61 protein-coding genes and 10 pseudogenes are annotated in these 81,332 nt (G+C 68.7%); 46 read left to right on the top strand and 25 right to left on the bottom strand.

Translation table 11 applies throughout. From position 1 onward, the window contains the following. A partial coding sequence (locus ACWEKM_RS14645; protein WP_451621525.1) for an integrase core domain-containing protein occupies window positions 1–126 on the top strand: 126 nt, incomplete at its 5' end. A 31-nt stretch (window positions 127–157) separates the two neighbouring features. Here the strand turns inward: ACWEKM_RS14645 and ACWEKM_RS14640 are convergent. After that, window positions 158–1,135, bottom strand: coding sequence for an AIPR family protein (locus ACWEKM_RS14640; RefSeq protein WP_451621519.1), 978 nt, complete (start codon window positions 1,133–1,135; stop codon window positions 158–160). 361 nt (window positions 1,136–1,496) lie between these two features. Here ACWEKM_RS14640 and ACWEKM_RS14635 point away from each other — a divergent pair. The 10 genes and pseudogenes from ACWEKM_RS14635 to ACWEKM_RS14590 form a co-directional block, all read left to right on the top strand. After that, window positions 1,497–1,802 (top strand): annotated as a pseudogene (locus tag ACWEKM_RS14635) (transposase); the annotation flags it as partial. A 77-nt stretch (window positions 1,803–1,879) separates the two neighbouring features. Further along, window positions 1,880–2,986 (top strand): FecCD family ABC transporter permease, encoded by a 1,107-nt coding sequence (locus ACWEKM_RS14630; protein WP_451621518.1) that lies wholly within the window; start codon window positions 1,880–1,882, stop codon window positions 2,984–2,986. Beyond that, a complete protein-coding gene (locus tag ACWEKM_RS14625; RefSeq protein WP_451621517.1) occupies window positions 2,983–3,798 on the top strand; it encodes an ABC transporter ATP-binding protein in 816 nt (271 codons plus the stop codon). The genes ACWEKM_RS14630 and ACWEKM_RS14625 overlap by 4 nt, the downstream gene beginning before the upstream one ends. Window positions 3,799–3,804: 6 nt before the next feature. Continuing rightward, entirely contained in the window at window positions 3,805–4,761 is a 957-nt protein-coding gene (locus ACWEKM_RS14620; RefSeq protein WP_451621516.1) for an ABC transporter substrate-binding protein, read from the top strand. A gap of 38 nt (window positions 4,762–4,799) precedes the next feature. After that, window positions 4,800–8,555, top strand: coding sequence for a magnesium chelatase subunit H (gene bchH / locus ACWEKM_RS14615; RefSeq protein WP_451621515.1), 3,756 nt, complete (start codon window positions 4,800–4,802; stop codon window positions 8,553–8,555). Between the two features lie 37 nt (window positions 8,556–8,592). Next, on the top strand, window positions 8,593–9,531 hold the full coding sequence (locus tag ACWEKM_RS14610; RefSeq protein WP_451621514.1) for an ATP-binding protein: 939 nt from the start codon (window positions 8,593–8,595) through the stop codon (window positions 9,529–9,531). Beyond that, a complete protein-coding gene (locus ACWEKM_RS14605; protein WP_451621513.1) occupies window positions 9,528–11,180 on the top strand; it encodes a VWA domain-containing protein in 1,653 nt (550 codons plus the stop codon). Before ACWEKM_RS14610 ends, ACWEKM_RS14605 begins: the two co-directional genes overlap by 4 nt. Window positions 11,181–11,360: 180 nt before the next feature. Next, entirely contained in the window at window positions 11,361–12,272 is a 912-nt protein-coding gene (locus tag ACWEKM_RS14600; protein WP_451621512.1) for a hypothetical protein, read from the top strand. Next, window positions 12,272–14,416 (top strand): bifunctional serine/threonine-protein kinase/ABC transporter substrate-binding protein, encoded by a 2,145-nt coding sequence (locus tag ACWEKM_RS14595; RefSeq protein WP_451621511.1) that lies wholly within the window; start codon window positions 12,272–12,274, stop codon window positions 14,414–14,416. The genes ACWEKM_RS14600 and ACWEKM_RS14595 overlap by 1 nt, the downstream gene beginning before the upstream one ends. A gap of 17 nt (window positions 14,417–14,433) precedes the next feature. After that, window positions 14,434–16,620, top strand: a complete 2,187-nt coding sequence (locus ACWEKM_RS14590; RefSeq protein WP_451621510.1) for a bifunctional serine/threonine-protein kinase/ABC transporter substrate-binding protein — start codon at window positions 14,434–14,436, stop codon at window positions 16,618–16,620. Window positions 16,621–16,710: 90 nt separating this feature from the next. Here the strand turns inward: ACWEKM_RS14590 and ACWEKM_RS14585 are convergent, their stop codons facing one another. Then, window positions 16,711–17,379, bottom strand: a complete 669-nt coding sequence (locus ACWEKM_RS14585; RefSeq protein ID WP_451621509.1) for a TetR/AcrR family transcriptional regulator — start codon at window positions 17,377–17,379, stop codon at window positions 16,711–16,713. A gap of 304 nt (window positions 17,380–17,683) precedes the next feature. Between ACWEKM_RS14585 and ACWEKM_RS14580 the strand changes: the two genes are divergently transcribed. Then, a complete protein-coding gene (locus ACWEKM_RS14580) occupies window positions 17,684–18,901 on the top strand; it encodes an FAD-dependent monooxygenase (RefSeq protein WP_451621508.1) in 1,218 nt (405 codons plus the stop codon). 154 nt (window positions 18,902–19,055) lie between these two features. Then, window positions 19,056–20,585 (top strand): RNA ligase family protein, encoded by a 1,530-nt coding sequence (locus ACWEKM_RS14575; RefSeq protein ID WP_451621524.1) that lies wholly within the window; start codon window positions 19,056–19,058, stop codon window positions 20,583–20,585. Here the strand turns inward: ACWEKM_RS14575 and ACWEKM_RS14570 are convergent. The 4 genes and pseudogenes from ACWEKM_RS14570 to ACWEKM_RS14555 form a co-directional block, all read right to left on the bottom strand. Further along, window positions 20,554–20,865 (bottom strand): annotated as a pseudogene (locus ACWEKM_RS14570) (FadR/GntR family transcriptional regulator); the annotation flags it as partial. The gene ACWEKM_RS14575 and the pseudogene ACWEKM_RS14570 overlap by 32 nt on opposite strands. Before the next feature lie 174 nt (window positions 20,866–21,039). Continuing rightward, the gene (locus ACWEKM_RS14565) at window positions 21,040–21,273 is read right to left on the bottom strand and encodes a hypothetical protein (protein WP_451621507.1); all 234 of its coding nucleotides are present in this window, start codon (window positions 21,271–21,273) and stop codon (window positions 21,040–21,042) included. 209 nt (window positions 21,274–21,482) lie between these two features. Further along, window positions 21,483–22,190, bottom strand: a complete 708-nt coding sequence (locus tag ACWEKM_RS14560; RefSeq protein WP_451621506.1) for a hypothetical protein — start codon at window positions 22,188–22,190, stop codon at window positions 21,483–21,485. A gap of 210 nt (window positions 22,191–22,400) precedes the next feature. Then, a pseudogene (locus tag ACWEKM_RS14555) lies at window positions 22,401–22,817 on the bottom strand (transposase); the annotation flags it as partial. Here ACWEKM_RS14555 and ACWEKM_RS14550 point away from each other — a divergent pair. Together ACWEKM_RS14550 and ACWEKM_RS14545 are read left to right on the top strand one after the other, a co-directional pair. Then, a pseudogene (locus tag ACWEKM_RS14550) lies at window positions 22,812–22,931 on the top strand (MmyB family transcriptional regulator); the annotation flags it as partial. The pseudogenes ACWEKM_RS14555 and ACWEKM_RS14550 sit on opposite strands and share 6 nt — an antisense overlap. A gap of 100 nt (window positions 22,932–23,031) precedes the next feature. Then, window positions 23,032–23,642, top strand: a pseudogene (locus tag ACWEKM_RS14545) (IS701 family transposase); the annotation flags it as partial. Window positions 23,643–23,674: 32 nt separating this feature from the next. Here the strand turns inward: ACWEKM_RS14545 and ACWEKM_RS14540 are convergent. After that, window positions 23,675–25,024, bottom strand: a complete 1,350-nt coding sequence (locus ACWEKM_RS14540) for a lactonase family protein (protein WP_451621505.1) — start codon at window positions 25,022–25,024, stop codon at window positions 23,675–23,677. Between the two features lie 709 nt (window positions 25,025–25,733). Between ACWEKM_RS14540 and ACWEKM_RS14535 the strand changes: the two genes are divergently transcribed. The 4 genes from ACWEKM_RS14535 (at window position 25,734) to ACWEKM_RS14520 (ending at window position 31,636) form a co-directional block, all read left to right on the top strand. Continuing rightward, window positions 25,734–26,987: a glycosyltransferase gene (locus tag ACWEKM_RS14535; protein ID WP_451621504.1), complete on the top strand. Its 1,254-nt coding sequence runs from the start codon at window positions 25,734–25,736 to the stop codon at window positions 26,985–26,987. Window positions 26,988–27,035: 48 nt separating this feature from the next. After that, window positions 27,036–29,330, top strand: a complete 2,295-nt coding sequence (locus tag ACWEKM_RS14530) for an ArnT family glycosyltransferase (RefSeq protein ID WP_451621503.1) — start codon at window positions 27,036–27,038, stop codon at window positions 29,328–29,330. Between the two features lie 30 nt (window positions 29,331–29,360). Next, window positions 29,361–30,110 (top strand): response regulator transcription factor, encoded by a 750-nt coding sequence (locus ACWEKM_RS14525; protein ID WP_451621502.1) that lies wholly within the window; start codon window positions 29,361–29,363, stop codon window positions 30,108–30,110. An 83-nt stretch (window positions 30,111–30,193) separates the two neighbouring features. Continuing rightward, complete coding sequence (locus ACWEKM_RS14520) at window positions 30,194–31,636, top strand: sensor histidine kinase (protein WP_451621523.1); 1,443 nt, start codon at window positions 30,194–30,196, stop codon at window positions 31,634–31,636. A gap of 216 nt (window positions 31,637–31,852) precedes the next feature. Here ACWEKM_RS14520 and ACWEKM_RS14515 read toward each other — a convergent pair. The 6 genes and pseudogenes from ACWEKM_RS14515 to ACWEKM_RS14490 form a co-directional block, all read right to left on the bottom strand. Beyond that, window positions 31,853–32,739, bottom strand: a pseudogene (locus tag ACWEKM_RS14515) (IS630 family transposase); the annotation flags it as partial. A gap of 272 nt (window positions 32,740–33,011) precedes the next feature. Next, a complete protein-coding gene (locus ACWEKM_RS14510) occupies window positions 33,012–34,370 on the bottom strand; it encodes an LLM class flavin-dependent oxidoreductase (RefSeq protein WP_451621522.1) in 1,359 nt (452 codons plus the stop codon). Window positions 34,371–34,410: 40 nt separating this feature from the next. After that, a complete protein-coding gene (locus ACWEKM_RS14505; protein ID WP_451621501.1) occupies window positions 34,411–35,247 on the bottom strand; it encodes a carbohydrate ABC transporter permease in 837 nt (278 codons plus the stop codon). Then, on the bottom strand, window positions 35,244–36,131 hold the full coding sequence (locus tag ACWEKM_RS14500) for a carbohydrate ABC transporter permease (protein WP_451621500.1): 888 nt from the start codon (window positions 36,129–36,131) through the stop codon (window positions 35,244–35,246). The genes ACWEKM_RS14505 and ACWEKM_RS14500 overlap by 4 nt, the downstream gene beginning before the upstream one ends. Continuing rightward, entirely contained in the window at window positions 36,128–37,411 is a 1,284-nt protein-coding gene (locus tag ACWEKM_RS14495) for an ABC transporter substrate-binding protein (protein ID WP_451621499.1), read from the bottom strand. The genes ACWEKM_RS14500 and ACWEKM_RS14495 overlap by 4 nt, the downstream gene beginning before the upstream one ends. A 618-nt stretch (window positions 37,412–38,029) precedes the next feature. Then, window positions 38,030–38,338 carry a hypothetical protein gene (locus ACWEKM_RS14490; RefSeq protein WP_451621498.1) on the bottom strand — a complete coding sequence of 103 codons (309 nt, stop codon included), beginning with the start codon at window positions 38,336–38,338 and terminating at the stop codon, window positions 38,030–38,032. Between ACWEKM_RS14490 and ACWEKM_RS14485 the strand changes: the two genes are divergently transcribed. After that, window positions 38,337–39,665: an LLM class flavin-dependent oxidoreductase gene (locus ACWEKM_RS14485; protein ID WP_451621497.1), complete on the top strand. Its 1,329-nt coding sequence runs from the start codon at window positions 38,337–38,339 to the stop codon at window positions 39,663–39,665. The two genes, ACWEKM_RS14490 and ACWEKM_RS14485, sit on opposite strands and share 2 nt — an antisense overlap. Before the next feature lie 87 nt (window positions 39,666–39,752). Beyond that, the gene (locus tag ACWEKM_RS14480) at window positions 39,753–40,259 is read left to right on the top strand and encodes an FAS1-like dehydratase domain-containing protein (protein ID WP_451621496.1); all 507 of its coding nucleotides are present in this window, start codon (window positions 39,753–39,755) and stop codon (window positions 40,257–40,259) included. Between the two features lie 188 nt (window positions 40,260–40,447). Here ACWEKM_RS14480 and ACWEKM_RS14475 read toward each other — a convergent pair whose 3' ends face one another. From ACWEKM_RS14475 to ACWEKM_RS14445, 7 genes are all read right to left on the bottom strand, one after another. Further along, entirely contained in the window at window positions 40,448–41,629 is a 1,182-nt protein-coding gene (locus tag ACWEKM_RS14475; RefSeq protein ID WP_451621495.1) for an amidohydrolase family protein, read from the bottom strand. Further along, the gene (locus ACWEKM_RS14470; RefSeq protein ID WP_451621521.1) at window positions 41,626–42,213 is read right to left on the bottom strand and encodes an ABC transporter ATP-binding protein; all 588 of its coding nucleotides are present in this window, start codon (window positions 42,211–42,213) and stop codon (window positions 41,626–41,628) included. The genes ACWEKM_RS14475 and ACWEKM_RS14470 overlap by 4 nt, the downstream gene beginning before the upstream one ends. An 88-nt stretch (window positions 42,214–42,301) precedes the next feature. Beyond that, the gene (locus tag ACWEKM_RS14465; protein WP_451621494.1) at window positions 42,302–43,030 is read right to left on the bottom strand and encodes an ABC transporter ATP-binding protein; all 729 of its coding nucleotides are present in this window, start codon (window positions 43,028–43,030) and stop codon (window positions 42,302–42,304) included. Further along, window positions 43,027–44,049 (bottom strand): branched-chain amino acid ABC transporter permease, encoded by a 1,023-nt coding sequence (locus ACWEKM_RS14460; protein ID WP_451621493.1) that lies wholly within the window; start codon window positions 44,047–44,049, stop codon window positions 43,027–43,029. The genes ACWEKM_RS14465 and ACWEKM_RS14460 overlap by 4 nt, the downstream gene beginning before the upstream one ends. After that, window positions 44,046–44,927 (bottom strand): branched-chain amino acid ABC transporter permease, encoded by an 882-nt coding sequence (locus ACWEKM_RS14455; protein WP_451621492.1) that lies wholly within the window; start codon window positions 44,925–44,927, stop codon window positions 44,046–44,048. Before ACWEKM_RS14455 ends, ACWEKM_RS14460 begins: the two co-directional genes overlap by 4 nt. An 8-nt stretch (window positions 44,928–44,935) precedes the next feature. Beyond that, a complete protein-coding gene (locus ACWEKM_RS14450) occupies window positions 44,936–46,183 on the bottom strand; it encodes an ABC transporter substrate-binding protein (RefSeq protein WP_451621491.1) in 1,248 nt (415 codons plus the stop codon). Between the two features lie 87 nt (window positions 46,184–46,270). Continuing rightward, window positions 46,271–47,086, bottom strand: coding sequence for a YmdB family metallophosphoesterase (locus ACWEKM_RS14445; protein ID WP_451621490.1), 816 nt, complete (start codon window positions 47,084–47,086; stop codon window positions 46,271–46,273). Window positions 47,087–47,260: 174 nt separating this feature from the next. On the opposite strand from ACWEKM_RS14445, the gene ACWEKM_RS14440 reads away from it, so the two are divergent. The 3 genes from ACWEKM_RS14440 to ACWEKM_RS14430 all read left to right on the top strand — a co-directional run bounded on the left by ACWEKM_RS14440 (window position 47,261) and on the right by ACWEKM_RS14430 (window position 50,025). Beyond that, a complete protein-coding gene (locus tag ACWEKM_RS14440) occupies window positions 47,261–48,094 on the top strand; it encodes a GntR family transcriptional regulator (RefSeq protein ID WP_451621489.1) in 834 nt (277 codons plus the stop codon). Window positions 48,095–48,262: 168 nt separating this feature from the next. Next, on the top strand, window positions 48,263–49,468 hold the full coding sequence (locus ACWEKM_RS14435; RefSeq protein WP_451621488.1) for an alkaline phosphatase family protein: 1,206 nt from the start codon (window positions 48,263–48,265) through the stop codon (window positions 49,466–49,468). Between the two features lie 17 nt (window positions 49,469–49,485). Further along, window positions 49,486–50,025: a 2'-5' RNA ligase family protein gene (locus ACWEKM_RS14430; protein WP_451621487.1), complete on the top strand. Its 540-nt coding sequence runs from the start codon at window positions 49,486–49,488 to the stop codon at window positions 50,023–50,025. Here ACWEKM_RS14430 and ACWEKM_RS14425 read toward each other — a convergent pair. Next, a complete protein-coding gene (locus tag ACWEKM_RS14425) occupies window positions 49,987–51,399 on the bottom strand; it encodes an aminotransferase-like domain-containing protein (protein ID WP_451621486.1) in 1,413 nt (470 codons plus the stop codon). The genes ACWEKM_RS14430 and ACWEKM_RS14425 overlap by 39 nt on opposite strands. A gap of 107 nt (window positions 51,400–51,506) precedes the next feature. Here ACWEKM_RS14425 and ACWEKM_RS14420 point away from each other — a divergent pair, with 107 nt between their 5' ends. From ACWEKM_RS14420 to ACWEKM_RS14375, 10 genes and pseudogenes are all read left to right on the top strand, one after another. Then, window positions 51,507–53,060: an ABC transporter substrate-binding protein gene (locus tag ACWEKM_RS14420; protein ID WP_451621485.1), complete on the top strand. Its 1,554-nt coding sequence runs from the start codon at window positions 51,507–51,509 to the stop codon at window positions 53,058–53,060. A gap of 3 nt (window positions 53,061–53,063) precedes the next feature. Continuing rightward, window positions 53,064–53,870 carry a metallophosphoesterase family protein gene (locus ACWEKM_RS14415; RefSeq protein ID WP_451621484.1) on the top strand — a complete coding sequence of 269 codons (807 nt, stop codon included), beginning with the start codon at window positions 53,064–53,066 and terminating at the stop codon, window positions 53,868–53,870. Then, window positions 53,870–54,790 (top strand): ABC transporter permease, encoded by a 921-nt coding sequence (locus ACWEKM_RS14410; protein ID WP_451621483.1) that lies wholly within the window; start codon window positions 53,870–53,872, stop codon window positions 54,788–54,790. The genes ACWEKM_RS14415 and ACWEKM_RS14410 overlap by 1 nt, the downstream gene beginning before the upstream one ends. Window positions 54,791–54,792: 2 nt before the next feature. Beyond that, on the top strand, window positions 54,793–55,638 hold the full coding sequence (locus ACWEKM_RS14405) for an ABC transporter permease (RefSeq protein ID WP_451621482.1): 846 nt from the start codon (window positions 54,793–54,795) through the stop codon (window positions 55,636–55,638). Next, entirely contained in the window at window positions 55,628–56,401 is a 774-nt protein-coding gene (locus ACWEKM_RS14400) for an ABC transporter ATP-binding protein (RefSeq protein WP_451621481.1), read from the top strand. Before ACWEKM_RS14405 ends, ACWEKM_RS14400 begins: the two co-directional genes overlap by 11 nt. Further along, entirely contained in the window at window positions 56,401–57,201 is an 801-nt protein-coding gene (locus ACWEKM_RS14395) for an ABC transporter ATP-binding protein (RefSeq protein ID WP_451621480.1), read from the top strand. Before ACWEKM_RS14400 ends, ACWEKM_RS14395 begins: the two co-directional genes overlap by 1 nt. Window positions 57,202–57,460: 259 nt before the next feature. Then, on the top strand, window positions 57,461–58,189 hold the full coding sequence (locus ACWEKM_RS14390) for an LOG family protein (RefSeq protein ID WP_451621479.1): 729 nt from the start codon (window positions 57,461–57,463) through the stop codon (window positions 58,187–58,189). A gap of 53 nt (window positions 58,190–58,242) precedes the next feature. Further along, a pseudogene (locus ACWEKM_RS14385) lies at window positions 58,243–59,381 on the top strand (DUF4158 domain-containing protein); the annotation flags it as partial. Window positions 59,382–59,538: 157 nt separating this feature from the next. After that, the gene (locus ACWEKM_RS14380) at window positions 59,539–60,978 is read left to right on the top strand and encodes a sensor histidine kinase (RefSeq protein WP_451621520.1); all 1,440 of its coding nucleotides are present in this window, start codon (window positions 59,539–59,541) and stop codon (window positions 60,976–60,978) included. A 7-nt stretch (window positions 60,979–60,985) separates the two neighbouring features. Next, window positions 60,986–61,666, top strand: a complete 681-nt coding sequence (locus tag ACWEKM_RS14375) for a response regulator (protein ID WP_451621478.1) — start codon at window positions 60,986–60,988, stop codon at window positions 61,664–61,666. Here the strand turns inward: ACWEKM_RS14375 and ACWEKM_RS14370 are convergent. Beyond that, window positions 61,625–62,347 (bottom strand): annotated as a pseudogene (locus ACWEKM_RS14370) (phosphatase PAP2 family protein); the annotation flags it as partial. The gene ACWEKM_RS14375 and the pseudogene ACWEKM_RS14370 overlap by 42 nt on opposite strands. 489 nt (window positions 62,348–62,836) lie before the next feature. On the opposite strand from ACWEKM_RS14370, the gene ACWEKM_RS14365 reads away from it, so the two are divergent. The 10 genes and pseudogenes from ACWEKM_RS14365 to ACWEKM_RS14320 form a co-directional block, all read left to right on the top strand. Further along, window positions 62,837–63,424: an Rv1733c family protein gene (locus tag ACWEKM_RS14365; protein ID WP_451621477.1), complete on the top strand. Its 588-nt coding sequence runs from the start codon at window positions 62,837–62,839 to the stop codon at window positions 63,422–63,424. A gap of 880 nt (window positions 63,425–64,304) precedes the next feature. Further along, window positions 64,305–65,798: an APC family permease gene (locus ACWEKM_RS14360; protein WP_451621476.1), complete on the top strand. Its 1,494-nt coding sequence runs from the start codon at window positions 64,305–64,307 to the stop codon at window positions 65,796–65,798. 33 nt (window positions 65,799–65,831) lie between these two features. Beyond that, window positions 65,832–67,055: an arginine deiminase gene (locus tag ACWEKM_RS14355; protein ID WP_451621475.1), complete on the top strand. Its 1,224-nt coding sequence runs from the start codon at window positions 65,832–65,834 to the stop codon at window positions 67,053–67,055. A 19-nt stretch (window positions 67,056–67,074) separates the two neighbouring features. After that, window positions 67,075–68,076: an ornithine carbamoyltransferase gene (gene argF / locus ACWEKM_RS14350; RefSeq protein ID WP_451621474.1), complete on the top strand. Its 1,002-nt coding sequence runs from the start codon at window positions 67,075–67,077 to the stop codon at window positions 68,074–68,076. Window positions 68,077–68,080: 4 nt separating this feature from the next. Then, window positions 68,081–69,004, top strand: a complete 924-nt coding sequence (locus ACWEKM_RS14345; RefSeq protein ID WP_451621473.1) for a carbamate kinase — start codon at window positions 68,081–68,083, stop codon at window positions 69,002–69,004. 152 nt (window positions 69,005–69,156) lie between these two features. Beyond that, window positions 69,157–71,454, top strand: a complete 2,298-nt coding sequence (gene pflB / locus ACWEKM_RS14340; RefSeq protein ID WP_451621472.1) for a formate C-acetyltransferase — start codon at window positions 69,157–69,159, stop codon at window positions 71,452–71,454. Then, window positions 71,451–72,188 carry a pyruvate formate-lyase-activating protein gene (pflA, locus tag ACWEKM_RS14335; RefSeq protein WP_451621471.1) on the top strand — a complete coding sequence of 246 codons (738 nt, stop codon included), beginning with the start codon at window positions 71,451–71,453 and terminating at the stop codon, window positions 72,186–72,188. The genes pflB and pflA overlap by 4 nt, the downstream gene beginning before the upstream one ends. Before the next feature lie 282 nt (window positions 72,189–72,470). Continuing rightward, complete coding sequence (locus tag ACWEKM_RS14330; RefSeq protein ID WP_451621470.1) at window positions 72,471–75,908, top strand: phosphocholine-specific phospholipase C; 3,438 nt, start codon at window positions 72,471–72,473, stop codon at window positions 75,906–75,908. Window positions 75,909–76,011: 103 nt separating this feature from the next. Next, complete coding sequence (locus tag ACWEKM_RS14325; protein WP_451621469.1) at window positions 76,012–76,140, top strand: hypothetical protein; 129 nt, start codon at window positions 76,012–76,014, stop codon at window positions 76,138–76,140. Window positions 76,141–76,170: 30 nt separating this feature from the next. Next, window positions 76,171–76,425 (top strand): annotated as a pseudogene (locus ACWEKM_RS14320) (IS701 family transposase); the annotation flags it as partial. Window positions 76,426–76,428: 3 nt separating this feature from the next. Here ACWEKM_RS14320 and ACWEKM_RS14315 read toward each other — a convergent pair. From ACWEKM_RS14315 to ACWEKM_RS14305, 3 genes and pseudogenes are all read right to left on the bottom strand, one after another. After that, window positions 76,429–76,594, bottom strand: a pseudogene (locus tag ACWEKM_RS14315) (IS982 family transposase); the annotation flags it as partial. A 115-nt stretch (window positions 76,595–76,709) separates the two neighbouring features. Continuing rightward, window positions 76,710–78,305: an MFS transporter gene (locus ACWEKM_RS14310; RefSeq protein ID WP_451621468.1), complete on the bottom strand. Its 1,596-nt coding sequence runs from the start codon at window positions 78,303–78,305 to the stop codon at window positions 76,710–76,712. Window positions 78,306–78,439: 134 nt separating this feature from the next. Then, entirely contained in the window at window positions 78,440–79,459 is a 1,020-nt protein-coding gene (locus tag ACWEKM_RS14305) for an NAD(P)/FAD-dependent oxidoreductase (protein ID WP_451621467.1), read from the bottom strand. Window positions 79,460–79,551: 92 nt separating this feature from the next. On the opposite strand from ACWEKM_RS14305, the gene ACWEKM_RS14300 reads away from it, so the two are divergent. Then, window positions 79,552–80,157 (top strand): helix-turn-helix domain-containing protein, encoded by a 606-nt coding sequence (locus ACWEKM_RS14300; RefSeq protein ID WP_451621466.1) that lies wholly within the window; start codon window positions 79,552–79,554, stop codon window positions 80,155–80,157. Between the two features lie 118 nt (window positions 80,158–80,275). Next, window positions 80,276–81,181, top strand: a complete 906-nt coding sequence (locus ACWEKM_RS14295) for a class I SAM-dependent methyltransferase (RefSeq protein WP_451621465.1) — start codon at window positions 80,276–80,278, stop codon at window positions 81,179–81,181. Window positions 81,182–81,332: the final 151 nt, after the last annotated feature.

The raw sequence follows: 81,332 nt of genomic DNA, 5'->3' as shown, positions 1-81,332 counted from the left end.
GCAGCCCGCCTCGCGGTCTTCCGATGGGCCACCCGCTACAACACCAGAAGGAGGCACTCCAGCATCGGCCAGATGAGCCCGAACGCCTTCGAACAACGATCAGTTACTCTGACCACTGCCGCATAACAACCGGTGTCCACGATCCCGGGTCAAGCCCCTAGATCTCGTGACTGGTCTGCAGCCCGTTGACGATCTGTGGGTCCTTCACGACGATCTTCTTGCCGGCGATCTGGGCGGCGTCGCCTACAATCGTGACGCCGTTGTTGAACCACCAGAAGTCCTCACCCGTGGCAGACTTCAGTGTCTCGCCGATGGCGTTGTTCACCGCCGTGGACCCAGCGTAGTCGCGGACGTTCGACTCGAACAGTTCCAGTCGCAGGGCCTCGTTCTCGGCAGTGATGAAGCGGTAGTACTCGTCAAGGCGCGCCAGACATACGTACCCCTCCCCGAGCGACGTGCTCATCGGGGTCTCGGTGAACACCAGCTGCGCGACTGCTTTGGCTCCACGAGCGGTCCGTTCCCGCAGATCAGCGGCATTGAGGTACTCCAGCTCTGCGCTGGTGTCGGAGGTGATCTTTGCGAGTTCTCTCCGGAGCCGGTCACCCTTTGCCTTGACATTGGGGTGAGGGGTCTCAGCCGACTTGTTGGCGTAGATCACTTTGATGCGAAATTGCGGGAACGAGGATGCCAACTCCTCGAGGATGTGCAGGAAGCGCCGTGTGCGTTCAAGCAGTTTGGCGTTGGTGTGGGCGACCAGGTCGTCTTCGTCTCTACTCATGTCGAGAAGAGTGGGCAGGTGGAAGTGCAGCTTCTCGATCACCGACTCCTGGTAGCCCGACGAGTTCTTCGCCTGAAGGATCACCAACTCGATCTTGCTGGCGCGCGACGGAAGGAATTGATGCGCGTCAGCGGTGATGTAGCGCTCGTCCACGAAGGTCCAGATGCCATCGATGCCGCAGTCGTGCGCCCCATCGACGATGCCGTCCAAGATCTCGTCGTTGTCGAGGTCCCAGTCCTGCAGGGCCTTGTCGGCGGCGAAGAAGGTGAAGAAGTCGTCCCTGTTCTTGTCCGGCGCCAGTTTGCGGTGCTGGTCCTCCAGAATGCGGTCGAGCAGCCGCTGATCGTTGTTCTGCACAGATGTCACGCGAGACCCCCACCAAGCCCTCGGAACGGGACAGATAGATGTTGGCAGGCTGGCGAGGCGATGAACACCCCGCGCGCAGCCTGGCGTTACCTGAATCGAGCCGCGGTGCGCGATATGCGACCTGTGCGACAAACCGCTCGAATACACATTTGAGGACCACCCTGTCGGGCGCCGGATCGGGGTGTCGGCAACCGCGGCCCCCGGAGCAGTACGCGGACGATACGGGTGGGCTCACACGCATCGGGCGTTGGGCATCATCAACGTCCACGCGCTGATTGCGGCCGGCGTCAACGCCGACGTCACCGCGAGACCCTTGGCCTGGACGTGGCAACCGCTAAGAGCTCCGAACCGAATGAGAGTCCGATCAGCCGTGCGTGCCAGGCGTCGCACGCCGGGCGCCCATTCTGTTCGGAGCTCTAAGGGCGGCGTCGGCTGGCCGGCCTTCCTGTGCTCACTGATCGCCCGCGGCCTGTCTGGCGTCCAACTGGTCATCCCCGACGCGCACATGGGCCTGATCAATGTGTTCGGCGCCACCCTGCCCGGCGCCTCATGGCAGCGCTGCCGCACCCACTATGCCCGCGCGCTGCCGAGCCAGGTGCCCAAGTCGGCCCAGCCGTGGGTGGCCACTCTGCTGCGGACCATCTTCGAACAGCCCGACACCGCCGAGTTTGCGCCAACTCCGGTGCTTGTACTACGGTCATATGCGAATGATAGTCATTGTCGATAAGGATTCCCGTGGACTCTCGGTCGTCGGTCAGCCGTTGCGAGGCTGTCGCCGGTTCGGTGCCGTCAGCGGTGCATGTGCCGGATCGTGGAGGTCGCCGTCGAGCTGCTGGTCCTTCTGTGCGGGCTATCGGGGTCGTCGCGGCGTTGGGTGCGTTGGTGGCGGGCTCTGTCGTGCTGGCCGTCTCGGTGGGGCCGGTCAGCATTCCGTTGGGTGAGACCGTCAGGGTGCTTGTGGGGGGCCGGGCTGGTGAATCGGCCGCTGTGATCGAGCAGATCCGGTTGCCGCGGGTCCTTGTGGGCTTGTTCGTAGGGGCCGCGCTGGGTGTGGCAGGTGCGGTGATGCAGGCGCTGTTCCGCAACCCGCTGGCCGAACCCGGGGTGCTGGGTGTGTCCAGCGGGGCGGCGGTCGCGGCAGTGACGGCGATCGCGTCGGGTGCGACGGCGGTGGGGGCGTGGGTGCTGCCGTTGGCGGCGTTTCTGGGGGCGTTGGGCGCGCTCGCGCTGGTCTATGGGGTGGCCAGTGTTCGGCGCGATCGATCGGTGTCGACGCTGCTGCTGGTCGGTGTCGCGTTGAGTGCGCTGTTCGGAGCGGTGGTGAGTGCCGTGGTGACAAATGCGCCCGACAGTGACTCGCTGCGGGGCGTCGTGTTCTGGCTCAACGGTGATCTGGTGGCGCGGACGTGGGAGCACGTCTGGATCGTGGCAGTGCCGGTGTCCCTGGCGACGATCGCTGTGCTGGTGTTTGCCCGGGAGCTGAACGTGATGCTCCTGGGGGAGACACAGGCGCAGGCCGGCGGGGTGGATGTGACGCGGGTCCGGCGCAGCCTGCTGGTCTTGTCCGCGGTGCTGACCGGGGCGGCGGTGTCGGTGGCTGGTGTCATCGGTTTCGTCGGATTGGTGGTCCCTCATCTCTTGCGCTTGGTGCTTGGGCCCGATCATCGACTCCTGCTGCCCGGCTCGGCGCTGCTCGGCGGAGCGTTCCTGGTGCTTGCGGACATCGTCGCTCGGACGCTGTTCTCTCCTGTCGCGTTGCAGACCGGAACGGTGACGGCGCTGCTGGGCGCTCCGGTGTTCCTCGTTCTGGTGCTCCGTAGGCGACGGGTGGCGCAGGCATGATGGGGCTGGCGGCGGAGCGGATCCGTGTCGTCCTCGACGGCAGGGCGCTCGTCGATGAGGTGACCTTGCGGGTCGAGCCCGGCCAGGTGTTGGGGTTGATCGGGCCGAACGGAGCCGGGAAGTCAACGCTGATGCGGGCATTGGCGGGGGTAACGACCCCGGCCGGCGGTGATGTGTCTGTCGGCGGTGAGCGGCTTCTGGGTATGTCGAGTCGCGAGCGCGCCCGGCGGGTGGCATATGTGCCGCAGGACACCATGCTCGATTTCGAGTTCACCGGCCGTGATGTGGTGCTGATGGGCCGTCACCCGCACATCGGCAGGTTCGCGCCGTTGCGTCCACGGGACTACGAGATCGCCGAGTCCGCGCTTGCGGAGACCGGGGCTGCCCGTTTCGGCAACCAGTCGGTGTCGACCCTTTCCGGCGGGGAACGGCAGCTGTTGCACCTGGCCAAAGCGTTGGCGCAGCAGCCGAACGTGCTCCTGCTCGATGAGCCGGTCGCCGCATTGGACCTGCGCCACCAGCTGCATGTGTTGAGCCTCCTGCGGACACAAGCGCGTGCCGGGCACGGTCTGGCGGTCGTCGCCGTCCTGCACGATCTCGGCCACGCGGCGCGCTTCTGCGATCGTCTGGCGCTGCTGGACGAGGGTCGGCTTGTCACCTGCGGGCCGCCGCCGGACGTGCTCACCGAACAACATCTTGCCGACGTCTACGGGGTGCGGTGCGCCGTGTCCGATGATCCGGCCACGGGAGCATTGCGCGTGACCGCACTGGACGTTCTTGACGAACCCATCCCCTACCTGCCGAGAAAGTGAAGAACGATGTCTTCGCAGACCACTTCCAGATCCCGCCGCGCCGTGATGTTCGCGTTGCCGGCGCTCGCGTTCAGCATCACTGCCTGCAACAGTACGAAGTCTCGTCCGGCGCAGTCGACAGCAGGGGCGGATGCCGGCCCGCGGCGGATCGCGGCGTTGTCCAGTGACGCGGCTGACACGCTGGTGCAGCTGGTTGGGCCTGAACGGCTTGTCGTCGTGCCCGAGAGTACGACCAGCAAGACGTGGGGCAACCATCCGGACCTGATGGCCAAGGTGCCGCACACCATCAGCTCGGTGGCGCACATCGACCCCGAGCAAGTGCTGTCCTACCAGCCTGACTTGGTGGTGCTGACTGCGCGGCACGCCTCGGAGCAGGACACTCAGGACGCACTGGGCGACAGCGGTGTCAAGGTCGTGACGATCGAGAACAACTGGGCCACATTCGACGAGATCGCCGGGAATGTGCGGGCACTTGGCCGTGCGGTGGGAGCCAGGCAACGGGCGAACGACATCGTGACCGACTTTCGCGCTCGGGTCGCGGCGGTGACCGGCGCGGTCTCCGACGTGGCAGAGCGGCCCTCGGTGCTGGTGATGACGTCACTCGGCCCGCAAAAGCCCTACATACTGGGTTCGGACTCGATCAGTTCGGCGATCGTTCAGGCGGCGGGCGCGAAGCTGTCCGTCGATGAGGCAGGCATCGACAACGGCATGTCGGCCGATCCTGAACTCGTGGTACGCACTGACCCGGACGCGATCGTCCTCCTCAACACCGGCCAAGGCATGGACGACTACCGGCCGCTGCTGGACAACAAGGCCGTGGCGGGTCTGAGGGTCGTCAAAGACGGGCGGATCTTGCTGGTCAAAGCCACCGATGCGTCGGCGACAGCAGGGGTGCACGTCGCCAAAGGGCTGGAGCAGATCGCCCGGTGGCTGCATCCGGAACGATTCGGGAAGAAGTCATGACGATGCCTTCGACCACGCCTTCGACCACGCCTTCGACCATGCCGATTCGGTTGGTGACGCTCGGCTTTGAGGCACACAGCGCATTGGTCCTGCGGCAGGCCGTCCAGCGGTATGCGGACGAGTCCGGGCCGGCGTTGGCCTGGACCCGGCTGGACAGGTCGGTGTTCGCCGACCCGGGTGAGCTTGCCCGGGTGCTTGGTGATGCGGACGTTCTGATGGTGCACGGGGTGCATGACCAGCCCGATGTCGAGACGCTCGTTCGTTCGGTGGCCGGCCGCCCTCAGCTGGCTGTCGTGCCGGTCGTGCCGAACGCGTCAGAAGTGACGAGTACGGCTCGGCTGGGTCGTTTCGGCACCGACCCGGACCACACACGGCAGGACCTGGCCCTTGCGGCCGGCGCGTCGAGCCGGGCCGGGCGTCCGGTTCCGCCGCGGATCGAGGCGGTGTTGGGTGCCCTGTCCACGTTCGGGCGGCAGCTGCCACCGGAGGCGGCGGAACTTCGCGCCCTCGCCAAGGTCAACGAGGCCTTCCGGTATCTGACGATCGACAACGCCGTCCTCGCGCTGCGCGCACTCGTCGCGGTGCTGCGTGGCGACGCCGATGCCACGTCAGCGTGGCCGGACCCGTTGCCGACCAGCGGGTTCTGGCATCCACGGCTGGAGGTCGCCGCACGCTGGGACGTGTTCGAACCGGCGCTGCAGGAGTACGGGGCATCCCGAGATGCCGAGGAGCCGCTGGGCCGGGTCGTGCTGGTTGCGACGCCGACCCAGGTGTTCGCCGGCAATGCAGCACATGTGGAAGCCCTGGTCACGGCCCTGGAGGTGCGCAGGATTCAGGTGGTCGGCTGGATGGGCACGCTCGAAGCACTGGGCGGCCCGTCGACAATCACGAGCGTGCCCGACATCGACGCCTGGGTGAACCTCAGCGGACTGACCCTCACCGGCTCACATGGGCAACCCAACATCGACATCGATATCGAGCTACTGCTCGGGCAGAACACCCCGCAGCTGGCACCGGTCCTCCTGTTCCGCCAGACCCTGACCGACTGGGCCACCAGCCGGACCGGGCTGACGCCGTCGCAGGTGGCGATGCACCTGGCCATTCCAGAACTGGAGGGCGGCGCGGTGCCGTTGGTCATCGGCGGCCGGGACCCGGCTACCGACGCCATGGTTCCCGTGCACGAGCACGTCGACCGGCTGGCCGGCACGGTCGCGCGTCAGGTGGCGCTGCGCCGGATGCGTAACGCGGACAAACGTGTCGCGATCGTCATCTTCGGCTACCACGCCGCCCATGGCGTCGTCGGCACCGCCTCCCATCTCGACGTGTTCGCCTCACTGCACCGGGTGCTGGTGCGCCTCGCGGAGGCGGGATACACCGTCGAGGTACCCGAAACGCCCGAAGCATTGCTGGACCTCGTCGTCACTGACGAGGGAGGCGGCCGGCGCACGCAGACCAACGTCGCCGACCGGTATCACGCCGCTGACTACATACGGGCCATGCGAGCCCATGCGGAACGGGCCGAGCCGATGTGGGGCCGCCCGCCCGGCGACGTCGACACCGACGGCATCTCGGTTCAGATCGGTGGGGTGCGGTTGGGGAACATCTTCATCGGAGTGCAGCCGTCGTTCGGTTACGACGAGGACCCCGCCGCGCTGCTCTTCGTCGACCCGCCGGACTCAGCGACGCCCAGCCATAGCTTCATCGCCTTCTACACCTGGATTCACGAGGTGTTCGGAGCGGACGCGCTGTTGCATTTCGGCACCCACGGGGCACTGGAGTTCATGCCGGGCAAGCAGACCGGGCTCGCCCCGGACGATTGGCCCAACTTGCTGGTCCGGGATCTACCGCACTTCTACCTGTATTGCATGAACAACCCGTCGGAGGGGACGATCGCCAAGCGCCGTTCCCATGCGACGCTGGCCAGTTACCTCACCCCACCGTTGGACCGGGCCGGTGCCTACGGCACGCTGGCCGAGATCAGCGATGGTGTGCGCGCCGCGCTCGGCCACGAGGACACCGCGCGACGTGCCACCGCGGCGGCCGGACTGGTGGACCTGGCCCAGCAGGCCCATCTCGACGTCGACCCAGAGCTGGCGGTGCGAGAGCCGGAGGCGTATCTGCGCGCTCTGCAGAGCCGGCTGGACGAGGTCGAGCAGGCTCTGATCCCGATCGGCATGCACGTCGTGGACCGAGGAATCGCGCCCGAGGAGGCCCGGGTCCTGCTGCGCGCCGCGTGCGACTACGAGCGACCGGACCAGAACCTGCCCGCGTTGACCGTGGCGCTCGAACGCGAACTCACCGCCGGGGTCCCGGTCACCCGGCTGCCCCCGGATGACGACGGCCGGGTCGGCGTCGAGGCCCTCCTCACCGAACTGGTCGACGCCGTGGTGCGCGGCGCGGACCCGGACCGGCTGCCCGGATGGAACGCGGTAGCGACAACACTGGCTGATCTTCGGGCACGGTGGTCCGGATTCCTGTCCGACCTGCGCGACCGGCTGGCGACCAACGACGAGGCGGGCGCCCTGCTGCACGCGCTGAACGGGGGATATCTGCGCCCGGGACCAGGCGGTGACCCCGCCCGGCAGCTCGACGCGCTGCCCACCGGCCGCAACACCCACGCCCTCGACCCGTACCGGGTACCCACCACGATGGCGATCACCCGCGGCTGGGCGACGGCGCAGGCCCTGCTGGAGAATGTGCGGGAAGCCGACGGCCATTACCCGGACAGCGTGGCGCTCGTGCTCTGGGGGATCGACAACATCAAGAGCGGTGGCGAAGCCTGCGCCCAGGCATTCGCCCTGATCGGGGTGGAGCCGGTCGCGGACGCGCTGGGCCGGATGACCAGGTTCCGGGTGATCCCGCTGGAGGAGCTGGGCAGGCCACGTGTCGACATCGTCTGCACAGTGTCCGGTGTCTTCCGCGACACCCTGCCGACCACCATCGAACTGCTGGACCGTGCCGTCCGCGCAGTCGCGGTGCTGGACGAACCTCCGGAGGACAACTTCGTGCGCGCCCACGCCGTGCAGCATGCCGACGAGCTGGGCATCAGCGTCGAGGACGCCGCAACGCGGATCTGGTCGGCCCCGCCGGGGAAATACGGTTCCGGCGTCGACCATGTCGTCGACGCCGGGCAATGGGACACCGAGGGCGATCTGGGCAACGTCTACACCCGTCGGATGGCCTACGCCTACGGGCACCGGTTGACCGGGGAGAACCGGGAGAAGCTGCTGCGTCGCACGCTCCGTTCGGTGCGGGTCACCTTCCAGAACATCGGCTCCGCCGAGACCTCCCTGGCCGACACCGGTGACTACTTCGAGTTCCTGGGCGGGATCACCGCGGCCGCCGCGGCCGAGGCCGGCGCGCGTCCACGCGCCATGGTGGCCGACAGTTACGCCGCCCGTCCCACCGTCCGCAGCCTGGACGAGGCGATGCGGTTGGAGTCGCGGACTCGGCTGCTCAACCCGAAGTGGTACGAAGCCCAACTCGAGCACGGCTACCAAGGGGTCGCCGCGCTCACCCGGCGGTTGCAGAACACGTTCGGCATGCACGCCACCACCGGCTCGGTCGACGGGTGGATCTTCTCCACCGCGGCTGCGACGTTCCTCTTCGACACCGCGATGCGGCAGCGGATGAGCGAGCACAACCCGGCGGCGGTGAAGCGCTTCGCCGACCGGCTCCTGGAAGCGCACGAACGAGGACTCTGGGACGCCGACGAGACCGAGGTGAAGGAACTTGAGCAACTCGCCGACCGCCTCGACGACGCACTCGAAGGCATCGACCACGCCGGTGCATGACACGACAAGAGGAAAGGGCTGGACAAGGATGAATCCGGTGTATCCGTTCACAGCGATCCTGGGGCAGGACGAGCTGAAACGGGCGCTGCTGCTGAACGCCGTAGACCCGCGGGTTTCCGGACTGCTCGCGCTGGGAGACCGCGGCACCGCGAAATCGACCACCGTCCGTTCACTCGGCGCGTTGCTGGAACTGGCCGGCATCAACGCCCCCGTGGTCGATCTGCCGCTCGGCGCCACCGAAGACCGGGTGGTGGGCTCCCTCGACCTCGACGTCGCGCTGACCCAGGGGCGCCGCGAGTTCGCCCCAGGGCTGCTTGCCGAAGCGCACGGAGGATTCCTGTACGTCGACGAGGTGAACCTGCTCGACGACTACCTGGTCGACCTTCTGCTCGATGTCGCCGCCAGCGGAATCAACCACGTCCAGCGTGACGGCCTCTCGGTCCGGCACGAGGCCGACTTCGTGCTCGTGGGCTCGGGCAATCCGGAAGAAGGCGACCTCCGCCCCCAGTTGGAAGACCGGTTCGGGCTGTCCACGCATGTCCGCACCATCGCCGAACCACAGGTCCGCACCGAGATCGTGCGCCGAAGACTGGCCTTCGACGCCGACCCGTCCGGCTTCACCGCCCGATACCTGGACAGCCAACACGACCTTGCCGAACGCGTACGGCTCGCCCGTAAACACGTGGACGACATCGAACTTCCTGAACGGGTGCTGGACAAGGCGGTGCAGATCTGCATCGCATCCGGAGCGGTGGGACACCGTGCCGAGGTGGTCCTCGTCCGCGCCGCCCGCGCACACGCCGCCTTTCGCACCGATCAGATCAGCAAGGGGGGAGGAGCCAGCGAGGTGACCGACGGCGACCTGCGCGTGGTTGCGCTGCTCAGCCTGCGGCACCGAGTACAACGCGAACCGTTCGACGACCCCGGCACCATCGACACACGACTCTGTGACGTCGTAGACACCGTGTTGACATGACAGACAGCCCTCAACTGGCACAGCCCAGGGCACACCGCAACGCCGACCCCACCATGCCTTCGGACACCGACCCGCTCACCGGCCTCGAACCCGCCGCGTCCGCCGTCGTGCGAGCCTGGCTGAACGGCGGTCGGTTCGGACTGCTCCTGGCGGGCGACTCCTGGCACCGAGAACACCTCTGGCGCCATATCGCCGCCACCCTCCAGCCAACACCCGCCGTACTCGGACCGGGCACCGAACCAGCCGCCCTGCACGGCGGCATCCGCTGGCCCTTCGAAGACACGGCCCCGTCCGGCCTCCTCGAACGAGCGGCCACCGCCCTCCTCGTGCCCGCGCCCGAAACGGTCGATCCGGCCGTCATCGCCGCAGCCGCTCGCTGCCCGCGGATCCTCGCGTCCGCTGCGTCGCTCGACGACGTGCCCGAAGCCCTCGCCAGACGGCTGACCGCCGTCGTCATGCTCGGCACGGGAATCGGTATGGGCAACCGAAGCACCGCGGATCCCACGGCCGGCACCCCCGGCGAACCGTGCAAGGCGCCCGACCCGGCCGATGTGGTGAACGAACTCAACGCCTACGGAATCCTCGACCACTCACTGGACGTGGACACCACCCGCCTGGCCATCGACGTCACCGTTTACGGTGCCGAGCCACTCGAAGTCGTCCGCCGCCATGTCTGCGCACCACGTGGCGCGGACATAGCACTGCCACCCCCGCCCCACCCCGCCGACCAACCCCATGACGAACAACCGGCCGAGGAAGATCACGACGATCAACCCGGCGAGAACCCAGCCCGAGACGACCAATCCCAGGCGGACGGCGGCGAGAGCGAACCGAACTCAGCGGCGGACACCCAGGAGAGCGAACAGCCGGCGCAGGAACCGCAGACGCTACCGACGCCGCAACAGCGGCCGACATCACGCGAACGCCGGGCGGCCCGCCGCTATCTGGAAGGTCGCCGCGGCAGCCCCCAGGACAACCCGCGACGTGGACGTGCCCACCGGGTCGTGACCGCCGACCGCGCAGCCGGACGTCTCGCGCTCCTCCCCACCATCCAAGCGGCCGCGCCCTGGCAACCCATCAGAAGACACCAACCGCGACCATCCGGAGACAACCCGGCCAGTCCTGACCGAATGGTGATCCGTCCCGAAGACCTACGAGGCCACATGCGCCGCCGCCGCGGAGGCCGGGTCGTGCTCATCGTCGTCGACGCATCAGGGTCGATGGCCCAACGAGCCATCCGCACGGCCAAGGGCCATGCGATGTCCGTGCTCGACCAGGTCTACCGCGAACGGGCCCACGTGGGCATCATCATCGTCCGCGGCCAACAGGCAACGATTGGATTGCCGCTCACACGAAGCACCAGCCGCGCCCGGGCATCACTACGAGCCCTGCCCACCGGAGGCGGCACCCCGCTCGCATCAGGGCTCATGCTCGCCGCACGGCTCGCGCGGCAGTATGAGCCGGAACAGGTCGAGACCCTCCTCATCACCGACGGCCGCGCAAACGTCGGGATCGCGGGCAATCCCCGCGAAGACACGGAAAGAGCAGCCGGACTGCTGAAGGCTGCCTGCGAAACTGTCCGCGTGATCGACCCGACACCGCGCCCGGCACGGACAGCCTGGCTCACCGACCTCTTTGACACCAGCTGAGGCAGATCACAAGGGGGAATGATGACGAGCCCTGCGACGACCACGATTCCGACGATGAGCATTCCCCCCCATCAGTACCTTGTCCGTCGAAGCAGCGATAGATTGTGGCGTTCGATCGTTCGATCAGAGTGCTGGTGGCTCCGTTGACCGCGGGGACGAGGGACACAGGTGGGGTGGGGCGTGGCGAACGTGAGGGTGCTGCGTTCGTGCGTGGCGCTGGCCGCCGTGGGCGGCATGCTGCTGGTGGGCTGCACGGACGGTACGGGAGGACCGATCGGGAAGCCGGAGTCCAGAAACACTCCGGGTCGGTCCGCGACCGGAACGCCAAAAGACGAGGCGGGGCAATCCGCGACGCCGTCAGTCCCGGACGGGGATCGTGCCGGGCAGCCGCGGACGGCGTCGCAGGCGCGGCGCCTGGTCGGCGATGTGATCGCCGACCCGTACCTGTTCGGTGCGGAGGTGGTGCGGGCGACGCCGTATCAGAGCGACCCCGATCGATGGACGGTCCTCCAGGAGGACTGCACCTGGCACCGCCGGACGCTGCCGAAGGACGTCCTGGCCACACTCACCCGGTACTTCGAGATACCGGCGAGCGGCGGCAAGGGGACCGTGCACCTGTCGGCCACCGCCACGGTGCACCGGACGACGAAGGACGCGGCCTGGGAGCAGGCCCGGATGCTGGAGGAAGCGGTCGGCTGCCCGGAGCAGACGCTGCGGCCGGGCGAGCGGTTGACCGGTCTCCTCTCGTCGGCGTTCGCACGCGGCGAGGGCGGTAACACCTCCAGCGACGACGCGCTGTCGGAGACCGGTAAGTGTGTCAGCGACACACGTGGCGGTCCCTATCCGTACTGGTGGCGGCAGTCCACCCTGGGTCCGGTCGTCGTGAGCGTCTCCGTGTGCGCCGGGCCCGGCCGCAGCGTGAGTGAGCTGCAGGACCTGGATGTTGAGGGCCTGACGGGGATGCTGCTGCGGGTGGAGGAGCAGATCGGTGGCGGCGGGGCGGATACCGACGCCCCTGATCCGGACGCCCCTGATCCGGACGGCTCCGCCGCGAAAAAATCCGGTGCACCGGCTACGAACGGGGTTGGCTGATGGAGCCGTTGCAGCCCACCGATCCGGCGCACCTGGGCGGATACCGACTGCTCGGCCGACTGGGCGCGGGCGGCATGGGCGTGGTCTACCTGGCCCGCTCGCAGGCCGGGGAGCTGGCCGCCGTGAAGGTGATCCAGCCCGAATTCGCCGAACAGGCGGAGTTCCGGGCCCGGTTCCGCCGCGAGGCGGCCACAGGCCGCCAGGTGGACAGCCCCTGGGTGGTCCCTGTGCTCGGTGCGGACACCGAGGCCGTGGCGCCCTGGCTGGCCACCGCGTTCGTGCCCGGGCCTTCGCTGGCGGAGGCCGTCGCGGCCTGCGGTCCGTTGCCGGAGCGGGCGGTACGGATCCTGGGGAAGATCCTGGCCCGGGCCTTGAGCGCCGTACACGCCGCCGACCTGGTGCACCGGGACCTCAAGCCCGGCAACGTCCTGCTGGCCCTCGACGGCCCGCGGCTGATCGACTTCGGCATCGCCCGCCCCACCGCCACCGAGGCGACCGCCCTGACCTCGGACGGCATGGTGATCGGCACGCCCGGCTTCCTCTCTCCCGAGCAGGCACGTGGGCAGCGGATCGGCCCGCCGAGCGATGTGTTCTCCCTGGCCGGCCTGCTGACGTACGCGGCCACGGGGCGTCCGCCGTTCGGCAGCGGCGCATCCGACGCGCTGCTGTATCGCACCGTCCACGACGCACCCGACCTGGACGGCATGGCGGACGACGAGCTGCGGGCGCTGCTGGAGCGGTGCCTGGCCAAGGACCCGGCGCAGCGGCCATCGGCCGCCGACGTCGACGCGGCGCTGGTGGAGGACACACCGGCCGGAGACATCGACTGGCTCCCCGACCCCGTGGTCCGGATCGTCGCCGATCGCTCGGCCCAACTCCTCGCCCTACCCGGCATCGAACCGACGGCTGCCTCGGCACCCGACCCCCGATCGCCCGGACGCCGCCGGGTCCTGGCCCTGGCGGGAGGCGGCGCGGCGCTGCTGGCAGCCGGCGGCGGTACCGCGCTGTGGGCAGTACTGCGGGACGGCGCATCGGGATCACCCGCCGTGGGGCCGCGTTGGACCCTGGGCGTCCACGCGGATCTCTCCGGCCCGCAGGGCAAGGCCGGGAAGGCGCAGGAGCGGGGTGCGCGGCTGGCGGTGGAGCAGTTCAACGCCCGCGCGGAAGGAAACTTCACCCTTGAGCTGCGGGTCGAGGACGACCGCGGCGAGGCCGAACGAGCCCGGCAAGTGGCCCGGCGGCTCACCGGCGACCGCGACGTGCTCGCCGTCCTCGGCCCCACCGGCTACGCCGCCACGCAGGCCGCGCTGGAGATCTACGACGGCGCCGGCCAGCCGCTGCTGACCGTCTCCGAGCTGTCCCTGAGCGCCGCTCAGACCGGGCTCGGCACCGCCGAACCGCGCGCCTACTTCCACACCACGCCGATGACCGCGCACACCGCCTACACCACCGTCGCAGCGCTGCGCGGACAAGGCACTCGCCGCCTCGGCCTGCTGGCCGACCGGGCCGGCAGACTCGCCGGCTGGGAATCCGTCAACATCGCCCACAGCGCCGCCGGCAGCGCACAGCCGGGACTCCACTTCCGCGTCGTGCCCGCGGTCGCGACCCAACTGGCCCCGGTCGTCGCCGACATGCTCGACCACGGGGTCGACGGGTTCTACTACGTCGGGACCCCCGAGCGCGCCGCACAGGTCGCCCGCGCGCTCGCCGACCGCGGCTTCACCGGGCCCCGGTTCCTCGATGCTCCCTCGGCCACGGCGGCCTTCACCTCCGCGGCAGGCAAGGCGGCGGCGGGCTGGCAGGTGCTCACCTCGTACATCGGGCCCCAGGCCCAGCCCGTACGCAGCTTCGCCGCCGCCTACCGCAAGCGCTACGCAAGCGCGCCCGGCCCATGGGCGGCCGAAGCGTACGACATCGCCCGCCTGGTGGCCGGACGGATCGACGCCCTCGCCGGAAAGACCGGCGACCGCCGCCCCAGCCGTGAGCAGCTGGCGCGGGCCGTGGCCCAGGTCCGGTTCAAGGGGGTGGCCGCCACGTACGCCTTCAATGACAGCCGCCGCGTCGAACCGCGCGAGGTGCACCACTACCGCGTCGCCCACGGCCGCTTCGGCTACGTCGGCCCCATGGGTATCCCCGGAGCCTGACGGGAACACCACCGACGATGCGACCGCTGCGTACGCAGGATCCCGAAGAACTCGGCGGACACCGGCTGTTGGCCCGGCTCGGCGCGGGCGGCATGGGCGTGGTCTACCTGGCCCGCACCCCCGCGGGCTCCCTGGCCGCGCTGAAGATCGTCCACCCCGAGCACGCCGCCGACCCCGCCTTCCGCGAACGCTTCCGGCGCGAAGCGCGCCTGGCCGGTGGGCTCAGCGGCCGCTGGGTGGTGCGCGTGACCGCGGCCGATCCCGACGCCCGCGAGCCCTGGCTGGCCACCGCCTACGTGCCCGGACCCTCGCTCGCCGAGGCGGTGGACGCCTGCGGCCCGCTGCCACCGGACTCCGTCGCCGCCCTCGGCGCCATGCTGGCCGAGGCGCTGGCCGAGCTCCACGGAGCCGGCCTGCTGCACCGCGACGTCAAACCCGGCAACGTGCTGCTCGCCCTCGACGGCCCACGGCTGATCGACTTCGGCATCGCCCGCGCCGCCGGAGCCACCGCACTGACCGAACCCGGCGCGATCGTGGGCACCCCCGGCTATCTGGCCCCGGAACAGATCAGCACGGACGGCAGCGCAGCGGGCCCGGCCGCCGACGTTTTCGCCCTCGGCTGCCTGCTGGCGTACGCGGCCACCGGCCGGCGACCCTTCGGCTCCGGCAATCCCGAGGCCGTCCTGTACCGCACCCTCCACGAACCGCCGGACCTCGACGGCCTCCACCAGCAGCCCCCACCGCTGCGCGCGGCGATAGCCCAGTGCCTGGCCAAGGCCCCCGAAAGCCGCCCGACCGCGGCCGACCTCACCGGCCTGCTCTCCGCGCAACCCGCTACCGCGACAGGCGAGGAGGCACAGCACGACTGGCTGCCGCCCGTCGTGCTGCGACTGGTCGCCGAACGCTCCGCCCGCGCCCTCGACCCACCGCCCCGCGAGGCCGCACCGGAACATCCGCAGCCGGCCCCAGCGCTCGACGCCCGTACGCACACCCGCCGCCGGGTGCTCGCCATCGCCGGCTCGACGACCGTGGTGCTCGCCGCCTCCGCCGCCGCGCTGCTGGCCGCACGGGACGGCAGGACCGGGGCCGGTGGCACGCGCCGGAACCTGCCCACTCACACCATTGGGCTGCACGCCACATTGACCGGCGGCGATGGCGCAATCGGCAGAGCGCATGAGCGTGGCGCCCGCCTTGCCGTGTCCCACCACAACTCCCGCGACGACGCGCGCTTTTGGCTCCGGCTCCTCCCGTACGACGATCGCGGCCGGCCGGCCCGGACGAAGGAGACCGCCCGCCGACTCCTCGCCGATCGCTCGCTGACCGCCGTGATCGGCCCCACCACCGTCGCCGCCGCCCGCACGGCGGTCCCGCAGTACGCGTCGGCGTCCATGCCGGTGTTGCTCGTATCCATCGACGACGACACCACCGGGCTGGCCCCGCACTCGCTGCGCACCCTGTGCGTGACTCGGGCGTCGGAAACCAACAGAACGCTGCCCGTCATCGATTACCTGACCCGGGTGCGCCGCGTCGAGCGCACCGCGGTCGTCGAGGACGAGGCCGCCGGGGATGCGGCCCGTAGGATCGTCTCGAGCCTGCGCGAGGCACCTCCGGGCAACGGCACCGTCACCGTCCACGCGGTGGCGGCCGCGGACGGCTTCACGGCGACCGTCACCGACGCTCTGGCCCTGCACCCCGACGCCGTGGTGTACGCGGGCACCTCCCCGGACCGGGCCGCGGCCTGCGCCCGCGCCCTGGCCCAGGCAGGCTTCGACGGCCCCAGGGCCACGTTCGAACCCGTGCTGCGCCCCGCCTTCGCCGCGGCAGCCGGCCCGGCCGCGGAGGGCTGGGTCCTCGAAGCGCCCTACACCGAGCCGCAGTCGGCCCCCGGCAAGGCCGCCCGCAGCTTCACGACTGCCTACCGCGACCGCTACGGCGAGCTTCCCGCCCGCTGGGCCGCGGAAGCCTACGACGCCGTGGGCCTCATCGCCGCCACCCTCGACGACCTCGGCGGCGGTACCGACATGGAGCCCGGCCAAGTCGCCGAACGCCTCTTCCACATCAGCCACATCGGCATCGCCAAGCCACTCCGCTTCCGCCAAGACCTCACACACGCCCTGCTGCCGGAGAAGACCAGCTTCCTGTACCAGGTCCACGACGGCCGATACCGCTTCCTCGGCCGCTACGACCAGGTGCAAGCGCCGTGATGTCCGGCGCGCCGGAGCGGGTGTCGTGGGCAGGGGAGTGGGAGGCAACCGCTGAGCGGACAGCCGTGCATACGACGTGCCGCTCGACGGTCACGTCATCGCCTGGTCGAATTCCTCCTGGCCGAGGGCCGGGTGAATCAGCGGGGTCGGGCGGTCCCGGTCATGGCGCAGTCCGTCCAGGATGAGGATGACGTAGCGCTTCCACAATTCGGGGGCGACGGCCCGGCTGCGCTCGGTGACAGCTCCGAGCATGAGCTGAATGAGCGGGAAGTCGGTCGGCACGATGTCGTCGCGGAGCTGCCCGGCCTGTTGGGCACGTTTGATGACGGCTTCTATCAGAGGGGTGAGGCGTTCCCGCACGGCGACGGCCCGGGCCTGGCCGTGGTCGCCTTCGAGCAGGACCTCTCTCAGTCCGCGATCCGCAGCGAAGTTCTCGGCGGTGGACAGGAGGAGTTGCGCGAGGCCGTCCCAGGGGTCCTGGTGTGAGAGGGCTCTCTCTGCCAGTGCGACCAGGCGCTGCACGGAGTCTTCGAAGACCGCTTCGATGAGTTCGTCGCGATTGGCGAAGCGGCGGTAGGCGGTGCCGACGCCTACACCTGCGTGGCGGGCGATGTCGTCGAGGGTGACCTCCAGGCCGCGGCGCGCGAAGACCTCATGGGCGGCGGCGATGATGCGGCGCCGGTTGCGTTCCGCGTCCGCCCGTAGGGGGCGTGACGGGCGCTTCTCGGGGGGCGGGGCGGGGGCGGTCCGGCTGCTCATGACTCCTACTGTACCCAGGCATGTGGAGAAGGCATCTCCGCTTTGGTGTTACGGTGAACCTGGCAACCGGAGAAGATCTCTCCATTTGATGTCCCGTGTTCGGAGAGCCGATGAGCACTTTCGCCCCCGGATCGAGCCCGCCGCGGGCCGACCAGGCCGTGAGAAGTGCCGGCAACCGCCGCCACTGCCGGCATCGACCCGGCCGACGCAGGTGTCGGCTCCGCCGGCGTCAACACCATGCGGCAGATCGGCGGCTCGATCGGCACCGCCGTGCTGAGCACCCCAAAGAAGGAGAGAAGAGGCCATGAACGCACACGCACCCCGCGCCCTGATCGTCGGCATGGGCATCGGCGGCCTCGCCACCGCGATGCGCCTGCGCGAGGTCGGCTGGGAGCCCGTCATCGTCGAACGTGCCCCCGGGCGCCGCGACGCCGGCTACTTCGTCGGCCTGTTCGAGACCGGCCGCGCCACCGCGCAGCGCATGGGTGTCCTCGACGCCATCGGCAACCGCGCCAACCCCGACGGTGTGACCTATGACATCGACCGTGCGGGCCGCCGCCGGCCGGGGATGGGCTACGGCGATCTTCCCGGCGGCCCCCGCCTCATCCTCCGCGGCGACATCGAGGCCGCCCTGTACGACACCGTCGCGGCCCGCACCGAGATCCGCTACGGCACCACCCCCACCGCCCTCGACGAACACCCCGACGGCGTCGACGTCACCCTGCGCACCACCACCGGCGAGAACATCTCGGAAACCACTGAGCAGTTCGACCTCGTCGTCGGTGCCGACGGACTGCGCTCCACCACCCGCCGCCTGGCCTTCGGTCCCGACAGCGAGTTCATGCGGCCGCTCCACCACATCATCGGCGCCACCGTCATCAAGGAGACCGTGCCCGGCTTCCGATCCCAGGACGGCCTCGTCCTGGCCGAACCAGGCCGCTCCGTATGGACCTTCCCCTTCGCCGACCACCAGCCCGGCGTGCTGTTCAACTACCGCACCGACGACGAGGACGCCCAGTTCCGCCGCCCGCCCATCGAATCCCTGCGCGCCGCCTTCGGCCCCGAACCGGCCGGCCCCGTCCTGGAACACCTCCTGACGCAGTTCGAAGAGGCCGACAACCACCTCTTCGACTCCGTCCACCAAGTGGAGATGGACACCTGGCACACCGACCGGATCGTCCTGCTCGGCGATGCCGCCTGGTGCCTGACCCTCTACTCCGGTATGGGCGCCTCCACCGCCATGGCCGGTGCCGACCTCCTGGGCACCCTGCTCCAGCGCAACCCCCACAACACCGCGCGGGCCCTACGCGAATGGGACCAGAAGCTGCGCCCCTTCATAGCCGTCCAGCAGAAAACCGGCCGCACGCAGGGCCTGACGATGTTCGTCCCCCAGACCCGCCGGGACAAGGCCGTACGGACCTTCACTCAAAAGTTGATGAGCCGCCCGGCAGGCAAGCGCCTCATGATGTCCCTGGCTGCCCGGCAGTTCAAGGAGAAGGCCATCGATATCGCTGCCGTCTGACTCATCCACCACCTACGCCGGCCCCGGACAGCCACTCCCCGGGGCAGCGAGCGATACCCACTCCGGTTACTGGAGCCACCGTGACCACGCCTCCTGGTGGTTCACCGCCCGGCTTCGCAGCAACAACACTGTTTTCTGGGTGAAGATCCACGCGATGGTGCTGCCGACGACCCTCTTCGCTTCCCCCTGGCTCGCACTCGACCTCGGCGACGGCTGCTACCTGAGCGTCTGGGACACCACGGGAGACGGCACGTCATGGCTCACCGTACTTACCGCGAACGGCACCCACACCCTCACCTCCGCCCGGCGGACTGACCACGACGGCGTCTGGACATTGAACGCTCCGATCCTCGACGCATCCTTGACCATCACCCACAAGCCACTGCCCGGCTCCCACGGCGTCCACGCCGGGATCTGCTCGGTCGTCGGCGCGCTCGCAGGTGAGGCATGCGCTGGCGCAGCCCGAGTCCGCGCGCCGAACGGGGGCGCTGGTACGAGGATTCCGGGGACGCGCACACGGCCTCCGCCTGGTCCTGCGCTCCGGCCAAAGGTGAATCTCCGTTGCCGGGTGCCGGGTCGCACGGCCATTATCGCCTCTGTGTCCGAGAGCGAGTCTGCGAGTTCGACGTTGCTGCCGTATCCCAAGATCTCTGCGAAGGGGGGCCTTGGGATGTCCGGGGTCCGGGAGTGGATCGCGGTGGAGAAGGTACATGGGGCACACTTCGCGGTGGTCTGCGATGCCGGCGGGGTCCGTCCGGCAAAGCGGCGTGAGCTGCTGGAAGACGATGGGCTGGATGACTTCTTCGGTGTGAGCAGGGTCTGGCCGCTGCTGTCGGTGGCGGCAGCCCGTTTCGCCTCGGCTGTGCGCGGCGTGCGGGGCGACGCTGCGGTGGTGACGCTCTATGGCGAGCTGGCCGGTGGATGCTACCCGCACCGGGATGTTCCTGCTGTCGCGGGAGCCGAGCCGGTCCAGACGGGCGTGTGGTACGCGCCGGGCCTGCACTGGCTGCCGTTCGATGCTTCGGTCGAGACGGCCGAGGGACGCTGGTGGATCTCTGACCGGGCCCTGCGTGACGCCGCGGTGGTCGCCGGGCTGGTGTGCGTCCCCGCACTCGGGTACGACACGCTCAACAGGCTCCAGGAGTTGCCCCGTACCTTCCCCACCAAGGTCCCTGCCCTCTTCGGGCATCCCGAACTGGTGGACAACCTCGCCGAGGGCTACGTCATCAAACCGGCGGGAGAGTGGCAGGAGTCGGGTCTTTCGGGCGGCGGCACGCGCCCGGTGGCCAAGGTGAAGCAGGATGCCTTCGCCGAGGACGAGCGATTCGACGGCGCACGCCCCTATCTGGCACCGCCGCAGGGCGCAGCCGGGGTACCCGCCTGGCTCCTGGTCCGGGCATCGGCACTTCTCACTCCCGCCCGCGCGGCCGCCGCGGTGAGCAAGCTCGGACCCCGCACTTGTGTGGAAGCGGTGGCGGGAGAGATCGTCCGGGACGTCGCGGAGGAACTTGCCGAGGCCCTGGGCGGCCTGGAGGACACGCTCCTGCACGCTCTGGAACGAGCGATCGGGCCCGGGGCGCGCTCGCTCGCGGAGTTCGACGCCGAGGACCGCCACCGCTCCCGCACCGCCCGAACCGACACGGAACGCGGAGGACTGCCTCGGCGACCCGCATATGGAGGGTGACCGCGGCAGGGGCGGGCTCGGTGAACATCACATGGTGTTCGGTGCGGCCAGTCAGCACCTCGGCGACCACCTCCCCGAGGCGGGCGAACATTTCGTTGCCGGAGGCGTTGAGCACCACCCGGTGGAAGGCGATGTCGTGCACGAGGCAGGCGTCCAGGGCGGCCTCCAGCCCGGCCGCGGCCATCTCCGCAGCCAGGGTGGGCAGTTCGCGGCACTGGTCGGGGGTGGCGGAATGTGCGGCGAGTCCGGCGGCGACCGGATCGACCGCGGGCCGGTGGACGGCCGGGTCGGGTGTGTGTGGGTGACCTGCCGGGAGCTGATCCCGGCGGGGAGTGTGTTCGCGTTCCTGGCTGAGCACCGTGAGCGGCTGCTGCCGCCGGAGGTGTTCGCGCCCGAACCCGCCACCAGGAGGGCTTCAAGGGCCACGTCCCCCTGGAGCCGGAGACTGGCCTGCTCACCGAGGTCGCCCTGTCCCCCGGCAGGCCCTGCCCACCACCAGGCGAAGATCGCCGAGGACCTCCTGACAGTCGAGGACGAGCCGGTCGAGGTGCTCGGCGACGAGGCCCACGGCACCGCCGACCTGCGCGGACACCTCGAACCGGCCGGGCACGACGCCGTCCTCGGACCACCGCCGCTCCGGGTGGCGGTCACCGGCTGCCCGCTGCGTGAACGCTGCACTACCCTCCAAGACCGGCCGCGCCCTGCGCCGCCTGGCTCAGGATGCAATTCTTCCCGGGCCCGAAGATCCGGGGTTCCTTGCAGAATCAGGCTGAAAACCACCCTCCGACGCCCCGGCGCGCACCCGCCACCCTCGCAGCGCCGCGCGGCACCGCCCACCTCCCGTACCGCACAAGCACACTGGCGACGAGCTTGGCACGGGAGCGGGCGGAGCCCTCGTCAAGACATTCGCGCGGCGACGGTGCGTGCAGCCTGGGACAACGCCTTCTCGGTCCAGATCGTCTTGCGCTTCTCGGCGGCCGCCCGATTCTCGGCGGGCTTCGCGTCCACACCTGGGTCCTTCACCAGGCCCTCAGCCCAACTGGAACCGCCGAGTTCGAAGAGGTAGGGCCCCTGGTGGCAGTACGCCGCGTCCCGGGCCACGCCGCTGACGCGGTAGCAGCCCTCGGCGCCCCAGGTAGCGGCGAGATCGGTGAAGTCCTTCTCCTTGGTCTTGTCCTGCTTGTCCTCGTCGTACTTCTTGGCGATCAGTGCCGGATCGGCCACTGCGGTCACCGTGACGGTGATGTGGCTGTTGGCGTAGTCGCCACCGCCGCTGCCAGGCAGGTTGAAGCCGAACTCGCAGCCGCCGCGCGGGACATCACCGGTGGTTCCGGGGTCTGGTTCGACGAGGGGATTGAAGTTGAGGATGCTCACCTTGACCGGCTTGCGCTCGAAGGACTTCGCCTGCGGCAGGAATGCCTGGATCTCCCCGTCCGTCAGCAGTTTGCAGCCGTCGGGCCACTGGCTCAACCGCACCGAGGCGTTCGGCGGCGCCTGGATACCGAGCTTGTCCCCCGCGGGCTTGGCCGCGCCGAACTCGACCGGCGGCGGAGGCGAGTCCTCACTGCATCCGGCCAGCAGCGCCGCGCCCGCCACTGCCGTCACACAAAGCACCGCTGCCCTGCTCCGTCGCCCTGCTCGACGCGGTCCGTCGTTTCCATGCATCGCTCTCCCCGTTTTCCTTCTCTGTCAAGGCAGTTGTTGCCGCACCTGGGTATCCGGCGCGCATCGCGGCTTCGGCACTGCGGAACCGGCGGCAACGACCGTACTATGCGGCAGGAGCGGCTCGGCCTCCCCAGGGTGGGCGACTTCCATCTGTCTGGACACCTCCGCCCCATAGATCTCGGTGAGCTGCGCGGAGATCTCTCCGTGGGTGATGCCCTTCGCCGAGAGCGACAGCACCAGCCCGTCGACGCCGGTCAGGCGGCGCTGCCGCATTCTGGCCATCTGCGGTTCGAAGGTGCCGGCGGTGTCGTGGGGCACCCTCACCTCCACCGGCCCCACGACACCGCCGGTCAGCACGGTCCTGGCCCGGGTGCCGTTGCGGCTGTTGCCGTTGTTCTTCCCGGCCGGATCGTGCTTCTCATAGCCGACGCGGGCGGTGATGATGAGCCCGAGGTGATCTCGACGAGTTCGACGAGCGGCGCGGCGTGTTCGGGCCCGTCGGCCTGGCCTCCCCGAGGTCCGCGCTGCACTCGCCGACCGGGACTCATCGGAGAGCTCAGCATGCACAGCGCGGACTTCACCCGACTGTGGTCGGGCAACGACGTCTGCTTCTGCGGGGTGATGACGCTGGGTCTACGGCATCCCGCCGTAGGCCCGCTGACCGTCACGCAGCAGTCGCTCACCCGCGCACAGAGCGACGACCAGAACCTCATCGCCGGCACGGCCGATCCTGCGTCGGCCCCGCGCTGTCCCTCCTTGCGAAGTACGCCGCTCCATCACGGTGGCCCGCCCGGCCGAAGTGCCGACCGGCGTAGGCAAGTTCCGCGCCGATGCCCTGGCGCGGAAGGTGCCGAAGCGGGCCTGGCACAAGCTCTCGGCCGGGCACGGCGCGAAGGGACAGCGGTTCTACGACTGCCGTCATCGACCTCGCCGAGGCAGCCGGGCCGCCACCAGTTGCTGATCCGCCGCAACCGCAGCACCGGTGAACTCGCCTACTACCGCTGTTACTCCACCACGCCGGTATCCCTGGCCACCCTGGTCGAGGTCGCGGGTTCCAGATGGCGGGTGGAGGAGACCTTCCAAACTGAGAAGGGACTGGCCGGGCTGGATGAGCACCAGGTCCGCCGCTACCCCTCGTGGGCCCGCTGGGTCACCCTCGCGATGCTGGGCCATGCCTTCCTCGCCGTCGTCCGCGCCGACGAACACGCGCACCGGCCCACGCCAGACGACCTGATCCCGCTGTCCTGCAACGAGATCTGCCACCTGTTCATCGCGCTCGTGGTCCGGTCCGTTTGCGACGCGGACCACCGGCTTGACTGGTTCGACTGGTGCCGCCACCAGGCACGACCACGCACCAGTCACTACCGGCGGCAATCCGCATCCCAGACATGAAGATCACGACCTACAGCTGGAGTACCAACGGGTCAAAGCGACGCGAAACCAATTACCGCTGCGCGGGGCACCGTGGTTGTTGCGACGTGACTCATCTTGCCGGTCTTGCCGTCCAGGGCGAACGTGGTCACGTTGTTCGAGTCCATGTTGCAGGCGAAAAGGAACTTGCCGGACGGCTCGATATTGAACTCGCGCTGCATTTTCCCTCCGGTCTCGACCTCGTCCACAAATTTCAAGCGACCCGTACCCTGGTCGAACGCAAAGACTGAAATTGTGTCGTTCCCGCCCTGGGAGCTCCTTACCCGGCGCGTGGAGGCGTAGACGAACCGGCCGTTCGGGTGCACACGTACGTCCGCTGGCGAAGGACCGTCGTACTCGAAGACGCTGCCTTCGTTCTTGCCCGGCGACGGATTGTCGGCCGAGACGCCGATCGTTTGAATGTGCCGGACGCCGCCGGTCTTTTCATTCAGTTGAAAGGCGGAGATGGATGGGGACCATTCGTTGGTGACGAAGAAGAAGGGAGCCTTCGGATGTGTCGCAACGTGCCTGGGCCCCGATCCCGCCTCGACCGGGAACGCCTGTCCCGCCAGTCGGCGAGCGTTGGGACCGTATGGGTAGACATAGATGTGGTCGTAGCCGTTGTCCGTCGCGATGAGCCAATGTTCTGTGCTGTCGAGTGCAATGCCGTGGCATGCTGGTCCGTTTTGAACCATGGAGTCTGCCCCCAGATCCTCGGGCCGCAGCTCTTCGCTCCCAGGCGCCATCCCTTCGGTAAAGGTGGCAACGTCCAAGGGCTGTCCGATCGACCCGTCCGTGCCAAGAGGGAACAGCGCGACGGTGGCATCGTCTGTAGGCCGCTCGATGGCCCACACGCCACGCTTTTTCACGATCAGCGTGACCCTGCTGATCGCCCCGCGATTGCTTGCGACCAGCCTGCCGTTCGTACTGTCGACCAGCACGCCCGACGGATTGGAACCCATGGAATGCACGGTCTTGAGGTGCTGTAGCGATCCATCTTTGGAGTCGATGGCGAAAGCGTAAACTCCACCGCCGTAACCGGGTATGCCGTCCTGCGCTGTCGTGCGATTGGTGCCGTATACGAAGCGTCCATCGAGCGAAGTGCAAATGCCGTCGCAATTCATATCCGCGAATTCCGACCCGGTCTCGCTCACCGGCTCCAGTGATCCGTCGGCCATGTTGACGCGAAAGGTCTTGATACCGCCGCCGGTGGATCCCCCGTTCCATCCTTCGGTTCCGAAGCCGACATAGGCGAAAAGACTTCGGTCGGCCGCGCGTGCAGAGGAAGGGGAAGCGAGGAAGGTAGACCCCAGGGTAATTCCGGAGCCCTGAACGAAGGTGCGTCGCGATATCAGGTTACTCATGCCGCGACCTCCATGTGAACCCCACCACAAGTCGTTCCCCGGCGTACGCCGTTTTCGTACATTTCATCCTCTCCTTGAATTTCTCTGCCTGGCCTGCTACCGGTTTCGTAGTCAGGCGGCGAGGCCGAACATGGCACCCATGGGCCCCATGGCACCCATGCGTGCTCGGGCGAGAGCCGTGAGCGACGTTCCACGGGTCACCGCCTTCTCGAAACGAGATCGTTTCTTTCCGATGACCATGCCATAGGGTCTGCGCCCGCAACCACACTGCTTGAGATATTGATCAGAAACTCATTGGGTTCTCATCCAGGATGTGGCCGGGATGACTTCGGCGAAGAACGTCGCTCAGAGCAGGAAGAGGGACGTGCCGTGCCCGACCGAGCACGTCATCCCGCTGCGGCAGCGGCCGTATACCGCAAACGCGGTATGCGGCCGTCGCCGGGGCGGTCGCACAGCGTTCTCTCGGCCGGTTCTCGGGCCGCTTACCTCGTCCTCCCAGTTTCCCTCGCAACGATCGGTGCTGTTCCCGGCCGCCCGTCGGCGGACGGATTGACAGCGGACTCCCCGTCAGTTCCCAGCTTTCTCCCCGTGTTTCCCCTGCCGCACAGGCCAGAGTCGACCAGTGCGCCGCCAGGACGCGGGTGTGCACGGGAGCCGCCCCCACCGATCCCCATCACTCGAGGAATCCATGACGCAGACAATCAGTGGCTTGCGTACGGCTCGAAATTTCCAGCCGCCGACGCCGGCGGACGCCACGGACTCGGCCGCGACGCGTACACCGACCGTCGAGATCGTCATCCCGGTCCACAACGAGGAACGCGCGCTGCCCGGCTGCCTCCGTACCTTGCACGCCCGGCTTCGCGACGAGTTGCCGTACCCCTGGCGGATCACCGTGGCCGACAACGCCAGCGTCGACGGGACCCTCGCCGTGGCCCGGGAACTCTCCGGCGAACTGCCCGGCGTCGGTGTCGTCCACCTCGAACGCAAGGGGCGTGGCCTCGCGCTGCGCACCGTCTGGAGTACGAGCGACGCCGAGATAGTCGCCTATATGGACGTCGACCTGTCCACCGGCCTCGACGGGCTGCTGCCGCTGATCGCCCCGCTCGCCAGCGGCCACTCCGACCTCGCCATCGGCAGCCGCCTCGCCTCCGGCGCCCGCACCGTGCGCGGTCCGCGCCGGGAGCTGATCTCCCGCTGCTACAACGCCCTGATCCGGCTCACCCACGGTGCCCGCTTCAGCGATGCCCAGTGCGGGTTCAAGGCTGCCCGCACCGAGGTGCTGCGTCCGCTGTTGTCGAAGACCGAGGACGACGCCTGGTTCTTCGACACCGAACTGCTGCTGCTCGCCGAGCACAACGGGCTGCGTATCCACGAGGTGCCCGTCGACTGGGTGGAGGACGTAGACACCCGGGTGGACGTGGTCGGCACCGCAACCGACGACCTCAAGGGCCTGTGGCGGATGGCCCGGCTCAAGGCGTCCGGTGCGGCCCGCGTCCCCGTTCCGGCCCGCCCGCGACCGGCCGCCGAGCATCCCGACGCGGTCCTGGCCCCGGACCCGGCCCGCTCCCAACTCGCCTGGCAGATCACCTGCTTCGTCGTCATCGGCATCGCCTCGACCGTCGGACAGGCCCTGCTGTACTGGCTGCTGCGTGGCTGGTGGCCGCCCGCCGCGGCCAACTTCGTCTCCCTGCTGGTGCTCACGCTCCTCAACACCGAAGCCAATCGCCGACTCACTTTCCGCTACGTCGCGGACGGCGTCGGCGCCGGTCGCGCCCATCTGGGCGCGGGTGCGCTGTTCGTCGTCGGCTACGTCATCACCTCGGCGGCCGTCCTGGTCTTCCGCGATGCCGTGCCGGACGCGTCGGCGGCGGCCGAGACCCTGGTGCTGGCCGTCTCCTCGGTCCTGGTGACCGTCATCCGCTTCCTGGTGCTGCGCCTTGCCGTGTTCCGCCGCGCGTCCTGAACCCCCTCCCTGAGACCTGAGACCTGAGACCTGAGAGCGAATCTTCCCGTGACTCACACCACCGAGGCACCTTCGGGCACCGCCACGCGCCTTCCTGGTATCAGCCGCGCCTTGCCGCCCTGGGCGGCCCCCGCCGCGCTGGGCGTGATCCTGCTGCTGGCCGCGCTGCTGTACGGGTGGGCGCTCGACTCCCTCGGCTGGGGCAACAGCTACTACTCGGCCGCTGTGAAGTCGATGGGCCAGGGCTGGACGAACTTCCTGTTCGGTTCCTTCGACCCGGCCGGAGTGATCACGGTCGACAAGCCCCCGGCCGCGCTCTGGCCGCAGGTGATCAGCAGCAAGATCTTCGGTCTGCATGGGTGGGCACTGCTCCTGCCCCAACTGGTGGAGGGAGTCGCCGCCGTCTTCGTACTGCACCGCACGGTACGGCGCTGGGCGGGCGAGGGCGCGGCGCTCCTTGCCGCCCTCGTGATGACCCTGACCCCGATCACCGTGGCGATCAACCGGGACAACAACCCCGACACATTGCTGGTGCTCTTCCTGGTCACCGCCGCGTACGCGCTGACGCGCGCTCTGCAGTCCGAGTCGACCCGGCACGGCACGTGGTGGCTGTGCGCGAGCGGATTCCTGATCGGTTGCGGCTTCCTCACCAAGATGATGGCGGCCTGGATGGTGCTGCCGGCGCTCGCCGCGGCCTGGCTGGTCGGCGCGGGCGGTACCTGGCTGTCACGTGTCGGGCGTCTGCTGATCGGCGGTGCCGTGTGTGCCGTCTCCTCGTTGTGGTGGGTGGCGATGGTCGCCTGGTGGCCGGGCGACCGGCCCTACATCGGCGGCAGCACCGACGGCGGCGCCTGGAACCTGGTGACCGGTTACAACGGGCTCGGCAGGATCTTCGGTACGAGCGCGGGCAGCGGCGGCATGGGCAACATCGGCGGTGCCTTCGGCGGTGAGGCGGGGCTGCTGCGGCTGTTCAACGACCAGGTGGCCGGGCAGATCAGCTGGCTGCTGCCGGTGAGTGCCGTGGCGCTGATCGTCGCCGCGGCCCAGGTGGTGCTGCGTCGACGCGGCAGCGACTCGGCGGGCGAGGCGTCGGCGGGCTCGGGGTGGGTGCTGTGGGGGACCTGGCTGCTGGTGTGCGGCCTGGTGTTCTCCACGCAGGAAGGTACGTTCCACCCGTACTACACGACCCAACTCACCCCAGCCATCGCCGCGTTGTCGGCCGGCCTTGTCGCCGCACTGGCGCGGGCGCACCGGGCCGGGGCGCGCTGGGCACTGCCGGTGGGTGCCGGGACCGTGCTGCTGACCGTGACCTGGGCGGCAGTAGTGATGCGGCGGGTTCCGTCCTGGCACGGGTGGCTGGCCTGGGTGGTGTCGGCATGGGGGCTGGTCGCTGCGGGGCTGCTGGCCGCCGCGGTGTTGAAGCCGCGGCTGGCGGTGGCTGCCCTCGGCGGTGCGGTACCGGCGATCCTGCTCGCACCGTGCGCATGGGCCGTGAGCGTGCCGAGCGGATCCGGATCGGCGATGGGCGGAGCGAATCCGACGGCCGGACCCGTGACGATGTCCTTCGGCTCCGGGCGTGTACCGGGAGGCAGCGGCGGCGGCAGCCTGCCCGAGGGCTTTGAGATGCCGGGAGGCAATGGGGGCGGCAGCCTGCCCGAGGGCTTTGAGATGCCGGGAGGCAATGGGGGCGGCAGCCTGCCCGAAGGCTTTGAGATGCCGGGACGCAAGGGAGGAGGCAGCCTGCCGGAAGGCAGCGGCGGCAGCGGCGGCCCGGGAACGGGCTCAGGTGGGAGCGGCGCTCCGGGGTCGGGCTCGGGTGGCACGATGCCCTCGTTCCCGGGAAACGGCGGTGGCTCGGGCGGCTTCAGCGGCCGTCCGGGCGGGTTCGGTGGAGCGGACCGGGGCACCACCCTCGGCTCCGATCAGCGCAAGATCCTCACCTACGCCACTGAGCACTCGAAAGGTGCCCGTATCACCCTCGCTGTCGACGGGGGAGCCATGGGAGCGGCTGCCTACATCCTGAACAGTGATGCCACCGTGATCGGCATGGGCGGCTTCCTCGGCAGCGACAACGCACCCTCCGTGCTGCAACTGGACACATGGACCAAGAGCGGAGACCTGCGCTACGTACTCGGTTCGTCCGGCGGCGGCATGGGTGCCCGGATGGGCGGCGAGAACAGTGCGGTCGCCGAGCGCTCGCAGTGGATCAGCGAGAACTGCACCGAGGTACCCGCCAAGGAGTACGGCGGCAGCTCCGACGGCAGCGGCTCTGCCGCCGGCGGCATGATGGGCGGTATGAGTACGACCTTGTACGACTGCGCCGCCAAGACCCGGACCAAGTAGCGGCCTCGGCAGAACGGACCACACAGCACCATGCCCGACCCGGCCGCCGCGCCCGCTCCGTGCCGCCTCCTGGTGGTCGAGGACGATCCCAGCATCCGCATGCTGCTGGAGTCGGCGCTGCGGCTGTCCGGCTACGAGGTCTTCGGCTCCGCCACCGGCCAGGACGCACTGCGGGACATGGAGCACTGCCGTCCGGACCTCGTGCTCCTCGACATCATGCTGCCCGACCTGGACGGCCTTGAGGTCACCCGCAGGCTGCGCGCGGTCGGCGTCCGGACACCGGTACTGTTCCTGACGGCGCGCGGTGAGCTCGCCGACCGCATCGCGGGACTGAGCGCGGGTGGCGACGACTACGTGACCAAGCCGTTCAGCATCGAGGAGGTGCTGCTGCGCATCCGCGCCATCCTGCGCCGGACCTACCCGGAGCACCTGTCCGGCCCGGACGGTGCCCGCAGCGGGATCCTGCGCTTCGCCGACCTGGAACTGGACGAGAACGCCCACGAGGTGCACCGGGCCGGCGAGTATGTCCCGCTGTCGCCGACCGAGTTCAACCTGCTCACCTACTTCCTGGAGAACCCCAACCGGGTGCTGAGCAAGACCAAGATCCTCAACCAGGTGTGGGGGTACGACTTCGCGGGCGACAGCCGCATCGTCGAGACGTACATCAAATACCTGCGCCGCAAGATCGACCGCTTCGACCCGCCCCTGCTGCACACCGTGCGCGGTGTCGGCTACTGCCTGCGGCTGCCCCAGGGCCACACGGCAGGAGCCGATCGGTGATCCGCCGCCGGTGGACGCTGCGCCCCCGCTCGCTGCGCGGGCGGCTCGTTTGGGGCGTGACCCTGCTGGCCGCGGCCGCGGTCATGACAGCGCAGGCCATCGGGGTCGCGGGGATGCACTCCTGGCTGCTGAACCGAGTCGACCAGCAGCTTACGGAGTTCGCGCTCCCCGACCGGGCCTTCACACAGCAACTCGAACCGGCCCTCCGACCCGTACCGGACTCCAACACCCTTCCCTCGGACTTCCGGGTCACCTTCTACAGCGCCAAGGGCGACAAGCAGGGCACCCTCGGCGGAGGAAGCAAGCCGGGCCCGAAGCTCCCGCGGTCCACCGGCAAGCTGCATCTGACGCGCGGACAGGAGACCACCGTTCCCGCCGAGTCCGGGGACGGCCAATGGCGGGTCCTGTGGCGGGAAGCCCCGACGCCCAACACCACATACGTGGTCGCCCTGCCCCTCGACACCGTGGAGGGGGCCTTGTCGAAACAACTCGCACTCAACGCCATCGTCCTGGCCGCAGCCGTGGTCGGTCTGATCGCCCTCGGCCGCACGGTGGTCCGCCTCGGCCTCCTGCCACTGACCCGTATGGAGCACACCGCCCAGGGCATCACCGCCGGGGACCTCGGCCTGCGGCTGCCCGACACCGACCCGCGCACCGAGACCGGCCGCCTGGGTACCGTACTCAACGACATGCTCGACCGCCTCCAACAGGCCCTGCGGCAGAGGGAGTTCTCGGAGGCCCGGTTGCGTCGCTTCGTCGCCGACGCCGGACACGAACTGCGTACGCCCCTCACCACCATCCAGGGGTTTGCCCAGCTCGCCCTGCGCCACCCGGACCGCCCCGCCGAACAGCGCCGGGAGGCCGACGAACAGATCGCCCGCAATGCCGAGCGCATGAACCTTCTCGTCGACGACCTGCTGCTGCTTGCCAAGCTCGACCAGCAGCCCGCCTACCGCAGCGACCCGGTCGACCTGTTGTCGCTCGCGGCCGACGCGGTGAGCGTGGCGGCCGTCCGCGCGAACGGTGAGCACCGCATGACGCTCAGCCCGCTCCACGCGACGACCGAGGACGCCGAACTGGAGGTCGTGGAGACCGTGGGCGATCCCGATCGCCTGCTCCAGGTCGTCAACAACCTCCTGTCCAACGCCCTCGTTCACACGCCTCCGGGCACCCCGGTCGACGTACGTGTCGGCACCGCCCGGGCAGGAGCGGCCGCCGGCGGCACCGACCGGCCCGGCCGCACCAGCGCCTCCCCACCCCTCGCCGAATCCACGCCGATCGACGTGATCGAGGTCGCCGACCAAGGGCCCGGACTTTCGCCCGAGGAGGCCGAGCGGGTCTTCGAGCGCTTCTACCGGGTCGACCCCTCCCGCTCCCGCGACCGAGGCGGCAGTGGCCTCGGCCTCGCCATCGCGTCGGCGATCGCTCAGGGCCACCGCGGTCGCGTGGAGCTGGACACCGCCCCGGGCGAGGGCTGCACCTTCCGGCTGGTCCTCCCATGGGCCGACGGCGTCCGGCACGTCTGAGAAAGCTGCTCGGGTACGGGGATTCGCCGACGTCATAGATGTCGCCGCCCACGAGCCGGTCCTCCGGTACGGGTTCATGCACCCCGTGGACGAGGAAATGCCGGGTGACGAGTGGGCGGGGCCGTAGGATCTGCCGTTGCATGGCCACTGCACACACAAGAGTCTGACCCCACGTCACCAACGCAGGGCCAGAACCAAAGAGTTTCAGTGATCTGCGGAAGCGTAGGTCGGGGTGAAGCCAGCTCGACCTTGTTCTTCTTCGCCCAGCGGCGGATGTCCGCGCCGGTGTGGGCGGAGAGGTTGTCCAGGATGATGTGGATCGGGGCGCCGCCGAGTCGGGCGGCGCGGATCGACTTGAGCGCGGCCAGGGTGTTGGCGGTGCCCTTGCGACGTCGGTTGACGCCCCACAGGCGGTCGTCGCCCACGGAGTAGCAGCCGTGGAAGTAGGTGACGCCGTGGGTGCGGCGGTAGGTCGCCGGCGGCCGGTCTGGCTTGCCCTGTTCCGCCCAGCAGGAACCCGCGGTGGGCCGGATCCCCAGGGGCCCCAACTCGTCGAAGGCGAAGACCCGGTCCGGGAAGCGGTCCAGCACCTGCTCAGTCCGGTCGAGCTTGACGTCGCGATCAGGGTCGGGCGACTCCTTCCAGGTCTTGGTGCGCTGGAAGGTGCCGCCGCGGCGCCGGAGCAGGCACCGTAAGGCTTCACGGCCGATGCGGATGACGCGGCCGTGCACTTTCCGCAGGCAGGCGGCGAGTTTGCGGATCGACCAGCGGGTGAAGGGCTGGCCGAGCCTGGTGGGGCGAGTGGTGGCCGTCCGGATGACGAAGTCCTCGTCCTCACGGCTGAGTAGGCGGGGACGGCCTCCCGCCCGCTGAGGGTCCAGGCAGGCCAGGACGGTCTCGTTGAAGCGGTGGATCACATCGCGCACGGTGTCCTCGTCGGCCTGGACCAGCTGGGCGATCACCGGCACCCGGTTCCCGCCCGCCGAGGCGAGCAGCATCATCGCGCGCCGGTAGCGCACCGAACTCGTGCTGCCCCTGCGCATGATCTGCTGCAGCTTCTGCCCCTCCTGGGTCAGTCTGCGTACACGGACAGGCTCGGCCACCGGGCCTCCAGCGATCGGATCGGACGTCGCCGCACATCCAACCGCCACGACCGCCAACCCGGTGAACCTATGCGGTCACAGCACTAGCCAGCGCGGGGGTGGCCCTCCAGTACGTCGGGCTCGCTCAGGCGGATGCGGCGAGCGGCATGTGGCCCGTGGCCGCCAGCCGCCTGACCGCCGTCCCTCTGCTGTTGCCGGGTGCCGTACAGCAGCTCCCCCAACCACTGCGAGTGCCGACACCGCCTTCCACCACGCCGTCAGCCGGCGTCGCGTCACGGCGACGGAACCTCCCGGAAAGCCGCGGCGGGATGGGTGTCGGCCACCCGGTCTCCGGCGCCGAGCAGGCGGCGGCGGTGGCTGCCCGGCTCGTACGCGGTGCGGTACAGGCCCCGGCGTTGCAGGATCGGGACGACGGACTCGATGAACTCGGTGAAGTCGTCAGGAGTGACGAACTCGTGCAGGTTGAAGCCGTCCACCCCGGTCGTCTCCGCGATCCGGCTGATGCCGTCGGCGATTTGGGCGGGTGTGCCGACCACCGTCTCCGAGTACGGACTGAGGTCGGTCAGGCGGCGAACGACATCCTCCACCCGGTCGGGGGCCTGCTTCTCCCGGGTGAACCGGGCGGCCTCCGACTGGGAGTGCTCGCCCGGGGCGGGGCTGAGCCGTTCCTGCCCGGAGGCGGTGGACAGGTCGATGCCGCTGGCCCCGCCGAAGCCGGCCAGGGCGCCTTCGCGTGACTGGGAACGCCGCACCAGGTCCGCCTTGTGCTGCGCCTCCTCCTCGGTCCGGCCGATGACCACCGACAGGTCGGTGACCACACGCAGGTCGTCGCGACGGCGCCCCGCGGCCTCGGCGGCGTCACGGATCGCGGTGACCGCCGCGGCCAGGGCGTCGGGGTTGGTGCCGTTCACGAAGACGGCTTCGGCATGGCGGCCGGCGAACGCACGCCCCCGCTCGGAGGCCCCGGCCTGGTAGATCACCGGGGTGCGCTGCGGCGACGGCGGCACCAGCGAGGGGCCCTGCACGTCGAACAACTGCCCGTGGTGGTCGATGCGCCGGACCTTGGCCGGGTCGGCGTAGACGGTGTTCTCCTTGTCGTAGAGCACCGCGTCGTCGAGCCAACTCCCCTCCCAGAGCTTGTAGGAGACCTCCAGGAACTCCTCGGCCCGGGCGTAGCGCACCGCGTGCCCCGGCATCTCGGAGAGGCCGAAGTTGCGGGCGGCGTTCGGCAGGTAGGACGTCACGACGTTCCAGCCGATACGGCCACCGGTGAGGTGGTCGAGACTCGCGAACCGACGCGCGTGGGCGAACGGGTGCTCGTAGGTGGTCGAGACGGTGACGGCGAACCCGAGGTGCCGGGTCACGGCGGCCATGGCCGGGATGACGGTCACCGGGTCCAGCAGCGGGAAGTCGACGGCGCCCCGGACCGCGGGGTCGGGGGACTGCCGATAGACGTCGTAGACCCCGAGCACGTCCGCGAAGAACACCGCGTCGAACAGGCCCTCCTCGAACAGGCGGGCGCGGTCCAGCCAGAATGCGAGGTCGGTGAAACCTTCCCGTCGGCTACGGGGGTGGGTCCAGGTGCCGTGCGCGTAGTAGCCGACGCCGGTCATCTCGAATGCGTTGAAGATCAGGGGGCGGTCGCGTTCCGGAATGGTCTGCTCCTTGAGATTATCGAATACCGCTGGTGGCGGACGAGGCGATGAGCCGGCGCTGGGTGAACAGCAGCAGGACCGCCGGAATGACGATGAGGACGAGGACCTCGGCGAACGCCTGCTGCGTATGGGACGAAAGAGGTCCGAAGTTCGACGCGATCGCCACGCTCGCCGTGGCGTTGTCGTTGTCGGAGATGATCAGGAGCGGCCACAGGTAGGAGTCCCACTGCGACACGAAGAGGATCATTCCGGAACCGATCAGCGCCGGGCGGCACAGGGGGAGATAAAGGTGCCAGAACCGCCGCAGGTGTCCGGCGCCGTCCATGTACTGCGCCTCGGCCAGCTCCGGCGGAACACCCAGGAATGCCTGGCGCAGGTTGAACACCGCCAGCCCGTTGCCGAGCGCGGGCAGGATCAGCGCGGGCAGCCCGCCCGAGAGGCCGAGGTCGGAGAAGACCGACACCAGCGGGACCGCCAGCGTCTCGAACGGCAGCAGGAAGCTGCCGACCACCACCGCGAACAGCACCTTGGAGAGCCGGGTCCGCACCGCGACGAACCCGTACGCGGCGAGCGACGACACGACCAGCCCGCCCACGACGGTGCCGACCGCCGCCGCGAGTGAGATGCCGACGGCGCGCAGGTAGCCGTCCTCGATCGCCGACCGGAAACCGTCCAGCGAGAAGGACCGGGGGATCAGGGTGTCGAGGACCGACGTACTGCTGAGCGCCTCGGTCGGGTCCCGGAACGCCGCGACGACCAGCCACCAGATCGGGATGAGGAAGACGAACCCGCTGAGCGCGCCGAGCGCGGTCAGGCCGAGCCGCCGTACCCGGGTCTGCGCGTCGGCCGTCATTCCCGCTCCCCGAGCAGGGCGAACTGCACGGCGACCGTAGTGCCGAGCAGCACCAGCAGCACCACCATCTGGGCCATGGCCTGCTGTTGGTTGGAGTAGACCGTCGCGGTGCGGACGGTGTCGAACATCAGGGTCGATGTCGCCTCCGAGGGGCCGCCCTTGGTGAGCACCTGGATCGGGGCGTAGATCTGGAACACCCAGACCGTGTTGGCGACCAGGACGAAGAGCAGCGGCCGGCGCAGCAGCGGCAGAACCACGGAGCGGAACTCCCGCCACGGTGTCGCCCCGTCCACCCGCGCGGCGTCGAGGACCTCACGTGGGATGTCCAGGAGGCCGGCGATGAGGAAGACCATCCAGTAGCCGACACCGCCCCAGGCGGTGATCAACGCGATCGTCGGCAGGGCCTGCGCAGCGGAGCTGTAGAAGCCCTGAGCGGGCAGACCGAACGCCTCCAGGGTCTTGTTGACCACTCCGGTGGGCTTCAGCGCCACCCCCCACATGACCGTCAGCCCCAGGCTGGGGATGGCGCTGGGCAGGAACGCCACGGTGCGCCACAGCCCCCGCATGGGCATCGTGCGGGTGTAGAGCCAGGCCAGGTAGAGCGAGCCCACCACGATAACGGGACTCGCCAGGACGACGAACCACACCGTCACGCCGAGCACGTGCCAGAACGCGGCGCTGGTGAACAGCTGCCGGAAGTTGGCCCACCCCACGAAGGACCACGAGTCGCCGTCGAACGGATCGACCTTCTCGAACGACGCGAACAGCGAGAGACCCTCGGGAGCGAGTCTGGTGAGGACCAGCACGGCCAGGGCCGGACCGGTGAAAGCCAGCAGCACACCGGTGCGGGCCCCGCGTCGGACCTGGTGGGTGCGACTGCTCACCTGTACTTCTCCAGGGCCGCGTCCGCCGTCGACTGCGCCGACTTGAGGGTCCCCGCGACGTCCTCACCGTTGCTGATGGACAGCAGCGCCGAGGTCAGCGCCGAATTCACCTCGTTCCAGCCGACGGTGGACACCCGCTTCCTGGCGATGCCGTGAGACAGCTGGTAGTTCACGATTCTCTGGGCGTCGGCCGCGCGCGGGTCCTGGAACGCCTCCTGCTGCCAGTACAGCTTCTTGCCCTCGTTGTTGGCCGGCGGCGAGCTGGTGTCGGCATTGTAGGCAGCCGCTCCGGGCCCCTTGAACACCATCGCCTTGATGAACGTCAGGGCCGCGTCCTCGTTCTTCGACCCCTTGTAGAGGCCCAGGGCCACGCCGCCGGCGTTCGAGACGGCCTTGCCTGCGGCGAACCGGGGCATCGGTGCGATCCCGTAGTCCAGGTTCTTGTTCTTGTTCAGCTCGGCGATGTCCCAGTCGCCGCCGATGTGGAACGCGGACTTCCCCGAGGCGAACAGGCTCGTGTAGACGCTGTTGGCATCACCCTGGGGGCTGACCTTGTCCTTGTAGAGGTCGGCGTACCAGCTGAACGCCTTCACCGCCGCTTCGCTGTCCAGGTTCGGGGTCAGGTTGTGCGAGCCCTCGGCTCCGTACCCGCCACCGAGTCCCTGGGAAAGGAACCACTGGTAGTACCAGCTGGCGATGCGCTCCCAGGTGACGCCGTACTCCGCGCCGGACTTCTGTGCCTTCTTCGCGGCCGCGGTGATCTGCTCCCATGTCGCGGGCTTCGAAGGGTCGGACGACGGCAGCGAGGCACCCGCCTTTTTGAGGAGTTTCTTGTTGTAGAAGAGAAATGAACTGTCCGACTGCTCCGGCGCGTTGTAGAGCTTTCCGTCGACCGTCGAAGCGGCAAGCGAAGCATCATCCAGCGCGCCGACTTCACTCTTGAAGACCGGGGTGATGTCGCGCAGGTAGCCGGCCGCCACGTAACGGGCCGTCAAGTGCTGATCGACGGTGATGACATCAACATTGCCGGACTTCAGACGAGAAGGCAGCACAGTCTCGAAGTCGGCGAACGGAACCGACTCGTACTTGATCTTGATGTTGGGGTATTCGGCCTCGAACTTCTTGATGGTCGAGCCGATCTGCACATTGGTATTGGCCGCGTCCAGCCAGGTCACCGTAACCTTATGATCCGGATTCACCAACTCGGAATACGACGGCAGCGCGGATTCGGACGAGGAGTCCTTGGAGTCACTTGAGCAGCCGGCCACGGATGCGATCACACCTGTGACGACAACTATTGCCGTCGCCCGGAAAACACTTCTTGGCAGCTGATTCGACATCGAGCCTCCCAGAGATAGCGGATGTTAAGTCCGGACCGGATCGTAGATCCCGATCAGACCGATAACTGAAGTGGTCTCACCATCTGGAATGCGCGACAGTCGGCCGTCGGTCACTCTTGGGAAACGCGAGATGTGGCGGTGATAACACGGGGAACGCGGCGCACACGCGGGTCAAATGCCCCCGGCCGACGAACAGGTGAGGATCCCCCGGCCAATGGGCAGGCAAAAGCCCGACGCTAGCGACAGAGCGTGCTGTCGAGCCTCTTGAAGTCCACATGCCGGCGTCGCACCAGCGGAATGCCCTTAACCATGACCATGAAGCTAACCGCCCACAATTGATCACGTCAACATACGCCGAGTCGGTCGTTAATTTCTTAACAATGGCGCAACATCACACCTCTTGGTAACCGTTCGACTCCGGAGCGTCATGAAGGTGCCGAAATAAAGGAAAGCGTGCCGAAATAGACGAAGAAGAGGTTTGTCGGGCGGCATGCTCCGCGCGCCCTCGTCGCGTCGTGCGGCCGCCGTCGAGGCCAGGACCGCCCTCGACGTCACCGTTCAGGCCGAGATATTGTCGATCTGCTCGCCGACCTGCGCGAGCAGGCGGGCCCAGCCCTCGTCGGGGTCTGCCACGACCTCGGCTCCGCAGCCGGGACCGACGACCGTGTCGCCGCGCCGTGCCAGGGTGAGCTGGCCGAGACCGGCGCGGCCCGCGAAGTCGTCGACCACCCCGCGCACGCTTGCGGCCGCGCCCGCCCGGGGCCGCCGTCCCACGCCGTGGGCGGCACCCGCCGACCGGGCCGGGTGCGAGGCCCGCCGCGTCCTTGCCCTGCTGTACGCCTGACGAATCGCAGAGAGGACCCCCATGTCCCGCACGCTCCACCTCGCCCTGCACCCGTACGGTGTCGGCGGCCCCGCCCAGCACGGTCTGTGGAAGGACCCGCGCATCGCGAAGAACATCAGTACCGACATCCGCTACTACATCCGGCAGGCGCAGGCAGCCGAACACGGCCTCTTCGACGCCCTGTTCACGGCCGACAGCCAATTCGTCAGCGCCGGCTTCCCGTCGCACTACCTCAACCGGCTGGAACCGCTGACCATGCTGTCGGCCGTCGCCACCCACACCCGGCACCTCGGCCTGGTCGCCACGGCGAGTTCGACGTACAACTCGCCCTTCAACCTCGCGCGCCGGTTCGCCTCCCTGGACCACATCAGCGGGGGCCGCGCTGGCTGGAACGTCGTCACGGGCGTCGACAGCGGGACCTCCCGCAACTTCGGGCTTGACGAGCACCTCGACTACACCACCCGTTACAGCCGCGCCCTGGAGTGCGTCGAGGTCGCCCGCGGACTGTGGGACTCCTACGAGGACGACGCCTTCCCGGCCGACGTGGAGCGCGACATCTTCCTCGACCCGTCCAAGCTGCACCAACTCAACCACGAGGGCGAGCACTTCAAGGTGGCGGGCCCGCTCAACATCTCGCGCTCCCCGCAGGGTCAGCCGGTCATCTTCCAGGCCGGAGTGTCCGAGGAGGGCCGCGACCTGGCCGCCCGGGTCGCCGAGGGTGTCTACGCGCCGGGCGACACCTCACTGGAGCAGGCTCAGGAGTACTACGCGGACGTCAAGAGGCGCGCCGTGTCCTACAGCCGCAATCCCGAGCACATCAAGATCTTCATCCATGGCGATCCCATCGTCGCCGCCACCGACGAAGCCGCCCTGCGCCGCGAGCGGGAGATCTTCGAGGAGGACCACGACTTCGACCGCAGCCTCGCCCTCCTGGGCCGCTCCTTCGGCGCCTACGACTTCAGCACGCACGACCTGGACGCCCCGTTCCCGGACGTCGCCCACCTCGCCGAGAAGGGCGGCCGCACCGGCGCTGTCAAGCTCATCGCCCGCGCCAAGGCCCAGAACCTCACCCTGCGTCAGGTTGTGGAAACCGTCTCGGAGCTGCGCCGTTCGCCGTTCGTCGGCGCGCCGCAGACGGTGGCCGACGCCATCGAGCGGTGGTTCGACGCCAAGGCATTCGACGGGATCATCCTCGCGTTCCGCGTCGAGGCCGAGCTCAACCTGTTCGTGGACGGCGTCGTCCCGATCCTGCAGAAGCGAGGCATGTTCCGTACCGAATACACGGCGGACACCCTGCGCGGCAACCTCGGCCTGCCGGTCCCCGCCAACCGCTGGACCACGGGTACCTGAGTCAAGCGGGCCCCGGTGAACCTCCCGTCCGGTGGAGAAGCTCAACTCGTACGGGCCACCGAAAGCCCGCCCCGCCCTGCAGCCCACGTGAAGTCCTGGCATCCCGAACCGGTCACCGACGAGGACACCCTGCCACCAGGTCCGACGGCTGCCCTGTCGGCGCTTCGGGACCTGTCCGACACCGCTGCCAGGTCCGGCGACCCACTGCCGCCGCTGTGGCAGTGGCTGTACTTTCTGCACGGGGCGCCTCAGCAAGCCCTTGGCTCTGACGGGCAACTATGCGATGCCTGCTTCCTGCCGCCCATCCCCGACCGGCGGCGGATGTTCGCCGGCGGACGCTGCGAGATCACCGAGCCTCTGCGGCTCGGTGATCCGGCCCAGCGCGTCAGCAGCCTGGCCGCGGTCGCCCCCAAGCGGGGCCGCAGCGGCGTGCTGCTGTTCGTCACCGAACGCCTGGAGTTCCAGCAGAACGGCCGCACGTGTCTGGTCGAGGAACACGACATCGTCTACCGGTCGGGCGACGGCTCCACACCCCGGCATCCGGCCACGAACCGGGTCGATGCCCACAAGTGCGGGTCATCGGCACGGCGTTGACGGCAACGGTCCAGGAACGGTACGAACGCGTCCGGGGCCTGTCGGCGCTGTTGCGGGACCCCGGCGCTGTTGAAGGCGTCGGCGCACACGTGGTGACCGGCGCACACGTGGTAACTCGTACCCGGAGCAGATGCACCGGACCGTCGATACAGGCGACACACCCCCGTGATTCCGTGGAGTTGGGGCCATCATGTGCTGGTTGCGATCCGCCCGTGCTGAATGACTGCTCTGACTCGTGCGGTGGCGGTGATGTCTTCGAGTGGATTTCCGTCGAGGGCGATGAAATCGGCTGTCATGCCGGGGCTGAGGCGGCCGCGCGTTGCGGTGAGGTTGAGGGCGGAGGCTCCGGTGACGGTGGCGGCCCGAAGCGCTTCGGCCGGGGAGAGGCCCGCGTCGACCAGGAGCTTGAGTTCGGTGGCGAGGGCGCCGTGTGGTTGCCCCGGGACCCCGGCGTCCGTCCCGGCGGCGATGGCCACATTGTGTTGCAGTGCAAGGTGTACGGCGTGGCGGGCGCGGTCGTAGGTCTCGTGTGCGGTGGCACGCATCTGGCTGCTGAAGCCGAGTTCGTCGGCCTTGGTCGTATACGAGTGGTAGGTCGACAGGGTGGGCACGAAGACCGTGCCGCTCAAGGCCATTTTCTCGGCTTGATCGGGTTCGAGATGAGCGCCGTGCTCGACGGTATCGACGCCGGCGGCGAGCGCGTTGGTGATGGCGGCGGCCCCGTAGGCGTGAGCGGCGATCGTCTTCCCGGCGCGGTGCGCTGCACGCGCTCCTGCGCGCAGTTCCTCGATCTCGAACTGGGGGACGCGAGGATCCTCGTCCATCCCGAACAGCCCCTCTGACGCCATGATCTTGATGACGCCCGCGCCGGCGGAGAGTTCGGTGCGGACCGCTTTCGTCACCGCCCATGGGCCGTCGGCCTGGACGCCGAGGTAGTGTGCGTGGCCGCCGGTCATCGCGATGAGGTTGCCGCTGGCGACGATTTCAGGTGCGGTGATGATGCCCAGCCGCCCGGCGGCCGCGAGATGGAGTGCGGTGCCGCGTCGGGAACCGAGGTCCCGGACCGCCATGACACCGGCCCGTAGGTGCGCGGCTGCGTTGGCGACGCCACGCAGGAGGGACAACTCGTCGCTCTCCTGGTTACTGATCTCGTTGGGTACCGCGAGGCCACTCCAGGTGAGATGGACATGGGAGTCGATCAGACCCGGTACGACGGTGTACGGGCGCAGGTCGTGGACTTCGCCGCTGTTCCTGGTCGTGCTGTCGAGGCCGACGATCAGGCCATCGTCGGTGTGGATGACCACCTCGTCCGTTGTGGTGCCGGTGACGACATCGACGATGCCGACCGTGATGAAGCTGACCGTACTCATGAGGCGCTTACCCCCGCGGTCTCGGGCACCTGCTGTTCCGGCTCAAGACGCCCCGAGGTGAGTAGCAGTGTGCGGTCGGCAATATCGGTGAGTATCCGTGTGCGTTGCTCGGCGAGAAGGATGGCGACTCCCCACTCTTGCTGAACGGTGCGTAGGTGCCTGAAGGTGTTGCGGGTGATGATGGGCGCGAGTCCGAGTGAGGGCTCGTCGAGCATGAGGATGCGTGGACGTGCCATGAGTGCGCGGCCGATGGCGAGCATCTGCTGTTCGCCGCCGCTGAGAGTCCCGGCGCGTTGTGTGGCGCGTTCCTGAAGCCGGGGGAACAGGGCGAGGACTCGTTCCATCGTGTCCTTGCGTTGTCGCCGGGGCAGGGTGGTTGCCCCGACGGTGAGGTTGTCGAGGACGCTGAGGGAGGCGAACACGCGGCGTCCTTCGGGGACGTGTCCCAGGCCGGATCGAGCGATCTGGTCCGGGCGGGCACGGGCCGGGTCGTGCCCGAGAATCGAGACACGGCCGCGGTGATGTGGGAGCAGGCCGCTGATCGTGCGCAGCAGAGTGGTTTTGCCGGCGCCGTTGTTGCCCACGATCGCGACGAATTCTGCTGTGTCGACGGTCAGATTCAGGTCGGTCAGAACCTGGCGGGTGCCTCGGCGTACTGAGAGGCCGTCGATATCAAGCAATGGGTTCTCCGAGGTAGGTGGCTCGTACCGCGGGTTGTGCCTGGACGTCGAGGCTGTTGCCCTCGGCCAGGATGCGTCCGTCGGAGAAGACGATGACGCGATCGGTGAGCCGGTCGATGATCTCCATGATGTGTTCCACGACGATCAGGGCCAGTCCCGTGCCACGCAGGTCGGCAAGCACCCTCAGAATCTGGGACCACTCGTGGTCGGCCAGCCCGGACATCATCTCGTCGAGCATGAGCAGACGGGGCTCGTTGGCCAGGGCGCGGGCGATCGCGACGAGCTTTTGGTGCCCGAGGGACAGCGCTGCCACGGGGCTCGCGGCGAGGTGAGCCAATCCGACGTGGTCAAGGAGCTGCTGTGCCCGCAACCGGGCGGTCCGGCGGGAGCGGTGTCGGGTGGCCGCGGCAACGGTCACGTTTTCAAGGGCGCTCAGCGACTTGAACAACTGTACGTGCTGGAAGGTGCGGCTGATCCCCAGCTGGGCGATGCGGTGGCTGGCCAGGCCCTGAATCGGTCGGCCGTCGAAGACGATCGTGCCGGCGGTGGGGCGGACGGTTCCGGCGATGGCTCCGAAGGCCGTGCTCTTGCCGGCGCCGTTCGGCCCGATCAGCCCGAGGAATTCCCCGCGCCGCACATCGAAGTTTACGCCGTCGAGGGCTCGGAGGCCGTCGTACCGGACGACAAGACCGCGGACCTCAAGGAGCGGTTGTCTGGTCATGTCAGGCCATTCCTTGCGGGTCGGGCCGTTCGCTTCGAGGCGCCGAGGCGTTGGCCGAGGTGCCGGAGGACGGACCGGAGCAGGTGGACGACTCCCTTGGGCTCGATGGTCTGCAGGGCCAGGACGAGCACTCCGAACACGATGAGTCCGAGCCCTGCGGGGACTCCGGAGAATGCCGGGTTGAGGGCCTGCTGCACCGAGATGAGCACGAAGGCGCCGAGAACGGGCCCCCACAATGTGCCGAGTCCGCCGAACAGCGCGGGCATGGCGATCGCAACAGCGGTCATGGAGCCGAAGGCGCTCGCCGGGTCGATGTACGCGGTGTACTGCATGTAAGCGACGCCGACAAGGCTGGTCAACGCGGCGCTCACCAGCAGTGAGACGGTTCGGAGCCGGGCCACGGCAATCCCGGACGCGGCTGCCGCGGCGGGATCGTCGCGCACCGCGCGCAGCCGTAGGCCGAAGTTGCTGCGCGTCACCGCGGCGAACAACCCGAGGAAGGCGGTGAGCAAGGTGAGTGCGACGTAGTAGTGCCCGAGCGGATTCCCGAACCGCAGATCTGCCGGTGCCGATGGGCCGACGGTGAGGGAGACGCCCGCGGCGCCGCCGGTGAGGTCACTGGCCCAGGTCGCAATGGATTCGAGGGCGAGTGTGGCGACAAAGCTGACCAGCACGAAGTACACCCCGCCGAGTCGCACAGAAGGCAGGGCGAGGGCGAGGGCGGCCACCACGGCGATGGTCAGCGCGACCGGGACCGCGGCCCACACGTTCCAGCCGAGGTCCTGCCGGAGCAGCGCAGTGGCATAGGCGCCGAGCCCGAAGAAGATCGAGTGGCCGAACGACAGTTGGCCACCGAGCCCGGCCGTGAGGTTGAACGCGCCGGCAGCGGCCGCGTAGAGCAGCGCGACTATGGCGATGGCGAGGATGCCGCTGTCGGGGATGAGCCAGAACGGGAGGGATCCGATCGCCATGACGAAGCCGGTGATCTGTGTCGCGGGGGATTTGAGCAGGTCAGTCATGCGAGTCCCTTCAGCCCGAAGAGTCCGTGCGGTCGCACCAGCAGGACGGCGATGAACACGACGTAGACTCCCAGGTTGGCGATTTCCGGGGACAGGTAGGTCGCGGTGATCTGCTGGGTGATGCCGATCAGGGGCGCGGCGACCACTGCACCGAGGACATTGCGCATCCCGCCGAGGACGACCGCGACGAACGCGATCGTCATGAAGGACAGGCCGGAGGCCGGTGCGGCGGGGAAGTAGCTGCTGATCACGCTTCCGGCGAAACCGGTCAGCCCAAGCCCTGCCGCGAACACGAGGGGAAGCAGACGTCCCGAACGGACGCCGAGCAGGGTGACGACCTCTTGGTCATCGACCATGGCGCTGATGACCCGCCCCAACGGTGTGGACCGCAGAGTGATCAGCAGTAGCCCGAGAACGGTCACGGCCAGGCAGAACGCGATGAGTTGGGCGCGGTCGATACTGAAGGGTCCGACCATGAGGACCTGACCCGCTCCCGGGGTCGTGCGCTGGTCGGGCCCGAACCCCAGCAGCAACGCGTTCTGGATCACGATGCCCAGGGCGAAGGTAACGGCGAGTTGGGGCACATGGCGTGAGTCGCTGGTGTCCTGCGGGCGGTCGACCACTCGGCGCAGCGAGGCCGTGTAGATCAGGAGTCCGAACAGGGCCACCACGATCGCGGCCACGGGGGCGGACAGAATGGGACCTATGCCGACCCCTCCGAGGACCACCGCGACATACATTCCCACCGTGACGAAGTCGCCGTGGGCGAAGTCGACGATGTTGGTGACACCGAAACTGAGGGCCAAGCCGGCGCTGACAAGGCTGTACACACCGCCAAGGAGCAGGCCGCTCAGCACCGTCTGAACGAGGATGGTCATCGTCGCCCTCAGCCGGTCGGGGTTACCGTGGCCACCGAAGTCGGCCAGACCGTGCGCGGCCGGCCGTTCTGCCACTGGATCATGATCGGCACGACCGCGGAGTTGGCGCCGGCGGCGTTGAATTCGACCCGTCCGGGCGGCATCGACGAGGCGGGCCCGCTGGTCGCCGGTGTGGCGCGCAGAGCCTTGGCGATTGCTGCGGGGGCGCTGCTGCGGGCGTTCTCCATCGCCGCGGCGGCCAAGTGCACCGCGACCCACGACTCTCCGGCCTCGTTCGGCATGAACGGCTCGTGGTACTGCGAGCGGTAGCGGGCCGTGGCCTGCTCGACGCCGGGCAGTTTGAGATCGTCGCTCCACGAGGAGATGGCGAGGATACCGTTCGCCCGGTCCCCGAGGCCCTCCTTGAGCCCCTTGCCGAGGAAGCCTGTTCCGCCGCTGCCGACGATCGGTGTCGTGATGCCGCGGTTGCGCAGGTTCTTCACGATCAAGGTGAGATCGCCGACGGCACCGGCCCCGAAGATGACGTCCGGCTTGGCCGCGGCGAGCGAGGTGACAATGGCTGAGGCATCGGTCAGACCGGGCGAGTATGCCTCGAACGCGGCCACCGACAGCCCGCGCTTGTCCGCCTCGGCTCGCAAGGCGTCCGACTGGGCCTTCGACGCTGCGTCGTTCGAGGTGAAGATCGCGACCTTGGTCGGCGCCGGGCCGCGAGAGGCGGCGACATCGAGATAGGCCCGCAGGGCAGCGGGGCCCGTGGCACTGGTGTTCGCCGGGATCTTGAATGTGTACTGGTATTTGCGCGTGACCAACTGATCGATCAGCGACTGCGTCACGAACGGCACCTTCGACTGCTCGGCGACCGTCGAGGCGGTCAGCGACATACTGCTCAGGAAGCTCCCCACCACGGCACTGACATGGTCGGTGTCGATCAGTTTCGTGGTGGCGGTCCGAGCCTGGCTCGGATCGGTCGAGCCCGTGTCCGCCGACACGATGTCCAGTCGCGCTCCGCCGAGGGCTTTGATGCCGCCACTTGCGTTGATTTCCTTGACGGCCACCTCCATGCCGCGCAACGCGTTGCGGCCGTTCTCCGCCCACGTCCCGGTAAGGGGGTAAGGGGCACCGATCTTGATGATGCCACCGGGGGACGTGGAGGCGTTCTGGTCTTTGAGGGCAACACCCGGTCCACAGGCCGCGCAGACCAGTGCGATCAGCGCGGCCAAGAGGACCGGGATGCCACGGCGGCCGGAGATGGCCATGAGTGTTTCACCTTTCGGTCGGACAAATGTCGGTTCGAGAGAGGCGTGCGGTGCGGGTTCCGAAACCCGTTGATCGGCAGGCCAGGGTCAGAAGACGCGTTTCAATTCCGTGGTACGGCCGTCTTCGATGGTCAGGACCACGGCACCGAGCGTCATCGGGCCGGTGGCGAGCTCATAGCGGGGCAGTGTCGCCGGATCGTCCCCCTGCAAGCCGGCGACCCAGTGGAGCGGATCGATCCCGGTGACACCGCCCAGGCGTCCGGTCATGCCGACGTCCGTGACCAATGCGGTGCCGCCCGGCAGTCGGTGCAGGTGATGGGTGGCCTCATGGGTATGGGTCCCAAGGACAGCGGCGGCGGTGCCGTCCACAGCGTGGGCGAATGCCTGCTTTTCGCTGACGACGAGCCCGTGAAGGTCCACGAGCACCGCCCCGGACTTGTGCGCGGCGCGCCATGCGGGCCAAAGCGGCTGAACGCCGTCGGGAGAGGCGAGCCACCGCTGGAACAAGGGCTTCGGCTCGACGACCGCCGAGCGGCTCATGAGGTTCAGCACGGTCAGTTGCTCGCCGTGAACGTCGATCGTGATGCCACCCCGGCCTGGGACTCCACCAGGCATGTTGGCCGGCCGGAGGACCCTGGGGTGGGCAAGGGCGGCCTCCACCGCCTTCATCTCTCCGTCCCACGCATGGTTACCGCTCGTGATCACGTCGACCCCGGCGTCGCACAGCCGGTCGGCCAGCGTCGCGGTCATGCCGAAGCCGGTGCGGATCTGAGGACCGCTCTGCTCGGCGTTCTCCGCGTTCACGACGACCGCGTCGGCTCCCACCTCCGCACGCAGCGAGGGCATCCGTTCGACCACGTAATCGGCTGCCTCTGGACCGACGACATCGCCCAGGAACAACACCTTCACCTGGCACCTCCTGATCGCTTTGAAGGTTTTGCCTGGTCAGTTATACTTGTGTAGAGGTCTAAAGGTGATGAGCGAGCGTCGAAGGGCAGGTGAACAGATGGCCAACGAGCGCCCGCGCGTCGGTGCTCCCCGGACACTGACCGCAGGAAGGGATGGAGGCATGCCAAAATGACAGCCGTGGCAGGCGTGCGGGTGGACGACGGTGGGCGGCGGCCGATCACCCCGCTCCCGCGAGGGGCGGGCATGGCACTGTGGGATGCCATCCGCGCTGATCTGCTCGATCGGATCAAACGCTCGGAGTTCGCCAGCGGAGAGCAACTGCCCAGCGAGACATCTCTGGCGGACAGCTATGGCGTCAACCGGATGACGGTCCGGCGGGCTCTCGCTGAGCTCGCTCGCGCCGGAGCGGTACGCACGGAGCACGGTGTGGGGACCTTCGTCGCACCTCAGCCCATCCGACACCGCATCGACGACGGCAATATCAGCCTGCTTGAGTCCATGAGCTCGCGTGGTCACGCCGTACGCCAGGAACTCCAGCGGGTGATCCGGCATCCCGATCCCGCGTCAACCGGCGGCCAGGGCATACTGGAGCTGGCTCAGCCGGCCGGAGTGGGGCTGAGCACACCGAGCGAGTTGTGGACCTTCCCTGCCTTCCCCGGGCCCCTGGTCGAGTACCGCTACACGCTGTTCCTCGAAGAGGTTCCCTGGTGCAGGTCGTTCGCGGTGTTGCCCAGTCAACTGGTTCCCGATGGCTGGGATCGCGACAGGAGTGTCTTCACCGCCGTGGCCGACGCTCACGACCTGGAGTTGCGTCGAGACGATCGCCGCTTCTCCGCGCTTGCTGCCGACGCGCGGGACGCCGCGCTGCTCGACATTGCCGTCGGAGCCCCGTTGCTGCTGCTGAGCGGTACCAACGTCGATCAGTACGGCCGGATCATCGCGTATATCGTCCACCGTATCCGCGGTGACCTGGCCGAATACGCCCTGCACGTCCCACGCTGAAGTTCCGGACACCCTCTCGACGGGCCTTCCTGACCCGACTTCAAGTCCCTATTGCAGGAGTATTTCCGCATGTCTTCTTCTGTGTCATCTTCTTCTGTGTCATCCAGATCCTCAACCGTCACAGTAAACGGCAGTGTTTATGGCGTCCCCCGTCGTCCGACTGTCGTCGTGACCATCGACGGATGCGCCGTGGACTACCTGACTGCGGCACTGAACGCCGGCTGCATGCCGAATCTGCGCGCTCTCCTGGACGGCGGAGCCTTTTTCGTGGACGCACTGTCGGAGATGCCGAGCTTCACCAATCCCAACAACGTTTCCATTGTCACGGGGGTCGCTCCCGCTCACCACGGCATCATCGGAAACTACTACCGCGACCGTGATGGTCAAGAACGCCAGCTCACCGAGCCGAGCGACCTCCGTGTCACCACGATCCACGCAGCACTACAGCAGGTCGGGGTGCCCGTCCTCGTCGTCACTGCGAAGGAGAAACTCCGTCGGCTGCTCGGTGTCGGTGGCGTCCCCGCGGTGAGCGTGGAGCAAGCCGCTTCCCATCTGATCGCCCCGTTCGGCGAGGGCACCGCGGCCGACCTCCTCGGCCGACCCGCCCCGCACATCTACGACTGGGATGCGAGCATCTACGCCCTCGACATCGGGCTGGCGGCCCACCGTCAAGCAGGTCCTGTCGGCCTGCTCTATGTCTCCTTCACTGATTATGTCCAGCACCGCGAGCCCCCGGGTTCACCGCTGGCCAACAGGTTCTATGCCGCCTTCGACGAGCGGCTCGCTCAATACCTTGACGCCGGCTATGTCGTTGGCATCACGGCCGACCATGGGATGAACTCCAAGCATCACGCGAACGGGGCCCCGCGAGTTCTCCTGCTCGAAGACATCCTTCGCGACGCCGGGATTGCTGGCCATGCAGTACTCCCCATCACCGATCCCTACACTGCCCACCACGGCGCACTGGGATCCTTCGCCTGGGTATACACCGAGCCCGGCAACCGCGCACGCGTCATCGAACTGCTCGGCAACACCGCAGGTGTTACCGAGGTCTACACCGGTAGTGAAGCAGCCACAGCGTTCGAACTGCCTGACGATCTCACCGGAGACATCGCCATAGCCGCTGATCGGCACACGGTTCTCGGAAGGTCATCCGCCTTCCACGGCCAGGCCGAGCCGCCCAGACACCTCCGCTCGCACGGCGGCAGATACGAGCAGCTGATCCCTTTGATCGTCAGCGAGAAGCCCTCGGATGCCTATCTTCACAGCCGGCGCGGCCGCCCGCACCGCAACCGGTACATTCACGACGTGCTGCTCAACGGTTGCCAGTCGGACCCGGGTCGGGAGCCCGTCCGGACGGTCGGTGAGCAGTGAGTGCTGGGAGCCCAACGGTGAAGGGCCGCCTCTTTGTCGGACTGCAGCCGCCGCAACACCTGCGGACCCGCATACGGCAGGATCTCGCGGTCTTGGACGACAGTCCGGAATCGGCTTGGGTCGGCGCCGATCACCTCCATGTGACCCTGCGGTTCTTGGGCACTGTTTCGGTCGACTCCGTGGACATCGGCACCCTCAAGGCGGCCTTCGCCAAGGTCACCGCACGCACAGTGAGTTTTGGCCCGGCACTGATGCTTCTCGGAGAACGTGTGCTGGTTGCTCCGGTCGATGGGGTGGACGATCTGGCGGCGGTGGCCCGTGCTTCTGTGGCCAAGGCCGCGGACGTGACCGAATGGGATCCGTTCTATGGCCACATGACGGTTTCCCTGCCGAGCACGGCTGAGGAACGGAACTGGTCACAGGCGGTGGTCGGGAGCGCGTTGACGGGCGGTTGGCCGGTCGACGAGGTGTGTCTCTTCCTGAGCGCCAACGGCTACCAGGTGCTGGAACGTTTTCCGCTAGCGGCGGCGGCGACCGCGGCCGGCGGGGAAGTCTGACCAGGCGTCCCGGAGGTTTTCGAGCGCCGTGGTGATGTGGTGCTCGTCCGAGGTGAGTGTCACTCTCAGGTGTGCGGACGGACGGCCGTCGCTGCGGTACATACCGCCGTACCCCACGGCAGTGCCCCGTTCGTAGGCGAATGCGACGAACTCGGCCGTGTCGCGCACCGGCAGACGGATCCACTGGGACGGGCCGATCCCTGTGCCCTCGATGCGCCAGTCGGGAAGCTCGTTGCGGATGAACGCCGAGGCGATGAGGGTCCGGCGCTCCACCTCCGCCTGCCGGTGCGCCACGATGGCGTCGTGATGGGGCAGCAACTTGGCCAACATCATCTGGCTGGGTACGGAAGATCCCGAGTCGGCCCCGGCTTTGACGCGGATGAGTGCTTCGACCAGGTTCCGTTGCACCCGGACCCAGCCCATTCTCAGGCCGCCCCAGTAGATCTTGTTGAACGATCCGACCGTGATGATGTTCTTGTGGTCCCTCAGCGCGGCCAGGGCGGTCGGCTCCGGAGCCGGGTGGTAGTCGGCGAGCGTGCGGTCGTCGACCACGAGCACGCCGCTCTGCGCGATCTGGACCAGCGCGGCCCGCTGGGTGTCGGTCATGCTGTACCCGGTGGCGACGTTGCAGGTGGCCATGGCGACGACCATTTTCGCCTGGGTCTTCCTCGCGACACGGACCACGGCATCGGTGCCCACTGCGGCGTCACCGGTGCGAACCGGCACGATCCGCACACCCATGCGCCGCAGCAGGTCCAGGGTGGTCGGGTAGGCCGGTGAGTCGACGATGACGACGTCACCGGGGACGAGCAGCATCTCGAACACCAGTGACAGCGACTGGGTCGCACCTGTCGTCACGACGAGGGCCTCGGCCATGGTGGGCAGACCATGCCGGCTGAGCGAGTCCGAGATGGCCGTGCGGGTGATGTCGAGGCCGGCGATGGCGTAGCCGCTGCCAGCACCGCTTGGGTGCAGGTCCAGCAGCTCGTCCGCGGTGAGGGTGAGCGCCTCGGTGGGAAGGGACTTGGGAGACGGGGGAGTGGCGTAGGCGATGCCCGGCTCGGTGGAAGTCCCCAGCCGGAATTTTCCGCGCAGGCCCGGAGGCATGGCCGTCCGGTTCGGCGCCTTGGCCGGCCCCGCCACATAGGTGCCCGCGCCGTGCACCCGGCGGACGACGCTGCGCTCGGCGAGCAGTTCCATGCCGCGCACCGTCGTGCTCCGGCTGATGTCCAGTACCGCCGCGAGTTTCCGTTCCGAGGGCAGCAGCCAGCCCTCCAGCAGCTCACCTCGCTCGATGGCCTGCTCGATGGCGTGGGCGAGGCGCTCCGCGAGCGAGCCTGCACCGTTGCGCCACTCACCCAGCAGGAGCGGCATCTCGTTCGGGTTAACAGGACGCGAAGAGACCAATTCAGACTCCACTGGACATCGGCCCATTGCTTACGCTTCCTGCGGATTTGGACCGCACCCACAGGGATTTCTCCGTGATTCTAGAACGATCGACTTGCCGCGCCCTGCCCGTCATCGCCCTGGCGACGCTGCTGCCAGCCGTCCTGACCGCGTGTGCGGGCACCGACACGGACGAGGCGACATCCGCGCCGAAGAACCTCACCGTCGCCGTGCCGGCCATCTCGCCGCCGTTCAACGCGTCGAATCAGTCCAACATCAACCTCCGTGTCACGAGCAACATCTTCGACCCGCTGATCTTCCGGGACCCGAAGACGAACAAACTGAGCCCCGGTCTGGCGACCAAGTGGACGAAGGTCAGTCCCACCGTCACCGACATCACCGTCCGCTCGGGGGTCAAGTTCCAGGACGGGACAACGATGACTGCGGAAGATGTCGCCTTCACGCTCTCGGCCAAGCGGCTGTGGGGCCCGGACGCCATGGAGCCGACGACTCTCGCCGGCACGTTCTCCGACGTGAAGGTCAAGGACGAGAACACCGTGAGGATCACCACGAGCCGGCCCGACCCCACGGTGCTGGACCGGCTGGCCTCGCCGATCGGATTCGTCGTTCCGAAGGCATACCTGCTGAAGGTGGGCGAAGAGAAGTTCGGGGTGCGCCCGATCGGGACCGGACCCTACAAGGTGCAGTCCATCAAGCCGGGGCGGAGCGCCGCCCTGACCGCCAACAAGGACTACTGGGGTCCCAAGCCCACCTACGAGAAGGTCACCTTCGACCAGGTCGCTGACGTCACGGCCCGAGTGTCGGGTCTCGCTACGGGCCAGTACAGCATCGCGACCGCGATCCCGCCGGACCAGAGCGACCGCGTCAAGGCAAACGGCCAGCGGATCGTGTCCACACAGGTCGACAACATGGTCGGACTGGCCTTCACGACCAACCAGGCCGGCGAGGCGACCAGCGACCCGCTGGTACGGCAGGCGATGGAGCTGGCGATCGACCGCAAGAGCATCGCGGATTCGTTGTGGAACGGCGAGGTGTCCGTACACGACGGCTTCAACCTGCCCCTGTACAAGGACTTCTACGACAGTGCCGTCCCGGTCACCGGCCAGGACCTGGCCAAGGCGAAAGCACTGCTGGCCAAGGCCGGATACGACGGCCGGCAGATACTCCTGCAGTACATCACCGGCTACTACACGAACATGGATCAGGCCCTGCAGGCGATGCTGCCCATGTGGAAGCAGGCCGGACTCAACGTGAAACTCGATCCGGTCGCCAACTACACGCTGCTCGACTACGACAAGCTCCAGGTCTACCCCACCTCCAGCAACATTCTCCTGAGCGACCCCGTATCGCCGATCTGTCTCGACTGGGTGTGCCCGAGCGCCAACTACGTGCAGTCGGGCCGCTTCACCCCGACCGACCGGATGACCTCGGCCGCGAACACCCTCAGCACGAGCACGAGCCGGCCCGAACGCAAGAAGGCGTTCGACACCCTCACCAAGCTCTGGACGACAGAGGTCCCGAGCATCAGCCTCTGGCAGCCGGTGGAGATCAACGGTCTTGCTGACGGCGTCGACTTCACACCCGACCCGCGCTACTGGATGCGCTTCGCCCCCGTTCCCGAAAGCTGAGCCGTGAACCTCTCCAACCAGACAACGATCCTGCACGTCTCGGACACACACATGTCCCCCGACTTCAAAGCGGGCACCGACATGTGGACGGCGGTCGTACGCTACGTCGAGAAGGCCCGCCCCGATCTCGTCATCCACACGGGCGACGTCATCCACAACGAACCGGACAACGAGCGGGACTACGAGTTCGCCGCCTTCCAACTGCGTCGGCTCACCACACCGTGGCGGATCGTCCCGGGAAACCACGACATCGGGGACAGTGACCCCGACCCCTACCACGGCCTGATCACCGAGGAACGGCTGGCCCGCTTTCGGCACCACTTCGGAACCGACCGGTGGTCGCTCACCATCGGCGACTGGCAGATGATCGGTCTGAACTCACTTCTCTTCGACAACCATCTCGCTGCGGAGGAAGCCGAGCAGTGGGACTGGCTGGATGAACGTGTCAGGGAGTCCGCCGGCCGCCCGGTCGGGCTGTTCATGCACAAGCCGCCGTCCATCAACTCCCTAGACGAGGACCTCTTCGTCAACAAGGCCATCGGGCTGAAGTCACGCGCCCGCCTGGCCAAGCTGGCGGAATCGGGAACCGTCAAGCTGATCGGTTCCGGCCACCTCCACGAACACGTCGTTCTCCTCAGCAAGGGCGCCCTGCTCGTCGGCGCCCCCGCCGTAGGACCCCTCCCCGTCGGCAAGGCGTCCATGAGCCTGGGGCTGCGCTGCAACGGAATCGTCGAGTACCGGCTGTCCGGCGACGCCGTGCGCGTCCGCCTGCTCCAGGAAGCCGATCTCGGCATCAGGAGCGTGACCTGATGATCGCCCGAGCAGTCGCCGTCCGGCTGCTCCGGAGCCTCGCGGCGATCCTCATCGTGGTCACCCTCATCTTCTGCGTCGTCCGGCTCACGGGAGACCCGGTCCGCTCGGTCGTACCGCAGGACTCGCCCCCGGAGGTGATCGAGCACTACCGCAAGGCTTTCGGCCTGGACGCACCACTGTGGCAGCAGTACCTCGACTACCTCGGCGGGCTCCTCCGCGGAGACTTCGGCGCGTCCTACTTCGACGCCGACGGAGCCCTCGACATCGTCCTTGAGCGCATCCCCGCCACTCTGCGGCTCGCGATCCCCGCGTTTGTGCTGTCCACTCTCCTCGGCCTTGTGCTCGGCATCCTCGCAGCGGCCCGAGCCGAGGGGCGGCTCGACCGCGCGATCAATTCCACGGCCATCGGTTTCGTGGCCCTGCCGAACTTCCTGCTCGGCGTGGTCCTGATGCTGGTCCTGGGCGTACAACTGCGCTGGCTCCCCACGGTCGGAGACACTGCGCCCGGTGCCGCGGTGATGCCCGTCATCGCCATGGCGCTGCCGCCGACCGCGATGCTCACCCGAGTCACCCGGTCCGCGATGGCCGACGCGCTCGTCCTGCCCTGCCTGGCGCACGCCGCGGCCATCCACGTCAGCCCCCGGCGCAGGCTTTTCGCCCACGCCCTGCCGAACGCGGCGCGGCCGATCCTCACGGTCATCGGCTTCGAGTTGGCCTACCTCGTCGCCGGATCCAGTGTCATCGAGGTGCTGTTCAGCTGGCCCGGCGTCGGTTCCCTCTTCGTCCAGGCCAGCGAGCAGAACGACTACGCCGTCGTCCAGTGCATCGTCGTCCTCATCACCGTCAGCGTCGTCATCGCACATGCCTTGACCGACCTCGCATACCGGCTCGTCGACCCCAGACTCAGGAGGACCTGACCGTGGCCCTTGCTGCCGCCTCCTCCTGGAAACGCCGCCGGCGACGCCCCGCCTGGTCACTGATCCTGGCCCTCGCCATCCTGGCCCTGACCCTCTTCGTCACGGTGCTCGGCTCCCTCATCGCCTCGCAACCGCTCGAATCGGTCGCCATCACCCAGCGTCTCCTCCCGCCGTCCGCAGACCACCTCCTGGGCACCGACCAACTCGGCCGGGACGTCCTGAGTCAACTGCTCCACGCCACCCGCACCAGCGTCCTGATCGCCATCAGCGCAACCGTGCTGTCCGGCCTCATCGGCGTCCTGCTGGGCGCCGCGGCCGGATGGTTCGGGGGAGTCGTCGACACCGTCGTCTGCTTCTTCATCGACCTCCAGTCGTCGGTCCCCGCATTCATCCTCGCCCTGGGCGCCATCGTCTTCTTCGGCGGTTCCCCCGCGGTCCTCATCATCGTCCTCGCCCTCGAAGGGTGGGAGAGGATCGCCCGCGTCATCCGTGCCGAGACCATGGCGGTCCGGCGCAGCGGCTATGTCGCCTCTACACTCAACCTCGGCGTCTCCCGCTGGGTCACCATCCGCCACCATCTCCTGCCGGCACTCCTCGCACCCCTGGCGGTACAGCTGACCCTCGTCTTCCCCGCGAAGATCCTCATCGAGAGTGCGCTGTCCTTCCTCGGGCTCGGAATCCGGCCACCGGACACCAGCCTCGGCCAGATGGTCGGCAGCGGTGAGCAGTACCTCGCCACAGCATGGTGGGTCGTGGTGCTTCCCGGCGTCAGCATCTTCCTCATCAGCCTCGCCGTCGGCGTCCTCGGCGACCGACTCCAGGACTGGACCATCCGCCGTGCCCTGTGACGACCCCCTCCTCACCGTCCACAACCTCACCGTGACCGTCACCCCGCCCGCCGGTAAGCCCCGCACACTCCTCCGGGACATCTCGCTCTCGCTCCAGCCGGGCCGCTGCGTCGCCGTCGTGGGGGAGTCGGGCTCCGGTAAGACCACCCTCGCGAAGACGGTCGCCGGACTGCTCCCGAAGTCGATGACCGTCACGGGCGACCTCCAACCGCGCGGCAGAGTCGGATACATGTTTCAGGACGCCTCCGCCGCACTGAACCCGCTCCGGCGGGTCTCCTGGCAGATCGAAGAGGCACTCCGGGCACGGGGAATGCCACGGGCCGACAGAAAGGCGGCCGTCGCCGGATATCTCAGCCGCGCGGAAGTACCGGACATCGAACGCTATGCCCGCCGCTACCCCCACGAACTCTCCGGAGGACTCGCCCAGCGCGTGCTCCTCGCGACGGTGCTGGCGGCGAACCCGTCCATCCTGATCGCCGACGAACCCACATCCGCACTCGACACGAGCACACAGCAGCGCATCGCCACGCTCCTGCGACGCCTCACCGTCGACGACGGCACCGGCATGCTGCTCATCACCCACGACCTCACCCTGGCCGCGCAGATCGCCGACCAGATCGCCGTGCTCCACCAGGGCGAACTCGTCGAGCAGGGAGACATGGAGCAGGTCTTCACCAAGCCGCGACACGCGTACACCCGGCAACTCATCGGCGCCCTGCCCCGCCGGACACGACCCACGCGACAAGGAACGGAGACCCGCTGATGCCGACCATCGAAGCACGAGGACTGCGCCACCTCTACGGACGGAAGCAGCGGGCCCGGACCGTCGCTCTCGACGGAGTCGACGTCACCATCGAGACCGGCGAGAGCGTCGGCATCGTCGGCGAGTCCGGCTCCGGGAAATCAACTCTCGCTCGCATACTCACCGGGCTCGAGCATCCCACCGAAGGCACGGTCCTCGTCAACGGCGAACCCCTGCCCCGCGGCGGCCGCCCGTGGCGGGACAAACGACGTCAGCTGCAACTCGTTCCGCAACATGCCGGCGGCGCGCTCAACCCCCGCGTCACGATCGGACGTCACCTGACGGAAGTCATCGACGCCCACCACCTCGCCGTGGACCGGACCGAACGCGACCGGCTCGTCGAGGACAGCCTCACCCGCGTCGGACTGCTCGCCGAGCATCGGGGCAAACGCCCGGGACAGCTCTCCGGCGGTCAGCAGCAGCGGGTCATCATCGCCCGCGCGCTGCTGCTCAGCCCGTCCATCCTCATCGCCGACGAACCCACCTCGGCACTGGACCTCCTCGTCCAACAGCAGATCGTCAAGCTGCTGAACGACGCCTGCCGTGGCCCCGACCGGGTGTTCTGCGTCGTCAGCCACGACCTGCGAACCATCGACGGCCTCTGCGACCGGATCATCGTGCTGAAGGACGGGAAGATCGTCGAGAGCGGTGAGACGGACCAGCTGCTCAGCAGCCCCCGACACCCCTACACCCAGCAGCTCGTGGCCGCGGCGTTCGAGATCGCCCCGGACGCGCCACCGGTGCCGGAGACGCGGGCGTGACCCGCACCGGTCCGTCCACCGTCCCGAGGTGCCCGTCGCCACCGTCCCGAGGTGCCCGATGCCACCGTCCCGAGGTGCCCGTCGCCACCGGAACGCCGGGGCGGCAGCAGGCGCCGCCGCCTCGGCACACCGGGACCCGGCGTCGTGACAGCCTCCCCGGCCGGGAACGGCAGGGGAGCACCCTCTTCGGCCACGGCCCCTTCCACCCTTGACAACCGATCCCCGAGCACCGCTCGGACCCACGCCGAAAGAAGCAGCGATGCACAACACCCGACCGGGCCTGGACCCGGCCACTCCCGGACAACGGCGAACCCAGGGCAGTACCGCCGACCAGCGGTTGCTCGACGACAGAGCCCCCGGCGACTGGATACACACCGACCCCTGGCGGATCATGCGCATCCAGGCCGAATTCGTCGAGGGCTTCGGTGCGCTCGCCGAACTCCCGCCCGCCATCGGTGTGTTCGGCTCGGCACGGACTCCGGTCGGCTCCCCCGAACACGATGCCGGAATCCGCCTGGGCAAGGGCCTGGCCGATGCGGGGTTCGCCGTGATCACAGGCGGCGGGCCGGGCGCCATGGAAGCAGCCAACAAAGGAGCCCGCGAGGCCGGCGGCACCTCGGTGGGACTCGGAATCGAGCTGCCCTTCGAGGACGGGCTGAACCCCTACGTCGACATCGGCGTCGACTTCCGGTACTTCTTCGTCCGCAAGGTGATGTTCGTGAAATACGCCCAGGGGTTTGTGGTCCTCCCGGGCGGAGTGGGCACCCTCGATGAACTGTTCGAGGCGCTCACGCTGGTCCAGACCCGAAAGGTCACCCGATTCCCCATCGTCCTGCTCGGCAGCGCCTACTGGGGCGGTCTTGTCGACTGGCTCAGGAGCACGGTCATCACACAGGGCAAGGCCGCCGAGGCGGACCTCGCCCTCCTGCACGTGACAGACGACGTCGACGAAGCGGTGGCCCTGGTCTCCGCGCGAGCGGGGCGCTGAAGCGGGCTCCTGCGAAGTGCGGTCACCGCGGTGTGGCCGCCGACCGCCCTACACAGATCTGCACGGTCCGCTACATCGGCCGCTTCCTCGGTACAGACTCGCTCGCGGTGCCGTGGGAGGTCGCGGAGTACCTGGCCGAGCAGTTCGGTACCGAGGACGCCTCGTGCGTGAAGCGGTGAAGCGGTACCCGGAGCGGCGCAGGACGCCGTACGAGCACGCACAGGGGACCCAGCAGCGGTTCAACTACCGCGACTTCACCGACCGAAAGTGGGGCCGGGAGTTTCGTGGCTCCCTGTACGGGCGGGCCTGGACGCACGCCGAGGGGCCGGTGGCGCTGTTCAACGACGCAGTGACGTGGCTACGCAAGAACAGGGTGCTGCTGCCAGGCATCTCGGTACCGGCCCGACAGGTGTCGGAGGCCCGCACGGCGGCGGAGTGGCGGTTGTATGAAGCGGTGGCCCGAGCCGCGCACCAGGCCGATCCCGCCCACGCGTCGGTGCTGGCCGAGCTGCTGGTGGTGCCGGAGGGCAAGCGGGTCTCAGAGCTGGAGCGGCTGCGTACCCCGCCGACGAAGTCGACGGGCACGGCGATGGTGCGGGCCATGCAGCAGGTGGAAGAGATCTCCGCGTTCGCGTTGGGCCGGGTGAATCTGTCCGCGTCAGTTGGAGGCGGAGGCGGTTGACGACGCGCTGGACCCGTTCGCAGTACTGATGGCGAACCGGCTGATCAGTCCAGCCCGGCGGGCGTCGGATGGGGAACGGCTGCCGATTCTGCCGCAGTTGGAGAGGCGGTGCGCATCCTGGCGAAAACGTCGAAGGTCCTCACCGAGTAGCTGGACTCGGTCGCCGAGCACGACGCGGACCTGGACGTGGCCGCGCTGTGGGCGGCAGTCGAGGAGGCCGTGCCGCGTACGGCGGTGGCGGGGGCGGTCGCGACCGTCGAGGCCCTGGTGCCCGAGGACGACGGCTCGGCCGAGGCGGCAATGCGTGAGAAGCCGTCCCTGCGCTACAACACCGTGCGCCCCTTCCTCTCCCTGCTGGGCGAGTCGGACGCGCTCGGCGCGGCCCAGGCCGGGCGGCGCATTTTGAAGGCGGTGCGCCGCCTGCCCGCGCTCTCGCGGCGCCGGGTCGAGGACCGGCCGCTGCTGCCCCGCGAGATTGATGCCGAGCTGGTGCCCGCGATGTGGACCCGCTGAATCCGCGTGTCTGGTCGGTCGTTGAGCTGGCAAGCCCTGCACGAAGTGGGCATGCTTCGGCGCTCAGTGTTCGCCGGTCACCGGCGCAGATTGGACTTTCGGCAGTGGTCGGACGGCGCCCGAAGTCCGTACCGTCACCTCCGTGGACAGCACAATGATCAACGGTGAGACTGCGACCGTAACCGCTCTTTTACGGCGGGTACTTGATCCTGGGATCATGCTCACAGCGGCTACCGCGGTGGCTGCCGGTCTGAGCGTGATGAACCTGTGGTGGGCTGTCCTGACTGCCGTCGCCGCGTTCCTGGCAGGACGACGGCCTGGACGGACGGCGCCGACAGCGCTCGCCCTGGTCGCGATTCTCGCGGTCAGTGTGGTGGCCTTGTCCGTCGTTCCTGCTTGGCTCCCTCTGGCCGGCCGGTTGGTGACAGTGGTGGTTGCCGCCACGATGCTGCCCTGGTTCGCGGGCAGGTTCTGGTGCCAGTATCAGCAGCTTGTCCGGGCCGGATGGGAGCGTGCCGATCAGCTGCACCGCGAGCAGCAACTGATTGCTGATCAAGCCCGGCTGCGCGAGCGGGCACGTATCGCCCAGGACATGCACGACGTCCTCGGCCATGACCTCAGTCTGATCGCCCTGTCGGCCGGCGCACTCAAACTCGCGCCGGACCTCGAAGAGCACCACCAAAGGGCTGCCGGGGACATCCGAGCCAGAGTCGCGGCCGCGGTGGAGCGTCTCGGCGAGGTGATCGGAGTCCTGCGTGAGGAGACCGGCACAACGCCGATGGACCCCAAGAACTCCAGCCTCACGAGTCTGACCTCCGAGGCTTCCGCGGCCGGCCTCACGGTGGAGTTGCGCATCGACGGCGAGGCGGACGACGTGCCGCCCGTGGTCAAACGGGCGGCTCACCGGGTCGTGCAGGAAGCTCTGACCAACGTTGCCAAGCACGCGTCCGGCGCGACCGCGACTGTCCACGTGACGCATACGGCCTCAGAAACAAAGGTTGTCGTGGAGAACGGCCCGCCATCGTCTGCGGCCAACCAGCGGCCTCGGCCTCGGAGTGGAGGGCGTGGCCTTATCGGTCTCGAAGAGCGTATGAGGTTGGCCGGCGGTTCGTTCGACCACGGCCCGCGCGACGGAGGCTACGCAGTCGTCGCGCGTATCCCGCACACACCCTCGCCGCCGCCATCGCCGCTCGCGCCCCCAGCCTCTCGCGGTTACGAGTTGCCGCAGGAACATCGCCGCGCTCGGCGCCGGGTCGGCCGGGCCCTGGTCGCCGCGGTCATGGTGCCCCTCGTGACGGGAGCTTTGCTGAGCGGAGCTCTCACGGGCTGGGAGATGCTGTCGGCGTCACAGTCGGTCCTGGACCCACGCGACTATGCCCGCCTGCATGTGGGGCAGGATCGTTCCGAGGTGGAGCGTTTCCTGCCGGACCGGCAGACGGACTATCGACCGCAGACTGCCGAGCCGACGGGAGACGGCATAACGTGCGAGTACTACGCGATGACGGGCGACCGGTTCGACGACCGGTCCGGCGATGCATACCAGCTCTGCTTCCGGAAGGACACCCTGGTGTCCCTGGACACGATCACCCCGTGAGCGTTCGATGATCCGGGTGCTCATCGCCGATGACGAGCCGATGATCCGTGCGGGGGTGCGCGCCGTTCTTGCCACGGATCCGGACATCGAAGTCGTCGCCGAGGCCGTCGACGGGCGCGACGCTGTGGAGCTGGTCCAACGCCATCGTCCCGCGGTGGCCGTACTCGATATCCGTATGCCGGGAATCAACGGCATCGACGCCGCCGCGGAAATCCGCAACACCGTGCCGACCACGAGCATCGTCATGCTGACGACCTTCGGCGAGGACGACTACATCCTTCAGGCGCTCGGCGGTGGCGCAGCAGGCTTCCTGATCAAGTCGGGCGAGCCCGAGGAACTGATCACCGGAGTCCGTGCGGTGGCCGAAGGCGCCGCCTACCTGTCACCGAAAGTCGCGGCCCGGGTCATCGCGCACCTCGCCGCGACGGGGGCGGGCACCCTGGCCGGTCGGCGCTCCGCCGCCCGCCACCGGGTCGCCGCCCTCACCGCCCGGGAGAGAGAGGTACTGGCCTTTCTCGGAAGCGGCCTGTCCAACGGGCAGATCGCCCGGCGGCTCCATGTGGTGGAGGGAACGGTCAAAGCCCACGTGAGTTCCATCCTGGCGAGGCTGGGCGTCGACAACCGGGCCGCTGCCGCGGTGGTGGCCCACGAGGCCGGGATCATTCCGCCTCAACCTTCCCAGCCGTGATGCCGCCCCCTGAGCAAGGGGCATGAATGCGAAGAGCACCGCCGCCACGACAGCGCCGCCGAGCATCGCGCCGGCGAGCACATCGTGCGGGTAATGAACCCCCACCAGCATGCGCAGCAGCGCAGCGGCCCCGGCCATCGGCAGCGTGATCGCGGCGAGGCGGGGCCGCAGCACGGCGAGACCGACGGCCAACCCGGCGGCCAGGGTGGCGTGGTTGCTCGGAAACGACCAGTCCCCAACTCCGGGGCATTCCGCGACAGAATCGGCGCCTGCGCGTAACGCACGGCAAGGACGCTCCTCGTCCACGACGAGCTTCACCGCTTCGCTCACCGCATAGGCCGCGACGGTCCCGAGACCGGTCAGGACGGATCCGGCGACCTCCCGTGCGTCTTTGCGGCGAATTGCCGTCCACCACATCCAGACCAGCAACATTCCGAGGATCACCAGAGTGCCCTCGGTGGCCACTTCCAGGAGAGGGCCCAGCCACGACGGTGCATCCGCCACCGCCCCGGCCACCGACCGGTACGCGGACGCCGAAGCTCCACCCGTGACCTCGACAGCACCAGCCTCGCCCAGCCCACCAGGGGACAGCCAAGTGACGACTCCTGCTCCCACGCCCAGGACGGCCAATGCGCTGAGCAGCCGACCGGTTCGGACTTTCATTCGCGGTTCCCGTTCCATGAGGCCCGAACGTAGAAGCGGGAACAGTTGGGAACCCGAGCCGAACGTCAACACCGTACCTTGCCGATCGTCAGGGTTGACAGCTACGGGCACCCTCGTTCCGCGTCACCGGACGCACATCCCGAACCGGCCATGAACCGGACCTCCTCGTCGCAGAGCCGCTCGTCCGCACCGAAATCAAGATTGGATACGCCTGGGTGTCGACCGGAGGGCAGAAGCTCGAACGACGTGAAGGCGCCCGTTCCACTCATGACGACCGCTTGTTCCCCGGTGGCGGACAGACTGCGGGCTGCCCGTGACGACGATCGTTGTTCGCCGGGCCCGGAAGCACCAGGGCCGACCGGCCCTGCCCGACTTCGAATCGCGCCCTCACCGGCCCCAGGGTCACTGCCCGACGGCCTCTGCCGCCAGGTGGCGACCGGTGGGACTTTCTTGCGGTACTCAGGTTCGCGGCAGCGGGTTCGCGGTGCTCAGGAGGGGGAGTGACCGATGTGGAAGAAGAAGCGCACGAAGGTCCGGGGCTGGCGGTGGCGGAGCAGTCCGTTGCGGCGGCACAGTGATGTGGTCGAGGCGTGGGTTGTGCTGGGCACCTGGGCGGCAGCGATCGTCGGCGGAGCCGTTGCCGGTTCTCTGACGGCGGTTGCCGTGGATGACGTCGTACAGCGCGACCGGGCGGCGCGGAAGCCCGTGTCCGCCCTGATGGTGAGTTACCCGGCGAGCGGCACCCGGGACGTGGCCACCGGCATGAGGTACGACCAGGTGAGGGCCGAGGTGCGGTGGACGGATACCGACGGCACCGTACGGACCGGAGAGACGAGTGTGAAGGCCGACACCGTCGTCGGCACGGCGGTCACGGCGTGGACCGATGGCGGGGGGCACCTGGTGTCCGGGCCGATCAGCTCGGCCGAGGCGGCCGCGCGTGCCGGTCTGACGGGCGCGGGAATCGGCTTGGTGGGCGGGCTGTTGGTCCTGGCCGGCGGCCGCCTGACGCGTCTGGGGATCGAACGGCGGGCCACCGAGCAGTGGGGTGTCGAGTGGGATCAGGTGGCACCGCAGTGGGGGCGCAAGACCAGTTGAGCAGCCAGGGGGTGTGACCCGGGACCTGGGTGTCGAGGCGGGCAGTGGTCCGCCGCCGCCTGGTACGTTCCGTCCGTTTTGCCGGCCGAGACGATCCGAACGGACGTGACCGGTCGCGGATCGAAACACCTGCCGCCGGATCAAACGCCCGCGAACTTGCTCGTCATGACCGGCGTCGACAGTCGCGTCAGGATCCTCACCTTGCCCACCCAACGGCGGCCCGGGGCCATAAAGTGCATGCCGGAGCCCCAGTGGGTGGACTTCAAGAGAGTGGTGGGCCAGGCGGGCCCCTACGACCCCGGGCTGGAGTCGAAGAAGATAATTTCACCTGGTACGCCGACCCCGTGAACCAGGAGCTCGGCCACCTCGTCATCGAGGTGGAAGCACGTGCGGAATCCGATCGCTGGGCGCTGGTGGCTTCCAACAGTTGTTCATGCCGATGTTCTCGTTCCGTGAGCGGGAGCGCCGCGGCGGGCACGGGAACCGACGTGCTGCGGGCGTCCTGAAGGCCGAGGATCGGCACACCACCGGTCGAGTTCGCGAACGCGGCGGTGCCCTTGGCGAGTTCGCCTCCGCCCTCCGCGCCGTTGCCATGGGGTGAGGAGGGTGGCCGGACGACGGTAGCGCGACATATCCGCGCGACAGTGGCAGCACGTCCGCCGGAACCTCACGTTCTCCGAGGGCCCCTCGCCCACCGGAGCCCACCGCCCACCGGGGCCCGATCACACGGGAATTGAGCGCACAGGGCCGGCCGGCCCGCACGGTGTCGGGACCAACGGGCTCCCCGCGGGACTTGTGGCCGCTGCTGCTTCCAGCCGCCGCGCCGAAGGATCGTCAGCGGATCGGCTCACCGGAAGCGACCCGTACAAGGAGCACAGCCATGCCCAGGACACCCAGGAGCGGGGAATCCGCGGAGCCCAGAGCGGCCCTCGGTCTTCCCGCCGCCTCCGCGCTCGTCATCGGCAGCATCGTCGGCACCGGAGTCTTCGCCCTGCCCTCCGCGCTCGCCCCCTACGGCCCCATCTCGCTCGTGGCGTTCGTCGTCGTGACGCTCGGCGCGCTCGCGCTGGCGATGACCCTCGGCGCCCTGTCGAAGCGGGTGCCGTCGAGCGGCGGGCCGTACGTCTACGCCCGGGACGCCTTCGGTGAGTTCGCCGGGTTCCTCAACGCCTGGTCGTACTGGATCACCGCGTGGGCCGGCAACGCCGCGATCGTGGTGGCCTGGGTCGGCTACGTCGAGGTCTTCGTCAACACCGGTCACAACAAGTGGCTCTCGGTGCTCCTCGCGCTGACCGGGCTGTGGATCCCCGCCGTGATCAACCTCACCGGAGTGCGCAACATCGGCGCCTTCCAGGTGGTCACCACAGTGCTGAAGTTCGTTCCGCTGGTCTTCATGGCCACCGTCGGGCTGCTCTTCATCGACCCGGACAACTTCGGTTCCTTCAACGCCAGCGGGCAGTCGGCCCTGGGCGCGATCTCGGCCGCGGCCGCCATCGCCCTGTTCAGCTACCTCGGGCTGGAGGCCGCCTCCGTGGTCGCCGGCCGGGTGCGTGAGCCGGGGCGCAACGTCCCCCGGGCCACGGTCTACGGCACCCTGGTCTGCGCCGTCATCTACATCCTGGGCACCCTCGCAGTCTTCGGCACCGTCTCGCACGGCAGGCTCGGCGACTCCACCGCGCCGTTCACCGACGCCGCGAACAACATCTTCGGCGGCACCTGGGCCGGTGACCTCGTCGCGGTCGCCGCCATCATCTCCGGCATCGGCGCCCTCAACGGCTGGACCATGCTGTGCGCCGAAATGCCGTACGCCGCCGCCCGCGACGGTCTCTTCCCCGGCGCCTTCGCCCGGCTGCGCGGCGAGAGCGGTGTGCCCGTCTTCGGGATCGTCGCCTCGACCGTGCTGGCGTCACTGATCACCGTGTTCAGCTACACCCGCTTCGAGGACGTCTTCACCAAGATCGTGCTGCTGAGCGTGCTGACCGCGGTGATCCCGTACCTGTTCTCGGCCGCCGCCCAGCTGTACTGGCTGCTGGTGCGCGGCCGGGAGAGCCTCAGCCCCCGCCGGCTGGCCCGCGATGTCACCGTCGCCGCCCTCGCGCTCGTCTTCTCCTACTGGTCGATCCAGGGCAGCGGCTACCAGACCGTCTACTACGGCCTGTTCGTCCTGCTGCTGGGCGTCCCGGTCTACGTCTGGCTCAAGCGTGGCCAGGGCAGCTACGGCGAGCCGGCCACAGCTGCGCGAGCGTCCACGGTCCCGCCCCAGGAGAAGCGCGCCCCGGAGACACCTCCGCCCGCCCCACGCCTCTCGCGCAGCCTGCCCACGAACCGCATCGACGGCCGCCCCAAGCGCGGCGAGTCCCACCTCCACGACTGATTCCCCCGCCCACACCAGCAGAAAGCCCACGTCATGAACACCTTCCACGTCGACTCCGAGGTCGGCCCCCTGCGCCAGGTCATCCTGCACCGCCCCGGCCTCGAACTCGCCCGCCTCACCCCGCGCAACGTCGACGCGCTGCTCTTCGACGACATCCTGTGGGCCAAGCGTGCCCGCGAGGAGCACGACGCCTTCGCCCAGGTCCTGCGCGACCACGGCGCCCGCGTCCACTACTTCGCCGACCTGCTCGCCCAGACCCTGACCGTCCCCGAGGCCCGCGACTGGCTGCTGGAGCGGGTCGTCACCCCCGCCGGCGTCGGCCCGGCCCTCATCGACCCGGTCCGCGAGCTGTGCGCCGAGCTCGACGGGGAGACCCTCGCCGGATATCTGATCGGCGGGATCCTCAAGAGCGACCTGCCGCTGGCCAGCCCGCACAGCCTGGTGTGGAACGCGCTCGGCGCGAACGACTTCGCGCTCACCCCGCTGCCCAACCACCTCTTCCCGCGGGACAACTCCTGCTGGCTGTACGACCGCCTGTCGGTCAACCCCATGGCCAAGCCGGCCCGGCGGCGCGAGAGCCTGCACGCCGAAGCCATCTACCGCTTCCACCCGATGTTCGCCGGCGCCGCCACCGAACCGCTCCTGGACGGCGCGGTCGGCACCCTGGAGGGCGGCGACGTCCATGTTCTCGGCGGTCTCGACAACAGGGCCGTCATGGTCGGCATGGGCGAGCGCACCACCGCCCAGGCCGTGGAGAACCTCGCCGCCAAGCTGTTCCGAACGGGTACCGCGAACCGGCTGATCGCCGTCCAACTCCCCGCCGCCCGCGCCTATATGCACCTCGACACCGTGCTCACCATGGTCGACCGCGACGCCTTCACCATCTACCCGGGCCTCGCCGACTCCCTGCGCTCATGGACCCTGCGCCCCAGCGACAGCCGCGAGACCGGCTTCGACGTCACCCCGAACTCCGACCTGCCCACCGCCCTCGCCGAGGCCCTCGACCTGGACAAGGTCCGGATGCTGTCCGCGACGCAGGACATCCGGGGTGCCGAGCGCGAGCAGTGGGACGACGGCAGCAACTTCCTCGCCGTCGCCCCAGGTGTGGTCGTCGGCTACGAGCGCAACGTCACCACCAACACCTACCTCCGCAAGCAGGGCATCGAGATCGTCACCATCGCCGGCGCCGAACTCGGCCGCGGGCGCGGCGGCCCGCGCTGCATGAGCTGCCCCATCGAACGCGACCCGGTCGCCTGACCAGCAAGGGAACACCACCATGACCGTCGACCTGCGAGGCCGCTCCTACCTGAGCGAACTCGACTTCACCGCCCGCGAGATCCACCACCTCCTCGACCTCGCCGCCGAGCTGAAGACCGCCAAGCGCGACCGTGGCGAGCAGCCCCGGCTCACCGGCCGGAACCTCGCGCTGATCTTCGAGAAAACCTCCACTCGTACCCGCTGCGCCTTCGAGGTCGCCGCCGCCGACCAGGGTGCCCACACCACCTACCTCGGCCCCGGCGACACCCACATCGGCGGCAAGGAGTCCATCGCCGACACCGCCCGCGTCCTCGGCCACATGTTCGACGCCATCGAGTACCGCGGCTCCGACCAGGCCCTGGTCGCCGAACTCGCCGCCCACTCGGGGGTTCCCGTCTACAACGGCCTCACCGACACCGCACACCCCACCCAGAGCCTGTGCGACGTCCTCACCATGCACGAGCACAGCACCAAGCCGCTTCCGGACATCGCCTACTGCTACCTCGGCGACGCCCGCAACAACATGGGTAACTCGCTGCTGTCCATGGGCGCTCTGCTAGGGATGGATGTGCGGATCGCCGCCCCGAAGGCCCTGTGGCCCGACCCCGCACTCGTCGCCCGCTGCCGTGCCGCGGCCGAGCGCAGCGGAGCCCGGATCCTGGTCACCGAGGACGTCGAGACCGCCGTACGGGACGCCGACTTCCTGCACACCGACGTGTGGGTGTCGATGGGCGAACCCGCCGACACCTGGCGGGAGCGCATCGAGCTGCTGCTGCCCTACCAGGTCAACGACAAGACACTGGCCGCGACCGGGAATCCGGACGTGAAGTTCATGCACTGCCTGCCCGCCCTGCACGACCGCCGCACCCGGCTCGGCCGGAACCTCTTCGACACCTACGGCCTGGACGGTCTTGAGGTCACCGACGACGTCTTCTCCTCCCCGGCGTCGATCGTCTTCGACCAGGCGGAGAACCGGCTGCACACCATCAAGGCCGTACTCGTCGCCACCCTGGAGGACTGAAGCCATGCGCATCGTCGTCGCCCTCGGCGGCAACGCCCTGCTCCACCGTGGCGAACGCCCCGACGCCACCGTCCAGCAGACCAACATCGACCGCGTCGCCACCGCCCTCGCCGCCCTCGCCCACGACCACGAACTGGTCATCACGCACGGCAACGGCCCCCAGATCGGTCTGCTCGCCGTGGAGAGCGCGACCGACCCCGCCCTGAGCGCTCCGTACCCGCTGCACCTGCTCGGTGCCCAGACTCAGGGCATGATCGGCTCGTTGCTCGCCTGCACCCTGCACAACGCCCTGCCCGGCCGCCGGATCGCCAACCTCGTCACCCACACCCTGGTCAGGTCCGACGACCCGGCGTTCGGCCGGCCCACGAAGTTCGTCGGCCAGGTCCACCCCCGGGAGGTGGCCCAGTCCCTCGCCCGCAAGAGGGGCTGGCAGATCGCTCAGGACACCGGGGGCTGGCGAAGGGTCGTGCCCTCCCCGGTGCCGGAACGGATCGTGGAGACCGACACCATCCACGACCTCCTCGGCTCAGGCGTCCTCGTGATCTGCGCCGGCGGCGGAGGCGTCCCCGTCACCGCCGACCGCGACACGGGCGCGCTGACCGGGGTGGAAGCAGTCATCGACAAGGACCTCACCGCGGCTCTGCTCGCCGAGGACCTCAAGGCGGACTTCCTGCTCATCCTCACCGACGTGCCCAACATCTACGAGGGCTACGGCACCCCGGACCAGCGCCCCCTGCTCGACGCCACGCCCGCGCAGCTGCGCGGCGGTGGTTTCCCGGAAGGTTCGATGGGACCGAAGGCCGAGGCCGTCGCCCGGTTCGTCGAGCACACCGGCGGGCTGGCCGCGATCGGCGCCCTGGACGCGGCGTACGAGATCGTCCACGGCAGGTCGGGCACGCTGGTGCGGCCGGATCTCACCGCCACCTGAGAACGGCCACCGTAAGGGTCCTACAGCCGACGAGCCGGGGCCGTACGGCCCCGGCGGTGGCCCTGGTCGGCACTCCCCGTGTCCACGGCCGAGCACCAGGATGGAGAGTGCAGGACCGACGCACGCAGGAACGAGCACGAGAGGGACCGGCGATGACCGTCACCGTGACAGCAGACAACCGGACCGCGGATCCCTGGCGAGGCTTCGAGGGAACCGGCTGGCGCGAGCAGAGCGAGCTGGGCGTCCCCCCGGCCGAAGGCCGGCAGAAGGTCGACGTGCGCGACTTCATCCAGGCCAACTACACCCCGTACGAAGGAGATTCCGCGTTCCTGTGCGGAGCCACCGACCGTACCCGCAGTGTCTGGGAGAAGGTGAGCGCGCTGTTCCCGCAGGAGCGGCGCCGGGGCGTCCTCGCCGTCGACACCGCCACCCCGTCCACCATCACCTCGCACGCCCCCGGCTGGATCGACCGCGACCGCGAACTGATCGTGGGGCTCCAGACCGACGCCCCGCTCAAGCGCGCGATCATGCCGAACGGCGGCCTGCGGATGGTGGAGAACGGTCTCAGGGCGTACGGCTACGAGCCCGACCCGTTTGTGACCCGCGTCTTCGGTACCTACCGCAAGACCCACAACGACGGGGTCTTCGACGCCTACACCCCCGAGATGCGCGCCGCCCGCAGGGCCGGCGTCATCACCGGACTGCCCGACGCATACGGCCGGGGCCGGATCATCGGCGACTACCGGCGCGTGGCGCTCTACGGCACGGACCGTCTGATCGAGGCCAAGAAGGCCGAGCGGGCCATGCTCGACGCCTGTGCCTCGGCCACCGAGGTCATCCGGGATCGGGAGGAACTCGCCGAACAGATACGGGCGTTGGGCGAGCTGACGCAGATGGCGGCGACGTACGGCTGTGACGTCTCCCGCCCCGCCGCCACCGCTCACGAGGCCGTGCAGTGGCTCTACCTCGGCTATCTCGCCGCCGTGAAGGAGCAGAACGGCGCCGCGATGTCACTCGGCCGCACCTCCACCTTCCTCGACATCTACCTCCAGCGGGACCTGGAGGACGGTCTCCTCGACGAGACGGGAGCCCAGGAGCTGATCGACGACTTCGTGATCAAGCTCCGGATCGTACGATTCCTGCGCACCCCCGAGTACGACGCCCTGTTCTCCGGCGACCCCACCTGGGTGACGGAGTCCATCGGCGGCATGGGCGCGGACGGCCGGACCCTGGTCACCCGCACCTCCTTCCGCTTCCTGCAGACCCTCTACAACCTCGGCCCCGCACCGGAACCCAACCTGACTGTGCTGTGGTCGCCCCGGCTGCCCGTCGGCTTCAAGGAGTTCTGCGCCCGGGTCTCGATCGACACCAGCGCCGTCCAGTACGAGTCCGACGAACTGATACGCCCCCGGACCGGGGACGACACCGCGATCGCCTGCTGTGTCTCGGCCATGGCGGTCGGCAGGCAGATGCAGTTCTTCGGGGCACGGGTCAACCTCGCCAAGGCGCTGCTCTACGCGGTCAACGGCGGCCGCGACGAGATGACCGGCGAACAGGTCGCGCCCTCGGCGCCCCCGCTGACCGGTGAGTACCTCGACTACGAGGAACTGTCGGCGGCCTACGACCACGTCCTGGACTGGCTGGCCCGGACGTACGTCGACGCGCTCAACGTCATCCACTACATGCACGACAAGTACGCCTACGAACGCGTCGAGATGGCCCTGCACGACTATCCCGTGCACCGCTTCATGGCCTGCGGCATCGCCGGTCTGTCGGTGGCCGCGGACAGCCTGTCCGCCGTGAAGCACGCACGGGTGAAGGTGTTCCGGGACGCCACCGGACTCGCCGTCGACTTCCGCACCGAGGGCGACTTCCCGGCGTACGGCAACAACGACGACCGCGCCGACAGCATCGCCGTCGGCCTGGTGGAGTCCTTCATGGCGAAGGTGCGCCACTACCCCACCTACCGGAACGCCGAGCACACCCAGTCGGTCCTCACCATCACCTCCAACGTCGTCTACGGCAAACACACCGGCAACACCCCCGACGGCCGCCGCGCCGGACAGCCCTTCGCTCCCGGCGCCAACCCGATGAACGGCCGCGACCGGCACGGGGTCGCCGCCTCCGCGCTGTCGGTGGCCAAGATTCCGTACGCACAGGCCGGCGACGGCATCTCGCTGACCACGACGATCACGCCCGAGGGACTGGGGCACAACCCGGACGAGCGCGCAGGCCACTTGGTGGGCATCCTCGACGCCCATATGGCGGCGGGCGGCTTCCACATGAACGTCAACGTCGTCGACCGCGCCACGCTGGAGGACGCGATGGAACACCCGGAGAAGTACCCGGACCTGACCATCCGGGTGTCCGGGTATGCCGTCAATTTCGTCCGGCTGACCCGGGAGCAGCAACTCGACGTGATCAGCCGTACCTTCCACGGATCCCTGTGAGCACCGAGGTGTCGGGCCGGATCCATTCCTGGGACCTGTCCACCGGCGTGGACGGTCCCGGGACCCGGTTCGTCCTCTTCGTGTCCGGCTGCCCGCTGCGCTGCCTGTACTGCGCCAACCCTGACACCTGGCACATGCGCGACGGGCGGGAGGCGACCGTCGACGAGGTGATGGCGGAGATCGAGAAATACCGGGCGTTCATCACCACGGCCGGCGGCGGAGTGACCATCACGGGCGGCGAACCGCTGCTCCAGCCCGCCTTCACCGGCGAGATCCTGCGCCGCTGCAAGGAGGCCCAACTGCATACCGCCCTCGACACCTCGGGCTTCCTCGGCGCCCGCGCCTGCGACGAACTCCTCTCCCACACCGACCTGGTCCTGCTGGACATCAAGTCCTTCGACGTCAACACCTACCGTCGCCTCACGGGCGGCGCACTCGCCCCCACCCTGAACTTCGCCACCCGCCTCGACCGGCTCGGCGTGCGGATGTGGATCAGGTACGTCCTGGTCCCGGGCTGGACCGACGCCCCGGAACCCATCGACGGCCTGGCCCGCTTCGTCGCGGGCCTCGAATCGGTCGACCGCGTGGACGTCCTGCCGTTCCACAAACTCGGCGCCGCGAAGTACGAGGCGCTCGGCGTCCCGTTCCCGCTGCGCGACACCCCGAGCCCCGCGCCGGACTCGGTCGAGCGCGTCCGGCAGCAGTTCCGCACGCATGGCGTCCGGGCCTACTGAAGGCGCCCACCCCCTGATCTCCCGGCGCGCCCCCTCCGAGGGACCGCTGCTGCGCCGAACCGATCCTCGGATGTCCGGCGGTTCGTGGCTGCCGGGCACCCGCCCCTCGGCCGAGCCCGCGATCAACTGGAGGGAAAAGCAGGGCCGGTGATGTTCCATTCGAATTGCACCATCAAGAAGTACGTACCAGCAAGGGAACGTTCGGCGCCACTGGATGAACTGTCAACGAAGATCGGTCACGTAGGGTTATCGTGCGCGATAGGTGTGACCTAGCCTCCCGGCATGTCTGACATTTCCCGCCGCAAGGTTCTCGGCACCATCGCCGGTGGAACCGCGCTCTCTTTCCTGCCTCCGTCGCTGCACCAGGCGATGGCCGCGCCCATGCCACGCGGTGGCATGCGTGCGATCGAGCATGTGATCGTCCTGATGCAGGAGAACCGCTCCTTCGACAACTACTTCGGAACCCTCAAGGGTGTGCGCGGCTTCGGCGACCGTACTGCGCTGCGTCTGCCCACCGGAGGGAGTGTCTTCGAGCAGCCGCGGCCCGGCGGCGGCGAGGTTCTGCCGTTCTCGGCCCGCCAGGCGGCGGTCGACGCGGGCCGCCCCGAAAGCGACATCCAGTACCTGGGTTCGCTCGCACACGGATTCTCCGACGCCACCCAGGCCCGGGGGAACGGCTGGTGGAACGACTGGGTCGCCGCCAAGAGCCAGAGCACCATGGCCTTCTACGACCGGCACGACATTCCGTTGCAGTACGAACTGGCCGACCGCTTCACCATCTGCGACTCGTACTTCTGCTCCGTCTACGGCTCGACCAACCCCAACCGCAACTATCTGTGGACCGGCACGACCGGTTACGAGCCGGACGGTGTCAACCGGGCCGTCACCAACGCCGCGTATTCGTACACGCATCAGGGGTACGACTGGACGACGTACCCGGAGCGCCTGGAGGTCGCCGGAGTCTCCTGGCAGATCTATCAGGAATGGGACAACTTCACCGACAACGCGGTGGAGTACTTCCGGCCCTGGAAGGAGATCGGCCGGAAGATCCTGGCCAAGGTCAGCGGCCAGTACTCCACTACCGAGCAGTTCTACGACAGCCTGTGGAACAAGACCGCGGATCAGCGCAAGGCCGCGCTGGCCGAGTTCCAGCGGGGCGTCGATGCGCTGGCCGAGGCCGACAGGCAGCTGTTCATGCGGGGCGCCTACCGCTCCGAGCCGGACACCCTCGTCCAGCGGCTCACCTCGGACATCAAGAAGGGCACGCTGCCCCAGGTCAGCTGGATCGTTCCGACGGCGGCGCTGTCCGAGCACCCCAGCAGCTCCACCCCCGTCGGCAGCGCCAACCTCGTCTACGACCTGCTCGACGCCATCGCCCGCGACCCGAAGACCTGGTCGAAGACGGCGCTGTTCATCAACTTCGACGAGAACGACGGCTATTTCGACCACGTACCCGCACCGGTCGCGCCGAAGCCGGCCACCGGCAACAGCGACGACTGGTTCAACGGCCGCCCGGTCGGTCCCGGCCCGCGCGTACCCATGACGATCGTGTCGCCCTGGACCGTAGGCGGTTTCGTCAGCTCGGAGGCGTTCGACCACACCTCGATCATCCGGTTCCTGGAGAAGTGGACCGGCGTCGAAGAGCCCAACATCAGCGCCTGGCGCCGCGGCGTCTTCGGCGACCTGACCTCCGTCTTCGACTTCGACCGCACCCACCGGCAGCCCGAGGTGGAGCAGCCCGGCCAGGTGCCGGCGCCCGTCGGGCGGTGGAATCCCGTACCGCCCAAGGACCAGGCGCTCCCGGAGCAGGAGGCCGGCACCCGTCGGACCCGCCGCTCCCCGTACCGGCTGTCCCTGCGCGCGGACGTCACCCGCTCCGCCGTACGCCTCCGACTCGGCAACGAGGGCGGCACCGGCGCCACATTCACCGCCTACCCCGGCGACGGCACCGCTCCGCGCGCCTGGACCGTCCACGTCGGCAAGAGCGCCACCGAAACGGTGGAGTACGGCGCCGACGGCTACGACCTCCAGGTCCACGGTCCCGGATGGTCGGTATGGGAGCTGCGCGGAACCGGAGTGGGCGCCGAGGCCCACCTCGTCGAGCACCCCGCCCCCGGCCAGGTGAAAGTGGTGTGCTCCAATCCCTCCGCCACCACCCGCACGCTCCTCGTCGGTGAGTCGGTCTACTCCCGCAAGCACGGTGACCACGTGCACACCCTCACCCTCAAGCCCGGCCAGTCCCGCACGGTGCACCTCCGCGTCCCGGATCACGGCTGGTACGACGTGGTGGTCGTCGACCGCGATGACCCGTCCTTCCTGCGGCGTGTGACCGGTCGCCTGGCCAACGGCAAGCCCGGCGTCACCGACCCGGCGACCGGCACGGCCCCAGCGCTGGCCGCGACGATCGGCCTGCCGGCGGCGCTGCCGTCCCTGGGCACCCCTTTCGCGCAGGGCAACCCGACCGATGTCACGGTCACCGTGCGGAACCAGGGCGCCCACCGGCTCGACGCTCTCTCCATCGCCCTGCTCGCCCCATCCGGCTGGACGGTCCAGCGGACCGGTGGGACGCCGACCGTCCTCCGGACCGGCGACTCGGCCGACGTGCGCTTCGTGGTCACGCCCGCCGTCAACGCCACCGCCGGGCGGCTGGTCGTCGCCGCGCACGCCGACGGCGACGGTCTGCTCAGACTCGCTGACGCGCGCGTGCAGACCAAGGTCGCCCCGGCCATGAGCGTCGCACTGACCGGTCCGGCCAGTTCCCCCGGGACCGACGGCACCGTGCTCTCACCGGGCAGACCGGTCACCGTGACGGCCACCGTCACCAACGCCGGCGGCACACCGCTCACCGGCCTGACCACCATGCTGTCCCTCCCACAGGGCTGGACCGCCACCGCGAAGGGCAGCGCGCCCACGTCCGTTCCCGCCCGCTCCTCCGCGCCTGTGGCCTGGGACATCGTCGCGCCCGCCGCCGCGGCACGCGTCTCCGGCAGCCTCAAGACAACCGTCACGGCGAAGCTGAACGGCAACGACGCGGAAGCGTCCGCGTCCCTGTCCGTCAAGACCGGGCCCGTCATGACCGGCTACCTCCTTGCGGAGGACTTCGAGTCCGTCGCCCCTGCGCTCGCTCCCGCAGCCGATCTCAGCCGCCCCGGCCTGCTCGGCTGGACCCGGACCACCCCCGAGGGCTGGACGATCACCAATGCACCGGCCATGCCGCAGGGTACGCGGGAGTTGCAGGGCTGGACCTTCCTGTCCAAGCAGTTCTGGTTCCCCGGCGCACAGGACCGCACCAACTTCAGCCGGGCTCTCGGTGTGGTGGCCGTGGCCGACCCCGACGACTGGGACGACACCAACAGCCCGTCCGCCCGGGGCCGGTTCGACTCGACCCTGACCACCCCGGCCGTGCCCATCCCCCCGGGCACGTCCACCCTCCACCTGGGCTTCGACTCCCACTACCGACAGGAGAGTCCGCAGGAGGCCGAGGTCACCGTCGTGTTCGACACCGGCGAACCGGTCCGGCTGCTCCACTACAGCAGCGCGACGTCCGGGAACACCAACCTGGGCCAGGACCAGCAGAACCGGCTCGTCCGGCTCTCGTGTCCCGTCCCCGCCGGGGCGATGTCGGCGAAAGTCAGCTTCCGGACCTTCAACGCGGGCAACAACTGGTTCTGGGCGATCGACAACGTCCGTCTGAGCACCAGCCCGATCACTGACGCCTGACCGGGAGTAGGCGGACCAGCTATGGCGGGGCGGCGGGCCAGCGGCCGGCCGCCCCGCCGTCCCGCGCCGCCGGCCGCCCCGCCGTCCCGCCTATACCTCCGGCGTGATCGGCGACCGGATCCTCGTGAAGCTCGACCGCAACCATCCAGAGCATTACAAAGACGCCGCCGGCGAGCTGGCTCCCGACACCGAGGTGCACATCCTGGCCACCGGCCAGATACTCACGCTGTGACCGGTGCCCAGCCGGAAGCAGCCCGACAGCACCGAACTGCCGGTGCGCCGGCTGCCGGCCGAATGGCCCGCCACCGAGCCCGAGCCGGTGCAGTTCTGGCTGTCCAACCTGCCCGCCGACACGGCGCCGGCCATCCTCGTGCGCACCGCCAAGCTGCGCCGGCGCATCGAGCACGACTACCGCGAGATCAAACAGGCCCTGGGTCTGGCCCACTTCGAAGGCCGCACCTGCAGAGGCTGGCATCACCACGTCACCCTCGTCTCCGTCGCGCACGCCTTCTGCACCCCGGCGGGCCTCCGAGGTGAAGCCCAGCAGCGCCTGCGCCACCGCGAGGCACACCAGCTCGGAGTCGCTCAACTGCGGTGGCCTGCCCAGCCGTCGGGTGTTCCTGATCTCGTCGTCGATCTTCACGTACAGGCCCGGTGATGAAGGTGTCCAGGAGCTCGTTCGGTATGGGTGTCCCGGTTGAGGCGTGCGCTGCTGAGCTGGGGCGTTAGGCATCGCGGTGGTGCGATGCCTAACGCCTAACGCCTGACGCCTGACGGCTGATGCGCCCAGGTGCTACGTGGTCATCGGGCGGAGACGGTCTGTGTGGTTTCCGTCTCGTCCGCGATGGCGGAGGCTGTGCCCTTCGGGCCGCGAAGAGCGATGTAGCCGAGCAGCACGCCCATGACGGCGACGCCTGCCCACATGGCCTGCTGCCATCCGTCCACGAAGGACTGTTGCGCGGCGTGGATCAGGTCCTGGGCGTGTGTGCCGGTGTTGGGCGCTACCTCGACGGCGTTGGCGATGCCTTCGCGTGCGGTGTCCGAGGCCTGCTGGGGGATGCTGTCGAGCTTGTCGTCGATGGCGTTGCGGTAGCCGGCCGACAGGAGTGCGCCGAGCAGGGCCACACCGAGGGCGGTGCCGAACTCACGGGTGACGTCGTTGAGGGCGGAGGCAACGCCCTGCTTGGCGCGGGGCAGCGAGCTGGTGATGGCCTCGGTGGAGGGTGTCATCGACAGCCCCATGCCGACGCCCATGGCGAGCATGCCGGCCAGGATGGAGAGGTAGCCGCCGTCGACGGAGACGAACAGGGCCATCAATGCCAGGCCGAGGGTGGACAGGGCGATGCCCACGGTCATGGTCGAGCGGGCGCCGATGCGTGCGGCCATCTTGGGGGCCAGGCCGGACGTCATCATCATCATGACGGCCATCGGCATCATCGCCATGGTGGACAGCAGCCCGGACCAGCCCAGGACGGCCTGGAAGAACGGGAAGAGGACCACGGCGATACCCGCCTGGACCCCGAAGACGACCAACAGCGTGATGGAGCCGCTGGCCAGGCCGCGCTCACGGAACAGGCGCACATCCAGCAGCGAGGCGTCACGGCGGTGCAGCTCCCAGGCCGCGAATCCGATAGCGGCGATGACACCGACGATCAGGCTGATCAGAGTCACCGGGGCGGTCCAGCCGCGCTCGGGGCCTTCCTGCAGAACAAGGATCAGACCGACTACAGCGACGGCGGACAGCAATGCGCCCGTGGTGTCGAAGGAATGAGCGGAGTGCTCGCGGGAGTTGGGCACCGACTTCAGGGTCATCGCGAGGGCTACGACGACCAGGACCACCGGCAGGACGAACAGCCGGCGCCAGTCGGCGACATCGACCAGCAGCGCGGACAGGAACATGCCCAGGATGCCGCCGCCCCCGGCGACACCGGTCCACACACCGATCGCCTTGCCCCGCTGCTCCTCTGGGAACGTACTCGTGATGACGGCCAGCGTGATCGGCATGATCATTGCGGCGCTCACACCGGCGGCCACGCGCGCGGCGATCATCACCCCGGCCGAGGGAGCCAGTCCTGCGACGATGCCGGCGGCACCGAAGAGGGTCAGTCCGGTGATCAGCATGGGCTTGCGGCCCAGCCGGTCACCGATGGCGCCGAGCGGCAGCAGCAGTGCGGCCAGGGCCAGGGTGTAGATATTGATGATCCACAAAACGGTGTTCTGCGAGGCACCGAACTCCACCGCCATGTGGGTCTGGGCAACGTTCAGCCCGGACACCGACGCGATGACGGCCATCAGCGCGATGGAGACGGCGATCAGGATCGCGCGCAGCTGACGCGCATCCGGTGTACCCCCACCGCTCGTTGATGCTGCCGCCTGGGGAGGCTGGTTCGTACTCATGTCTTCCTTCCGGACGAGGGCATGCGGGATCAGCGCCGGAGCAGGGCCGGTCGCCGAGTTGATGAAGTGAGGGCCCGTACGGGCTCTCCGCGCGGATCATTGGGTGCGGCCGCGCGGTTCAGCAGCGGAGGGGGTTAGGCGGTGGTGTTCTCGCTCTGCGCGGCAGTGAGGGCCGCGTCGGTGTCCGCGGCGGCCAGGAGTGCGTTGATGTGGGAGCCGACCAGGGCTCCGGCTGCGGCGGAGGCGCCGACCTGCGCGGTCGGATCGGTGGCGTTGCCCGCCACCCAGACACCTGGGATCTCGGTGGTGCCGGCCATGGCGGAGGCGAAGCGGCGCCCCATGTTGCCGGGCAGGTCCTCCATCGGCAGCTTCAGACCCTCCAGGCCCTCGGAGCGGGCCTGCAGCTGGGTGGCGACGGCCAGGACGCACCGCTCCACGACGCTGCCGTCCGTCAGGCGCACGCCTGCCAGGGCGCCGTTCTCATCGTTGACGACTTCCTGCACGGGGGTCTCGATGATGCGGATGTGGCGGGCGGCGAAGCGGGCGCGGGTGTCCGCGTCCAAGTCGGTGCCGCGGGTGAAGTAGATGAGGTCGTCGGTCAGTTGGCGGAACAGCCAGGCGTGGTGGACCGAGGCTGGGCCGGTGGCGAGGATGCCGATCGGCTCATCGCGTACTTCCCAGCCGTGGCAGTAGGGGCAGTGCACCACGCCGTGGCCCCAGTGCTCGGCCAGGCCGGGCACCTCTGGCAGCACGTCACGCAGGCCGGTGGCCACCAGCGCCCGGCGCGCCGTCACCGTGCGGCCATCCGTCAGGCTGACGGTGAACCGCAGATCTCCCTCGGCAGACGGGGCGGCCGGCTCGGCCGAGGCCACGTCGCCGAACACGATCCGGCCGCCGTACTGGCGTACCTGCCGCCGTCCCCGCTTGAGGATCTCGGGCGGCGGCATGCTGTCCAGGACGATGAAGCCGTGCATGGCTGCGGCGGGTGCGTTGCGCGGGGTGCCGCTGTCGATCACGACGACCGAGCGGCGCGAACGGGCCAGCATGAGGGCCCCGTTCAGGCCCGCGGCGCCGCCGCCGATCACCACCACATCCACGGTCTCGGTCTCAGCGGGCAGTTGGTCGCTCACGTAGCGGAAAGTCTGCGCAGACATGTCGCGCCCTTTCGTCGTGCGTGGCCCCCGGTTCCGGACCACCTGTACTCGACGTTAAGCCTGTGTTGCAGCAAGGGCATACAGTGTTGCCTATGACGCAAGAAGATGGGCAGCTGGACAGCCTCGTACGCAAGCGGATCCGTGCCCTGCGGGTCGCCCAGGGCTGGTCGCTGGAAGAGCTGGCCACCCGCGCCAATCTCAGCCAGTCCTCACTCAGCCGCATCGAGAACGGCCGGCGCCGCCTCGCCCTGGACCAGCTCGTCACCCTCGCCCGCGCCCTGGACACCACCCTGGACCAGCTGGTGGAGAACGCCGCCGATGATGTCGTCATCAGTCCGATGATCGACGGCACCCACGGTCTGATGCGCTGGCCGATCAAGGGTGACCCCGGCATGAGCGTGATGCGCCAGCGGATGACTGAACCGCCGCCCGACAACCCCGCCCGTATGCGTGCCCATCCCGGCCGCGAATGGCTTGTGGTCCTGTCCGGCACCGCCATCCTCATGCTCGGCCATCGCCGGTTCCGCATCGAGACCAACCAGGCCGCCGAGTTCCCCACCATGATGCCGCACGCGATCGGCGCCGAGGGCGGGCCATGCGAGATCATGGGCATCTTCGACCGCGACGCCCGCCGCAGCCACCAACGCGATGCCGTCGAGGTCAGCGACTGCAGCGACGCTCAGAGTCCCGGTGGGTGACGGTGTCGGAGGCCCGGCGCGGGCGGGATCTTGCGTGATGGGCAGCAGGCGAAGTGACCTTCTTGCGTAAACCGCAAGTGGCCGTGCTGTTGGAGCATCAGCGTTTTACGGTGTTGCTATGACCCAAGCGCACCAGCACACCCCTCACGGCGAAGGCGGCCACCGCCACCGTCACGGCGAAGACGGCCACCACCAGGCGCACGATGATGGCGGCCAGGCGGAGATCCTCGACCTGGATGCCGAGGTGCTCGCCGAGCACCTCGCATTCATCACCGCATGGCTGCCACTGAAGGCCGAGCCGCACCAGATCGTGGATCTGGGCTGCGGCACGGGGGCGGGCACCTTCGCGCTCCTCGAGCGTTTCCCCGAGGCGCACCTCACCGCGGTCGACACCTCGGCCGGGCACCTGCAACTCCTGCGCGAGAAGGCGTGCGCCCGTGGAGCGGGGAAGCGCGTGCGCACCGTGCGGGCCGACCTCGACGCTGCTGACTGGCCCGATCTTGGGACGCCGGACCTGGTGTGGGCCTCGGCCTCGATGCACCACATGGCCCACCCCGACCGCGCCCTGACCAGCGTCCACGACCTGCTCGCCCCGGGCGGCCTGTTCGCCGTCGTCGAGCTGGACGGCTTCCCCCGCTTCCTGCCCGCCGACGCCCCCGAGAATCGGCCCGGTCTCGAAGAACGCTGCCACAGGGCGACCGACAGCTTCCACGCCGAGCACGTCCCGCACCGCGGTGCTGACTGGGGACCGATGCTGTCCGCCGCCGGTTTCGCCGTCGAAGACGAGCGCACCGTCACTATCACTATCGCTGCGAACATCGCAGGCGACCGCAGCGAAGCCATCGGCCGCTACGCCCACGGCAGCCTGCAGCGCATCCGCAGCGCCGCCGCGCCGGCTCTCGGCCCCGAAGACCTTGCCGCACTCGACGAGCTCCTCGACACCGACAGCCCCCACAGCATTCTGCGCCGCGACGACCTCGCCGTACGCACCGAGCGCACCGTCTGGGCTGCCCGCCGCACCTGAGCCCTGGCTGCCTCCGGTTGTCTGTCGGGCGGCTCCGGCACCCAATTGCTTGCTTCATACGCAACAACCGCCGCGCACCGCCGCGCACCGCCGCGCACCGCCGCGCACCGCCGCGCACCGGCGTGCGCTGCGTTGGCTGAGCACCAAGGCC

The sequence above is a fragment of the Streptomyces sp. NPDC004752 genome (genome assembly GCF_053601275.1).
Note: the sequence above shows the minus strand (reverse complement) of the source record. Positions and strands in the feature narration are given on the sequence as shown.

What these genes read in the sequence shown, in the direction of transcription:
- ACWEKM_RS14355 (WP_451621475.1), top strand. Translation starts at nt 65,832, where the DNA reads ATGAACACCTTCCACGTCGACTCCGAGGTCGGCCCCCTGCGCCAGGTC.
- ACWEKM_RS14410 (WP_451621483.1), top strand. Translation starts at nt 53,870, where the DNA reads ATGATCGCCCGAGCAGTCGCCGTCCGGCTGCTCCGGAGCCTCGCGGCG.
- ACWEKM_RS14525 (WP_451621502.1), top strand. Translation starts at nt 29,361, where the DNA reads ATGCCCGACCCGGCCGCCGCGCCCGCTCCGTGCCGCCTCCTGGTGGTC.
- ACWEKM_RS14305 (WP_451621467.1), bottom strand. Translation starts at nt 79,459, where the DNA reads ATGTCTGCGCAGACTTTCCGCTACGTGAGCGACCAACTGCCCGCTGAG.
- ACWEKM_RS14485 (WP_451621497.1), top strand. Translation starts at nt 38,337, where the DNA reads ATGTCCCGCACGCTCCACCTCGCCCTGCACCCGTACGGTGTCGGCGGC.
- ACWEKM_RS14395 (WP_451621480.1), top strand. Translation starts at nt 56,401, where the DNA reads ATGCCGACCATCGAAGCACGAGGACTGCGCCACCTCTACGGACGGAAG.
- ACWEKM_RS14360 (WP_451621476.1), top strand. Translation starts at nt 64,305, where the DNA reads ATGCCCAGGACACCCAGGAGCGGGGAATCCGCGGAGCCCAGAGCGGCC.
- pflB (WP_451621472.1), top strand. Translation starts at nt 69,157, where the DNA reads ATGACCGTCACCGTGACAGCAGACAACCGGACCGCGGATCCCTGGCGA.
- ACWEKM_RS14505 (WP_451621501.1), bottom strand. Translation starts at nt 35,247, where the DNA reads ATGACGGCCGACGCGCAGACCCGGGTACGGCGGCTCGGCCTGACCGCG.
- argF (WP_451621474.1), top strand. Translation starts at nt 67,075, where the DNA reads ATGACCGTCGACCTGCGAGGCCGCTCCTACCTGAGCGAACTCGACTTC.
- ACWEKM_RS14620 (WP_451621516.1), top strand. Translation starts at nt 3,805, where the DNA reads ATGTCTTCGCAGACCACTTCCAGATCCCGCCGCGCCGTGATGTTCGCG.
- ACWEKM_RS14330 (WP_451621470.1), top strand. Translation starts at nt 72,471, where the DNA reads ATGTCTGACATTTCCCGCCGCAAGGTTCTCGGCACCATCGCCGGTGGA.
- ACWEKM_RS14575 (WP_451621524.1), top strand. Translation starts at nt 19,056, where the DNA reads ATGGTGCTGCCGACGACCCTCTTCGCTTCCCCCTGGCTCGCACTCGAC.
- ACWEKM_RS14520 (WP_451621523.1), top strand. Translation starts at nt 30,194, where the DNA reads ATGACAGCGCAGGCCATCGGGGTCGCGGGGATGCACTCCTGGCTGCTG.
- ACWEKM_RS14625 (WP_451621517.1), top strand. Translation starts at nt 2,983, where the DNA reads ATGATGGGGCTGGCGGCGGAGCGGATCCGTGTCGTCCTCGACGGCAGG.
- ACWEKM_RS14440 (WP_451621489.1), top strand. Translation starts at nt 47,261, where the DNA reads ATGACAGCCGTGGCAGGCGTGCGGGTGGACGACGGTGGGCGGCGGCCG.
- ACWEKM_RS14605 (WP_451621513.1), top strand. Translation starts at nt 9,528, where the DNA reads ATGACAGACAGCCCTCAACTGGCACAGCCCAGGGCACACCGCAACGCC.
- ACWEKM_RS14390 (WP_451621479.1), top strand. Translation starts at nt 57,461, where the DNA reads ATGCACAACACCCGACCGGGCCTGGACCCGGCCACTCCCGGACAACGG.
- bchH (WP_451621515.1), top strand. Translation starts at nt 4,800, where the DNA reads ATGCCGATTCGGTTGGTGACGCTCGGCTTTGAGGCACACAGCGCATTG.
- ACWEKM_RS14490 (WP_451621498.1), bottom strand. Translation starts at nt 38,338, where the DNA reads ATGGGGGTCCTCTCTGCGATTCGTCAGGCGTACAGCAGGGCAAGGACG.
- ACWEKM_RS14380 (WP_451621520.1), top strand. Translation starts at nt 59,539, where the DNA reads ATGATCAACGGTGAGACTGCGACCGTAACCGCTCTTTTACGGCGGGTA.
- ACWEKM_RS14295 (WP_451621465.1), top strand. Translation starts at nt 80,276, where the DNA reads ATGACCCAAGCGCACCAGCACACCCCTCACGGCGAAGGCGGCCACCGC.
- ACWEKM_RS14365 (WP_451621477.1), top strand. Translation starts at nt 62,837, where the DNA reads ATGTGGAAGAAGAAGCGCACGAAGGTCCGGGGCTGGCGGTGGCGGAGC.
- ACWEKM_RS14465 (WP_451621494.1), bottom strand. Translation starts at nt 43,030, where the DNA reads ATGACCAGACAACCGCTCCTTGAGGTCCGCGGTCTTGTCGTCCGGTAC.
- ACWEKM_RS14460 (WP_451621493.1), bottom strand. Translation starts at nt 44,049, where the DNA reads ATGACTGACCTGCTCAAATCCCCCGCGACACAGATCACCGGCTTCGTC.
- ACWEKM_RS14595 (WP_451621511.1), top strand. Translation starts at nt 12,272, where the DNA reads ATGGAGCCGTTGCAGCCCACCGATCCGGCGCACCTGGGCGGATACCGA.
- ACWEKM_RS14450 (WP_451621491.1), bottom strand. Translation starts at nt 46,183, where the DNA reads ATGGCCATCTCCGGCCGCCGTGGCATCCCGGTCCTCTTGGCCGCGCTG.
- ACWEKM_RS14590 (WP_451621510.1), top strand. Translation starts at nt 14,434, where the DNA reads ATGCGACCGCTGCGTACGCAGGATCCCGAAGAACTCGGCGGACACCGG.
- ACWEKM_RS14580 (WP_451621508.1), top strand. Translation starts at nt 17,684, where the DNA reads ATGAACGCACACGCACCCCGCGCCCTGATCGTCGGCATGGGCATCGGC.
- ACWEKM_RS14300 (WP_451621466.1), top strand. Translation starts at nt 79,552, where the DNA reads ATGACGCAAGAAGATGGGCAGCTGGACAGCCTCGTACGCAAGCGGATC.
- ACWEKM_RS14585 (WP_451621509.1), bottom strand. Translation starts at nt 17,379, where the DNA reads ATGAGCAGCCGGACCGCCCCCGCCCCGCCCCCCGAGAAGCGCCCGTCA.
- ACWEKM_RS14345 (WP_451621473.1), top strand. Translation starts at nt 68,081, where the DNA reads ATGCGCATCGTCGTCGCCCTCGGCGGCAACGCCCTGCTCCACCGTGGC.
- ACWEKM_RS14425 (WP_451621486.1), bottom strand. Translation starts at nt 51,399, where the DNA reads ATGCCGCTCCTGCTGGGTGAGTGGCGCAACGGTGCAGGCTCGCTCGCG.
- ACWEKM_RS14455 (WP_451621492.1), bottom strand. Translation starts at nt 44,927, where the DNA reads ATGACCATCCTCGTTCAGACGGTGCTGAGCGGCCTGCTCCTTGGCGGT.
- ACWEKM_RS14375 (WP_451621478.1), top strand. Translation starts at nt 60,986, where the DNA reads ATGATCCGGGTGCTCATCGCCGATGACGAGCCGATGATCCGTGCGGGG.
- ACWEKM_RS14540 (WP_451621505.1), bottom strand. Translation starts at nt 25,024, where the DNA reads ATGAGTAACCTGATATCGCGACGCACCTTCGTTCAGGGCTCCGGAATT.
- ACWEKM_RS14310 (WP_451621468.1), bottom strand. Translation starts at nt 78,305, where the DNA reads ATGAGTACGAACCAGCCTCCCCAGGCGGCAGCATCAACGAGCGGTGGG.
- ACWEKM_RS14475 (WP_451621495.1), bottom strand. Translation starts at nt 41,629, where the DNA reads ATGAGTACGGTCAGCTTCATCACGGTCGGCATCGTCGATGTCGTCACC.